The organism is Herpetosiphon llansteffanensis (assembly GCF_003205875.1).
GTDB classification, from domain to species: domain Bacteria; phylum Chloroflexota; class Chloroflexia; order Chloroflexales; family Herpetosiphonaceae; genus Herpetosiphon; species Herpetosiphon llansteffanensis.
In genome coordinates, this window is the sequence record NZ_PUBZ01000033.1 from 1 (window position 1) to 115,343 (window position 115,343).

At 51.3% G+C, this 115,343-nt stretch carries 95 protein-coding genes (1 of these 95 running past the window's edge); 52 read left to right on the forward strand and 43 right to left on the reverse strand.

Going from position 1 to position 115,343, the window contains the following annotated elements; translation table 11 throughout:
* Window positions 1-21: 21 nt before the first annotated feature.
* Window positions 22-672: a class I SAM-dependent methyltransferase gene (locus C5S61_RS01865; protein WP_110513424.1), complete on the reverse strand. Its 651-nt coding sequence runs from the start codon at window positions 670-672 to the stop codon at window positions 22-24.
* 241 nt (window positions 673-913) lie between these two features.
* Here C5S61_RS01865 and C5S61_RS01870 point away from each other — a divergent pair, with 241 nt between their 5' ends.
* From C5S61_RS01870 to C5S61_RS01895, 6 genes are all read left to right on the forward strand, one after another.
* Window positions 914-2,581, forward strand: a complete 1,668-nt coding sequence (locus C5S61_RS01870; RefSeq protein ID WP_110513425.1) for a DUF1800 domain-containing protein — start codon at window positions 914-916, stop codon at window positions 2,579-2,581.
* A 9-nt stretch (window positions 2,582-2,590) separates the two neighbouring features.
* Window positions 2,591-3,880, forward strand: coding sequence for a DUF1501 domain-containing protein (locus tag C5S61_RS01875; RefSeq protein WP_110513426.1), 1,290 nt, complete (start codon window positions 2,591-2,593; stop codon window positions 3,878-3,880).
* Between the two features lie 254 nt (window positions 3,881-4,134).
* A complete protein-coding gene (locus C5S61_RS01880; protein ID WP_110513427.1) occupies window positions 4,135-4,557 on the forward strand; it encodes a hypothetical protein in 423 nt (140 codons plus the stop codon).
* Between the two features lie 64 nt (window positions 4,558-4,621).
* Entirely contained in the window at window positions 4,622-5,305 is a 684-nt protein-coding gene (locus tag C5S61_RS01885) for a response regulator transcription factor (RefSeq protein WP_110513428.1), read from the forward strand.
* A 3-nt stretch (window positions 5,306-5,308) separates the two neighbouring features.
* On the forward strand, window positions 5,309-6,688 hold the full coding sequence (locus C5S61_RS01890) for an ATP-binding protein (protein WP_110513429.1): 1,380 nt from the start codon (window positions 5,309-5,311) through the stop codon (window positions 6,686-6,688).
* The gene (locus C5S61_RS01895) at window positions 6,685-7,101 is read left to right on the forward strand and encodes a hotdog fold thioesterase (protein ID WP_110513430.1); all 417 of its coding nucleotides are present in this window, start codon (window positions 6,685-6,687) and stop codon (window positions 7,099-7,101) included. Before C5S61_RS01890 ends, C5S61_RS01895 begins: the two co-directional genes overlap by 4 nt.
* A gap of 156 nt (window positions 7,102-7,257) precedes the next feature.
* Here the strand turns inward: C5S61_RS01895 and C5S61_RS01900 are convergent, their stop codons facing one another.
* Window positions 7,258-8,037: an HAD-IIA family hydrolase gene (locus C5S61_RS01900; protein ID WP_110513431.1), complete on the reverse strand. Its 780-nt coding sequence runs from the start codon at window positions 8,035-8,037 to the stop codon at window positions 7,258-7,260.
* A gap of 193 nt (window positions 8,038-8,230) precedes the next feature.
* Between C5S61_RS01900 and C5S61_RS01905 the strand changes: the two genes are divergently transcribed.
* The 5 genes from C5S61_RS01905 to C5S61_RS01925 all read left to right on the forward strand — a co-directional run bounded on the left by C5S61_RS01905 (window position 8,231) and on the right by C5S61_RS01925 (window position 12,589).
* The gene (locus C5S61_RS01905; RefSeq protein WP_110513432.1) at window positions 8,231-8,944 is read left to right on the forward strand and encodes a site-2 protease family protein; all 714 of its coding nucleotides are present in this window, start codon (window positions 8,231-8,233) and stop codon (window positions 8,942-8,944) included.
* 8 nt (window positions 8,945-8,952) lie between these two features.
* Complete coding sequence (locus tag C5S61_RS01910; RefSeq protein WP_110513433.1) at window positions 8,953-9,456, forward strand: hypothetical protein; 504 nt, start codon at window positions 8,953-8,955, stop codon at window positions 9,454-9,456.
* Between the two features lie 15 nt (window positions 9,457-9,471).
* Window positions 9,472-10,068 carry a LysE family translocator gene (locus C5S61_RS01915; RefSeq protein ID WP_110513434.1) on the forward strand — a complete coding sequence of 199 codons (597 nt, stop codon included), beginning with the start codon at window positions 9,472-9,474 and terminating at the stop codon, window positions 10,066-10,068.
* Between the two features lie 134 nt (window positions 10,069-10,202).
* Complete coding sequence (locus C5S61_RS01920) at window positions 10,203-12,068, forward strand: SUMF1/EgtB/PvdO family nonheme iron enzyme (RefSeq protein ID WP_164689166.1); 1,866 nt, start codon at window positions 10,203-10,205, stop codon at window positions 12,066-12,068.
* Complete coding sequence (locus tag C5S61_RS01925; RefSeq protein WP_110513436.1) at window positions 12,068-12,589, forward strand: cysteine hydrolase family protein; 522 nt, start codon at window positions 12,068-12,070, stop codon at window positions 12,587-12,589. The genes C5S61_RS01920 and C5S61_RS01925 overlap by 1 nt, the downstream gene beginning before the upstream one ends.
* Before the next feature lie 628 nt (window positions 12,590-13,217).
* On the opposite strand, the gene C5S61_RS01930 is transcribed toward C5S61_RS01925, so the two are convergent.
* On the reverse strand, window positions 13,218-15,026 hold the full coding sequence (locus C5S61_RS01930) for an ABC transporter ATP-binding protein (RefSeq protein WP_110513437.1): 1,809 nt from the start codon (window positions 15,024-15,026) through the stop codon (window positions 13,218-13,220).
* Window positions 15,027-15,387: 361 nt separating this feature from the next.
* Here C5S61_RS01930 and C5S61_RS01935 point away from each other — a divergent pair, with 361 nt between their 5' ends.
* Window positions 15,388-16,758, forward strand: coding sequence for a cytochrome P450 (locus tag C5S61_RS01935; protein WP_110513438.1), 1,371 nt, complete (start codon window positions 15,388-15,390; stop codon window positions 16,756-16,758).
* 116 nt (window positions 16,759-16,874) lie between these two features.
* Complete coding sequence (locus C5S61_RS01940; RefSeq protein WP_110513439.1) at window positions 16,875-18,308, forward strand: glycoside hydrolase family 13 protein; 1,434 nt, start codon at window positions 16,875-16,877, stop codon at window positions 18,306-18,308.
* Between the two features lie 49 nt (window positions 18,309-18,357).
* Here the strand turns inward: C5S61_RS01940 and C5S61_RS01945 are convergent, their stop codons facing one another.
* Together C5S61_RS01945 and C5S61_RS01950 are read right to left on the reverse strand one after the other, a co-directional pair.
* Window positions 18,358-20,031, reverse strand: coding sequence for a ribonuclease H-like domain-containing protein (locus tag C5S61_RS01945; protein WP_164689167.1), 1,674 nt, complete (start codon window positions 20,029-20,031; stop codon window positions 18,358-18,360).
* 392 nt (window positions 20,032-20,423) lie between these two features.
* Window positions 20,424-22,727 carry a transglycosylase SLT domain-containing protein gene (locus C5S61_RS01950; RefSeq protein ID WP_164689168.1) on the reverse strand — a complete coding sequence of 768 codons (2,304 nt, stop codon included), beginning with the start codon at window positions 22,725-22,727 and terminating at the stop codon, window positions 20,424-20,426.
* A 224-nt stretch (window positions 22,728-22,951) separates the two neighbouring features.
* Here C5S61_RS01950 and C5S61_RS01955 point away from each other — a divergent pair, with 224 nt between their 5' ends.
* A complete protein-coding gene (locus C5S61_RS01955; protein ID WP_110513442.1) occupies window positions 22,952-23,332 on the forward strand; it encodes a DUF4180 domain-containing protein in 381 nt (126 codons plus the stop codon).
* On the opposite strand, the gene C5S61_RS01960 is transcribed toward C5S61_RS01955, so the two are convergent.
* On the reverse strand, window positions 23,311-24,216 hold the full coding sequence (locus C5S61_RS01960; RefSeq protein WP_110513443.1) for an ATP-grasp domain-containing protein: 906 nt from the start codon (window positions 24,214-24,216) through the stop codon (window positions 23,311-23,313). The two genes, C5S61_RS01955 and C5S61_RS01960, sit on opposite strands and share 22 nt — an antisense overlap.
* Before the next feature lie 515 nt (window positions 24,217-24,731).
* On the opposite strand from C5S61_RS01960, the gene C5S61_RS01965 reads away from it, so the two are divergent.
* The 10 genes from C5S61_RS01965 to C5S61_RS02010 all read left to right on the forward strand — a co-directional run bounded on the left by C5S61_RS01965 (window position 24,732) and on the right by C5S61_RS02010 (window position 34,519).
* Window positions 24,732-25,088 carry an NADH-quinone oxidoreductase subunit A gene (locus tag C5S61_RS01965; protein ID WP_054534147.1) on the forward strand — a complete coding sequence of 119 codons (357 nt, stop codon included), beginning with the start codon at window positions 24,732-24,734 and terminating at the stop codon, window positions 25,086-25,088.
* On the forward strand, window positions 25,079-25,618 hold the full coding sequence (locus tag C5S61_RS01970; protein WP_110513445.1) for an NADH-quinone oxidoreductase subunit B: 540 nt from the start codon (window positions 25,079-25,081) through the stop codon (window positions 25,616-25,618). The genes C5S61_RS01965 and C5S61_RS01970 overlap by 10 nt, the downstream gene beginning before the upstream one ends.
* Before the next feature lie 146 nt (window positions 25,619-25,764).
* Window positions 25,765-26,280 carry an NADH-quinone oxidoreductase subunit C gene (locus tag C5S61_RS01975; protein WP_110513446.1) on the forward strand — a complete coding sequence of 172 codons (516 nt, stop codon included), beginning with the start codon at window positions 25,765-25,767 and terminating at the stop codon, window positions 26,278-26,280.
* Window positions 26,281-26,286: 6 nt separating this feature from the next.
* Window positions 26,287-27,555, forward strand: a complete 1,269-nt coding sequence (gene nuoD, locus C5S61_RS01980; RefSeq protein ID WP_110513447.1) for an NADH dehydrogenase (quinone) subunit D — start codon at window positions 26,287-26,289, stop codon at window positions 27,553-27,555.
* A gap of 14 nt (window positions 27,556-27,569) precedes the next feature.
* The gene (locus C5S61_RS01985; protein WP_110513448.1) at window positions 27,570-28,094 is read left to right on the forward strand and encodes a complex I 24 kDa subunit family protein; all 525 of its coding nucleotides are present in this window, start codon (window positions 27,570-27,572) and stop codon (window positions 28,092-28,094) included.
* Window positions 28,095-28,185: 91 nt separating this feature from the next.
* Entirely contained in the window at window positions 28,186-29,454 is a 1,269-nt protein-coding gene (gene nuoF, locus C5S61_RS01990; RefSeq protein ID WP_110513449.1) for an NADH-quinone oxidoreductase subunit NuoF, read from the forward strand.
* Between the two features lie 70 nt (window positions 29,455-29,524).
* Complete coding sequence (locus tag C5S61_RS01995) at window positions 29,525-29,938, forward strand: GxxExxY protein (protein ID WP_164689169.1); 414 nt, start codon at window positions 29,525-29,527, stop codon at window positions 29,936-29,938.
* Between the two features lie 94 nt (window positions 29,939-30,032).
* Window positions 30,033-32,774: an NADH-quinone oxidoreductase subunit NuoG gene (nuoG, locus tag C5S61_RS02000; RefSeq protein WP_110513451.1), complete on the forward strand. Its 2,742-nt coding sequence runs from the start codon at window positions 30,033-30,035 to the stop codon at window positions 32,772-32,774.
* Between the two features lie 3 nt (window positions 32,775-32,777).
* Complete coding sequence (gene nuoH / locus C5S61_RS02005) at window positions 32,778-33,851, forward strand: NADH-quinone oxidoreductase subunit NuoH (RefSeq protein WP_110513452.1); 1,074 nt, start codon at window positions 32,778-32,780, stop codon at window positions 33,849-33,851.
* A gap of 119 nt (window positions 33,852-33,970) precedes the next feature.
* Complete coding sequence (locus C5S61_RS02010; RefSeq protein ID WP_110513453.1) at window positions 33,971-34,519, forward strand: GNAT family N-acetyltransferase; 549 nt, start codon at window positions 33,971-33,973, stop codon at window positions 34,517-34,519.
* Between the two features lie 264 nt (window positions 34,520-34,783).
* Here C5S61_RS02010 and C5S61_RS02015 read toward each other — a convergent pair whose 3' ends face one another.
* From C5S61_RS02015 to C5S61_RS02055, 9 genes are all read right to left on the reverse strand, one after another.
* Entirely contained in the window at window positions 34,784-35,674 is an 891-nt protein-coding gene (locus C5S61_RS02015) for an SDR family oxidoreductase (RefSeq protein ID WP_110513454.1), read from the reverse strand.
* A gap of 96 nt (window positions 35,675-35,770) precedes the next feature.
* On the reverse strand, window positions 35,771-36,916 hold the full coding sequence (locus C5S61_RS02020; RefSeq protein ID WP_110513455.1) for an NAD(P)/FAD-dependent oxidoreductase: 1,146 nt from the start codon (window positions 36,914-36,916) through the stop codon (window positions 35,771-35,773).
* Window positions 36,913-37,299 carry a response regulator gene (locus C5S61_RS02025; protein ID WP_054534135.1) on the reverse strand — a complete coding sequence of 129 codons (387 nt, stop codon included), beginning with the start codon at window positions 37,297-37,299 and terminating at the stop codon, window positions 36,913-36,915. Before C5S61_RS02025 ends, C5S61_RS02020 begins: the two co-directional genes overlap by 4 nt.
* A 125-nt stretch (window positions 37,300-37,424) precedes the next feature.
* Complete coding sequence (locus C5S61_RS02030; RefSeq protein ID WP_110513456.1) at window positions 37,425-37,793, reverse strand: response regulator; 369 nt, start codon at window positions 37,791-37,793, stop codon at window positions 37,425-37,427.
* 12 nt (window positions 37,794-37,805) lie between these two features.
* Window positions 37,806-38,204, reverse strand: a complete 399-nt coding sequence (locus C5S61_RS02035) for a hypothetical protein (protein ID WP_110513457.1) — start codon at window positions 38,202-38,204, stop codon at window positions 37,806-37,808.
* A 139-nt stretch (window positions 38,205-38,343) separates the two neighbouring features.
* Window positions 38,344-39,945 (reverse strand): S1 RNA-binding domain-containing protein, encoded by a 1,602-nt coding sequence (locus tag C5S61_RS02040; protein WP_110513458.1) that lies wholly within the window; start codon window positions 39,943-39,945, stop codon window positions 38,344-38,346.
* Window positions 39,946-40,149: 204 nt separating this feature from the next.
* On the reverse strand, window positions 40,150-40,947 hold the full coding sequence (locus tag C5S61_RS02045; protein ID WP_110513459.1) for a vWA domain-containing protein: 798 nt from the start codon (window positions 40,945-40,947) through the stop codon (window positions 40,150-40,152).
* 176 nt (window positions 40,948-41,123) lie between these two features.
* The gene (locus C5S61_RS02050) at window positions 41,124-42,218 is read right to left on the reverse strand and encodes a magnesium chelatase ATPase subunit I (RefSeq protein ID WP_110513460.1); all 1,095 of its coding nucleotides are present in this window, start codon (window positions 42,216-42,218) and stop codon (window positions 41,124-41,126) included.
* Between the two features lie 285 nt (window positions 42,219-42,503).
* Window positions 42,504-43,361, reverse strand: a complete 858-nt coding sequence (locus tag C5S61_RS02055; RefSeq protein WP_110513461.1) for a DUF1028 domain-containing protein — start codon at window positions 43,359-43,361, stop codon at window positions 42,504-42,506.
* Window positions 43,362-43,479: 118 nt separating this feature from the next.
* Here C5S61_RS02055 and C5S61_RS02060 point away from each other — a divergent pair, with 118 nt between their 5' ends.
* Complete coding sequence (locus tag C5S61_RS02060; protein ID WP_110513462.1) at window positions 43,480-44,574, forward strand: methyltransferase; 1,095 nt, start codon at window positions 43,480-43,482, stop codon at window positions 44,572-44,574.
* A 216-nt stretch (window positions 44,575-44,790) separates the two neighbouring features.
* Entirely contained in the window at window positions 44,791-45,747 is a 957-nt protein-coding gene (locus tag C5S61_RS02065; RefSeq protein ID WP_164689170.1) for a prohibitin family protein, read from the forward strand.
* A gap of 73 nt (window positions 45,748-45,820) precedes the next feature.
* Here the strand turns inward: C5S61_RS02065 and C5S61_RS02070 are convergent, their stop codons facing one another.
* Window positions 45,821-46,426: a sulfite oxidase-like oxidoreductase gene (locus tag C5S61_RS02070; protein WP_110513464.1), complete on the reverse strand. Its 606-nt coding sequence runs from the start codon at window positions 46,424-46,426 to the stop codon at window positions 45,821-45,823.
* Window positions 46,427-46,648: 222 nt separating this feature from the next.
* Between C5S61_RS02070 and C5S61_RS02075 the strand changes: the two genes are divergently transcribed.
* Window positions 46,649-50,278: a GAF domain-containing protein gene (locus C5S61_RS02075; protein ID WP_164689171.1), complete on the forward strand. Its 3,630-nt coding sequence runs from the start codon at window positions 46,649-46,651 to the stop codon at window positions 50,276-50,278.
* A 424-nt stretch (window positions 50,279-50,702) separates the two neighbouring features.
* Here C5S61_RS02075 and secF read toward each other — a convergent pair whose 3' ends face one another.
* From secF to C5S61_RS02095, 4 genes are all read right to left on the reverse strand, one after another.
* Window positions 50,703-51,668: a protein translocase subunit SecF gene (gene secF, locus C5S61_RS02080; RefSeq protein WP_110513466.1), complete on the reverse strand. Its 966-nt coding sequence runs from the start codon at window positions 51,666-51,668 to the stop codon at window positions 50,703-50,705.
* A 40-nt stretch (window positions 51,669-51,708) separates the two neighbouring features.
* Window positions 51,709-53,229 carry a protein translocase subunit SecD gene (gene secD, locus C5S61_RS02085; protein ID WP_110513467.1) on the reverse strand — a complete coding sequence of 507 codons (1,521 nt, stop codon included), beginning with the start codon at window positions 53,227-53,229 and terminating at the stop codon, window positions 51,709-51,711.
* Window positions 53,230-53,443: 214 nt separating this feature from the next.
* Window positions 53,444-55,333: a M14 family metallopeptidase gene (locus C5S61_RS02090; RefSeq protein WP_110513468.1), complete on the reverse strand. Its 1,890-nt coding sequence runs from the start codon at window positions 55,331-55,333 to the stop codon at window positions 53,444-53,446.
* A gap of 191 nt (window positions 55,334-55,524) precedes the next feature.
* Window positions 55,525-56,127, reverse strand: a complete 603-nt coding sequence (locus C5S61_RS02095; RefSeq protein WP_110513469.1) for a TetR/AcrR family transcriptional regulator — start codon at window positions 56,125-56,127, stop codon at window positions 55,525-55,527.
* A 105-nt stretch (window positions 56,128-56,232) separates the two neighbouring features.
* On the opposite strand from C5S61_RS02095, the gene C5S61_RS02100 reads away from it, so the two are divergent.
* On the forward strand, window positions 56,233-56,649 hold the full coding sequence (locus C5S61_RS02100; RefSeq protein WP_110513470.1) for a VOC family protein: 417 nt from the start codon (window positions 56,233-56,235) through the stop codon (window positions 56,647-56,649).
* A 107-nt stretch (window positions 56,650-56,756) separates the two neighbouring features.
* Here C5S61_RS02100 and C5S61_RS02105 read toward each other — a convergent pair whose 3' ends face one another.
* On the reverse strand, window positions 56,757-57,806 hold the full coding sequence (locus C5S61_RS02105) for a hypothetical protein (protein ID WP_110513471.1): 1,050 nt from the start codon (window positions 57,804-57,806) through the stop codon (window positions 56,757-56,759).
* Window positions 57,803-60,130: a hypothetical protein gene (locus C5S61_RS02110; RefSeq protein ID WP_110513472.1), complete on the reverse strand. Its 2,328-nt coding sequence runs from the start codon at window positions 60,128-60,130 to the stop codon at window positions 57,803-57,805. The genes C5S61_RS02105 and C5S61_RS02110 overlap by 4 nt, the downstream gene beginning before the upstream one ends.
* A gap of 441 nt (window positions 60,131-60,571) precedes the next feature.
* On the opposite strand from C5S61_RS02110, the gene trmD reads away from it, so the two are divergent.
* A complete protein-coding gene (gene trmD / locus C5S61_RS02115; RefSeq protein ID WP_110513473.1) occupies window positions 60,572-61,336 on the forward strand; it encodes a tRNA (guanosine(37)-N1)-methyltransferase TrmD in 765 nt (254 codons plus the stop codon).
* Between the two features lie 306 nt (window positions 61,337-61,642).
* Here trmD and C5S61_RS02120 read toward each other — a convergent pair whose 3' ends face one another.
* The 5 genes from C5S61_RS02120 to pabB form a co-directional block, all read right to left on the reverse strand.
* Entirely contained in the window at window positions 61,643-64,207 is a 2,565-nt protein-coding gene (locus C5S61_RS02120) for a polynucleotide kinase-phosphatase (RefSeq protein WP_110513474.1), read from the reverse strand.
* A gap of 12 nt (window positions 64,208-64,219) precedes the next feature.
* The gene (locus C5S61_RS02125) at window positions 64,220-65,116 is read right to left on the reverse strand and encodes a DNA polymerase beta superfamily protein (protein WP_110513475.1); all 897 of its coding nucleotides are present in this window, start codon (window positions 65,114-65,116) and stop codon (window positions 64,220-64,222) included.
* A complete protein-coding gene (locus C5S61_RS02130; protein WP_110513476.1) occupies window positions 65,106-66,506 on the reverse strand; it encodes a 3' terminal RNA ribose 2'-O-methyltransferase Hen1 in 1,401 nt (466 codons plus the stop codon). The genes C5S61_RS02125 and C5S61_RS02130 overlap by 11 nt, the downstream gene beginning before the upstream one ends.
* Before the next feature lie 232 nt (window positions 66,507-66,738).
* Window positions 66,739-67,755, reverse strand: a complete 1,017-nt coding sequence (locus C5S61_RS02135) for a terpene synthase family protein (RefSeq protein WP_110513477.1) — start codon at window positions 67,753-67,755, stop codon at window positions 66,739-66,741.
* A gap of 668 nt (window positions 67,756-68,423) precedes the next feature.
* Complete coding sequence (pabB, locus tag C5S61_RS02145; RefSeq protein WP_205701344.1) at window positions 68,424-70,175, reverse strand: aminodeoxychorismate synthase component I; 1,752 nt, start codon at window positions 70,173-70,175, stop codon at window positions 68,424-68,426.
* A gap of 98 nt (window positions 70,176-70,273) precedes the next feature.
* Here pabB and trpC point away from each other — a divergent pair, with 98 nt between their 5' ends.
* From trpC to C5S61_RS26715, 3 genes are all read left to right on the forward strand, one after another.
* Window positions 70,274-71,092, forward strand: coding sequence for an indole-3-glycerol phosphate synthase TrpC (gene trpC, locus C5S61_RS02150; protein WP_110513480.1), 819 nt, complete (start codon window positions 70,274-70,276; stop codon window positions 71,090-71,092).
* A 242-nt stretch (window positions 71,093-71,334) separates the two neighbouring features.
* Window positions 71,335-73,014: an energy-dependent translational throttle protein EttA gene (gene ettA / locus C5S61_RS02155; protein WP_110513481.1), complete on the forward strand. Its 1,680-nt coding sequence runs from the start codon at window positions 71,335-71,337 to the stop codon at window positions 73,012-73,014.
* 582 nt (window positions 73,015-73,596) lie between these two features.
* On the forward strand, window positions 73,597-73,827 hold the full coding sequence (locus C5S61_RS26715; RefSeq protein WP_164689173.1) for a hypothetical protein: 231 nt from the start codon (window positions 73,597-73,599) through the stop codon (window positions 73,825-73,827).
* A 53-nt stretch (window positions 73,828-73,880) separates the two neighbouring features.
* Here the strand turns inward: C5S61_RS26715 and C5S61_RS02165 are convergent, their stop codons facing one another.
* From C5S61_RS02165 to C5S61_RS02175, 3 genes are all read right to left on the reverse strand, one after another.
* Window positions 73,881-74,945, reverse strand: coding sequence for a saccharopine dehydrogenase family protein (locus C5S61_RS02165; protein WP_110513483.1), 1,065 nt, complete (start codon window positions 74,943-74,945; stop codon window positions 73,881-73,883).
* Between the two features lie 67 nt (window positions 74,946-75,012).
* The gene (locus C5S61_RS02170) at window positions 75,013-75,309 is read right to left on the reverse strand and encodes an ArsR/SmtB family transcription factor (RefSeq protein ID WP_110513484.1); all 297 of its coding nucleotides are present in this window, start codon (window positions 75,307-75,309) and stop codon (window positions 75,013-75,015) included.
* Between the two features lie 168 nt (window positions 75,310-75,477).
* Entirely contained in the window at window positions 75,478-76,239 is a 762-nt protein-coding gene (locus C5S61_RS02175; protein WP_110513485.1) for a DUF2249 domain-containing protein, read from the reverse strand.
* A 269-nt stretch (window positions 76,240-76,508) separates the two neighbouring features.
* On the opposite strand from C5S61_RS02175, the gene lon reads away from it, so the two are divergent.
* From lon to mutL, 4 genes are all read left to right on the forward strand, one after another.
* The gene (gene lon, locus C5S61_RS02180) at window positions 76,509-78,956 is read left to right on the forward strand and encodes an endopeptidase La (RefSeq protein WP_110513486.1); all 2,448 of its coding nucleotides are present in this window, start codon (window positions 76,509-76,511) and stop codon (window positions 78,954-78,956) included.
* A gap of 193 nt (window positions 78,957-79,149) precedes the next feature.
* A complete protein-coding gene (locus C5S61_RS02185) occupies window positions 79,150-79,521 on the forward strand; it encodes a response regulator (protein WP_110513487.1) in 372 nt (123 codons plus the stop codon).
* A gap of 12 nt (window positions 79,522-79,533) precedes the next feature.
* Entirely contained in the window at window positions 79,534-80,727 is a 1,194-nt protein-coding gene (locus C5S61_RS02190) for a class I SAM-dependent rRNA methyltransferase (protein ID WP_110513488.1), read from the forward strand.
* Window positions 80,728-81,159: 432 nt separating this feature from the next.
* The gene (gene mutL / locus C5S61_RS02195) at window positions 81,160-83,061 is read left to right on the forward strand and encodes a DNA mismatch repair endonuclease MutL (protein WP_110513489.1); all 1,902 of its coding nucleotides are present in this window, start codon (window positions 81,160-81,162) and stop codon (window positions 83,059-83,061) included.
* Between the two features lie 308 nt (window positions 83,062-83,369).
* Here mutL and C5S61_RS02200 read toward each other — a convergent pair whose 3' ends face one another.
* Both C5S61_RS02200 and C5S61_RS02205 read right to left on the reverse strand, forming a co-directional pair.
* Window positions 83,370-84,467, reverse strand: coding sequence for a hypothetical protein (locus C5S61_RS02200; RefSeq protein ID WP_110513490.1), 1,098 nt, complete (start codon window positions 84,465-84,467; stop codon window positions 83,370-83,372).
* 251 nt (window positions 84,468-84,718) lie between these two features.
* Complete coding sequence (locus C5S61_RS02205; protein ID WP_110513491.1) at window positions 84,719-85,804, reverse strand: hypothetical protein; 1,086 nt, start codon at window positions 85,802-85,804, stop codon at window positions 84,719-84,721.
* Window positions 85,805-86,637: 833 nt separating this feature from the next.
* Between C5S61_RS02205 and C5S61_RS02215 the strand changes: the two genes are divergently transcribed.
* Together C5S61_RS02215 and C5S61_RS02220 are read left to right on the forward strand one after the other, a co-directional pair.
* Window positions 86,638-87,549, forward strand: coding sequence for a pseudouridine-5'-phosphate glycosidase (locus tag C5S61_RS02215; RefSeq protein WP_110513493.1), 912 nt, complete (start codon window positions 86,638-86,640; stop codon window positions 87,547-87,549).
* 22 nt (window positions 87,550-87,571) lie between these two features.
* A complete protein-coding gene (locus C5S61_RS02220) occupies window positions 87,572-88,189 on the forward strand; it encodes a thioredoxin-like domain-containing protein (RefSeq protein WP_110513494.1) in 618 nt (205 codons plus the stop codon).
* Window positions 88,190-88,255: 66 nt separating this feature from the next.
* Here the strand turns inward: C5S61_RS02220 and C5S61_RS02225 are convergent, their stop codons facing one another.
* From C5S61_RS02225 to C5S61_RS02235, 3 genes are all read right to left on the reverse strand, one after another.
* Window positions 88,256-89,983 carry a glycoside hydrolase family 99-like domain-containing protein gene (locus C5S61_RS02225; RefSeq protein WP_110513495.1) on the reverse strand — a complete coding sequence of 576 codons (1,728 nt, stop codon included), beginning with the start codon at window positions 89,981-89,983 and terminating at the stop codon, window positions 88,256-88,258.
* A 321-nt stretch (window positions 89,984-90,304) separates the two neighbouring features.
* Entirely contained in the window at window positions 90,305-90,727 is a 423-nt protein-coding gene (locus C5S61_RS02230) for a type II toxin-antitoxin system VapC family toxin (RefSeq protein WP_110513496.1), read from the reverse strand.
* Window positions 90,724-90,978 (reverse strand): type II toxin-antitoxin system Phd/YefM family antitoxin, encoded by a 255-nt coding sequence (locus tag C5S61_RS02235; RefSeq protein ID WP_110513497.1) that lies wholly within the window; start codon window positions 90,976-90,978, stop codon window positions 90,724-90,726. The genes C5S61_RS02230 and C5S61_RS02235 overlap by 4 nt, the downstream gene beginning before the upstream one ends.
* A gap of 637 nt (window positions 90,979-91,615) precedes the next feature.
* Here C5S61_RS02235 and C5S61_RS02240 point away from each other — a divergent pair.
* The 7 genes from C5S61_RS02240 to C5S61_RS02270 all read left to right on the forward strand — a co-directional run bounded on the left by C5S61_RS02240 (window position 91,616) and on the right by C5S61_RS02270 (window position 99,014).
* Window positions 91,616-92,839 carry a branched-chain amino acid ABC transporter substrate-binding protein gene (locus tag C5S61_RS02240; RefSeq protein ID WP_110513498.1) on the forward strand — a complete coding sequence of 408 codons (1,224 nt, stop codon included), beginning with the start codon at window positions 91,616-91,618 and terminating at the stop codon, window positions 92,837-92,839.
* A 99-nt stretch (window positions 92,840-92,938) separates the two neighbouring features.
* The gene (locus tag C5S61_RS02245; protein ID WP_240614400.1) at window positions 92,939-94,105 is read left to right on the forward strand and encodes a branched-chain amino acid ABC transporter permease; all 1,167 of its coding nucleotides are present in this window, start codon (window positions 92,939-92,941) and stop codon (window positions 94,103-94,105) included.
* Between the two features lie 13 nt (window positions 94,106-94,118).
* Complete coding sequence (locus tag C5S61_RS02250) at window positions 94,119-95,870, forward strand: branched-chain amino acid ABC transporter permease (protein WP_205701345.1); 1,752 nt, start codon at window positions 94,119-94,121, stop codon at window positions 95,868-95,870.
* Window positions 95,871-95,880: 10 nt separating this feature from the next.
* A complete protein-coding gene (locus C5S61_RS02255; protein ID WP_110513499.1) occupies window positions 95,881-96,696 on the forward strand; it encodes an ABC transporter ATP-binding protein in 816 nt (271 codons plus the stop codon).
* A 271-nt stretch (window positions 96,697-96,967) separates the two neighbouring features.
* The gene (locus C5S61_RS02260; protein WP_110513500.1) at window positions 96,968-97,675 is read left to right on the forward strand and encodes an ABC transporter ATP-binding protein; all 708 of its coding nucleotides are present in this window, start codon (window positions 96,968-96,970) and stop codon (window positions 97,673-97,675) included.
* On the forward strand, window positions 97,672-98,046 hold the full coding sequence (locus C5S61_RS02265; protein ID WP_110513501.1) for a cupin domain-containing protein: 375 nt from the start codon (window positions 97,672-97,674) through the stop codon (window positions 98,044-98,046). The genes C5S61_RS02260 and C5S61_RS02265 overlap by 4 nt, the downstream gene beginning before the upstream one ends.
* Window positions 98,047-98,147: 101 nt before the next feature.
* On the forward strand, window positions 98,148-99,014 hold the full coding sequence (locus tag C5S61_RS02270) for a hypothetical protein (protein ID WP_110513502.1): 867 nt from the start codon (window positions 98,148-98,150) through the stop codon (window positions 99,012-99,014).
* 645 nt (window positions 99,015-99,659) lie between these two features.
* On the opposite strand, the gene C5S61_RS02275 is transcribed toward C5S61_RS02270, so the two are convergent.
* The 6 genes from C5S61_RS02275 to C5S61_RS02300 form a co-directional block, all read right to left on the reverse strand.
* Complete coding sequence (locus C5S61_RS02275) at window positions 99,660-100,676, reverse strand: lysylphosphatidylglycerol synthase transmembrane domain-containing protein (protein WP_110513503.1); 1,017 nt, start codon at window positions 100,674-100,676, stop codon at window positions 99,660-99,662.
* Window positions 100,673-101,590: a glycosyltransferase family 2 protein gene (locus C5S61_RS02280; protein ID WP_110513504.1), complete on the reverse strand. Its 918-nt coding sequence runs from the start codon at window positions 101,588-101,590 to the stop codon at window positions 100,673-100,675. The genes C5S61_RS02275 and C5S61_RS02280 overlap by 4 nt, the downstream gene beginning before the upstream one ends.
* A gap of 38 nt (window positions 101,591-101,628) precedes the next feature.
* Window positions 101,629-102,264, reverse strand: coding sequence for a TetR/AcrR family transcriptional regulator (locus tag C5S61_RS02285; RefSeq protein WP_110513505.1), 636 nt, complete (start codon window positions 102,262-102,264; stop codon window positions 101,629-101,631).
* A 418-nt stretch (window positions 102,265-102,682) separates the two neighbouring features.
* Window positions 102,683-104,059: a UDP-glucose dehydrogenase family protein gene (locus C5S61_RS02290; RefSeq protein WP_110513506.1), complete on the reverse strand. Its 1,377-nt coding sequence runs from the start codon at window positions 104,057-104,059 to the stop codon at window positions 102,683-102,685.
* 200 nt (window positions 104,060-104,259) lie between these two features.
* Window positions 104,260-104,895, reverse strand: a complete 636-nt coding sequence (gene rimI, locus C5S61_RS02295; RefSeq protein ID WP_110513507.1) for a ribosomal protein S18-alanine N-acetyltransferase — start codon at window positions 104,893-104,895, stop codon at window positions 104,260-104,262.
* 25 nt (window positions 104,896-104,920) lie between these two features.
* The gene (locus tag C5S61_RS02300) at window positions 104,921-105,730 is read right to left on the reverse strand and encodes a hypothetical protein (protein WP_110513508.1); all 810 of its coding nucleotides are present in this window, start codon (window positions 105,728-105,730) and stop codon (window positions 104,921-104,923) included.
* Between the two features lie 267 nt (window positions 105,731-105,997).
* Here C5S61_RS02300 and cmk point away from each other — a divergent pair, with 267 nt between their 5' ends.
* The 6 genes from cmk to C5S61_RS02330 all read left to right on the forward strand — a co-directional run bounded on the left by cmk (window position 105,998) and on the right by C5S61_RS02330 (window position 112,786).
* The gene (cmk, locus tag C5S61_RS02305; RefSeq protein WP_110513509.1) at window positions 105,998-106,687 is read left to right on the forward strand and encodes a (d)CMP kinase; all 690 of its coding nucleotides are present in this window, start codon (window positions 105,998-106,000) and stop codon (window positions 106,685-106,687) included.
* Window positions 106,688-106,971: 284 nt separating this feature from the next.
* Window positions 106,972-108,255 carry a PH domain-containing protein gene (locus tag C5S61_RS02310; RefSeq protein ID WP_110513510.1) on the forward strand — a complete coding sequence of 428 codons (1,284 nt, stop codon included), beginning with the start codon at window positions 106,972-106,974 and terminating at the stop codon, window positions 108,253-108,255.
* 45 nt (window positions 108,256-108,300) lie between these two features.
* A complete protein-coding gene (locus C5S61_RS02315; protein ID WP_110513511.1) occupies window positions 108,301-110,190 on the forward strand; it encodes a DUF8726 domain-containing protein in 1,890 nt (629 codons plus the stop codon).
* Entirely contained in the window at window positions 110,190-111,149 is a 960-nt protein-coding gene (locus C5S61_RS02320) for an ABC transporter ATP-binding protein (protein ID WP_110513512.1), read from the forward strand. The genes C5S61_RS02315 and C5S61_RS02320 overlap by 1 nt, the downstream gene beginning before the upstream one ends.
* A complete protein-coding gene (locus C5S61_RS02325; RefSeq protein ID WP_110513513.1) occupies window positions 111,146-112,021 on the forward strand; it encodes an ABC transporter permease in 876 nt (291 codons plus the stop codon). The genes C5S61_RS02320 and C5S61_RS02325 overlap by 4 nt, the downstream gene beginning before the upstream one ends.
* Window positions 112,022-112,396: 375 nt before the next feature.
* A complete protein-coding gene (locus tag C5S61_RS02330; RefSeq protein WP_276309096.1) occupies window positions 112,397-112,786 on the forward strand; it encodes a response regulator in 390 nt (129 codons plus the stop codon).
* On the opposite strand, the gene C5S61_RS02335 is transcribed toward C5S61_RS02330, so the two are convergent.
* On the reverse strand, window positions 112,779-114,374 hold the full coding sequence (locus C5S61_RS02335; protein ID WP_110513515.1) for an ATP-binding protein: 1,596 nt from the start codon (window positions 114,372-114,374) through the stop codon (window positions 112,779-112,781). The genes C5S61_RS02330 and C5S61_RS02335 overlap by 8 nt on opposite strands.
* Between C5S61_RS02335 and C5S61_RS02340 the strand changes: the two genes are divergently transcribed.
* Window positions 114,373-114,633, forward strand: coding sequence for a helix-turn-helix domain-containing protein (locus tag C5S61_RS02340; RefSeq protein ID WP_110513516.1), 261 nt, complete (start codon window positions 114,373-114,375; stop codon window positions 114,631-114,633). The genes C5S61_RS02335 and C5S61_RS02340 overlap by 2 nt on opposite strands.
* Before the next feature lie 498 nt (window positions 114,634-115,131).
* On the opposite strand, the gene trxA is transcribed toward C5S61_RS02340, so the two are convergent.
* A protein-coding gene (trxA, locus tag C5S61_RS02345; protein WP_110513517.1) for a thioredoxin crosses the window boundary here: on the reverse strand, window positions 115,132-115,343 show its 3' portion. The gene runs 130 nt beyond the window's last position; only the last 212 of its 342 coding nucleotides appear in the window; its start codon lies beyond the right edge, outside the window — the gene reads right to left on this strand; it ends in the stop codon at window positions 115,132-115,134.

Genomic DNA, 115,343 nt, shown 5'->3' on the forward strand with positions numbered 1-115,343 from the left:
CCCGATCCCCGATCCCCAAATTTACTTCTGAAACCGCGTAATCAAAAAGCCATGTTCTTTGAGAAATTGCAGGTTGAATTTCGCAACCATGCGATGTTCTGGTTGGCTTGGTGCTGCAAAATGGCTAATAAAATAACGTTCGCCATAATAAAACTCAATCTCAGTCGGGGTGATGCTAAACGGCGGCGTTGCCATCGTTGGCGCATATTCCAAGGTAATAATCATTTGCTGGCCGCCAACTGGCAAGATTTGATCGATCGTGGCGCGATAGTTGGTGCGCATCTCGTGAGGCAAGGCTACCAACGCCGCCCGATCATAGACCAAATCGATGTTGCCAACATCGGCTGTGGTTAAGCTCAAAACATCGCGGTTGAGAATAGTGATATTGCCCGAAACATAGGTGGTGGGGTTTGGCTGAACGTAATCAAGCTCTTGCTCAGCAAAAAATTGCTCAATTGCTGTGGTCACGAGTTCAACCCCAATCACTTCGGCAGCATATTGGCTAAACCAGCGCAAATCGTTGGTTTTACCACAGAGCGGCACGAGCACGCGCTTGCCCTGCAAAAATTCGGGCGTGGCAAAATGCTCAAGGTATGGGTGAATATCGCGCCGATGAAAGCTGGTTGCGCTTCCACCTTGTTGCCAAGAGTTGATCCAAAACGTTGCTTCCATTGCAGGCTCCTTAATCTCACACGATTTTGCAACCGATGCCCCAGACACATTGCTGGCAAAAAAGGGCGCATGGCAGCCGCAACACAAAGGTGATTGTAGCACGTGCTTCTCACACTTACGAGATCTATTAAATCCTCATAATTAATTAACATCTCGTTAATAAAAGTTTGCTTAAAGGTCGTTAGACTATCGCCTATCATTTGGCCTTAGTTTATTTTTTTAGCTCTTTTAAGGAGTCTGTATGTCGCTTTCGCGTCGCCAGTTATTGTTGGGCGCTGCGGTAGGGGCCACAGGCGCAGTCGTTCATGAGGATGTTGATGCAGCGCCCCTGCAACCCTCGGCAACTGAAGCCATGGCAAAGCCACCATTCGAGGTCATTGCGCTCTCGCGCATGGCCTACGGCGCACGCTCAGGCGATTATGCCCGCGTACGCACGATGGGCCTCACCGCCTATGTCGATGAGCAACTCAACCCCAATTTCGCCGCCGATACCGATTGCAACACGCGTATCGCCAATGCAACCTTACGGATTGTCTATGCAGCAGGCACGGGCTTTCCTGCAGTCGATGAAATGCGCGGCTTGGTCACGCTGAACAAAACCCAGCCCGAGTTATGGGAGCTACGAGTACATCCTTCTAATACCGAACGCATTCGTCCGGTTGATGAAGTCGTGGCTGCCAATTGGATTCGCGCCATCTACAGCAAATGGCAATTGTTCGAAATTATGACCGATTTTTGGCACAATCACTTTAACGTGTGGGCCTATAGCGATACCCGCATCTCGTCGCTTTGGCCACACTACGATAAAACCGTGATTCGCGCCAATTGTTTTGGTAACTTCCGCAAGTTCTTGGAAGCGGTTGCAACCAGCCCAGCCATGCTCTATTACCTCGATAATTCGACCAGCCGCGATGGCCCAGCCAACGAGAATTTTGCCCGCGAACTGTTTGAATTGCACACCTTTGGCTCCCAAAACTATCTCAACAATATCTACGACAATTGGCAAGAAGTGCCGCGCGACAACCAAGGCCGCCCAGTGGGCTATATCGACCAAGATGTGTATGAGGCAGCGCGGGCCTTCACCGGCTGGACAGTTGCCGACGGCACTGCTGGCATTCCCAATACAGGCTTGTTTCATTATGTTGATACATGGAATGATAACGCCCAAAAAATTGTGCTGGCCAACTTCTTAAATGCCAATGCAGGCCCGCAAGTTCATGGCAAAGCAGTTTTGGATCTGGTTGCCAAACATCCGGCCACGATTCGCAATATTTGCACCAAACTCTGCCGCCGTTTGGTCAGCGATAATCCACCAAAATCGTTGATCGATAAAGCGGTCGCCGTATGGACGGCCAACTACGACGCACCAGACCAAATTAAGCAAACCATTCGCGCAATTTTGCTCGCTCCAGAATTTTTAGCAACTTGGGGTGGCAAGATTCGCCGACCAAACGAGGTTGTAGCTTCCTATTTGCGCTCAACTGGCGCAGAAGTCAAGCCAACTGCTGAATTATTTAGCTGGATTACGATCTGTGGCTATCGGATGTTCAACTGGGCAACCCCAACCGGCCACCCCGACGAAAGTGGCTATTGGAGCAGCAGTAACGCCTTGTTGAACACATGGAACCTCTTATTCCACTTGCAGCAAGCCTATTTCCCGCCGGCAACCTTCGATTTGCAGGGCCAAATGCCACCTACGGTTACCACCGTGCGCCAGATTGTTGATTACTGGGTTATGCGCATGTTGGGCTATCAGCCTTCGGCCTTGGTCAAAACCAAATTGCTCAACCTGATGGGCCAAGCTGGCAACCTCGACAATCCGCCAGTCGGCCAGCCAAATGATGTGAAATTACGCCTGAGCAGCCTTGTGCACATGATTGGCATGCTCCCTGAATTTTATACCCGCTAGGAGGCTGCAATGGAAATAACTCGTCGTCAATTTGTGGTTGGCTGTAGCACTGCGATTGCAGCCATGGCCGGTGGTCGGTTGGGTGGTTTGGCGTTTGCCGAGCCAGGCGATATTCAACGCGATATTATGGTCGTGGTGTTTTTGCGCGGTGGCTGTGATGGCTTGGGCATCGTTTCGCCGCTTGATGATGCCAATTTTCAAGCAGCTCGCAACACGATTACCTTTCCAGGCACTGGTACTGGCGCAGGCTTTGAGCTAGGCCAGATGGGCACTGTGCCATTTTGGTTGCATCCCAAGGCTGCTGCCTTCAAAGAATTATTTGATAGCCAAGATTTGGCCTTTATTCACGCCAGCGGCTTGACCAACGGCACACGCAGCCACTTCGATGCCATGGATTTTATGGAACGTGGCACGCCCGACAATAAATCGACCAGCACTGGTTGGTTGACCCGCCACATGGCCGCGACCAGCCCCGACGGTGTTGTACCAATTATGTCAACAGGCTCGGCGTTGCCAGCGTCGTTGCTTGGCAGCCCCAATGCTGTGACGATTTCGAATGTACAACGCTACGCCATGCAAGGCTATGGCACGTATGGCGCACAGCAACAAGCAGCATTGAACGAAATTTATACCAAAACTGGCAGTATGCTCGATGCCCCAGCAACCCGCTTGCTTAGCTCAATTGCTGCGGTCAAGGCGCGTAACCCAGCTAACCCCTATGTGCCAATTGCGACCTATCCTGTTGGCGGGCTATCGGATTCGCTCAAAGCTATTGCCCAGATGATCAAACTCGACGTTGGTTTGCAAGTAGCAACCCTCGATTTTGGTGGCTGGGATACCCACGAATCGCAAGTGCCAATTTTGGGCAACCAACTTGATGTTTTGACCCGTTCGCTGCATGCCTTCTACAACGATTTAATCGATTACCACAGCAAACTGACCATCGTGGTGATGAGCGAATTTGGCCGTCGTTTGAAGGCCAATCGTAGCGCTGGCACCGACCATGGCCATGGCAATTTGGCCATGGTTTTGGGTGGCAATGTCAATGGCGGACGCATTTTCGGGCGCTGGCCAGGCTTAGCCAACGTTGACCTCGACCATGGCGTAGACTTAGCAATCACCACCGATTACCGCACAATTTTGAGCGAGATTGTGGTGCGCCGCTTGCGCAACAATCGCTTGGGGCTGGTCTTCCCACAAATCAGCCAATATCAACCACTCGGCTTGGTGCGCGGCACAGATATGGCGATTGATTGGTCGTCGGGCTTCCGTTCGTACCTGCCAATGGCCCGCCGCTAGCTGATTCGTTCTGGTTCATAAGCTCAATACTCTGTTGCATTAGCAGCCATCCAAGCTTTGGGTGGCTGCTAATCCATGCTAGGTTAATCCACTTAATTGTGTCGATTGTTCGCAAAACAGCATTTGCTTTACAATTACGACAGGATTTAGTAGGGCAGATACTGAGTGTTATTTACGCGTCAAAGGTTGCATCAGGCTGTGAAGCTTGGGCTAACCTGCGCTGATTGTGCCAGCTGCTATGGACGAGATAGCCTATGATTTTGCAAGAGTTTGCTCGCTACCACTCACATTATTTTTTTGATCCCGATGACGCGATCTTAGCACCGTTGAAAATTTCCAATCCCCGCGCGATTGATGGCCTAATTTTTATGGGGCCGGGCAGTGCCGTGGTGTTTTATCGCACCACGCGCGGGCTTTTTTTGCGCTTGAATCGGCGCGAATTGCAAATTAGCGATGCGACCAGCGCCGACGTGATTCGCGGCGAAACCAATACGCTGATTGTCTATGAACATGTCTATGAGCGCTTGCGCTGGAACTACACGCCGCCAGCCTGGATTGCACCCTTGATTCCCAATGATAATGCCAGCCTCGACGAGGAGCATTTTGATTTTGGGGTCTTTATCTACAATGTTTTGAGCAACAAGCAACGCAAACGGCTGGTTTTCTCGCGCAAATAAACATTCTTCGCAGGTTCTTCACGGGTTCGGGCTACAATAGCAATATCACCCAGTGGAGGCTTGTATGAGCGCAAAAATTTTAATTATTGAAGACGAGCGCAAAATTGCCATCGGCTTACAAAATTATTTAGAAGGCGTAGGCTATAACACGCTCACCGCCAGCGATGGCCAAATTGGGCTTGATATGGCCCGCCGTGAGCAGCCCGATTTGATTTTGCTTGATTTGATGTTGCCAGTTGTTGATGGCTTTACCGTCTGCCGCACGCTACGTGCCGAATCAAGCGTGCCGATTATTATGCTTACTGCGCGGGTTGAAGAAGTTGATTCGTTGGCTGGCTTGGAGTTGGGTGCTGATGATTATATAACCAAGCCATTTTCGCCGCGCCAAGTTGTGGCCCGCATCAAAGCAGTGTTGCGCCGCGTTAACGGCGAGCTAGAGCCACCAATGATTGTGCGCAAAAATGGGATTGAAATTGATCTTCAACGCCGCACTGTGGTGATTGAGCAAACGCCAATTACCAGCCTCACCCCGACCGAATTTGATTTATTGGTGACCTTGGTGCGCTCAGCTGGCCGCCCTTTGACCCGCAGCCAATTGCTTGATGCAGTTCAGGGCGAAGAAGGCGAGGCCTACGATCGCACCGTCGATGCGCATATCAAAAATGTGCGGCGTAAAATCGAGCCAAATCCCAGCGTTCCACGCTATATTGTGACCGTCTTTGGCATTGGCTATAAATTTGCGGAATAAGCCATGAAACTGCAACGAAAATTATTATTGACCCACATCGCAGTTGCGCTCGTTGCAATTTTGCTGATCACGGCGGTGGCCAATGTCACCGTCAATCGCTATTTTAGCGACCTCGCCGCCAAGCAAGCCAAACAAGCAGCCCAAGAGTTTGCGCCCGCCCTCGCCAGCTGCTACGAAATTATTGGCAGCTGGGATTTTAATGGCCAGCGCTGTATGAAGCTTGGCCCGCGACCCTTTATGCTGCCGCAAATGCGCCATGTGATTGTCGTCGATACAACTGGCGAGGTAGTGTTTGATAGTCGTGGCCGTGGCCCAAAAAATAATAAACAGCCAGCCAGCGTTACCCAGCGCGATATAGAGCGCGGCGAGCCAATTAGCGCCGAAGATGGCACGGTGATTGGCACGGTAATTGTGCGGCCAAACGAAGGTCAATTTGGCGCAGATGAAGATTATTTTTTGAGCATGGTGCGGCGCAATATCTGGCTGGCTGGGGCAATTACCGCGCTTTTGGCCTTGGCGATTGGCTTTCGCTTGGCGCGCACCTTGGCAGCGCCACTACGTAGCTTAACCACTGCGGTGCATCAATTGGCCCAAGGCGAGCGCTCGGTGCAAGTTGACGAGTCTGGCAACGATGAAATTGCCGAATTGAGCCAAGCCTTTAATTCGATGAGCAACGAGCTGCATCGCTCTGAGCAGGTGCGCCGCCAAATGGTTGCCGACATTGCCCACGAACTGCGCACACCGTTGAGCGTGCTGCAAATTGAGCTTGAGAGCATCGAGGATGGCGTAAGCAAGCCTACGCCAGCGGTAATTAGCTCATTGGGCGAGGAAGTACAACAGCTTAATCATCTGATTGAAGATTTGCGCACTCTTTCGTTGGCAGATGCAGGTCAATTGAGCCTCAATCCCGTCGAGCTAGAGCCGCACGAGGTGGTCAATCGTGCGGTTAATCGCATGCAATTGGCCGCACGTGAAAAACAATTAGAACTGGCGAATGAAAGCGCCGAGCAACTTGATTTCGTCCAAGCAGATCCATCACGTTTACAGCAAGTTTTAGTCAATCTCTTGCAAAACGCGGTTCGCTACACCCCGCAAGGTGGTAAAATTCGCGTGACTGCTCGCCAAAGTGCTGGTGAAGTTATTTTGGGAGTTCACGACACTGGGGCAGGCTTTGACCCAAGCGAGGCAGCGACCATTTTCGAGCGCTTTTATCGCACCGATAAAGCTCGCGCCCGCGAGACTGGCGGCACAGGTTTGGGCTTAGCAATCGTCAAAGGCCTCGTGACCGCAATGGGTGGCAGGGTTTGGGCAACCAGTGTGCCGAACCAAGGTTCAAGTTTCTATGTTGCTTTACGAGCAATCAGCACCAAGGAGGGTGTATGACCGATTTGCCTGATGTAAGCGCAATGAACGAGTTTCAACGTGGCACGCTTGCTGACACTCTCGGCATCAGTTTTACCGAAGTCAGTTTGGATCGGGTTGTGGCGACGATGCCGGTTGAGCGCAAAGTCCATCAACCATTTGGCTTGCTACATGGCGGTGCATCGGTAGTTTTGGCCGAATCGCTGGCCTCAGTGGCAGGCTGGGCCAATGTAATGCACAACAACCAACTGGTGGTTGGAGTCGAAATCAACGCCAACCACCTGCGTTCAGTGCGCAGTGGCGTAGTAACTGGCGTGGCCACGCCATTGCATCGCGGGCGACGCACCCAAGTCTGGGAAGTTCGCATCAGCGACGATCAGGATCGCTTGATCTGTGTTTCACGCTGTACCGTGGCGGTCGTCGACGCTGAGTAAGCTGCCAATTCCCTCACCCCAACCGCTCTCCCGTGCGCGGGCGAGGGGGCTTTAATTCTCTGGTTCTTGCGTAATTCGTCGGTGAAAACGGGTGCTCCCCCTCGCCCGCGTGCAGTGGGAGAGGGGGCTGGGGGGTGAGGGAACGAAAAAATCAATTCAACGATTAACCTCAGCCAAAAGTGCTGGCAATTCAGCAATGCTGGCAAGGGTCCAGGTTGGTTGGGGCAAATCGGCGGTTAATTGTTGATCGTGGCCCTTGCCCGTGCGCAACCAAACGCTTGCCATGCCACTGTTGACAGCCCCAACAATATCGGTCGTCAAATCGTCGCCGACCACTACCACTTCCTCGGCTGATAGCTGCAATGCTTGCATCGCCTGCTCAAAAAAGGCTTTGGTCGGCTTGCCAAGAATCGTTGGCTTGGTTTGGCTAGCATATTGCAACAACGCTGCAAATGCGCCAGTATCAAGATTTAGCCCTGTGTTGCTGAGATAATTGCGGCCAGGCTGACTCACCAATAATTCTGCGCCCTGCAAGAGCTGCCGAAACGCCAGATTAAGACTATCGTAGCCATCGACCTCGCCACAATGCGCTAAAACAACATGGCTGATTGGCTGATCTGGCTGCGGCGGATATAGCTGCTCAAACCACGTTTTAACAGCTTGGGGAGCCAGAATATATAAATTTGGCTCGCTGTGGCTCAAATATTCAGCAATTGCTTGCAAGGGATTCATAATTTCATGGGCTTGGATTGGGATGTGGCGGGCTTGAAGTTTGGCAGCCAAGGTTGCGGGCAATTGTGAATCGGTGTTGGTCAGAAAGAGCAATTGATAGCCAGCAGCTCGTAATTGCTCGATTGCCGCCACCGCCCCCTCGATAATCGTGCCAGCGCTATAAATCGTGCCATCAAGATCAATTAAACATCCACGGATTGGCATTGCGCATTCCTTCAATTCAAATACAGCTGGCAGCAATTGTACCAGTTTATGTTTTGGGTTTTTATGCTTTCGATTCCCAACTTCCAACAATCATAATCCAGTATATTCCTCACCGATTGATTGCAATTTAGGCGCGGCTAATTCGTGGTAGGATACAGCCTGATAATGCTGTTGCTCGTGGGGAGAGCCTTGTATGCAAATGGATATGAATGATTTTGTCATGCGCTTGGTGGCGATTGTTTTAGGCGTAACGGTGCATGAATTTTCGCATGCGTTTGTGGCGTTTCGTTTGGGCGACCCAACCGCAGCCCAAGAAGGCCGCGTTACGCTCAATCCGGTGGTGCACTTCGACCCACTGGGCGCATTTATGATGCTGTTTGTGATGCTGGGCTATGCACCAATGGCGTGGGGCAAGCCAGTGCCAATCAACGTTTTCCGCATTCGCTGGGGGCGACGGGGCTTTGCGCTTTCGTCGTTGGCAGGCCCAACTAGCAACTTATTGTTGGCCTCAATCTTTGCAATTCCGTTGTACATCGATGGCGGCGCGTGGATGTCTCCTCAACTTTACAGCTTTCTCTACTACGTGATTATGACCAATATTGGCTTAGCAGCCTTTAATATGCTGCCCTTGCCACCGCTCGATGGCTTTAATACCTTTGCTGGCTTGTTGCCGCAAGGTTGGGCCACGCCGATGGAGCGTTTGCGCCGCCCAGCCAATATTGTGTTGATGATTTTGATCATCTTGCCATGGATGCTGAGTCGGCTCAACCTGAGCCAACTTAATCTTGACCCACGGATTTTGGATGCGATGATTGCGCCGATTTTCCAATTATTTCAGCGCATCGTCTTGCCTGTATCTGGTTGTTGCCATGCGGTTGGCCATAGCCACGAGCATGCTGAAGCCTAGGAGTTTTCATGAGTGCGATCACGCGCTTGAGCCAACTCTGGGCCGCCTTACGCGCCAATGTAACGCCTGCTGAGCGCGCCTTGGTGCGCCAACTCTTGGCCAGCAACGAGTATCCACTATTTGAACGCATGCCGCTCTATGATCAACGCCATTGCCTTGATGTCTACACAACCTTGGTTGCCGCTGGCGAGCAGGATGCCGAATTGCTGCATTTGGCCTTGTATCACGACACTGGTAAGGTAGATCGTCAAGGCCAGCCAGTATCGTTGCTGTGGTATGGAATTGCGGTGGTGTGGAAGCAGCTTGCCCCGCAATGCTATGCCTGGGCCGCCCAAAAGCCGCGTTGGTGGTGTCGTTCAATCTATCGCTATGCCCATCATGGCCCGTTGGGAGCCGATTTGGCAGCAGAGGCTGGTTGTTCGCCAACCATTGTCGCCACGATTCGCCATTATCACGATGATGCGCCAACTGGTTTAGCTGCTCGCTTACGCTGGGCCGACGATCAGCATTAATCGAGGGCCACACTGGTGATTGAATATTGGCTACAGGCGTTGGCTTTGGGGCTAGCTGCTGGCTTATTACCTGGCCCAATGTTGGGCTTAGTGATTCGCGAAACCTTGGAACATGGCCGCCGCGCAGGCTATTTGGTGGCCTGCGCCCCCGTACTGACCGATGCACCGATTATTTTGATTGCGCTGTTTGTATCCAATGTCTTGCCAGCAAGCATAAATCGCTGGCTTGGGCTTGGTGGTGGGCTATTCTTAATTTGGATGGGCATTGATGCATGGCGCGCTAAGCCACCAGCTGAGGCCAGCGGTGCAGCGTGGGGCAGTTTAGGCCGCGCACTGATTACCAATTGGCTGAATCCTCATCCATGGCTTTTTTGGTTACCAATTGGCGGGCCACTGCTAATCACAATTCAACGCCAATATGGTTGGTTAGCGACTGTCAGTTTTTTGCTGGTATTTTATCTTTTGTTGCTGGGCAGCAAAATTCTGCTGTGTGAAATTGTGGCTCGTTCGCGGCGGTTTTTGCAAGGGTCAGTCTATCGTTGGGTTATGCGCGGCTGTAGTGGATTATTGATCGGCTTGGGAATAGTACTTATAGCTGAATATCTAGGCTAATGAGTAATTGTCGAGGGTAGGCGTTATCCCCCATTCAGGTGGCAAGATAGCTTGACCTTGGTACACTCTTTGCTTTAGAGCAAACTGCTATAATCAAACCAACCCAAAGCTGTTAATCATAGATGAGTAGTGTTATGAACGCATTAGCGTGTACAAATTGCCAAATGTTGCTTGCGCCAGGCGCACGATTTTGCTCGCATTGTGGGACGCTTGCCCCAACTCCGCAAATTACTAGCCTTCCACGGGAAGCAAGCGGCACTCTGCGACGCGGGACCATTCTTCAAGAACGCTATAAAATTATGACCTTTATTGGGGCTGGTGGCTTCAGTCGGGTCTATGGCGCAATTGATCTGCGGCTTAAAGTTCCATGTGCGATCAAAGAAAATAACGAATTTGATCAATCGGCGCATGTGCAATTTTTGGCCGAGGCCCAATTGCTGGCTCGTTTGCGTCACCCAAGCATGACCAAAGTCAGCGATTATTTTACTGATCCCAGCGGGGCGCAGTTTTTGGTGATGGAATTTGTGCCTGGCAAAGACCTCGAAAAGCTGATGGATGAAGCAGAAACGATTGTCTCGTGGCGCACGGTGGCCGAGTGGGGCAAAATTGTGTGTGATGTGCTGACCTATCTGCATACCCAAGACCCACCAATTATTCACCGCGACATCAAGCCAGCCAATTTGCGCTTAACTCCCAATGGCGATTTGATGGTGATTGATTTGGGCATTGCCAAAGAATATCGCGATGGCACAGCCACCAATCGCGCAGCTCAAGCTTATTCCGGCGGCTACTCGCCAATTGAACAGTATTTGGGTCAAGGAACCGATCCCCGTTCTGATTTGTATGCCTTAGGTGCGACGCTTTATCATTTATTAGTTGGCAAGATGCCTCCAGAAGCACCAAATCGCTTGCGCGGCATTTCGATGCAAACCGTCGAACAAGCTCGGCCTGATATTCCAGTTTTGATGGCTCGCGCTGTTGATCGAGCCATGGCAATCGAGCCAGAGCATCGCCCGCCGAGCGCTGCTGCTTTACACATGGTTTTCGAGCGCGTGCTTGAGCAAGATCAGGCGGTCAGTATCAGCCAACCAGCAGTGGTTGCCCAATTTGCCAGTGCCCGTAGTTTGCAGGCTGCCGCTCATGCCGTAGCAGAAGCAACCGCAGAACCAGCAGTAATTAGCCAGCCACGGATTGGCACGCAGCCTCGTTCGAGCACCAACGCTGGCAAACCAAGCCGCCCATTACAAGTTCCAAGCGAATTGCGGGCCGAACGCCTGCCCCATGGAATGATGTGGGAAGGCGATAACCGCGAAATGGTGCGGGTGATGGCTGGCGTGATGCCGATGGGCAGCGAAGGCAATGATCCCGATGAAGTTCCAGTCCATCGGCTTGACCTTAAAACCTTTTTGATCGACCGTTTTCCGGTAACCTGCGCCGATTATGCCCGCTTCGTACAGGAAACTGGCACAATTCCGCCACGTTATTGGGGTGGGCCATTGCCCCCACACATCATCGAAGATCATCCAGTAGTTGAAGTTACCCACGATGAGGCCCGAGCCTATGCCCAATGGGCTGGCAAGCGCTTGCCAACCGAAGCAGAATGGGAAAAAGCTGCAACCTGGGATGCAACAACCGGCCACAAGCGGGTCTATCCGTGGGGCGATCAGTGGGACGCGAATCGGGCCAATGCCCGCGATGGCGGTGCAGGCGGCACAGTGCCAATCGGAGCCTACTCACCGCAAGGCGATAGCCCATGTGGCGCAGCAGAAATGGCTGGCAATATTTGGGAGTGGACAGATACGGCCTACAAGCGCTATCCTTATGACCCAGGCGATGGCCGCGATTTCCCCAATAGTGCAGGCTTGCGTGTCACCCGTGGCGGATCATGGTCGTGTTCGCCAGATGCCTTACGAGGCGCGAATCGTAATATAGCTGCTGCCAACGATGCCGATTTCGAGGTTGGTTTTCGTTGTGCTGCTGATGTACGCGAGGATTGGTAATGACCCAAACTGCCTTAGTGTTGCTGGATGTTCAGGTCAATCTGTTCGCACCAGAGGCAACTGTCCATGCAAGTGAACGAGTGTTGGCAGCAATCGAAACATTAATTAACGCAGCTCGTGCCAATAACGCAGCGGTCGTCTATGTGCAACATAATGGCGGCCCCGACGATCCTGATGCGCCAGGTAGCCCGGGCTGGCAGTTGCACGAAGTTTGCACATTGCAGGCTGGCGATTTGGTGCTACAAAAAGAAACCCCAAACGCCTTTTTGCACACCGATTTGGCCGAAATGCTGCGGCAGCGCGAGATCAAACAGCTGGTGTTGGCTGGCTTTCAAACCGAATTATGTATCGATACCACCTGTCGTGCTGCATGGTCGCGGGGATTTCGGGTAAGCCTTGCCGCCGATGCCCACAGCACCTTCGATGGCGAAACGCTCAAAGCAGCGCAGATTATTGCCCACCACAATAGCGTATTGCGCAATTTTGCCCGCGTCTATTCCAGCTATAATATTAAGTTTTAACCAAAAACGCCGATCGCTAGGTAATGCCAACGATCGGCGTTTTGTGATCTACGAAGTGTGCGAAAGATTGATCCACGAAGGACACGAAGCGCACGAAGGATATTTTAGCCACGAATTCCACGAATGGTTCTTTTTTAGCCACAGATGAACACAGATTGGCTCAGATTATTGTTCCACTAGCCCAAAGCCTATTGCCAATAGCCATGGTTCCTCTGCGCCTCTGCGTTAAAAATAGTAATCCACGAAGGACACGAAGCGCACGAATGATTTTTTCGCCACAGATTAGCACAGATTTATTTGATTATGCTTCCGATAGCCAATAGTTGTACTGGTACATCACGTAACCATTGTCTGATCCCCTCACCCCAACCCCTCTCCCGTGCTCGGGCGAGGGGCTTTAATCGTGCGGTTCTGTCGCGATGTTTGATACAACACGGTCGGCTCCCCCTCGCCCGCGTCCAGTGGGAGAGGGGGCTGGGGGGTGAGGGGATCATGCTCGTCCCAATAGCCAATAGCCAATAGCCAATAGCCATGGTTCCTCTGCGTTAAAATTCTGCTCCTGATTTTGATCTCTGAATCTATGCTCTATGCTCTATGCTCTTTGCTCTTCAGCCCTCATCCTTCATCCTTACTCTTTTGCCCCCGACTCGATGTACTCAAGGCTTTGGTGGCGGAAGTAGGTGTTATACAATTCGGCATAGTGGCCATTTTGGTCGAGCAAACCTTCGTGGCTGCCTGTCTCGATAATTTCGCCTTTGCGCAACACAATGATGCGATCTGCATGGCGTACGGTCGAGAGTCGGTGCGCAATCACAATTGCCGAGCGATTCTGCAAAATCACATCAAGCCCTTCTTGAATCAAGGCTTCGGTCAGCGGATCGATGCTCGCCGTCGCTTCATCGAGAATCACAATTGCTGGATTTTGCAATAGCACCCGTGCTAGAGCTACCAATTGGCGTTGCCCAAGCGAAAGATTGCCGCCACGCTCGCCAACATCAGTATCCAAGCCGCTGGGCAAGCTTCCAAGCCAATCGCCGCCGCCAACGAGCCGCGCCACGGTTTGCACTTCATCATCAGAGGCATCGGGCTTGCCATAGCGAATGTTCTCGCGCACATTGCCATCAAACAAAAACGGGGTTTGAGTCACAATCCCCAGTTGGCTGCGATAATCGCCAAGATCAAGATCGCGAATATCCACGCCATCGATCTCGATGCTGCCGCCCTGAAACTCGTAGAAACGAGCGATCAACTTGGCAATACTCGATTTGCCTGAACCAGTATGCCCAACCAAGGCAATCGTCTCGCCTGGCTGAATTTCAAGCGAGAAATTACGCAGCACTGGCTCTTCAGGCGTATAGCTGAAATTTACATGCTTGAAGTTAATGCGGCCACGCACTGGGGTGATTTTGAGATTGTTGTTTTGCACTACATTCGATTCGGCATCGATCAAGGCAAATACTCGCTCGCCAGCAGCCAAGCCTAATTGAAATTGGCTCCAGAACGAAGCAATGCTAGTCAAGGGAAACCAGAACATAGTAAGACCTTGGACAAACAAGAACCAATCGCCAACCGACAAACTGCCTGCATCAACCGTCACCGCGCCCCAGTACACCAGCAAGGCCGTACCAATGCCGGCCAAGCCATTCATCAAGGGAAAAATACTGCTAAACACAAAGCGGGTTTTTTGATTGACGCTGCGCGATTTCTCGTTGACTTCGTGAAACTCGCGAAAAATTACTGGCTCTTGGCGAAAGGTTTTGGCCACGCCAATCCCACTGACCGTTTCTTGAATATGGCTGCTAACGGTCGCCGTCATGCGCCGCGATTGAGTGATGGTCGTGCGCGCAATTTTACGAAAAGCCAAGGCGAAGAAAAAGATAATTGGGGCAAAGCCAAGCATGGTGAAGGTCAAGGTAATATTGATTGTAAACAGATAAGCAATCAACAAACTGACCAGCAACAAGCGGCTGAGCAAATCAAGCGTTAGCGTCATTACCTGTGAAAAGGCTTGCGTATCGGAGTTGACCCGACTAACGACTTTGCCCGATTGAAACGTATCGTAGAACGACATATCGCGCTCAAGCACAGCATCGCAGGCATCTTCGCGCAAGGCCAACACGACATCGCCAACCGCACGGCTGGAAAGTTGCTGGCGCACGGCATTAAACACCCAAGCCAAAGTCGCGATCAGGGTTAAGCCAATTGCCAAGTAGATAAACGTGCTCATGCTGCGGTTCTCTTGCAGCTGATCGAGGCTGATTGAAACAAAAATTGGCAATGCTGTATCGAGCACTGCATTCAAAAAAATCGCCCCTGCCGCAATTGCCATAGCGCGGCGTTGAGGCGTGAAATAGTGCATAATGCGGCGCAACAGTTGACCATCGCTATAGGTACGGTCATAGGCCTCTGCATCAAGCCCATCCATAATAAAACCCATAATTTCACCCCAGGTAGCTCAGATTTGCTGGTTAAGACTTTGTTAGTATCGGTGATTTTCGCTAAACTCACTACCGCCCAAAGTCGGATATAACCCGCTGATCTTAAAGGATGAATTATGAATTATGAGGGATGAAGGGATCAGAGGTCAGTCTGATGGCTATTGGCTATTGGCTCTGGGCTAACGGAACAGTGATTGAAATTTCCAATAATCCCCGATAGCCAAAAGCCTATAGCCTCATTTCCTTCGCGATCTTCGCGGTTTCAATCCTTCATGGATCACGATACTAGTCAATGCCAATTACTTCGTGTTATAGTGATGCGAGGTATGCTGAACCTTTTTAAGGATTTGCGGAGGTGTTATGACTGTCCAACAAATGCTCTGGAAGAGTGGCCCAACCGATGCGCCATTACCTCCCCTTGCAGATGGCTCATTTTTGGTCGGCAGCATGCAGGCAATGCTCAGCGATCCAACCGATTTTATGGTCAAGCAGTATCAAAAATTTGGCCCAATTTTTCGCATTAAGGCCTTAAATAATAAATTCACCGTCATCGCTGGCCCTGAGGCTTGCTTGTTTCTGGCGCGCGAAGCGTCGAAGCACTTTAGCTCGTGGGATACATGGCACTCGCTCGATGCTGAAATGGGCGCATCGCAATCATTAATTAGTGTTGATGGTGAGCAACATTCACGGCTGCGGGCCTTGGAAAAACGTGGCTACAGTCGCCAAACCATCGAAACTCAGTTTCCCGCAGTGCTGAATGTAATCAATGGCTTTTTGGATCAATGGCCAGTTGGCACATCGCAGGTCACTGTCCCCCAACTCCAGCGCTTGATTACCGATGAATTGGGCATGTTGATCGCAGGTCAAGGCCCAGGCGAGTATATCGACGACGTACGGACGTTCGTGCGCATTGCCTTGATGACCCACATCACCCGCCAACGGCCAGGCTTTCTGCGGCTGCTGCCGCAATATCGTCGCGCCCGTGACCGTAGCCTTGAATTAAGTCAGAACGTACTCGATGCCCACCGCAATGGTAAACGCGATCCCAATCGCCCACCAAGCCTAATCGACGATATTATTGCTGCAACCAATGATCCAACGCTCATGCCTGAAGGCGATTTGGTCATGACTGCCTTGGGACCATACATCGCAGGCTTGGATACAGTGGCCAATACGATGTCATTCTTGATGTATGTATTGACCACCAAGCCCGAACTTTACGAACAAGTTGAGGCCGAGGCCGATGCATTATTTGCCAATGGCGTGCCTGAGCCAGCAGATTTGCGCAAAATGGATGTGCTGCATCGAGTAGTGCTCGAAAACTTCCGTATGTATCCGATTGCGCCAGCAGTGCCACGCACGGTCAAAGCACCCTTTGAATTTGGCGGCTATCGGGTTGATGTCGGGACAAGGATGCTGGTTGGCACATCGATTGGCCACTTCTTGCCCCATCTTCACCCTGAGCCAGAAAAATTCGATATTGATCGCTATCTTGCGCCGCGCAACGAGCATCGAATTCCTGGCGCGTTTGCACCATTCAGCACTGGCTCGCACACCTGCTTGGGCGCTGGTTTGGCCGAAGTGCAAATTATGTTAACCACCGCTGCCTTGCTGCACTACGCTAAATTTGAAGCCGACCCAATTGATTACAAGCTCAAAAAGGTTTTTGCGCCAACGCCCGCCCCCGACAATACATTCAAATTGCGCTTCGTCAAACGCCGCAATCACTAAGTTAATCCAAATTCAGCTTAGCAATCGGCATGGATGCGCATCCATGCCGATTTTTATCGTGAGGCTGCTTGCTTGTGGTACCATACGCTGCGAAGCCACAACCAACAGGAGCACTTATGACAACCAGCGATTGGCAAACGCCCGAATGGGTCAAACATGCCGTTTTTTATCAGATTTTCCCTGAGCGCTTTGCCAATGGCGATCGCAGCAATGATCCAGCCAATGTGCAGCCTTGGGGCACCAGCCCAACCCTCTATAACTATATGGGCGGCGATTTGCAAGGGATTATCGACCAACTTGATTATTTGGTTGAGCTTGGGATTAATGCCTTATATCTTAACCCAATTTTTCAAGCCACAACCTCGCATAAATATAATACCTTCGATTATTTCAAGATTGATCCGCATTTTGGTACGATCGAAACGTTTAAAACCTTGTTGAACGAAGCGCATCAGCGTGGCATTAAAGTTATTCTGGATGCGGTATTTAATCACTGTGGACGTGGTTTTTTTGCTTTTCACGATGTAATCGAAAATGGTGTGCATTCGCCGTATACCAATTGGTTTCATGTCACGCGCTTTCCAATTCACCCCTACGAATCGCGCTATCCAGCCAATTATCGCACATGGTGGGATTTTCGCGAGCTGCCAAAATTCAACACCGATAATCCTGCGGTGCGCAAATATTTGCTCGATGTTGCGCGCTATTGGATTGAATTGGGTATCGATGGTTGGCGCTTGGATGTGCCAAACGAAATTGATGATCATAATTTTTGGCGTGAGTTTCGCACAATCGTTAAATCTATCAATCCAGAAGCCTATATTGTGGGGGAAATTTGGACTGATGGCTCAGCATGGCTGCAAGGCGATCAATTTGATGCAGTGATGAATTATCTGTTTCGTGATTTATGTACTGATTTCTTTGCCAGCTATAGCATGCGCGCTGCCGATTTTGCCGCAGGCATCGACCATTTAATTGTCCGTTATCAGCCACAAGTGACCTATGTGCAATTTAATTTGCTTGGTTCGCACGATACTGCACGCTTTTTGAGCGTGGCTGAGAGTGCAGGTAAATGGGCATTGGAACGCATGAAACTAGCGATATTATTCAAATTAATTTTCCCAGGTGCGCCATGCATTTATTATGGCGATGAAATTGGCTTGCATGGCGGCAAAGATCCCGATTGTCGCCGCTGTTTCCCGTGGGATCAACCACAAACCTGGCAAACCGAGCTGCAAACTTGGACGAAACAGTGGGTCAAGTTTCGCCATGAGTACCCAGCCTTGCGTACTGGCCATTATGCCACCCTCTTCGCCGACAACGATATGAATATTTTTGCCTGCGCGCGCTGGGATGAACAAAGCCAATTTGTAATTGTGTTGAACAACAATCAAACCCCATGGGCGCTCGATTTACCGCTGCATGGCCAATTGCCAAGCGTAACCCAGTATCGCGATGTGAGCAGTGGCGAGCTGTATAGCGTTGCTGAGGGCAAAATTCGCGAGGTGGCGCTGGCTCCATGGAAGCATTTGGTGTTGCAAGCTGTTTAATTCGAGGTGGGCTGCATGTGTTTGTGCAGCCCATCATTGCTAAATTCGATCAATGCGCAACATCATCGGCGCGCAGCCAGGCCAAAATTTTCCATGTGGCGCGACAATCGGCCTCTAAGTAGCGGCTGAGCAATTGCATTTCGGCGCTGGCCCGGGCCTCAGCTTGGCGATAAGCATACCAACCAACTAACTGCGCTTGTGCGCCATCAGCCAAATCGGTTGGCCATGCTGGGTCATATTGGGCATCAAGGGTCGCCAAGGCTTTGGCAATGCTCTTGAGCGAATAATCCCACGCGCCAGGCACAGCACAAGCATTATTTACCAGCACATTTTTCAAATCGAACCATGGCAAATTGAGCAAGATATGATCGTTGGGCAATTGATGGCGTGCAGCAGCGTGGCGGCATTCAACAGGCTCTGCGTTGTGCCAATGGTAAAGCACAGCTTGGTCGAGTTGATTGTTGGTTTGGGCCTGTAAAATTGCAATAAATTCGGCCAAAAGCGCTTTTTCAGCGGCATGATCTTCGCGCTCGGCGATACATTCGCGATAGTGCCACTGCCCATCAGCAAGCCAACCAATGCCAATCATAAAGATCATGGGCGTGCCTTTGAGCTGGGGCCATTGCTGCTCAAAATCAACATTGAGATTGCTGAAAAACTCGAAATCAACAAAAAATTCCCATTGTTTGGCGGCGGGGGCAATGTTTGGCGCACGTAAAGCCATGCCCGTATGATTGGCCTGCATAATCGCCTTCATCGGGTCGGGAAACTTCATAATGCCCTTGGGAATGCTCTGGCTGGCGGCATTCATCAGGCCCAACAGGGTCGTAATGCCAGCTTTGACTAATTTTTGTTGCGCGGTTGGCCCAATATTCCACAGCCGCAACATCTCGCCGCCTGGTTGACGTTGGCGAATTTGAGCGCGAGCTTTGCTCCAGCGTTCATCGCTCACATTGGGGTTCAGCTGCACAATTGGGTCATTCCACGGCACATATTGGCCGCCAACGCGCACAATTTCAAAATAACGCTCGCAATGTTCGCGAATATCAGCATCAAGCGGCTGGCCAAGCTGCACTTCAATTGGAATCGGAATTGGATTATGTAAACGATCGCGGGTGATTAAGAAGGCATGCTGGGGCATAATGCCCTGAATCTGGCCCAACATATAGCTGTACATCCGCGTTTGGGCGCTGTAGCAACTCAAATCGGCAGCCTTCTCGCGCTTATCGAGATTGCTGGAAAACTTCAAATCGAGCACCAAATAATGCTCAGTGTCGCCAACCAAATGCGCTTGTTCTGGGTAGCGCTCACGAAACCACGAACTGAGCACAATCAAATCGGGTGTGCCAAAAATCCGCTCAGCAGGCCACCACAAGGCTGGTTGGGCAATCACGGGCACGCCAGCTTGAATCAGATCAAGTGTTTGCAACACTCGCTGCGCTTCGCGACCCTCGTAGGGCTGATCACACACCTGAACTGCTTCGGGGGCATTGCGTTTAAGCCAGGCTTGCTCAAATTGTTGGCCTTTTTCGGCCAAAAAATCCAAAAAGGCATAACTAGGGGTTTCGGGGGCAAACCCATGGGCCGCGCCATGATGCTCAAGCCAAATCGCTGCGGGATCATTCAGGTAGAGTGCCCGAATTTTGGTTGGCGGCAGCCAATCGTCACCTACGATGGCTTGCGTTTCTAACACTACCCGCAGATCGTTCGATACGTGGAGCATACAACATCCCTCTGGTACAGCTGACAAATACCGTAAGCATACCATAAGATAAGTATGAAGGATGAATTATGAAGGCAGAAGGCAAAAATCAAAAAGGGGAAAAGAGCAGAGAACAGAAAAGGATGCAGGATGAGGGATGAAAATAAAATCAAAAGGCAGAAGTCAAAAGTCAAAAAAGAATAGAGGGCAGAGAACTTGGTTAAAGGATGAAGGCAAAAATCAAAAGGCAGCAGGCAAAAAGAACAGAGAGCAGAGAACATAGGATCAAAACTTAACCTTCGCGCTCTTCGCGTCCTTCGCGGTTTCGTTCTTCGTGCCCTTCGTGTCCTTCGTGGATCAAAACTGATGATCCCCAAATCTTATGCTCTATGCTCTATGTTCTATGTTCTTCTTTACGGTTGCTGATACAAGCGCCGATAGGCTCCATAGTTGGCATACACAATCTCAACATAGTGGCGAGTTTCGGCATAATCGATAATTTCAATAAAGCGGTCGGGATCGGCCACAATGCGGCCATCGGCCCAACGCTCTGCATTGCCAGGCCCGCCATTGTAGGCAGCAAACGCACCTGGCAAACTACCGTTCATATATTCAATTTGAGCATCAATGTAATAAGCGCCAAAGCGAATCGAGGTCACCGGATTATACAAATCATCGACGCTAAAGCCTTGGATGCCTAAATTTTGGGCAATGCCCTCGCCAGTGGTTGGCATTACTTGGGCTAAGCCGCGCGCCCCAACCCACGAGGTAGCATTGGGATTGAAAATACTCTCTTGGCGCATCACGGCATACAGCACCCGTGGATCAAGCCCAAATTCTTGGCTCTTGGTGATCATGGCGCTGGGATAGGGCGTTGGATAGAGTAATTGGCGAATGGCCACACTTGGCTCACCAGCTTCAATCGGCGCAAGCTGCACCAAACGCTGGGCCGTAGTCACCGCTGCATACGGCTTATCGCTGCGCATCGCAGCCAACGCTACTCGATAGATGCTAAATGGATTATCCAAGGCAGCATCGCGAGCCGCAATCCACTCTGCTTGAGCTTCACTATGCAAATCTGTCCAACTTAATTCCTCGGCGCGCAAACTATATGGCTCAGTATCCAAGGTATCGCTGGTTGGCGCAGTCGACCATGTGGCGATCCATTGCCAGCCTGATTGCTCGGCCTCAGGGCTAATCGGCGCGCCAATCGGCAATTGGTCGCCATCGTTGATATTGAGTGCATCGGCAACCCGCGCCGCATAATATGAATTTGGATCAGCAGCTTGAGCCGAGCGCAATAATTGCTCGCCTTTTTCGCGATTGCCACGGCTAATTTCCAAACGGCCAAGCCAATAATAGCCTTCGGCGCGCGGTGGGCCAATATTGCTATCGCCCAACAATTGCCAAACAGCCGCCGCCTGCTCAACTTGGCCTGTATCCCACGCATAACGACCTACGGCATGCAAGGATTGTTGGCCTTCGCGGCTCCATGGGTAGCGCTGGCCAAGCATAATTTGGGCATTGGCCGTCGCCGCAGGGTCGCCGCTCCACGAGGTAATTTCGACCACACGACGCAAGGCTTCGGGGGCTAATGGATCATCGGGGTAGCTATCGGCAAAGGCTAAATAGGCCAAGCGCGAGCCTTCGCGATCACCTGCTTGGCCTTGGGTCTGAATCGCATCGAGCCGCGATTGGCGGCCAATTGGCAAGTCAGCAAAGCGTTCGGCGATGCTATTGAAGCCTGCTTGTGCGCCAGCAAAATCATTGAGTTGGCGCAAGGCCAAAGCCCGTTTGCGCTCGATTTCAGCGCCTTCCTCGCCACTCAGGCCATTGGCAAGCACTTGGTCGAACAAACTCACCGCATCAAGATACTCACCATGGCTGTAGGCAATGCCTGCGGCTGCCAGCACTGGGGTTGATTCGCCCAAGGCTGCCAATTCATCAAGCGCAATTGGTGCTTCGCCCATAGTCGGGTGCTGGTTGATGATTTCGCGTAGCCATGTTTTGGCTTGCTCAGTGTTACCCAAGTTTCGGGCACGGCGCGCTGCATCAAGCAAAGTTGTGGCGCGAAAGCTCGGTGTGCGGGCAAAGCTCAAAATTACTTCAAGCTGGGCTAGGGCTTGGGCTGGCTGACCAGTTTGATCATAAAATTCGAGCGCTTTGTTGAGGCTCGCCACTCGTTCAGGTCCGGCCATATCGTAGCGACCGCTAGCAGCGTAGGCCGCAATCGCCTGATCGGTTTGGTTGGTTGCTTGCAGCTGGGCGGCGCGGCGCTGGGCAGCATAGCCACTCAACAAACCTTTGAGGTCTTCATATTGTTGATAGGCTTGGATGGCCACCGTATGATCGCCTTGAATTTCGGCGACGCGGCCTAATAAAAACAAGGCGCGCAAATGCCATTGATCATGAATTTGCTCGTTGATAAACGAACTTAATTGCGACCAAGCTGCTGGCCAATCGTGGCGCAAAAAGGCACTATAGCCAATGCCAAACTTGGCAACTCGCGCTTCGGGTGCATCGGGATATTGCAACAACACCTGTTGATAATCGCTCAAGGCCTGATCAACTTGATCGGCCTGTTGATGTTGCTCTGCTTGTTGCAACAATTGGGCAGGCGACGGCAGCGGCGTAGGCGTTGGTTGGCCGACAACATCGCGGCTACAACTTGCTAACAGCAACACTATTAATGCTACTTGAGGAAATTTTTTAAGCATAAGAATCTCATCGCGCTTCATAGAAGCCATTGTAGCATAGCGAGCTTGCAAACTTCGTGCCAACTAGCTAAGAACTTGGTGAGATTTTGCAGTATTTCGCTTAACAATCGCTAAATCCATCTTCAAGCCCAAGCGAGATGCGCCCCAAGACCTAGACCAATTGGGCTTGGCTATGGTTCAATGGTTAGGTTGATATTGTATCTCTAGAATAAGGAGCATCGCTGATGGAGCTTCAGCTTGTCGAAAAACCGCCGCTACGCTACCTAATTGGCCAGCAACAGCAACCAGTTTTGCAAAAACTGAGTGAAATTAACGAGCTTTTAGAATATTGCTTTGGCGAAAATTGCGATAATTTAGCCTTGTATCCTGAAAATTTAACTGCTGGCTTTTTTGATTTAAGCAGTCGTGAAGCTGGCGAAATTTTAACCAAGCTGCGCCAATATAGCATTCACGCAGCAATTATTGTTGATTTAAGCACCTATGCCCATAGCCAATATTTTGCTGAAATGGCCTACGAAGAAAACAAACGTGGCTTTTGCTATTTCTGCGCTACCGTTGCAGAAGCAGAGGCTTGGTTTGCCCATCACGTGGCTGCCAAGCGTTGAGCCAAAGCGTGCAAAAACTCGTGGGCGCTGGCATGGTCGGGTAAGCCTGAAACTTGACCATCGCCAAGCTCAATAATCAGCCAAGCGCCGGTTTGGGTTAGCGCCAGATCCAATGTCCAAAAACGGCTTTGTACCTGTTGGGCAAGCTCGGCATAACGCGCCCAATCTGGGGTTGGCTGGCTTGGCTGATGATCCCAGTAGGGTGTGGCCCAGAGCAACCTGCCATCCAGCCAAAAGCTGCGATATTCGTAGGCCAAGGCGAGGCCGCTTTGCTGGTGGGCTTGCCAAATTTCCAGCGCATGCCAAGCGCGGAGCACCACGCCACCAACCAAATCGGCTCCTTGGCGCTCAATAAAGGTCTGAATCACCTTGGCACTTTGGGCTTGGTCGCTAGCATTGGGAATAAAACAAGCTTCATGCCATTCGTACTTGCGCGATTTCACGTAATCTTTGATGATCAACGCCTGCTGGCCAAAAGAGCCTGCTGCCTCGTGCGCAATGCTGGCTGCATCCAAGCCCTGAGCTTGGGGAAACACGATGCTGGCAGGCGTTTGATTACCAAGCAACGGCAACACATTGGGCAAATGATGGCAATGTGTATAGCTGGCGGGGTCATTAATTAATTGATAATTTCTGGCAGCCAAGCCGTTGCTTAACTGCTGATACTGGTCAAGGCTCAGCATCCAACCGCGATAGACCGCCAAGGTTGGGGCAGTGGCGGTAGGCACACGGCGCAAGGCCTGCTTAATCGCGCCATCGATCAAGGCCTCAAGATCAATCACAGCCCACGCCAGCCCAAGTTGCTCGGCAGCCACCGCTTCCGCAGCATAGACCGGCTCAACCTGGGGCAGATTAAATGGTTCGCCAGGAAAAAGTAATAGCATAATGCACCATTATACATGCTCCTCAAAGAGCCAGAAACCACGAAGAACACGAAGAGCACGAAGAACATTTTTTCGCCACAGATTGCACAGATTCGCGTGATTATTGTTCCAATAGCCCAAAGCCTAGAGCCTGAACCCTCGCCCCTTCATCCCTCATCCTTAATTATTTTAGCCACGAATTCCACGAATTGCACCAATGAGGTTCCGATAGCCAAAAGCCCAGAGCCTACAACCTGAACCCCAGCCCCTGACCCCTGATCCCTGATCCCTACTCCTATGTTCTATGTTCTATGTTCTTTGCTCTTGTCTTCATCCCTCATCCCTCATCCTTCATCCTTTTATCGCGCTACTCAAAATTGGCCGAATCGAGTATGATAGGGGCTAGAATGCAAAGTCAATTTAGCCGCGTCAGATTGCCGCAAAACGCGGATGAGCCTACTTTGTCCTTTTTGACACAATCATCAATAGGGATATAATTCTTTATGCCGATTGTGTCCGTGCCGGAGGAGCAGCTTATGCTACGGCCATTTTTGCCGATCTTCATTATCTTTGTTGTAGGGGTGGTCATTCCAGTTGCAGCCTTAGTGCTGTCAGCCATCCTTGGCCCCAAAAAGGCAACAAAGCGCAAACTCATCCCTTACGAATCGGGGATGACCCCGCTGGGCGAAGCAATGCAACGGATGCCAGTCCGTTTCTATGTGGTTGCCATGCTGTTCATCTTGTTCGATATTGAAATTATCTTTTTAATGCCCTATGCACTCTATTTCCGTCAAATGGGCCTATTTGGGCTAGCCGAAATGGGCGCGTTTATGGGCATTCTGCTAGTTGGCTTTATCTACATCTGGCGGAAGGGAGCGCTCCGATGGGATTAGAAGAAAAAGCTGGCGACTTGGGGATTGTCACCACAACCCTCGAAGGGGTCGTCAACTGGGGTCGCACCAAGGCCATGTGGCCGATGTTGTTTGGTTTGGCGTGCTGCGCAATCGAAATGATGGCGGGCCAAGCCTCAAATTACGACATGTCACGCTTTGGGCTTGAATTGATGCGCGCCTCACCGCGCCAAGCAGATTTGATGATTGTCGCTGGGCGGGTGAGCCGTAAAATGGCTCCAGTCTTGCGCCGCCTCTACGACCAAATGCCAGAACCCAAGTGGGTTGTGGCCATGGGCGATTGCGCCTCGTGTGGTGGGGTCTACAACAACTATGCCATCGTGCAAGGGGTTGATGAAATTGTGCCAGTCGATGTCTATGTTGCTGGCTGCCCACCCCGCCCAGAAGCCTTGATCGACGGGATTTTGCAATTGCACGAAAAGATCAAGCGCGACAAAATTACCGATCATGCCGATGGCAAGCCGGTTCGGATCGAACAAGCAGAACGTGGCGCACTTAAGCCACTTGGCTAAATGTCGCCAATTGCGCGTGGGGCAAGCGGCCTTGATCACCGGCGATCAAGCGCCTTGCCCTACGCCGTATTTGGGACACTCATTACGCTGCCTCCGCCATGGAGCAGCGTCTCGCTGTGGCTACGTCACTCTTCATTGAGGAAGCTATGATAGATAGAGCAACCTTGGAGCAGCGCGTCTCTGCCCAATTCCCTACCGTTCGCATTGGCGATGAAGCAGGCGATCTGTGCTTCACCGTCGAACGTGAGCTGTTGCCAGCAGTCGCTGGTTGGCTACGCGATGAGCCAGATCTCAGCTTTACCTTTTTAAATCAACTCTGCGGGGTCGATTACCTTGGGCGTGAGCCACGCTTTGAGGTCGTTGTGCATTTAACCTCGTTCCAGAATAAAATGCGGGTCACCTTGCATATCGAAGTGCCCGAAGCCGATCCAACGATTCCAACTTTGGCTCTGCTGTTTCCAACTGCCAACTTCCAAGAGCGCGAAACCTACGATATGTTTGGCATCATCTTCACTGGGCATCCTGGCCTCGAACGCATTTTGATGCCTGAAGATTGGTTAGGCCATCCACAGCGCAAAGATCATCCCTTGGGCTATGAGGAAGTGGCCTTCACCCATAACGAAGATTGGATTTACGCCAATAAGCCCTTCGCGAAGGAGTAATGCGCTATGGTGATGCACGCACATGCGTACCCCAATATTGAAATTCCAACACCTTCGCAGATTGCGGCGGTGGCCTTAGATAACGAGCCTGATGAAAATGGCGAGCAATCCATGATTTTGAGCATGGGGCCGCAACACCCTTCAACTCACGGGGTGTTGCGCCTAGCCGTTGAATTGAATGGCGAAAACGTGGTGCAACTTGCGCCCGACGTGGGCTTTTTGCACACTGGCATCGAAAAAACGATCGAAACCAAAACCTACACCAAATCGATTGTACTGACCGACCGCATGGATTACCTTGCGCCAATGTCAAACAATATGGTCTATGTGGCGGCAATCGAAAAGTTGATGAAGCAAGATGTGCCAGAACGCGCCCAAACCTTGCGGGTCTTGTTGCTGGAAATTACCCGCATCAATTCGCACTTGGTTTGGTTGGGCACGCACGCGCTCGACTTGGCAGCAATGAGTGTGTTCTTCTATGCAATGCGCGAACGCGAATACATTCTCGATATTTTCGAGATGCTGACTGGCGCACGCATGATGACCAGTTATTTCCGCGTTGGTGGCTTGGCGTGGGATATTCCCGCCGACTTCATTCCAACCGTGGAAGATTTCTTGACCCACTTTTTGCCCAAGGTCGACGAATACGAAGATTTGTTGACCAACAACTTGCTGTGGAAGCAACGCACCCTCGGCGTAGGCGTGGTCAATGCCGCCGATGCAATTGCGCTTGGTTTATCGGGCGCAAACCTGCGCGCCAGCGGAGTCGATTGGGACTTGCGCAAAACCATGCCCTACAGCGGCTACGAAACCTACCAATTTGATGTGCCAGTTGGCTACAATGGCGATATTTACGACCGCTATCGCTGCCGCGTGCAAGAAATGCGCGAAAGCGTCAAGATTGCCCGCCAAGCGATCGAGCGGCTCAAGCAAATGCATGGCCAGCCCTACATCACCGATAACCGTAAAGTTGCGCCGCCACCAAAGAGCGAAATTACCTACAGCATGGAATCGCTCATTCACCACTTTAAGCTGTGGACGGAAGGCTTCCGCCCACCGCGTGGTTCAGCCTATATGGCAATCGAATCACCACGGGGTGAAATTGGCTGTTATGTGGTGAGCGATGGCACTCCCCAACCATGGCGTGTCCACTTCCGCGCACCTTCATTTATTAATTTGCAAGCCTTGCCCCACATCGCCAAAGGCAAATTGATGGCCGACTTGGTGGCATTGATTGCGAGCATCGATCCGGTGCTTGGGGAAGTGGATCGTTAAGTAAGGAGCCTCTGGTGCTGTACGAACAACACAAGGCTGAAATTGATGGAATTTTGGCCCGTTACCCTGTCGATCGCAAACGCTCGGCCTTGTTGCCGTTGTTATATTTGGCCCAAGATGTCTATGGTCGCTTGAATCGCGATTCGATTCGCGAAGTGGCCGAGATTCTCGATTTGCCCTATACCGATGTTTTTGAGGTCGTAGGTTTTTATACACTCTTTTATAACGAAGACGTTGGCAAGATTGTGCTCGATGTCTGCGACGACGTACCATGCTGCTTCTGTGGTGCTGAAGAGCTGGTCGCCGACTTAGAAAATCGGCTGGGGATTAAAGCTGGCGAAACGACCAAGGATAAGGTCTTTACGCTGCGCCGCGTGAAATGTATTGCCGCTTGCGATCAAGCCCCCGTGCTGCAAGCCAACTTAGAGTTTCACAACCGCGTCTTGCCCGATAAAGTCGAAGCCATGCTCACCAAGCTGCGCAACGATGTCGAATCTGGCAAGCCCGTGAGCATCTCTGGCCGCCTTGCAGAACGCTAGTCTAAGGATGAAGGATGAGGGATGAAGTATGAAATAGCTTCGGTTATGTTCATCCTTCATAATTCATACTTCATAATTCGTGAGGGTGCTTATGCCTAAGACAGAAATCAAAGAACATATTGTGATGCGCAATCGCGATGTTGAAAATATTCGCGATCTCGATGTGTATCTGGCAAATGGTGGGTATGCAATGGCCAAGCAAGCCTTGACCAGCATGACTCCTGCCGCAATTATCGACGAAGTTAAAAAATCGGGCTTGCGCGGTCGTGGCGGCGCTGGCTTCCCCACCGGGGTTAAATGGAGCTTTGTTCCCAAGGAATTAAACCCCAAATATTTGGTGGTTAACGCCGATGAGAGCGAGCCAGGCACGTTCAACAACCACGAAATTATCGACGAAAACCCCCATCAATTGCTCGAAGGGATTGTCATTAGTGCCTTTGCAATTGGAGCAAACGTCGCCTATATCTACATTCGCGGCGAGTTTGCCTATGGCGCACGCTTCCTTGAGCAAAAAATTGCCGAAGCTCGCGAACGTGGCTTGATTGGCAAGAATTTGTTTGGCTCAGGCTACGATGTGGAAATTTATGTCCATCGCGGCGCTGGAGCCTATATTTGTGGCGAAGAAACCGCCTTGCTCGAATCGCTCGAAGGCAAGATTGGCCAGCCACGCTTGAAGCCACCATTCCCAGCAGTCGCTGGTTTGTATGCCAAGCCAACCGTGGTCAACAACGTCGAAACCTTGACCAACGTGCCACGGATTATTGAAAAAGGCGCTGATTGGTTCCGCTCGTTCGGCACCGAAAAATCGCCTGGTACCAAGGCTGTTTCGATTAGCGGCCACGTCAAAAAGCCTGGCAACTATGAAATTCCCTTGGGCATCACGATTCGCGAGTTCATTTTCGAATGGGCTGGCGGCATGCGCGACCCAAATCTGCCCTTGAAGTTCATCATTCCAGGCGGCGCTTCATCCAACTGGCTGACCGAGGAACACCTCGATATACCAATGACATGGGATGATATGGCCGCTGCTGGCACGATGCTCGGCTCAGGCGCGATGGTGGTGCTCGATACCTCGGTTCCAGTTGTGCGGGCGGCTTTGAAGGTCGACGAATTCTTCAAACACGAATCGTGTGGCAAGTGTTCGCCCTGCCGCGAAGGCACGCACTTCTTGGTCAAGGTTTGGGAGCGGATCGACGAAGGCCACGGACGAGTTGGTGATATTGAGTTGCTGGCTGATGTTGGCAAGCAAATGCTTGGCAAGTGTTTCTGCCCACTGGGCGATTCGTCAGTCTCAGCAGTCAATAGCGCGATCAAGTTCTTCCGGCCTGAGCTTGATGCAGCGATTGATGCACAGCACTAAGCATTATTGATCGTTTCAGTATAGTTTTATAACGCACATTTTTAGCCACAGATTGACACAGATGACACAGATGACCATCGATTGGCATTGTGCGAATCAAAAAGGTGTCAAAATGCCTAAATTTATACACGGTGATTTGACCTATACGCTTATTGATGCCGCGATGGAAGTTCATCAGCAACTTGGGCCAGGTCTGCTAGAATCGGTATATCAAAAGGCCTTGGCATATGAACTACAACAACGACATATTCTTTTTGTTGAGCAACAACATTTGCCTGTTTGGTATAAAGAAATCGTTGTTGGCGATTTTATCGCAGATTTTGTGGTTGAGCAGTGCCTCATTGTTGAGATTAAAGCAATTGATCAATTGCATCCCAACCATGTTGCTCAAACACTCAATTATTTATCAATTACCCGATTAGGTATTGCTTTACTGCTAAATTTTGGCAGTACATCATTGCAATATAAGCGTTTGATTCGTTAAATAATCTAATCTGCGCTAATCTGTGCTAATCTGTGGCAAAAAATTCGTGGCTAAAAACTATTGAAACGTACTTTATACAAGAAAGGGCAGCCTCATGCCTGATATGGTTACGTTGACGATTGATGGGCAGACGGTCTCGGTGCCAAAAGGCACCTTGGTCGTCGAAGCTGCCCGTCAGGTCGAAAATCTGATTCCGGTGTTCTGCTATCACCCCAAAATGGCTCCCGTCGGCATGTGCCGGATGTGTGTGGTCAAGGTGGGAACGCCCAAGATGGACCCAGCCACCCGTCAGCCAGTCGTTGACGCTGATGGCAAATCAGTGATTGCGATGATGCCACGCTTGCAAACCGCCTGTACCACGCCCGTCAGCGAAGGTATGGTCGTGGTTACCCAAGATTCCGAAGTTGAGCACGCTCAGCGCGGCGTGTTGGAAGCCTTGCTCACCAGCCACCCACTCGATTGTCCGGTTTGCGATAAGGGCGGCGAATGCCCATTGCAAAACTTGACCATGGGTTGGGGGCCGGGCAAAACCCGCTTCGACTATAACGATAAAGTGCACTTTGAAAAACCAGTGCCACTTGGCGATTTAATTTATCTCGACCGCGAACGCTGTATCTTGTGCGCCCGCTGTGTGCGCTTCCAAGATGAAATTGCTGGCGATCCGGTGCTGGGCTTCTACAACCGTGGCCGCGCTTGGCACATCATCTCGCAATCCGACCCAGAATTTGATAGCAAGTTCTCAGGCAACACCACTGACATCTGTCCAGTGGGCGCGTTGACCTCAGCTGACTTCCGCTTCAAAGCTCGGGTTTGGGAATTGCAGCCAATTCCAACGGTCTGTAATCACTGCTCAGTCGGCTGTAACATGACCTTCGATACCCGCTCGAACGACATCAAACGGGTGATGCCACGCGAAAACGATGCAGTCAACGAAATTTGGCTGTGCGATCGCGGTCGCTTCGGCCATCACTTCAATACCAGCAAGCAACGCCTGACCACGCCATTGGTGCGCAAGGCTGGCAAACTGCAAGAAGCGACTTGGGAAGAAGCTTTGAGCATCGTTGCCCAACAACTTGATGGCATTCGCAGCACCACTGGCGGCAAAGCCATTGGTGGTTTGGCAGGCACATCGTTGGCCAACGAAGATCTCTACGCCTTCCAACGCTTCTTCCGCGAAACGCTTGGCTCGGCAAACATTGATCATCGCTCAGGCTCGGCCTTGGACTTGCCGCTTGACGATGTTGGCGCGCAATATGGCATTCATAGCGGCACCGATCTTTCAACCCTTGGCAAAGGCACGGTTGTGCTGGTGTTTGGCGCAGACCCAGAAGAAGAAGCGCCAGTTCATTTGCTACGGATTCGCGGCATCAACACCCGTGGCGGCAGCGTGATTACGCTCAATGGTCGCCCAACCAAGCTCGATAGTATCGCCAAGCACGCTTTGCGCTACAAATATGGCAGCGAAAGCGCCATTTTGGCAGCCTTGCTCAAGCCATTGCTCGATAGCACGCCAGCCGATGGCAAACGCGCAACCCTGCGCGGCTTCAACGATTTGGTGGCCTCGCTCAAAGGCTTCAATCTCGATGAGCAAGCTGCTGGCATTAGCGCCGATAAGCTCAATGCGGTTGCCGAGCTCATCAACAGCGCCGAAAACTTGGTGATCTTCTATGGTCGCGATGCCTTGACTGCTGGCGCAAGCGTGCCTGCTGGCTTGGCGAACCTCTTGGTGATGACGCGCAAAGCTGGCGCTGCCAATAGCGGCTTGATCAGCTTGCTCAAAGGCGCAAATGCTCGTGGCGCGCTTGATTTGGGCGTACGGCCTGATCGTGGGCCAAATTATGCAGCCTTGAGCAATGCAGGCCTTGATGCCAAGCAAATGCTCAGCGCCGCCCGCGAAGGCAAAATCAAAGCCTTGTATGTAGCTGGGGTTGATCCCGTTGGCGATAATCCTGCTGCTGCCGAGAGCTTGAAGAAGCTTGGTTTGTTGGTTGTGCAAGAGCTGTTCTTGACCGAAACCGCCAAATTGGCCGATGTGGTCTTGCCAGTTTTGAGCGTTGCCGAGCGTGAAGGAACCTACACCAACGCCGAACGCCGCGTGCAGCGCTTCCGCCAAGCAATTCGCCCAACGATCAATGCTCGGCCCGACTGGCAAATTTTGCAAGCCTTGGCCAATCAATTGGTTTCCGAAGCCGTGTTGAGCGCTGCTGGTGGCGATAAGAGCCGCAAGCAAGCCCGCCGCGAAGAAGATAAAGCCCGCGTGCGCAGTGAGTGGACCTATGCTTCGCCAGCAGAAATTCTGATGGACATTCAAGCCAATGTCGCTGGATACAAAGGCGTAAGCTATGCCAGCTTGCAAGGCCCAACTGGCCAATGGGGCCGCCAAGCCAACGAAAACTACTATTTCGATGGCACGTCCTACCAAAATACTGGTGGCTTGGGTGTGCAATTGCCAGCAGCGGTAGAAACCAGCTCAATCCAAACCTTGCAGCCATTCAGCGTGAGCACCCCAGCCAGCGTTGCCGACCGCCCATGGACCTTGGTTGGCGCAACCTTCTTGTATGATGATGGTGCGCTGCTGACCGACACCGACTTGTTGAACAACCGCAAGGCCAAGGCCGTGGTCGCGCTCAACCCAGTTGATGCCGATAAGCTTGGGGTCAAAAATGGCGAGCGTGTGACCGTTAGCTCTGGCCGTGGCAGCCTTAGTTTGCCAGTTCACCGTACCAAACTTGCGCCCGAAGGCGTGGTCGTCGTACCTGTTGGGGTTAATAATGTGGGCTTGGTCAGCGTCGTCGAAGGTGGCGCAACGCCAGTAGCCATTCGTCGGGAGGCCTAGGCCATGCAAGATCGCTCACTATGGGTGATGATTATCCACGCTGTGGTATTAGCATTTGCTGCATTAACCAGCTTTGCCTATCTCACGCTGATGGAACGCAAGGTGTTGGCGCGCTTGCAACATCGGGTCGGCCCTAATCAGGCTGGCCCCAATGGCTATTTGCAACCGCTGGCCGATGCTGTCAAGTTGATGTTCAAAGAAGATATTATGCCATCGACCGCCGATAAATGGGTCTTTACGATTGCTCCCATTTTGGCGACGATTCCGGCTATTGTAATCTTCGCGGTGATTCCGCTTGGCCCCGATTTAGTGGTGTTTGGCGAGCGGATTCCGTTGGCTTTTGCGAGCTTGAACATTGGCTTGCTCTATTTCTTGGCCGTAACCTCAATCGGCGTGTATGGGATTACCCTTGCCGGTTGGGCCTCGAATAACAAGTATTCAATGCTTGGTGGCGTGCGTTCAGCAGCTCAAATGATCAGCTATGAATTGGCCTTTGGGCTTTCGGTGCTGGTTCCAGTGATGTTGACCGCCTCGCGCTCAGCCGACGGCTTTGGCTCGCTCGATTTGGTGCAGATGGTCAACGCGCAGGCTGGCACGTGGCTGGGCTTTATTCCCAAGTGGTTTGTCTTTACGCCAACCGGCTTTGTCGCCTTCTTCTTGTTCTTGATTGCGGCCACCGCTGAAGTGACCCGCGCACCCTTCGACTTGGTTGAAGCAGAACAAGAGTTGGTCGGTGGCTACGCTACCGAATATAGCTCAATGAAGTTTGCGCTGTTCTTCATGGCCGAATATATGAAGCTGATCGCCATGAGCGGCTTTGCAGCAACCATGTTCCTTGGTGGCTGGCGCTTCCCATATCTCGAAGATATTGCAGGTAACTGGGGTGCGTTGGTTGGCTTTGTCGTCATCGCCGCCAAAATCTTCTTCTTCTTGTTCTTGTCGATTTGGGTGCGCGCAAGCTTGCCACGGATTCGCTACGACAAGCTGATGGATTTTGGTTGGAAACGCCTGTTGCCAGTTTCTTTGGCAACCGTCGTGGCAACCGCCGTGATCGTCGTGCTGACCAACCCACTCTAAACCTAAGATTTAGTTTCAAACACTGGTGGAGCAATTCCACCAGTGTTTTTTTATCTCTGCAAGATTTTAGGCCATTTAAGGCTCATTCTTGCTAGCATGTTCGATTTAGGAGAATGGCGATGCTTTTACGTCAAACTGAGCGGCTGCAACTACATGTGCTCGAAGAATATGATGCGCAGCGCGTACTTGCGTTTTATCAGGCCAATGTCGAATTTCGCCGCGCTTGGTCGCCGACGATGGATGCAAACTTTTTGACCCTCGATGGCCAGCGCGAACGCTTGCGCAGCGATCGCATCGGGCGTGATCGCGAGCAGGGCTTAGCCTTATGGTTGACCGAAATCGATCAGCCAGCAATCGTTGGCATGGTTGCCTTGCGCAATATTGTGCGCGGCGCGTTCTGGTCGTGCCATCTTGGCTACGAAATTCATCAAAGCTACGCCAATCGCGGCTATATGAGCGAAGCCTTGCAGGCAGTAATTCAGTATGCGTTTGTCGATTTGCGCCTGCATCGCATCGAAGCCAACATTATGCCGCGCAATCAACGCTCGATTCGAGTGGTCGAAAAACTAGGCTTTGAGCACGAAGGCTTAGCCCGCAAATATCTCAAAATCAATGGCATCTGGGAAGATCATATTCATTATGTGCGCTTAAATGCAGCCGTTGAATAAGGATGAAGGATGAATTATGAGGGATGAATTATGAAGAAAAATTTTCATTCCTCATGACTCATCCCTCAAACGTTACCTTTTTAGCCACGAATTGCACGAATTACACGAATTATATTCCGATAGCCGATAGCCTAGAGCCAATAGCCATTTCCCTTCGTGCTCTTCGTGGTTAAATTTCATCCCTCATCCCTCATAATTCATCCTTACCTTATGCTCTATGTTCTATGTTCTATCTTCGCAACTTCCTCCCTCATCCCTCATAATTCATCCTTTTGCGGCTTGTTCGAGCACGTTGGCGTAAAATGCACCCCAATTGGGCTGACGGCCATCAACATCAAAGAAACCATATTCTTCCATCAATGTCCACGAAGCCCAGGTTTTGCCAGCCTTTTGCGCCACATTGGGGTCGCTCGCCAAGGCCACAATGCCACGCCCAAGGTAATAGGGCGTTTCCGATTCGCTATAATGTGGCTCCTTGGCAATCGCATCGCGCCAATTTTCCTCGGCTACGCCAAAGTGATCAAGCATTTGCTCGGAGCGTAAAAAGCCTGGCGTTACCGCTAATGCAGTCACGCCATGGTCTTTTAAATCTTCGTGCATGCCAACGGCGATGCGCATCACGCTAGTTTTAATCAAATCGTAGATGCTATGGCCGCGATAGTTAAGCGTATCGCCATCGGTTACTTCGATAATCAAGCCTTGGCCACGAGCAACCAGCAATGGCGCTGCATAAAATGAGGTAATTAAGTGGGTATCAATTGAATTGTGCAAGAGGTTCAGATTTTTGTGAATATCGCCTTCCCAGAACTTTTGGCCCCAGACCACTGCCGTTTCGCCGCCCCAAATATCGTTGACCACAATATCGAGCTGGCCTGCTTGCTCAGTATTAATCCGTTGAATAAGTGCTTGTACTTGGGCGGGATCGCTATGATCAACTTGGGCTGCAATGCCCTGACCACCAGCAGCCGTAACCATCTCAGCAGTATCATCGATCGTTTCGGCCCGATCGATCGGTGAGCGTTGAGTGCGCGTGGTGCGGCCTGTACAATAGACAGTTGCGCCAGCCTCGCCCAAGCTGACGGCAATTCCGCGCCCACAACCACGGGTTGCTCCAGCCACCAACGCCACTTTGCCTGCTAAAGCTTTGGTTGTCATACGTTTGATCCTCCTAAAACAACAATCGCACGAACGTCGAGTGTAGTACACAAAGTACCTTCACTCCACGGTCATGCGACCGATGTTTGAGCCTGATCAGACGAACAGGTGGGCCGTATCGTTAAAGCGGCGAGCGCTAAACAGGGTTGCTGGTGTGCCAGCCAATTCGGCCAGCAGCTCATCGGCGGCAACGAGGCCTAAGCCCAGCCCATGGCCGCTAAAGCCCACCGCGAAGCCAATCCGCTCGTCGCGGCGCAAACGCCCCACCAAAGGCCGATGATCGGGCGCAAAGCCCATCGTGCCAGCCCAACGCCGTTCAATTGGCGCAGTTGCCGCCTCAGGAAAGTGGCGTTGCAAAAAGCCATCAAGCAACTCTTGAATGATCGGCGTGGTGCAATCAGCAAAGGTTTGTTCTTCGGCAATAGCCCGATTGCGAAACCCACCAATCACCAAATTGCCAGCAGGCGTTTGCTGAAAGTAGGTAAAGCCATAATCGCAATAACAGGCTTGGGCCAGAATTGGCTCAATTGGCGCGGTTGCCAACAATTGGCCACGGGCCGGAATGACCAACGAGCTAAATTCTGGCAGCAACAAGCCTGTCCAAGCATTGGTTGCCAGCAAAACCTGTTGGGCCAGCCAATTGCCAGTGCGAGCGCGCACCAACACACCATCGGCAGTTGATTCGAGCGCATAAACTTCGCTGGCTTCATACAGCGTAGCGCCACTTTCGCGTAACAACGCTTCAGTCAACAGCGCCGCCTGAATCGCGCCATCGTCGGGGTTGTGCAACGCGCCCCAAAAACCACGCTTGGTTGGATCTTCAGCGTGCCACTCGGTGGCAAAGCCATCTTCGTGCATCATACTTGCTGCATTGGCTAGCTCGGCATGTTCTTGCTCGCTATAGGCAAAAATCAACGAGCCACAGCGGCGCACTGGCGAGCCAAGTTTGGTCGCCCATTCGATCATCATTTCGCGATTACGAATCGTGGTGCGCCACAACGCTTGCGCCAAATCGCGGCCATATTCAACGCAGGCTGCCTGATACGAATTGGCAATGCCCGTCAATAAGAGGCCGCCGTTGCGCCCAGAAGCGCCGCCAGCAACGTGACGCGCATCGAGCACAACCTCGGCCTTGCTTTGTAAGGCTAAGTACGAGCCAATTAAGCCCGCGCCAATCACCAAGGTTTTGACAAGCGTAGGCTGGGCTGTTGGCTCAGGAGTTTGCCACAGCCCAACACTCATACTTTGCCCAGCACTTCCTTGATAATTTGCTCCAAACGATCAAGCGAGAACGGCTTGGTCAAAAAGTAATCCACGCCAGCAGTCCGGGCGGTGCGCTCGACTTCTGGGGTAGCATAAGCAGTAATAATAATCACCTTCGTATCGGCATAATCTTGCTTGACCACTTGGGTAAGTTGGGTGCCGGTCATGCCAGGCATGTTATGGTCGGTGATCAACAGCGGGCATGAGCGTTCAGTCAGCACCCCCAGCGCATCTTGAGCGCTATTGACCGTGACGATATCGTAACCGCCGGTCAAATCGCGCATAATCCGATGCAAAATGATCAAGATATCAGGTTCGTCCTCAACCAAAATAATAGCAGGGTTGCGAACAGCATTTGTCATTGTCGCCTCCACAAAGGTACCTCTAAGCGAGCGTCATTAACCCATTTTGGGTGCAAACGTGTAGCCATAAAAACAGATGCAGTATAACGGATAGCGGCATCTTAGGCAATGCACGCTAGCAGTACTTAGCCTACACTCTGAGGCCGCACAAGGGTAGCAATGAGGTTGGGTAAATCACTACTAAATTTCGAATTAGCCACCACCCGATCACAACCAGCGGCCCGCGCGGCTTTTTGGCGCTCAACATCAACGTGCGAGCCAAAGGCCAGCACTGGTAATTGCGGGTCAAGCGCTTTGGCAGCCTGCACCAAGGCACTGGTCGCTTCGCTCTCGCTGCGTAAATCAACAATCAACAAGCCTAAATCGGCGGCTAAAGCCTGTTGGGCAGCGGCGAGGCTATCGGCCACAATTGCTTGATAGCCAAGCTGTTGCAGCACATCACGCACGCGAATCCCAAACATTAAATCTGGCACATAGGCCACAATTGTTTGCATAAAGAAACGTCCTTATTCTAGCGAGCTTTTTTGCAAGGTGCGTTTGGCAATATAGTTTGCCATAAGCGCCGCGCCGATGGTCGCAACACATTGGGTAATCAGCATCGCTAAGCTAAAGTTATTTTGCTCTAATGGGGTATCGAACAGCATCAGCAAGCCCCAACCACCAACTAATGCCCCAGCAGGGGTGGGGTTTTCCAGCGATAAACGGCCTGCAACCCCACCACCAATGATCGTCATCAAGGCGGGCAAGATCAACGCCACAACAATGTGCAGCGGATTCGTCAATTGAATATCGGTGGGCGTATCAATCCTGAGAGCTGCATACCCGAGCGGCACGATTAACATCGTCAGAAAATAATCGACCATCCAACCAGCAGCGCTAGCCCAAATCATGCGAAACGTCCGCATGGCATCCAATCCTCACAGCATAAAATCCAGTAGCTATCAAACGTCGCTACGGTTTAATAGGTTGCACTAAGTATACGCTTAAATGCCAACAGGGACGAGCCAAACGCTCATCCCTGTTGATGTTAAGCAGCAGAACGAATTAGTCTTCTTGTGAATCGCGCAAGGTGCGGCGAATTGCATCGCGGCGAGCACGTGATTCACGGTTTTCGAAGCCGTCTTCTTCTTGTTCTTCAGGCTTTTCGTAGCGGCGGCGCGCTGAGCGGCGATCGTCGTGGCCCGAACCAAACTTCGACAACAAGTCGTCGAGGGTTGCGTTACCACCAAAATCTTCTTCTTCAGTCACACCAACGCTATAAATTTCTGGTTCGCGGGCTGGGCGATCGCGGCGTTCGTTGCGGCGGCCACCACCAGCGTTGCCGCCAGCGTTGCCACCAGCGTTGCCACCACCACGGCGTTCTTCACGCGCAGCTGGGTTAGTCCAGTCGCGATCCAAGCGTGATGAGCCACTGGTTGAGATTGGGGTGGTTGGGGCTTCTTCAACCCGCATGGTCAAGCTGATCCGTTTTGAATCGGGATCGACTTCCAAGACGCGAACCTTGACTGGATCGCCAACTTTAACCACATCGTCAACTTTGCCAACCCGACCTTCGGAAAGCTCTGAGATGTGAACCAAACCGTCGCGACCAACGCCAAGGTCAACGAATGCGCCGAAAGGAGCAATCCCGCTGACTTTGCCATCAAGCACGGTGCCTGGGGCGATCACATCCAAGTTTACTTCGCGGCGGCGTGGGGTTTTTGGCCGTTCTTGGAAATCTTCTTTGGCGCGGCGCAAGCTCAAGCTAATGCGTTGTGCGCCAGTGTCAACTTCCAACACGCGGAAGGTGTAGCTTTGGCCAACGGTGACTGCATCTTCGGCTTTTTCCACGCGGCTTTCTGAAAGCTCTGAAATGTGGACCAAGCCGTCTTTGCCAACACCGATGTCAACGAACACGCCGAATGGCGCGATGCCATTAACCGTGCCATCAACCAAATCGCCTGGCTTCAATTCGCCCAATTTGTCGTTGTTGACTTCTGGGCGTTTGGGAGCGCGGCGGCGGCCTTCTGAACGAGGCGAGCGCATTGTCAAGCTGATGCGGCGAGCATCGGGATCAACACTCTTGACCCGAACTTTGACCATATCACCAATTTGCACAACATCGGTTGGCGATTCGATGCGTTGGTCGCTCATTTCTGAGATGTGAACCAAACCATCGCGGCCAACGCCGATGTCAACAAACACGCCATACAAAGCGGTGCTGGTGACGCGGCCTTCCAGTTCCATGCCTGCGTGCAAATCGGCCAAACGACGTGGCGTAGTGCCATCTTCTTCGCCGCTTGGTTCAAAGGTTGCGCCAGCGTCTTCAGTGGTTGCGTCGCTGGTTGCGACAACTTCGTCACTGGTTGCACCAGCGTCTTCAGTGGTTGCGTCGCTGGTTGCACGAGCTTCGTCGCTGGTTGCGCCGGCTTCGTCGCTGGTTTCTTCACCACCGCCTAAGCCAACGCGCTCTTTGACTTCAGCCAAGACTTCGCTTGCTTTTTCGCGAGCTTCAGCCAATGCTTCGCCAAGATCTTCCTTCACTTCAGCCAATTCTTCCTTCACTTCGGCGACTACTTCGCGAGCCTTGTCGGCCAGCTTTTGCAATACGCCCTCTTTTTCCTCTTCGCCGTTAGTCGCGCTGACATTTTGCGCTTCGTCCGTCATTCGAGCAGCCTCCATAGCAGATCATCGCGTTTCCAACCCAATACCGCATTCGCGATCTAGGTATTGTCATGTTGGGTGGCATAACAATTCCTAGACCGTGCCATCAAATCCAACTCATGGTGCTTCAGCTCAATGCTTGTGGGGAAACGCTACATTCACAAGCATCAGAGCAAAGACCAAAATGTATCGGCGAGCTACACAGATTTAGAGTTTAATCTGTGATAATTCTTGGTGTGAGCGTACCAGTTCGGCAAGGCCAACACTCAGTTCTTCCAGTTGATAATACGAGCCATTCAAGCGATCAGCCAATTCTTTGGCCAAGCCGCGATAGAAATTTGGCAATTCGGTATCAATCACCACCGTCGGAATCTGTTGGCTGGCGATAAACTCGGCCAGTTGGTAGGCTTCTTGTTGTGGTGGCTGGCCAGTCATCGAGACATTGGCATGGCCATCAGTCAACAACACCATCAAAGGTAAAATTTCGCGATCACGCAATTTGGCGCGAGCAAGCAGTTCAAAGCCTGCCATCATACCACGACTCAGCGGGGTTTTGCCACCGGTTGGCATAGTGCGCAACCGTTGTTGCGCCATTTCCACGCTGTTGGTCAACGGCAAAAGTACCGTCGCACGATCACGGGCAAAACTTACCAGCCCAACCAAATCGCGCCGTTGATAGGCATCGCGCAGCAGTGAGAGCACCGCAGCTTTGGTTGCTTGCATACGAGTTTCCGCTGCCATCGACCAGCTTGCATCAACCACAAAACAAACTGCGTTGCGCGTCCGCCGAACGCGTACTTTTTCGCGTAAATCGCTGCGATGCAACACCACCGCCCGTTTGATATGTGGCTGGCGGCGTTGACGCTGAAATGGTGCTGCCGCCCGCAACGTCGCATCAAAGGCCACATCGGTTAATTGGCCGCGTGGCACGCGACTGGTAATATAGCGACCTTGCTTGCGCTCAGTTCTGGTGCGCGTGCGGCGACCACCGGCCTTGCGGCGCATCGAGTCAGCTTGGCTTTCCAAACGCTTGGGGCGATATTCTTGGGCAATGTTGAAAACTTTGCCATCGCCTTTTTCTGCTTGGCTACTGCTTTGGGGTGGCGAGCCTTTCGGAGCCCCAGTCGGTGGTTCTTCATCGCCCGCTTCTTCGCTATCGCTGGACGCTTCCTCCGATGGGGCTAAGCTTTTTTTAGCTCGTCGTGCCCCGCAGTTTCTTCATTGCCGCGTTGGCGCTCTTGAGCTGCTTTGTTCAGCACATCGCTGAGTTGCTGCTCATCGAGCCGAACTTCGGCAAATGGTTGGCGACGCATGCGGTGCGGCAGAGCCAATTGGGCTGCAACCCGAATATCTTCGAGCGAAATCGTGGTGCGGCCTTCAAGCGCAGCGTGGGTGCGCGCAGTTTCGAGAATCGCCAAGTCGGCGCGGTGACCATCAACGCCCAATTCGAGCGAGAGCATCGCCACTGCCGCCATATCTTGCTCAGAAATTTGCACCTGTGGCAAGAGTTTTTTGGCAGCAGCAATTTCTTCTGTCAAATTATGCTCGTTGCTGCTCCAGCGTTGCACAAATTGCTCGGGGTCTGCATCATATTCCATGCGCCGTTGAATCACATCAACGCGTTCGCGCACATTTTTCAAGCCACCAATTTCGACCACCAGACCAAAACGATCCAGCAATTGAGGCCGGAGTTCGCCTTCTTCTGGGTTCATGGTGCCAACCAAAATGAAGCGCGCTGGGTGCGAAACCGAAATGCCTTCGCGTTCGACGGTGTTAATGCCCATTGCCGCAGCATCAAGCAAAATATCAACCAAGTGATCATCCAAAAGATTCACTTCATCGACATAGAGCAAACCACGATTAACTTGGGCCAACAGGCCTGGTTCAAAGCGGCGTTGACCTTCGACCAAGGCATGTTCAAGGTCAAGCGAGCCAACCAAGCGATCTTCCGAAGCGCTGACAGGCAATTCAACCAAGCGCGTTGGGCGTTGGGCCAATGGCAATTCTTCGCCTGCTTGCAAACGACTACGACATGAACTACACATCCGATCAAGCTGATCTGGTGGGCAGCTATAGGGGCAATCCGCCACAACGGTGATTAATGGCAGCAAATGTGCCAAGGCCCGAACAGCCGTCGATTTGGCAGTGCCTTTTTCACCACGAATCAACACGCCGCCAATTCGTGGGTTGACTGCATTCAGCACCAGTGCTTGTTTCAAGCGAGGCTGACCAACAAGCGCACTAAATGGGTAGGTTGGTCGAATATATGGTTGCATAGTCGTCTTTCGTTACCACAAGCGGTTACACAAAAATAAGCCCGCATCACAGGGCTGCCAATTGGAGGATTCCAAATAGTGAGGGAATGTGTTTACGCTTTTGAGGCAGAGGATGAATCCCGTCAATGTTCACGATCCCAACGCATGTCCCTACTGTCTGGCCCTTCCAGACACCGTACGCGCCATTATCGCACACACCTGTGCCTGAGTCAACTAGCGCAAGGCTGTTTTTAGGGCCAATTTGCGGCTTTTTTGAGCCAATTTTGGCCCTTGCAGTTTCTTCAATCAGCGCACAAAGTTATTGCGCAAATAATTCAGCACCTGCCGATCGATATGGGTAGCGCTTACCAAGCGTTCTTCGAGGTTTTCAACCCCGCCATAGGCTTGCAACGCAGCATGGGTTGCCGCATCATACGTGCCCGAAAGTGCACCCTGATAGTAGCCAAACTGCTGCAACATGGTCTGAATTTCCAGCGCCAGCGCTGTATCAATCGGCAATAAATCGTCGGGCTTGGGCGGCGTGAGATAAAAACGATGCAAACCAAGCAAACGCCCAAGTTCAGGCACTGGGTTTTGATGATCGTCAACCCGCAGATCAATATAGCGATCGAGCACCCCGCCATATGCGCCACCCTTGCGCGCCACATACAACGCCGCCGATTGCCGCCCGCGCTGATCGCCGCCAGCCTGATCGCCCGCTAAAAGCGCCGCCAACAAGCGTTCGGCCAACTCGCCGTGGCTTTGCTCGAAGGCAGTCGACATTGCTTCGACAACATCGGCTCCAGTTAAGATGTTGCCTTGGGCTGCATAGCCTGCGCCAGTTCTTCCGCCCGCCCAGCCATGACACGCGCTGCCTGTCCAGGTTGCAGCATTGCCCTGCGCATCAACCACGCCAACTTGACGTTGCTCACGGCCTGCATCAGCAGCCAACAATTGATCGAGCGTCGCTTGAGCCGAATTACCTTGAGCCAACAATGCCAAGCCCTCGGGGCCAAAACTCATGTTGGCATACGATTGGGTTGCAATCGCGCCAGCCTCGGCCTGTGCCCAACTTACCACCGAGCCAACCGCCAAAAATTTAGAAGCGACCGCCACCCCAAGATCGCCAGTGGTCGGGTCGTAGCCAACAATTGAAAATGTCATTGTAGCCTGCCTCAAAACTATCGATAGCGCAACCAGCCAATCACGATTAAAATGATGCAGCTATTCTACCAAAATCACACGTGCGTCGGTTGGCGCACAGTATAAGGATGTTATTAATATGAATGCTTGGTTGTTGCCAGTGCCCTTCGATACCGAACGCGATGATTGGGGTGCTACCTTGTTGGCCGAATGGGGAGCGAGTGTCGTTACACAAGGCCAACATGCCTTAGTAATTGGCGCTGGCACTGGCCGCATTGGCTTAGCGCTTGCTCGTGCAGGCGCACATGTGAGCTTTGCCGATGATTCAATTGTGGCCTTAGCCGCCGCCCGCCAAAGCTTCGCCCAAGCCAAATTGCCAGCCCAATTTTTTAGCACCACCGATTTAAAGCCCAGCAAACCATTTGATCTGGTGTTGATTAACATTTTGTGGTGGAGCGACAATCAGCGTGGCGCAGAACTGATTAATTTGGCAGCTCAACACACCAACGCTGGCGGAATTGTGGCGATCGGCGGTGGAAAGCAAGCAGGATTAAGCGGAGCCACAACGCTTTTAGAAAGCATTGTCGGGCCAAGCGTCAAAACATTGTATAAAAAAGGCCATCATGTCGTGATGGCGTTTCGCAACCTGAATTGGCAAGCGCAACCAAGCCAACCAAGCCAACATCTGATTAAGCATGGCCAGGTTGAATTAATCATCGAAGCGACAGCGGGCGTGTTTGCTCAAGGCCAGCTTGACCCTGCCAGCGCCATGTTGCTTGATGCAGTTGAGGTGCAGCCCAATCAACGAGTGCTTGACCTTGGTTGTGGCGCAGGCATTTTGGGTATGGTGCTGCAACGCCGCGAAGCAACGCTTGATTTAACCTATATCGATAGTACCATGATAGCAATCGACGCAACCAAACGTAATCTGCAAACCAACCAAATCAGCGGACGCGTGCTGGCCTCTGATGGCACGCAGGCAGTCAGTGGCGAGCAATTTGATCTGGTCGTATCGAATCCACCGTTTCATGTTGGCCGCGTGCAAAGCCCGCAATTAGCCGAAAATCTCTTGAAACAAGCAGCCCAAGTGCTTGCGCCAAATGGCCGCTTGGTGATTGTGGCCAATCGCTTTTTACGCTATGAGCCATTGCTCGAAGCTGCTTTGGGCAACGTGCGCGAGATAGCAGGCGATCAACGCTACAAAGTGTTGCTTGCTGAGCACAAAATCGGCTAAATTACTTGCAACTCTGGCGCATGAGCCACGTAGTAGATGCTGTGAGTGCTAATACCTCACAGGAGGCTGTTATGAGTAGAACATTAGGCGAGCTCGCTATTGCTATCGTTGTCCTCGTCTTATGCTACCGTTTAGGACTTGAATTAGCTCCCATGATTATGGATTGGTGGCGCGGATTACGCTCCGCAGGCCAAGATGATATTGAAAGGAATGACCATGAGCAACGCTAGCAAGCGCCCATCGGGCCGTCGCATTGGCACAATTGCCATTGCGATCGTTGTCGCCGTGATTGGCTTGGTGCTGTTAACGGCATCATGGAAGACGATTCCACCAGGCTATGTTGGGATTGCCTTCAACAAAGCCAATAATAACGTCACCACTACCATCGAACCAGGCTGGACGTTGATTAATCCGTTTACCACTGCCATCCAAGAATATCCATTCACGCTGCAAACCTATATTATGGTGCAAAGTGGCGACGAAGGCCGTACCGGTGGCGATGATTCAGTTAAAGTCCAATCGAGCGAAGCTCAACAACTCAACCTTGACATTGCGGTGCAATATCGGGTGAAAAAAGAAGAAGCTGCGGCGCTCTACACCGATTGGGGTGGCCAAGATCTTGACGTGATCGAACTGCAAGTTGTGCGTCAGCAAAGCCGCTCAATTTTGACCACCATTGCTGGTCTCTACACATGGGAAAGCATCAGCGGCGACAAACGGGCTGAACTGGCTGATAAAGTCAAAGAACAGCTGATTATTGAATTTGAACGCCGCCACTTGATTTTGGAAGATTTTGTGATTCGCGAAGTGCACTTGCCCGATAATTTGAAGCAAGCCTTGGAAAACAAAATCACCGCCCAACAAGCTGCTGAACGCCAAAAATACGAGCTTGAACAAGCCCAAATTAAGGCCGAGCAAGATAAAGTTGAAGCGCAAGGCCGCGCCGAAGCTCAACGCGCTACCGCCAAAGGCGATGCCGACTCGATTTTGATTCGTGCTGAAGCCCAAGCAGATGCTAACCGCCTGCTGGCTGAAAGCGTCACCGATGCCTTGATTCGCTATCAAATGGCGTTGCGCTGGGATGGTAAATTACCAGTGTTTAGCGGCGAGGGAGCAACACCCTTGGTCGATGTCAGCGAATTGGTCAATCCAACTCAAACCATTACTCCATAAACCTAACTAAAAAACGGTGGATCTGCTGAAATCAACGCAGATCCACCGTTTTTTAGTTAACGTCGATGCCTGTTTAGTCGGCGTGACGTTCTTCTTGCCATGGGTCGGCGTTGTTGTGGTAGCCGTAGCGTTCCCAAAAGCCCAAGCGATCGGCGCTCATAAATTCGATGCCGCGCAACCATTTGGCGCTCTTCCAAAAATATTTTTTGGGCACAAACAAGCGCAAGGGAAAGCCATGGTCGGGCGCTAGCTCTTCGCCTTCGTACAAATAGGCCAGCAACACATCATCATCGTACATCATTTCCAAGGGCATATTGGCAGTATAGCCACCCTCGGAGTGGGCAAGCACATATTTGGCGCTTGGCTTGAGCGCAGGAATATGTTGAATGAAATCGCGAAAGCGCACGCCAGTCCAAGTGGTGGCTAATTTGCTCCAACGGGTTACGCAGTGAATATCGATATTTTCGATGGTGACGGTTGGCAAGGCGCGAAATTCGCTATATGAAAACGTTTTTGGGGCCTCAAGCTCGCCAAAAACCCGTAAATCCCAGGTTTGTTCAAGTTCTTTGTAAACTGGAGTCTCGCCATAGTGCAAGACTGGAAATTTTTGGGTTATATACTGGCCTGGTGGCACCCGATCTTCCATTCCTTCTGGAACGTCGTACTTATTTGAGAACATTGAGTAGCTCCTTCTTGCACAATACTGCTATTGTAGCACTGCTTATGCCAGCAACCAAGCCATGAAGGGTGGTTTAATAGTTGCCTCACCCCAGCTTCGTGACCTTCGCGTCCTTCGCGGTTGAATTCTCTAGCGCTTGCTAGCCTAAAAACAGACTCCAAGCTTTGTCAAAAAGCCTAAGATTTGGTAAGATAGGCCAGTCACATGTGAGGCGTGATGTGTATGCAACCCCAAGAACAGGCATTTGAAGATTCACCTGCACGCTTAATGATTGAGTGGCTTCCCCGTTTGGCTACTGCCACCACTATCAATGGGTTGCACACGACGTTAAGCGCCGCCCTCAAGCAATTTCGCCACAACCAACACTATCACCTGGTTTGGCTTGATTTGGCCGAAACCCAGCCTGAAATTCCCTTGGATTTAATGCTTTCAAGCAGCCAACAAGAGCAGCTTGAGCAAGGCATTATTCTCACCATCACGACCGCCGATAAGCTGCGCTGGACGATGCTGCCACTCTTGCACATTACTTTGCGCGGTTGGCTGGCCTTGCCCGAAGCCCAACCAAGCGATCAACAGCTATTGCCGTTGGCCTTCCAAGCAGCTGCCAGCATGTGCACAATCACCAACAATCAACAATTGGTCGCCGAACTGCGCGAATTGACCCAGTTTAACTTGATTAGCCAACGCTTGAATAGCTCGCTCGAACTTGGGCCGTTGATCGAGGCGGTCAATCGCGGTATTCAACAGATGTTTGGGCCGCAAAATCTGTTTGTTACCTTGTATGACACCGATTCGCAGTTGTTTCAAGTGGCGGCGCATTTCTACGCCGATGGCCATAGCACCACGCCCAATTCGCAATGGACGGTCGCGCATGGCTTAACTGGGGTGATTATTCGGCGCAACGAGCCAATTATCACCGATCGCTATCTCGAAACCTGCGCTCACTATCACGTTACGCCATTGTTTATTGACGATGATACGCCGCCGCTCTTTTGGGCTGGCGTGCCATTGCGCTTTGGCGAACGGGTTTTGGGCACATTGGTGATTTATACGCGCGAACCAGAGGTGCGCTACAACGCCGATACCTTGCGCAAATTGGAGATGTTGGCGCATCGCGCCGCTGATAATTTTGAGCAAGCCCGCCTCTACGAACGCACAACCCGCCAAGCCCGCCAACTTGAATTGCTAAATGAGCTTGGCCGCACCATCACCTCGACGCTCGATTTTGAGGCCGTGCCATCGTTGATTATGGGTCGGGTGCAAGAGCTGTTGAATGTTGAAGAAGGTTCGTTGCTGTTGCTCGATGAGGCCACCAACGAACTGGTGTTTCGCTATAGCCTAAGCCCAGTTGGTCAACAATTGCTTGGCAATCGCATTCCTTCGAATGTTGGCATCGCTGGCTTGGTGCTGCGCACTGGCGAATCATTAATTGCCAATCGCGCTGGCGATCATCCGGCGTTTTACACGGGCATCGATATGTTGGTGGGCCATGAAACCCGCGATTTGCTGTGTGTGCCCTTGTTGGGAGCGGGCGGAGTCAAGGGCGTGATTGAAATTCTCAATCATCGCAGTGGCTTGCCATTTACCGCCGCCGACCGCGCTTTGCTTGAAGCAGTGGCCGACCAAGCAGTCATCGCGATTGAAAATGCTAATCTCTACACCCAAACCGATCAAGCCTTGACTCGCCGCATTAGCGAGCTTGACCAGCGCAATAAGCAATTTCAAGAGATTGTACAAATTGGCAATGCGCTCAAGGCAGCATCGAATCTCGGGGCAGTCTTGCCAGATTTGGCTGAAGCTGTGCAAAGCGCAACCGGCTTTAATCAAGTGACGATTAGCCTGGTGCAAACTACGCCTGGCCACAAAGCAATTATCAAACGCGTTGCCAGCGCAGGCATTGATAGCCAAATTTTCGCTGCCCAAGCCAGCATTACAATTGAGCCTGCGCGGGTTGAGGCCTTGCTCAAACCACAATATCGCCGTGGTGAATCGACCTACTACATCGATCATCGGCGCAATGGTGATGCTCGTTTGTGGCCCGACCCGCAAAATGGGATCGAAGTTCCCGAATTACGAACTGGCATGTGGCATCCCAACGATAGCTTATTTGCGGTGTTACGCAGCACCAGTGGCGATCTTTTGGGCTTGTTGACGGTGTATGCACCCAAAAACGGCTTGCAACCAACCACCGATCAAATTCAGATGCTGGAGATTTTTGCTACGCAATTAGCGGTCGCGCTCGAAAACAATCGGCTTTACGACCGCCAACGCCAAACGGTCGAAGGTCTAACTGCCTTGAGCGCACTCGGCATGGCGATTAACAGCACATTCAGCGATGCCCAAGCGATTTGGCAATTTACGGTTGGCGGCATGGTCGATTGGACGGGAGCGCTTGGAGCTGGCGTGTTGCTCAGCGATCCCAACGATCCTACAACCTTGCAACCAATCGTTGGTTTGGGCGTTGAACACACGCCTGATGAGGCAATCATTCAATTTGCCCATAAAGTGCTTGAACGCGATAAGCCCTTGTTGCTTGGCAATAGCGCGCAATTGCCAAGCGTACTGCGCGAGTTGGGCGGCCAAGCCTTGGTGATGTTGCCCTTGCTGGCAACCCACAAAACCTTGGGCGTGATTTACTTGTGGTATCCCGAAACCTTGCCCAACCGCGAAGCCCAAGATTTGCTTTCGTTGTTTGTTGGCCAAGCAGCTGTTGCAGTCGAAACCCGCCGTTTGGCCGAAGAAGTCAGCAATGGCCGCGACCGTTTGGCCTCGATTTTGGCCTCGACCGAAGAAGGCATTATTTTGCTGAACTCCGAGTTGCGGGTCGTCGAAGTTAATGCGGCGGCACAAACCATGATCGGCAGCAGCGAAGTTGCCGAATTGCTTGGCGAGCCAGTCGATTTGCTGCTGACGCATTGGTGCGCGCAATGGAACAAATCAGAGGAAGCGTGGAGCGAATTGACCTTGGCAATTTACAAGGTTAGTCGTGGGCGCTTGGTTGAAGGTCGCGGCCAATTGGAATTGGGCGGCTTGCGCAGCCAATGGCTGGAATGGACGACCCTGCCGGTGCAAAGTGCCGCTAATCAAAGCCCGCACCCAATTATTATTGTGCTACGCGATATTACCACCGAGATCGAGGCCGAAAACCTGCGCCACGACTTGACCTATATGATGATTCACGACTTGCGCGGGCCGCTAAGCTCGGTTATGACCTCGCTGGATATGCTGGCCAAAAAGATGGTTGGCGACCTCAGCGAAGGCCAAGATAAAATTGTCAAAATTGCGCTCCGCAGCAGTGCCCGCCTGCTCGATATGGTCAATTTGCTGATGGATATTAGCAAGTTGGAAGCAGGCCAGATGCCGATTACACCGATAACGGTGGCGGTTGATGATGTCATTCGTTCTGTGATGCAAAATTATGAGCCATTGCTCAACGAACGCAAAGTGCATGTGGCGCTGAATATTGCCGAAAATACCCCCAAAGCTTCGGTTGATGTGCAAACGCTAGAGCGGGTTGTGCAAAACCTGCTCGATAATGCAATTAAGTTCAGCCCAGCTTCATCAACCATCACCATTGATGTGCATAAAGCCCAAGCTGGCCAATTACCCAACGATCACCCCAATGGCCAATGGATTTTGCTGGGCGTGCGTGACGCTGGGCCTGGGATTCCAGCCCAATACCGCGAACGGGTTTTTGAAAAGTTTGCCCAAGTTAAGCAAACTGGCATCAAAGGCACGGGGCTTGGTTTGACCTACTGCCGTTTGGCAATTGAAACCCATGGCGGGCGGATTTGGGTTGCGAATGATGATGGCCCAGGCGCACTCTTCCTGCTAACCATTCCAATTGCTTAGAGGGTAGGTTTTTGCGATTGGTCGGCTGTGGAGCGTTCCCTCACCCCCCAACCCCCTCTCCCACTGGACGCGGGAGAGGGGGAGCCTTGGGTTTTCACCACGAATTCCACAAAAAACCATGGAATTAAAGCGCCACGGGCGAGGGGTTGGGGTGAGGGAGTCTTAACAACCTACCCTTGTAAGAGCCCCCTCTCCCACGAGAACGCGGGCGAGGGGGGCGACCGCTTTTACCATATATCGTGGCAGAACCAAAGTGTGAAAGCCCCTCGCCCGCCACGTGGGAGAGGGGTTGGGGGGTGAGGGGATCAAGCCGTTGTTAATCCAATGAACCAATACACTTAGTCCAAGTAGCATTTACTAAAACAGAAAACCCCGCTCGTAGCAACGAGCGGGGCATTTTTGGATCTGCGATGGGCAGGATCAATTAGGCAGCGGCTGGTTTGGCTTTATCTTTGCCACGGCCAAACCAGTTGCGCCATTCGCGATTTTCCCACACCACCAACAATTGGGCAGCGTTGAAGATCGATGAATAGGTACCGCTGATCAAGCCAAGCAATAGAATCAAGACAAACGAGCGAATGCTTTCGCCACCAAACAGCAACAAGGCTGTCAAGGTAAAGAACGAGGTAAATTGGGTGTTGATCGAGCGGGTCAAGGTTTGCACGATCGAGCGATTGACCACTCGTTCGTAATCGTCGCTTGAGCGGCGCAAGTTTTCGCGCACGCGGTCGAACACCACAATCGTATCGTGAACCGAGAAGCTAATCACGGTCAAAACGGCGGTCATAAACAACGCATCAACTTCGAGGCCAATTAACCAGCCCAAAATTGAAGCCATGCCGATGACGACCAACACGTCGTGCAACATCGCGATGATGGCGCAAACGCCGTAGCGCAATGGGTTGGGTGTGCCACGGAAGGCGGCCCACAAGTAGCCCATAATCGCCAACGAGGCAATAAAGATCGCCACAACTGCGTTACGAATCGAACGGCCACGCACCGTTTCACCAACGGTTTGCAAGGTTTCAATCCGCGTATCAGCACCGAATTTGCTGATCAAACCAGTTTCAACTGCTTTACGCTCAGCTGAATCGCTCTGCACCAACTTGGAACGCACAAAGGCAATTACAAATTGTTGATTGTTGGTCGTGCCTTGTGACAATTGGGTGCGCGCACCCTCAATGCCGCTATCAGTGAAAACGTCGTTAATTTCGTTTTCTAAGCCATCACGGGTTTGGCTAATGCTTGGAATATGAATTTCCCAGCGTGCGCCGCCAGAGAAGTCAACCCCAAGGTTCATGCCAAATACCAGAATGCTAATCAAGCCTGGAATAATGGTCAGGATCGAAATCGCAAACCACAAATAGCGCCGACGCACTAAATCTAACATAGCCCAATCCTTTATCGATGATATAGCTGAAAATCAACTATTATGCTTGCTCTGACGACAAGGCTGCAACTTCGGCAGCATCTTCTTCGGGGTTGACCCCGAACCAACGTGCATTCGAAACCCCAAGATCAATGGTCAAGCGCAACAACATGCGCGAAACCGTGATTGCCGTAAACAAGCTGATGATAATCCCCAAGGCCAAGGTTAATGCAAAGCCTTGAATGATACTTACACCGAGCCCGTTACCCAAGACATACAAGATAAAGCTTGTAATCAAGGTTGAGGCGTTGGAGTCGCGGATTGATGGCCATGCGTGGTTGAAGCCATCTTCAACTGCCCGTTCCAATGAGCGGCCACGGTGCAGTTCTTCTTTGATCCGTGCGAAAATCAACACGTTTGCGTCAACAGCTAAGCTGATCGACAAAATAAAACCTGCGATCCCTGGCAAGGTCAAGGTGACCGGAACCAAGTTATAAACCGCAAATGAGAGCACAGTGTAGATAAGGAGCGCAACGTTGGCGATTAAGCCAGGCAAGCGATAGTACATGAGCATAAACAACATAACCGCGATCAAGCCAACCGCGCCAGCAACTTTACTAGCTTCGATTGAATCGTTGCCAAGGGTTGCGCTAATGCTGCGGTTACTATCTTCGATTAAGGTTACAGGCAAGGCCCCATATTTGAGCTGGTTTTGCAGTGCTTGGGCTTGCGAATTTTGCTCAGCAACGGTTGTGCCCGTCGCGCCCATCGTAATAATCCCTTCGCCAGGCAAGGAACCATTAACTTGTGGGCTAGAAATCACGCGGTTATCAACCACAATCGACATCGGGCGGCCAACATTTTGGCTGGTAAAGCTCGCAATTTGGTTAGCCGATTCCGAGTTCGTTTGGAAACGGAAGAACACCGCTGGCCGACCAGCTTGATCAGTTGTCAAGGCAACTTGGCTGGTGTCGAGATCCGTACCACGAGCAATCGTGGTGTATGGCGTATCACAAGGCCGCTCGGTAGGTGTGGTTGGGGTTGTCGTCGTCAAATTGCTCGTTGGCGACAACGGATTGGTGCTGCTCAAGCTATCGGTGGTGGTTACGCCACTCGTGCCAGTTACGCTGCTTGGCAACTGAACCGTGATCGGATAGCGTGGCGTTGCCGTGGTACATACTTCGGTACCTTCGGGCAAATATTGACCTTGTGGATCAATAAATTCGAGGTTACCAGCACCTTTGAGTGCATTTGAAGCTGCCGCAGGATCTTTGACCCCTGGCAATTCCACCACAATACTATCGCCGTTAACGACTTGAACAACCGATTCGCTCACACCAAGCCCGTTGACGCGGCGTTCAATTACGCCAGCGGCATTTTCGAGTTTGGCGGTCAAATCATCAACATCGGGGTCGGCGGGACGTAAAAAGATTTGCGAGCCGCCTTGTAGGTCGAGACCTAGGTGGGTTGAAACATCGCGACCGGTCAGGCTTTGAAACGACTTGGGAAAGAAAACAATCCAAGATGCCAAAGCAACTACCACAATCGTCACGACGAGGGCACTAATTACTTGCTTACGCACGACGAACGCTGCCTCCGTGTTTGGTGAGGGATGGGCGTGGCGAGGAATACAGCCCACCCAGAGATACCTAAAGAAACTCCCATCGCAACAGCGCATTATAGGCGCGATACCCAGTCGCGTCAAACGCCCTACCACATTATGACGAGTTAAATCAATCTCGTCTGTACCCAAAGAGCACAGACGAGATTAAGCGCAACCTACGTTCGGCTAAAGCTTAGCGTTGGGTAACGCTGACGTTATCCACGGCGGCTTCCACCAAGCTAGCAGTGCTTGCATCAGAAGCCTCGAACACAATTCGGACTGATTGGCCAGCATAGCTATTCAAGCTGACGTTGGCAATCGTCCAAGCTGCATCAACATCGCTGGCACTGGCTAATTTTTCAAAGACTTTGACCGTGCCAGAGCTGGTTACGACCGAGACGCGGAAGTAATCGGCGCTGCTGGCATTCGAGCCATGGGCCAAGTAGTAGCTGAAGCTCAAACTCAAATTACCAGAACTTGGCAGCGTAAAGGCTGGCGAACGGACCGACGACGCGCCACCATCAAGGTCGTAGGCTCCTGCTGAGCTACCAGCTAAACGGCCAGTTACCAAGTCGTTGCTGCCATTGACGGTTGTGCCAAGTTGTTTGGCTCCGCTGCTATCGGTTGCTTCTGGGTCGCCACGTTCCCATGCGCCAGTTGTCGCAGTGTCGGTGCTGTTGGGGTTAACCGTCCAGCCTTTATTGGTTTCAAAATCGTCGCTGAACACGGTAACAACTGGACTTGGCGTAGCGGTTGGGCCAGGTGTTGCGGTTGGGCCAGGCGTTGGGGTTGGCGTGCCACCACCGCAATATTGGGTTTCTTTGCCAATCGCGCGGTAGGGACAATCGGTTTGTTCCAACAGATACAAGACTGATTCACGGTTGCGACTGGTTTCACGGGTGATTACTTCATCAGGTGGGTAGAAACCTGGGCTGGCGCTGGTTGGATACATTTCAAAGGTATAGGCAAAAATGCGATGCACGCCATAAGCCCAATCTTCATACGTGCCATCGGCAACGTATAAATCGCTTGCTTGTTGCGGCGTATAGCCATTGCTCGAAGCCATCGTGCGGCCAAGTGCTGCCATGGCATCATAATCATCGCGCACCATATCGCTAGGATACGAATCGTAGGTGTAGCCATAGGGCCACAATACCAACTCGCTATAGGTGTGGAATGAAATCGAAGTTTTGATTTGTTGCTTGCCACCAACCACCCGACTAGCCACAAAGTTGCGAATCGCTTGGGTTTCAGGTGCGGAGAAAGCGCTGGCCCCGCGATAGGTATCGCTCGAGGTTGAACCACTGGAGCCACCACAGCAGCCCCATTTGTAGCTATAGTTGCGGTTGAGGTCGATGCCAACATACGAAGAGCCGCTATTTGGTTGGCGATTTTTGCGCCAGCTACGATAGCTGCCAGTTGCCACGTCGTATTCGCTGCCATCAGGATTCAAGCTGAAAACGATGTAGATTTCGCGATTATTGACGATGTTGGTAATGCGATTGTCGAGGCCATAGTTATCGACCAACAAGTGCAACAGATACAAGGTCATTTCGACGGTTAGGTGTTCGCGGGCGTGGTGTTGACCAATGAACAAGGCTTCTGGCTCGTTCTCATCGGTGCCAACATTATCGCTAATTTTTACCGCAATCAAATCGCGGTTTTCATACGAACGGCCAATGCTAAAGCGGCTCACGATATTCGGCTTGCTGGCAACTACCGCTGCAACATTGGCGGTCATTTCAGCATAGTTGTGGTAGGCTGAATCGGCCCCTGGAAAATCCGTCAGTTCTGGCAGTTCGACCAACTTAAAGCCCAAACGCTCAATCGCGGCAGCTTCTTCTGCATTCGCTGTAATATCCAACACTCTGCCATGAACTGCATCAATTGAAGCACCAGTTGCGGCAATCGCATTGCGATCTTCGCGGTTGGTAACGCCTTCAAGATGATAGGCGCGCGCTTGATCAAGCGGCTCCGTTTGCTGAACTGGCTGCCGCGTTTGGCCTAAAGCACTGAGCGGAGCCATAAGACCTACCGTTAAAGCGAGTGAACCAACCAACCGAACGATGCGTGACGGCTTCATGAACCCTCCTAAAGAGATAGGGATTGAACCAACCACACGAACAACCTTGTTCGCTCGATAGTGTCTGAACGCCACTAATTCGACACAGGTGTTGTTGTCACTAGGGAGTGGTGTCGCTTGATGGTTTGGGGTGGATAGGAAATATATTAAATGATCTTAATAAAAATGTCAAAAAAGTATTAATAAAAGTATCAATCTTGGCGCAGCCCTCTGAGCAATTGTTCGAGCACGACGATCGTTGCCTCGAGTGCCTGCTGTGGTTCAGCTGCTTGGGCAATCCATAAAACTGCCTCGTTCATTGCCCCCGAAAGTAAATGCGTGGCAGCAGTTACCGAAGCCGGCGCAATGATGCTGCTATCAGCCAATTGCTGAATTGACGACTCAAGCAGGCGCATTGAATTTTCTGCATCGAGCTTACGCCATGCCTCCCAGCCAAGAATTGCCGGGCCATCAAGCAAGCCAATCCGTTGAATATCACGATCAAGGCTGGCGCTCAAAAATGCACGACAGCCAACCAACAATTGCTGCCATGGATCGCTGATTGACTCGGTAGCGCTGATAATCCGTTGCGCCAAATCACGTTGAATTTCGGCTACTACTGCGCGAAACAAGCCCTCTTTGGAATCAAAATAATGGTACAGTGCGCCTCTGGTTACGCCTGCCAACTGTACAATTTGCTCGGTTGCGGCGTGAGCATAGCCATGTTCAGCAAATTGGACCCGCGCCACCGCAATCAGTTTGGCAATCGTAGCCGCTCGTTGTTCGGGCTTGGTGGTCGGGCGTTTCGTTGGCATAAAAAGCTCCTACTATTGACAAACATACAGCATGTATGTATAGTGTTTATAAAGAAACATACAGATTGTATGTTTTACACAAAGTATAGTAGATTAGGAGTGAGTATGCAACTAAGCAGCATGTACCCAGTGATTGCGACTAATCGAATTGCCGAAACAGCAGCTTTCTATATTGAGCACTTTGGCTTTAGCGCAACGTTTGAATCGGATTGGTATGTAAGTTTGCGCCACGATACAGCCCAGCACTATGAGCTTGCAGTGCTCGATTATACGCATGCCAGTGTGCCAGTAGCCGGTCAACGCCCAACAACCGGCCTGCTGCTTAATTTCGAGGTCGAGAATGTTGATGAACTCTATGCACGATTGATCACAGGTGCAGGGCTGCCAGTGCTGCTTGATCTACGCAGCGAGGAATGGGGCCAACGCCATTTTATTACTGCCGATCCCAATGGGGTGCTGATTGATGTGATTACGAATATTCCCGCCTCAGAATCCTATGCCGCCCAATATACTGGCCAGTAAGCATAAATTTAAAAGCCCCTCAACCACAAAACATGGGCGAGGGGCTTTTTATCCCTTTGATTTTCGCCTTCTGACTTTTGATTTCTGACTTTTGCCTTTTGATATGGCTACGGTTTACATGGCAGAAACTCGATGCCGCCGTAGGTTTGGGTTTGGGCCGATTGACCATCGCTGCCCTGAGCCAAAATATAATATTCGAATCCACCATAGCGTTGGCCCGACATTTCGCGAGCACCGCGAATCGTGCGGTTCCAGTTGCCACGGCCATCAGGCTGCATTACGGTCGATTGCCAACGACTTGGCCCAGCGTGATAGTACAAGCTCACATCGCCAGCAGGAAAATTCTCAATTGAGACGCTAATCGAAACGCTATCAGGATAGGTACAATCAGCAACGTTGGTAAATTCACGGGTAGAGGCCGATGGTTCACCAAACACTGGCGGCACGATCGGCACTGGCGTATCGATTGCTGTCGGCGGCGCTGGCGTGTCGGTTGCTGTCGGCGGCGCTGGTGTGTCGGTGGCCGTTGGCGGCGCTGGGGTATCAGTTGCCGTCGGCGGCGCTGGCGTGTTGGTTGCTGTCGGTGCAATGGGAACATTGGTGATGACCACGGGCGTAATCGATGGTGGCACACGAGTTGGCGATGCTCGAACTGTGGCACTCGCAACTGGGCGCGTTGGGGTAGCCGTCAAGGTTGGCGAACTGGTTGGGGTTGCCGTGGGCGTAATTGTGGCCGTTGGCAGGCTGGTAGCACTAGGCAAAGCGGCCATACTAACGGCATTGCTTTGGCCAACTGCAACATCAGCAATTGCAACATCGCTCCATTGGCCTTGGCTACTTTGGGCGCGAACCGCCAACCGATAGGCCGAAGGCTCGCTTGCTTGCCAATTGAAGGTGGCATAGCCAAATTGCGAGCCACGCATTGTTGGCTGTTGGCTACCCACAACTGCGCCATTAACGCTTAATTCGATTGTGCTCAATCCCAAGGGATGATAGCCATGAGCCAGCACTTGAATTGCGCCAAGCTCCAACGAACTTCCTGCTAAGGGCGCGTCAATCCAAACTTGGGGCACAATTTGGGCTGGACTTGGCGCGGGCGCTTGTTGCTGGCAAGCGGCCAACATACCAATGAGCAATAATCCAAGCAATCGTTTCATGGTTGCACCGTTAGTTTCAGTGAAAAATCGCTAAGCTCGCTGCTACAACGTTGATTCAAGTTGGCAAGTTGGCGCTCAGCTTGCAGCATAAAGCTTAATTTGGGGGCGTTGGCTTGGCCAAGTTGATCAAGCAAAGCCTGATCAAGCCTGAGCTTAATCTCCCCACTTGCTGGCAAACTTTGCCAAGCAATCGTTTGGGTTGCACTGCCAAGCTGTAAACTTGCGTTGGCGTTACATGGTTCAGCCTCGCTTGGTTCACGCTCACTGGTTCGATTAAAGGTTAATTCTAAGCCCGTCACCGTTTGATCAAGCCGCGGCAACACAAAGCTCACAGTGCCATCAAACCAGCTAGCAGTGTAGCGGCGGCAGCTGGCTTCAGCAACGCTATAACGTTGCAGCAACAACAAACTGCTGGCATAGGGATAGGTCAAGGTTGTTTGTTGGCTTTGATTAATCGGCAAGGCAGGGCAGTCAGCCCCAACCGTTTCTTGCGCAAGGCCAGCACCAAATTGAAATTGGCTTGGCAGCAGTTGATAGCTTCCAGCAGCCAATTTGAATGCTGGCAAACACACCACTTCGCTATCCAGCGAAATTGCCAAACCACGATAGGCCCGCACGCTCAAACATTCATCGGTGGCGCTTGGCGTAGTGCGAGGAGCCAAAAACAACAAGCGTTGCCCAGCAGCAACTCTGGTTAATTCGAGCGGCGTTCCAGCCAAACGGTCGCTCACTTGAAAGCCTTCAAGGTTGGCATTGGCGCTACAATCTTGGCCCTCAGCAGTTGGAAAGCAAGATTGCTCGTTCCAGTCCCAAATTAATACCGTCGCTCCCGTCGCCAGATTGGTGCTGCACGCAGTACGCCAAAAATCATCAGCTTGGGGTGCTGCTTGCAGACATTCATCAAGCGTGGTGGTTAGGCGTAGGTTGGTTGGCGGAGCAATGGAACTTAGGGTTGGCAGTTGCTGAGTTGTGGCTGCTGTTTGCAATTGGCCTTGAACGCTAAATAAATCAGCATCGAGGGCGATGGCTTGGGTTTGGCCCAAGTTTAATGTTGTGCTGGTAGCGCCCAATAATTGCGGTTGCGTGCCATTCCAGCCCCAACATTCCAAATTCCAGTTTTGGCTGGCGCTGATTACGCTCAGTGGCAAGGCACTGGCCAAATCGTAGCCGCCAGCAATGGGCGCTAAAAAGCCTTGATTCGGCACGCGTTGCCATGGGCCATTGGCTAACGAACTATAGCAATACACATCGCTGACCGCAGTTTTGGGGCTGAGAATGAGGCTCGCAAAGTGCGGCACTTGCACACTTGCGCAAGCAGAATCAGCATTATTCAAAGCCACAACTGGGCTGGTTGCAGCACCAGCTGGATTAAAAGCCACCACATAATACAGCGTTTGACCAAATGCAGCTGGCTCTTGCCAACGCTGAGGGCCAGAACCATTGGCCGCAACCGTCGCCACCAGATTAAATTGGCTTTGGTCGGGGCCTGCGCGATAGATAAAAAAGCCATCAGCATCAGGAGATTTGGGCGTAAAGACCAATTCGGTTGTGCAATTGTTGCTACCTACCAGCGCCTCAGGAGCTAACGGCAGGCTAGCAGTGCCAAAACGCCGCTGCAAATCAAACCAGATTGTATTGGGATCATAGGGCGTTGCCAACGGTAGGCTGGCCAAATCTGCTGGCAAGCTAGCTTGGTTCGGGCTTAGGCTCGTGGTATTGCTAATTGGCGTAAACTGGCCAGCAAGCTGAACCGTGATCAACTGATCACGGCCCAAGGGCTGATTAACTGGCAAATCGCCAAGCTGTGGGTTGAGCTTCAAGAGGGTTTGGGGTTCGATGCCAAAGGCTTTGCCAAGGCTTTCGATGCTTTCGCCCGCCGATTGTTGCACTTGAAAGGTGACCACTGGTTCGTAGGGCAAAACAGCGTTCAAGCGCACAATTGGCGAGGTTGAGGGAATTTTCGTTGCATCGTTGGTGCGCGCCACCAAACTATGGTCGCCTAAACTGCGCGATTGCCAAGCAAAAAGGCCTTCGTATACGGTCGCATCATTAGCAGCTTGCAGATCCCACGGCTGACCATCGGCCCATAATTCGACATTCTCGATTGGTTCGCTGCCCCACGAACGCGAATGCACGGTGAGCACTTCGCCAACCGGAATCAGACTTGCATTAAACGGGTACTGAAGTTGGGTAAAGAGGGTTGGCGAGCTTGGCGCTAATTGCTCAACAACTGGCCGCACCGCCAGCGCATAGGCGGTCAAGCCCACCATCATTGCCAAACTAACAAGCGCAATAATTAAAATACCAGCACGTCGACTCATCATGAATACCTCCCGTTGTAGTCCAACAAATGCTGCCCTAGCAACGGTTATGTGTAAAGACGCTGGTGAGGTCGCGAGGTTCAACAGCGCCAAATCGCCAACTGGCAATCCGACGCTTGGCCTTTACGGTGCATTGATCAATCTAGTAGTTAAAGGGTGTGGATTGAGCATGCATATGTCACTTTAAGCTATTGACGAGTCGTTGCTGCTGGTTGTTTCCCAATCAAGCCGCCAAATAAACGCCCTTTCAGCAACGATCGCCAAGCGAAGAATGATAATAGTTATGGGAAAGCGTTGCTGGCATTGTACCAACTCCATTGCCTGCTTGGAAGATCAGATTCATGCCGATTTCCCACTGTTTTGCACCAGCCCCAAGCCATCGAGTATCATATTTGGGTAATCAACGACAAACAATTCTCACTCTTGGCACGATAGGATTTTGCAATGCGCTTTGATATTTTGACCTTGTTTCCGGCCATGTTTACTGGCCCGCTGACTGAAAGCATTTTAAAACGAGCAGCCCAAGCCGAATTATTGCAATTTCAGCTGCATGATATTCGCGATTATGCCACCGACAAGCACAAGATGGTTGACGATTCGCCAACCGGCGGCGGCGCAGGAATGGTGATGAAACCAGGCCCGTTGGCGCTCTGCACCGAAGCGGTCTTGGCCGCCGAGCCGAATCCCGCGCCGGTGGTCTTGATGACTCCCAGCGGTCGGGTATTTAACCAAAATATAGCTCGTGAATGGGCCAAATTGCCGCGCTTGGTGCTGGTTTGTGGTCATTATGAAGGCATCGACGAACGCTATATTGAACAGTATGTGACCGATCAAGTGTCGCTTGGCGATTTTGTATTAACTGGCGGCGAGCTAGCGGCGATGACGATTGTTGATGCGGTTGGGCGGCTCGTACCCGAAGTGCTCGACCCCGAATCGCTGGCCCACGAAAGCCACGACGATGGCCTTTTGGAGTATCCGCACTACACCAAACCAGCGGATTGGAATGGGGTGGCAGTGCCGCCAATTTTGCTCAGCGGGCATCACGCCAATATTGCCAAATGGCGACACGAGCAACGCCTGCGCCGCACGCTCGAGCGCCGCCCCGATATGCTGCGCCATGCCACGCTCTCCAAAAAAGATCGCCAATTGCTCAAAGAGTGGGGCTGGCAAGAAAAGGCAGAAGGCAAAAGTCAAAAGTCAGAAGGCTAAGCTAGCTGGTTTAACGCAGAGAACATGAGGATATAGGCTATGCACTATGTGTACTGGTTCATCACGTTAACCACCGCCTGATCCCCTCACCCCAACCCCTCTCCCGTGCGCGGGGCTTTAATCGTGCGGTTCTGTCACGATGTGTGATACAACAACATTGTCGGCTCCCCCTCGCCCGCGTTCAGTGGGAGAGGGGGTTGGGGGGTGAGGGAACACGATTGCCAATCCAATGTACCAGTACAGCTATACTCCATCTGCCTGGATCAACAATCGAATCCCCGACCCCCAACAACCGATACCCAAACGCTACAAGCGCGGGTCGACAGGCTCACTTTCGAGGGCGAGTACGCCAAAAACACATTCATGCACCCGCCGCAATGGTTCGCGATTGACAAAGCGATCAAGGGCTTCGAGGCCTAAAGCCAATTCGCGCAAGGCCAACGAACGCTTGCCACTCAGGCCTCGCTTACGCAAACGAGCGAGGTTTTCGGGCAAATCGTATTCTGGGCCATAGATAATGCGCAGATATTCAGGGCCGCGACATTTGATTGCAGGCTGCACAAGGCCGCGCGCATTCTGGACAACCCATTGCTTGGGCTTCACGACCATGCCTTCACCGCCAGCTGCGGTCAGACTTTGCCACCATTCGATTGCCTGCTCAACTTTGGCCTGATCGTGCAAATCGACCACACGATACTCGGTGGCAATAAACAAACGCGGCTCGGTTTCGGCCAACGCAGCCAAGGTTTGCATATGCCATTCGTGATCACGATCGTAAAATGGGCGTTGCTCGCAGGCCAGCAGATGAAATGGCGCTAGCCGCAAATCATCAAGGCTTTGCACGGGCCAGCAGTATTGTTGATAGGCATCAACATAGCCTTGGACTGCCTGTTGGCGCAGTTGGGTATGCGCAATCAAGGCTTGCAATTCAACCGATTCGGGCATGCGCGTAACCGTTTGTTGCAAGGCTGCTTGGGCTGCGCTCATGCTGGCGGTCGCGGCAACACCAACTGGCGCATATTGCTTGCGAATCAAATCTTGGGCTTTGGCCGACCATGGCAATAGTTCGCAATCCAAGGCAAACCAGGTTGAATCGAAGTTTTCCCACCAATTCAGCTTGGTAATTGCCTGCTGCACTCGTTGCAAAAAGGCGGTTTCTAGCTCAGGATCGTTAAAGAAGCGTCGGCCAGTGCGGGTATAGCAAACCCCGATCTGCTCGCCAAACACGCCAAACCGAGCTTGAGCCACGGTGCTATCGCGGCAAATAATTACAATTGCCCGCGAACCCATATGTTTGGCTTCGCACACAACCTCGTTAACTCCCGCCCGCCGATAGTAATCGAGCGCTTCGGCGGGATGCTCCAAGAACCCATCACGTTGACTGGTTTCCGATGGCGACATGGTTGGTGGTAGATACATCAGCCATTGCGGCTCGATGGCAAAGCGGCTGATCACTTCCAAGGCGGCGGCGGTTTGTTCTTCGCGCAGGTTAATTTGGCTCATTAGGCTGGTGCTGATTTTGAGTTTGCCTTGAAAATCGCTCAAATTGAGCACGTGGTCGTTTTCCTGCTGGGCCGCAAGTTGGCTTGCATTGTATTCCAACGGTCGTTTTGGAATAGCATATTGGGCCAATGCTGGCACCTGCACAAACTCGCGCTCTGGGTAGCGTAAGGCAGTTAAGGCTCCACCAAAGGCACAACCAGTATCAATATCCAGCGTATTATTGAGCCATTCTGGCTGCGGAATCGGCGTGTGGCCATAGACCACCAAGCCCTCGCCGCGATATTCTTTGGCCCACGGGTAGCGCACAGGCAAGCCAAATTCGTCGGTTTCGCCTGTCGTTTCGCCATACAAGGCAAATTCGCGCACATGCTTCGACATGCGGCCTTGCAATGCTTGCTTCATGCCAGCGTGGGCCACAACCAATTTACCATCATCAAAAATCAGGTGGCTCACCATTCCTTCGATAAACTGGCGCACTGCTTGACGAAAGGCTTCGTCGGTTTCGGCCAAAGCTTGCATGGTTTCGGCCAAGCCATGGGTTTGCTTCACTTTGCGCCCAGCCAATGCGCGGGCCAATTTATCGTCGTGATTGCCGGGCACACACAAGGCAGCGCCTGTTTCGACCATGCTCATCACCAAGCGCAACACGCCCACTGAATCCGGTCCACGATCAACTAAATCGCCAACGAACACGGCGCGACGGCCAGCAGGTGGCGTGACCATAAAGCCATAGTTGTGGCCTGGCGTGAGGTTAATGCTATAGCCCAATTCCAACAACAAACGCTCTAGTTCGGGATAGCAACCATGAACATCGCCAATAATATCGAATGGGCCATGCTCGGTTTTGCGGTTGCTCCACCCTCGTTGGCGCACAATTTCAATGGCATCAACGTGCTCTGGCGTAACGCTATGTACAACCCGAAAACCTTCATCGCGCAGGTTGCGCAGCGAACGCCGCAAATTATCAACTTGGCGCTTGACCACAAAATCGCCAAAGTTGCGATTGGCACGGCCTACGTTGCGCTCCAAACAAACTCGTTCAGGCGTTTGCAGCACAATCGCCACCGGCCAAACGTGATAATGGCGCGCCAAGGCTAACAAGGGTTGGCGCGCTGCTGCTTGAACATTGGTCGCATCGATCACGGTCAAGCGGCCCAAGGCTAGGCGTTTGGCCGCAATCGTATACACCAAATCGAAGGCATCAGCAGAAACCGCTTGATCAGTTTCGTCATCGGCGAGCATGGCGCGGCAGGTATCGGAAGAAATAATTTCGGTTGGCTTGAAATGGCGCTGGGCAAAGGTCGATTTCCCTGCACCAGAAGCGCCAATCAAAATTACTAAACAAAATTCGGGTATTCCTAGTTCCATCAATGTCTCTCCTTAGGCCACTTGAGCGCGGCGCACGGCTAAGAGCCAGGCATTTGCCGCCGCAAGATCGGGCAAAATTGGCAATTTGGTGGTGGCATAGGCTTGTTCAAATTCGGCGTGCAAGGCAATTCGCCAGCGGTTAATCGCATCCCATTGCATTTCGCCAGCCCGAATCGCCATCAGTTGCTCACGATGTTCAACATGGCGCAAGCGTAATTCGCCGTGGCGCAAGCCATGAATCCCACTTAGCAAAAGCCGAATCAGGTGCATCACATGTTTCCAGCGCAAGCTGCCGTTGGTGCGCAAATCGCGTTCGAGCAGGCGAAATTGGGCCAGCACATAGCTATTGTGGCTTTGATAAATGCGGCTGGTCAGCAGGCTATGGCGCATTGCCCGCAGCTCAAGCGCCAAGGGCGAGGCATGCTCAACCAAATCACTATACAAACATTCCAAGGCACTTGGATTGGCGCGCAACAGCAAATTCAAGAATTTTTGCACTTCCCAATAATGTTCTTGAGTTGCGCTCAATTCATATTGCTCAGGAATGCCAGCAAGCCCCCAATGCACGTTGGCTGGCGGCACAAAAAAGCCACGCCAATCAGTATCCGATTCGGGCGTATCAAGGCCATAAGCCCGCGAGCCAATCACGCAGCGATAGTGAATCCAATCGCGCTGTTCGGCCAAGTTTGGTTGCTCCAAACCCGCTAACGGGTCGTTGAATTGCTTGCGCAAGCCAAAATCTTGGCGGGTTAATTGCAAGAGCGTGCCATCAACGCAGCGCACCGTGTAGCGTTCGCTATGCTCGCAAGGCGTTGCAACCACCTGCGCCATGCTATGCTTGGTTTGGTTTTCGATTGAGCGCAGCAAAACCACATGGGTTCCGAGCGCCAAATGAAGTTTAGGTTGCATCTTCAAACACCCCCAATTGCGAAGGCGCGCCATGGTTGGCATCTTCTGGGCCTAATGGCTCAATTGTCACCCGATAGTTGTAGGTTGAGGCAACGCGCTCGGCCCAAGCTGCAAACTCAGCGCGCGTCCACTCAAAACGATGGTCGCGGTGGCGCAACTGATCAGCGGGCAAACTAGGAAACAATTGGTTGTACTCACGGTTTGGCGTTGTTACCAGCACCAATTTCGGGTGCGCAAAACCAAATACTGTTTGCTCAAAAGCTGGCAAATGGCCAAGCTCAAGGTGCTCCAGCACTTCAACAATTGCCGCCGCGTCGAAGCCCTTTAATCGTTCATCGCGATAGAGCAACGAGCCGTGTAATAAGCTGAGGCGTTGGCGTTGCTGCTCAGGCAAGCGTTCAGCCCGTTGCTGCAAAATCGCCAACGAGCGTGTGCTCAACTCCATGCCCACGACGCTGCTAAATTGCGCATCCTTGAGCAATTCGCGCAAGAGTTTGCCCTCGCCACAGCCCAAATCTAAGATCCGTTGTGCGCCTGCTGCCTTCAAGCGTTGCACAATCACGTTGTGGCGCTGGGTATGCAGGCTTTGTTGGCGTTCGCGAACTTCGGTCGTTGCTGTTTCGTCATCTGCTTCTGTTTGGGCAACTGTCTCGGGCGCGGTCGCTTGCAACAACTGCTCAAGCGCAGTGCTGGCCAGGCTTTTTTGATAGCGCAAATAGCGCATGGTAATCAATTCACGTTCAGGATGTTGCGCCAACCAACCATCACCTTTGCGTAACAATTTGCTCACCTCATCTTGGCCAATCCAATAGTGCTTGGTATTATCCAACACAGGGATGAGCACATATATGTGCGTGAGCAATTGTTTTACGGTCAGATTGGCACTTAATCGAATTGACAGATACGAATGTTGGCTCGCAGTTTGGCTGGGATCAAGCTCGATTGGCGTTGCCTCGACGCTGTAGCCCAATGGATCAAACAAGCGTTGCACCAAGCCCAAACCAGCTTTTGCTCGCATCGCCACAACTGGCAACTCGACCGTTAATGGCATACTTTGCTCGACCAACTCTGGCCGTTTTTTACAAACTCCAGCAATTGCGCTTGAAAATACTGCGCCTAAAGCGACGCTCAGCAACGACGATGCCACATACGGGCGATCGTTCACATATTGGCTGAGCATACCTTGGCCGCCAGCATTGCCGCGCACCAAGGCCACCGGATCAACCTCAAGCAGCAAGGCCACGCGACATTGCTCTGAGCTAGCTTCTGGATAAAAAACATGAGCTGTACCAAATGGCAATTCAAACTGCTGTACCCGCTCAGGATGTTTATGTAAAATAAAACCCAAATCGGTGGCGGGCGTGTGGTTTGTGGATAAGGTCAGTAGCATGCGAAGCTCCCTCTAGATTCATCTCGGCGGTATGCCTATTTAACCACAAAAAAAGCGCTTGCAATCCATCGCAAGAGGGAAGCAGCGATTCATCATTCGGCTGATCGATTAGATTGACAACCGCTGCTTGCTGAAAATGCCCAGCAATTCTAGCAGCTTAAAAAGAAAAGAACTGTATCTCTCACAACACAGTTCCTTCATCCAACACACCACTTCAACAACCAATTACGCGCTAGGCACAATATTGCGAGCCATGCAAGCCTTCGGTCGAGGTTTGATAGCGCGAGGTCATGGTTGACCAATCGTGATTAGCGCGCATCCAGGTTGCCAAGCCATCAACAAAGCGATACAACGTTGGCGAACAAATTTCAGGAGCCAGCTTATCGAGCATAATTCGTTCGCGTGTAAATTGATTAATCGTATCGTTATGCAAACGAGCAACGTAATTTAATGCTTCGCCAATCGGCAATTGATGTTGCGCATGAATCAAATAGACCAAATTTTGCCAATCGCCAGCTAATAATTCTTTGCGCAATGAAATAATATCATTCGAGTAGAACACCACCCGATTGACATACTCACACAAACGCCGCACCATTGGATGTAAACGTACTTGGGGATGCAAAAACTCGTTATTGCCAAATTCAATCAAGGCTAAGCATAAATAGGTGCCACTCGTATACAAACGTTGCATAGCATAGGTTTTTTGGGTTGGAATATAACCTTGAGCGCGGTTGTTGGCTTCCCATTGCACCGCAGCAAACGATTTGCGCAACGAATCAAAGAAGAAATGTTGCCATGCTTCTGGCGATCCCTGCACAAGGCGGTTGGTCACATCGCCCATGGCTTGAACAATTGGCAAATCGTGGCGTTTGGCGGGCGAGCCTTTGAGCACTTTCATCAAGCGTTGCAAGAGCGTCGCCATGGCGCTGGCATCGTGATCGCGGCCAAAACGATCTAATTGATCATCAAGCAGAAAGAGGCTGGTGCTCCAATCGGCGATGGTTGGCATACGCTCGGCCAAGGCATTGGGGTAAGCGCGAGCCATCAAGGTGCCATAGCCACGTTGATTGAATGAGATCCGCGTTTCCAAATCGTCGAGCAAACCAAATTTATCAGCCCAGGCTTGGGTTGAGGCCTGAATCGCCAGCGCATCTGGGTGAATAGCTGCCGGAAATGGACAATAGAGCACAGGAAGATCGCGGGGCATAAGCGTCGCTAAGTGATGCAATGTAGTACGGGTTGGCATTGAGTCAATCTCCTAAATGCTTGACAAACCTAACTATGCGTTGGTTGCTTCTCAAGCAAATAATTCATCTCTACTTTTCAGGCAGCATTCGCCAGTTGGCCCAAGCAACCTGGTTGCCTACGCATGCCAATTGGTTATTAAATGCTTTTTGGTGTGCCACACGCCAATTTTTTAGTTGAGTTTGCATTACTTGTGCATCAAGCCACGACTTGGGGGCTGTATCACTCAATAAAAGTTGTTTCGGAGCCGATTTGGTTGTGAATTGCCAAACTGGATCAGGTGAATCCAGTGCAGCGGGAATCGACGCTTCCAGCTTGGGAATTGGGGCTGGAACCGTTCTCGCTGCTGGTTGTAGGTGTGTTGTGGTTGGCATAACATACCTCATCTACACGTTCTACACGGACGACCATCGGTGCTTTCTCAGGGCAACACATGGCGATTAAGCTAATTACCTGAGTACTACCTTAATCTATCCAACTAGCCTATGTCTATCACCCAAAGCGCATTCTTTAGTCCTCTCTTTGATCACCGCTAAAGGTGAATCAGTTAATAGCTAGTTAGCTATGCAAATGCGCGCGTATATCATAATTATATGAATATAAAGTGGTATAACATCGGGCGTTATACCACTTTTTGCTATACCTTTAGTCCTAGTACCGCTAGGGTTATTAATAAGAATTGGTAACGTCTGTAGTATCTAGTTCCACTAAAACCCAGCCGCGGATACTATTGATGAGCCAAATTCGACTAGCCGCATGGAGATCGGCTAGGACTAAAGTACGTTCATGAATGGCGTGTTGTTGCAACAATTCGGCGCGATATGTGCCCGCTAATAATCCGGCGCTGACTGGGGGAGTCCATCGCTGGCCGTCAAGCTCAAGCACAACGTTGCCTCTGGTAAATTCGGTCAACTGACCATGCTCATTCCACAGCAATACATCAAAATATGCGGGGGATTCTTGGGTGAATGCGGCATACACCATGCGGTTGGTGGTTTTGTGGTAGAGAAAACGATTGTGCGAGTTAACCGCTGTGGGAGCCAGCATCACCTTTTGGCCATCGGCGGTCGGCGTTAACGGCGTGCTGATAATTGCGATCTCACCCGCAGGGGTGAGGTTCAAGCGCACGCGTAAGGGTGTTGGGCAAGCTTGGCTATGCTGATGGAGCGCTGCAAGCAGCGCCGTTCGATCATAAGCAAAGCCAAAATAGGCCGCCGAAGCCTGCAAGCGCTGCAAGTGATGCTCCATCAACCAGTAGACCTGACCATCCCAGCGCAGAGTCTCAATCAAATCGAATTGCGGCCAACGCTCGGTCAATAATTGAGCTTTAAGTTGGGCCTCTGCATATTCGTCATCGGCCTGCGAATCCCAGGTTATGCCGCCGCCCACGCCATATTCCGCCTGCTGCTGGCGCTGATCGATCCAAACGGTGCGAATTGCCACATTAAAGGTTGCGCTGCCATCAGGCCGTAGCATGCCAATCGCGCCACAATAGACCGCCCGTGGCTCAGCCTCAAGCTGGCGAATTAATTCCATCGTTTTAACTTTGGGCGCGCCAGTGATCGAGCCACACGGAAACAGCGCTTGCAGAATATCGAGCAGGCTGGTGTTTGGCTTGGTTTTGGCGGCCACGGTCGAGGTTAGTTGCCAAAGTGTGCGATAGCGCTCTAGCTCAAACAAACGTGGCACGCCAACGCTGCCAATTGCCGCAACCCGACCCAAATCGTTGCGCAACAGATCAACAATCATCAGGTTTTCGGCGCGATTTTTCTCCGAGGTCTGTAATTGACGAGCCAAACGTTCATCTTCTTCGAGCCAACGCCCGCGTGGCGCAGTGCCCTTCATAGGCTTGGTAGTCAAACGCTGCTCGCGCCAATCGAAAAAGAGTTCAGGCGAAGCCGAAAGTATTTGATAATCGCCAAGATCGAGGTAGGCACAATAATTGGCTGCTTGGGCAGCGCGTAAATCGTGGTAGAAGGCCAAGGGATCGCCGCTGAAATCGGCACGCAAGCGTAAGGTATAGTTGACTTGGTAGGTTTCACCACGGGCAATTGCCGCATGAATCGCACTCATCGCCTGCCGATATTGCTCAAGGCCCATGCTTGGTTGCCACGCTGAGAGCTGATAGGAGTGGGTTTGTGGTCCTAAATTCTGTGGTGCAGAAAAAGCTGCAAACCACACTAATGGCAAGTTGGCTGGTGGATGACACGCCAACGCAGGATCAAATGCTGCTGCCGCCTCGTAGCTCAAATAGCCAATCACATATGCGCCAGCTTGTGCCGCAGCTTGCGCAGCTTGAATCGTCGGAAGCACCTCGGCGCTGGTCATCGCCTGATAGACCGCCAACGGTTGGCGAAACTCCAACGCTTGGGGTTGCCCAGTCGCATCGGCAAAATCAAAACGCCCATAGATCGCACTCACGAATTGTTGCCTCCCAACAATAAAGCCAATTGGCATAGCGCTAAACCATATGCTACTCTAGCGCCATGCACCGCTGTTTCTAGCCCACGAGGTTTCCCATGAATGCGACAATTTTAGATCAGATTTTTGCCCATAAACGCACCGAGGTCGAACGCCAAAAATTGAAGGTTCCTCAAACGAAACTTGACCAACAATTGGGAACGTCGCCTGCACCGCGCAGTTTGCGCCAAGCCTTGCGCCAGCCCGACCGCATTAGTTTGATCGCTGAAGTCAAGAAGGCCAGCCCATCCAAAGGGGTCTTTTTGGAACATTTCAACCCGACCGAACTTGCAGAAACCTATGCAATCAACGGGGCGGCGGCCATTTCGGTCTTGACTGATGTGCGGTTTTTTCAAGGCAGCCTGATCTATTTGCGCACTATTCATGAGCATCTCGACAAGTTAGGCTATGCCACGCCGTTGTTGCGCAAAGATTTTATCTACGATCCCTACCAAATTTATGAAGCACGGGTTTACGGCGCTGATGCAATTTTGCTGATCGTCGGCATGCTCGATGATCAAACGTTGCATGAGTTGTATACGCTGACCTATGGATTGGGCATGGAAGCCTTGGTCGAAGTGCATACTGAAACTGAAATGGCGCGTGCCCAAGCGCTACAAGCCCAAATTATTGGTATCAACAACCGCGATTTACATAGTTTTAGCGTCGATATTGCCACAACCCAGCGCGTTGGAGCCAGCTTGCCAGCCATCGGCGATCCGCAACGGCCTGTGTTGGTGGCCGAAAGTGGCATTCATGGCCCTGATGTGTTGCCAACCTTGCACGCATGGGGCGTTGATGCAATTCTCGTCGGCGAATCGATTGTGCTTGCCCCCGACCATGCCGCCCACGTCCGCGCCTTGAGCCAAACTGAATAAAGAACATAGAACATAGAGCATAGAACATAAGGTTAGGTGCTAGATATAAAGGTTTATTAGGTTAACCACGATTTGATCCCCTCACCCCACCCCCTCTCCCACGTTCAGTGGGAGAGGGGGTGGGGTGAGGGCATGCTCTGAATTGCAAGTCCTATGTTCTATGTTCTTTGCTCTATGTTCTACTCCCCCCAAATTCAAGTACAATAAGGCCGAATGAAATCTGGCATAGATGTGAGGTGTTTGTGGATAACAAAGTTATCTACTCGATGGTTCGGGTGAGCAAAATTCATCCGCCCAATAAGCAAGTATTGAAGGATATTTCGTTATCCTATTTTTTGGGCGCAAAAATTGGCGTGCTCGGGACAAACGGTTCCGGTAAATCGAGCCTGCTGCGCATTTTGGCCGGTGTTGACCAAGAGTTTCAAGGCGAAACGGTGCTAGCGCCAGGCTATACGATTGGCTACCTTGAGCAAGAACCACAATTAGCCGCTGGCAAAACAGTACGCCAAATTGTCGAGGAAGCGGTTAAACCAGTTGTCGATGCCCTGCGCGAATACGATGAAATTAACGCCAAATTCGGCGAATCGATGAGCGACGACGAAATGGATGCGCTGATCCAACGCCAAGGCGAAGTGCAAGATAAACTTGACCAAATGAATGCCTGGGATTTGGATAGCCGCCTCGATTTTGCCATGGATGCGCTGCGCTGCCCACCATCAGATACGCCAGTCGAGGTGCTTTCTGGGGGTGAACGTCGGCGGGTTGCGTTATGTCGCTTGTTGCTCGAAGAACCAAGCATTTTGCTGCTCGACGAACCAACCAACCACCTTGACGCTGAATCGGTGGGTTGGCTCGAAAGGCACTTGCAAGAATACCCGGGCACGGTCATCGCTGTTACCCACGATCGCCACTTCTTAAATAATGTGGCTGGCTGGATTTTGGAGCTGGATCGTGGCCAAGGGATTCCGTGGAAAGGCAATTATTCATCGTGGCTTGAGCAAAAGCAAAACCGCCTTGCCAACGAAGAAAAAGTCGAATCACAACGCCAAAAAACCCTCCAACGCGAGTTGGATTGGATTAACATGGCTCCCAAGGCCCGCCAAACCAAAAGCAAAGCGCGGATCAACGCCTACGAGCAATTGCTCAGCCAAAATACCGAAAAAGCCCAAGGTGAATTGGAAATTTTCATTCCACCAGGGCCGCGTTTGGGCGATATTGTGATTCGCTCCAACGATGTGAGCAAATCGTTTGGCGACAAATTGCTTTACGACAACCTGACCCTCGATTTGCCTGCGGGCGGGATTGTGGGCATCATCGGGCCAAACGGTGCTGGTAAAACCACCTTGTTCCGCATGATCACCGGCCAAGAACAGCCAGATAGTGGTGTGTTTGAGGTTGGTTCAACCGTCAAGTTGGCGTATGTCGACCAAAGCCGCGAAACGCTCGACCCCGAAAAAACCGTCTGGGAAGAAATTTCCGAGGGCGCTGAACAAATTCAATTGGGGCCACGCACGGTCAATTCACGCGCCTACGTCGCCCGCTTCAACTTCTCTGGCTCAGACCAACAAAAGAAGGTCGGCAGCCTCTCAGGTGGCGAGCGCAACCGTGTGCATTTAGCCAAAATGCTCAAATCGGGCGCAAACGTCATCCTGCTCGACGAACCAACCAACGACTTAGACGTGCATACCTTGCGCGCCTTGGAAGAAGCCTTGGAAAATTTTGGCGGCTGTGCCGTGATTATTTCCCACGATCGCTGGTTCCTCGACCGGGTTGCCACCCACATGCTGGCCTTTGAAGGCGACAGCCAAGTGGTTTGGTATCCAGGCACCTACAGCGAATACGAGGCTGATCGCCGCAAACGCTTAGGCAGCGCCGCCGATCATCCACATCGCATTACCTATCGCAAGCTGCGCCGCGATTAATTTTGCATGTTTCCTCACCCCTACAATGATGCAAAACTACACACTAAAACCCCTCTCTCGTCGGACGGGAGAGGGGTTTGGGGTGAGGGAATCAGCGATCCTATTGACAAGCCAGATTGGCTTTGTTATGCTCCTAGCCGAGATTAAGAGTCGCCTCATTCCAACAAACCACCAAGCTTCATCGTTCTCTCCACTTAATTTCAGCACCTTTCAGCCAAGCAGCACGCCCAACCAGCGTGGTGTTATTGCTTAATCTCATAATAAAATACAATTCAATATTGTGCGCAAAAACCTAGAAAATAATTTAATTTTCACGTTAAATTTGCTTTTGAGTGCGAGGTTTTCATGCTTTTCTATCTATTCATACTCGGAATACTATTAATCGTTTGGATCAGCTTAGTTTATAGTTATGCATTTTTCAAAACAAAAATTCGCTGGTTTCTATTGCATAGTTTACGATGGATAAGCATTGGTCAATATTTTGCCTTATTAATCTATTTGATTCAGCAAGGAGCATTACCGCTACCATATCCTGAAATAATTATCGTTGGCATAATTTGCTTAATCATAGGCCGAAAATATGTGCCAATGCTGCGCAATGCCTATACCGAAGGGCCATATCGAACTAGTGATCTGCTGCTGTTGCGCGTGCAAGCGCCTACCCAAGCTGCTGGGCAAGGAGTTTTTGTGCCATTTAATGGTGCAGTTGATGTTGGCGCACAACCCACATTACGCAATGGATTAATTGTGCATGGTGCAATTGTTATAATTAATTTTCTGATTCTGTATGGTGCATTCTTGATGGCACAATAAGCCTTGGCAAATCAGCAGCGCCTTGTTACTTCGCAAGACGCTGCTCATCCAAATCAATTTAATTCCACCCCAAGCTGTTGCATGCGCTCCAAGGCATAAGCCAGCTTCGGCGCAGTTTCAGGGAAGTAGATGCCTGCATCCAAGGCTGGGCTGCCATCCAATCCCAGCATGGTTTCAAGCTGAATCACCGCGCCCACCGCAGTCAAATGGGTTTGGCCTTGAGGATCAACAATCGTTTTGGTCAGTTGCTGTGGATTGCCAGCAGCATCACGCCCACTAATCTGCCAAACCAATTCATGGGCCGCACCCTTGCCAGGATTGTAGAGCAACGAATGGCGCAAGCGATCGAAGCGCCGATGCATCAACAATTTCCACACGCCCGAGCGCGCCAAGCCCAACAATAACCCCATGGTCAAGCGATCATCAAACGTAATCCGCGCCGAAACACTGGCCGCTTTGGTGCTTTGCGGCAACGTCCATTGATCGGGCGTGTCGAAGCGATAGGTTTTAGCCCGATAGCCGTTGGGAAACGTGACGGTTTGCGGCTCGGTATACGGGTAAACCTCACGTGGCTGATGCTTTTCAGTGATCGTAAATGGCGTAGTAAGATGCTGCATATATTCAATCGAATTTGGCCCAGCTTTATCCTTGAGCGAAAATAGCACATGCAAATCCAGCTGTTCGGTTTGGGCTAATTGCTGGGTTGCAGCAACCGCCACCACGCTCGCCAAACCCGCCATCCAATGCGAGGCAAAAAGCAACGGAGCCTTGAGCGCAGCCCGATCAAGCCCATGCAAGGTATGTTGTAAACGTGATGTCCAGCGCGTAATATCGACCAGCGGAATGCCACGGGCAACGGCTTCGTGCAACACATAATCATGCGGATCGTTAACTGCATTGATGATGGCCTGCGGTTGCAAGCCAGCCAACGGATTTGGTTTGAGCACATCAACTGCCGCCGCGCTGGTGTGTGGGCCAAGTTCGGCCACTAGCTGCTGAGCCTGATCTGGGTTGCGCCCAGCCAAAATCAAGGGTAAATCGCCATGGCTCTGGCGTAAGATTTGGGCAATTTGCGAACCAACCACCCCATAGCCACCTAAAATCACAATTGCGTGCATGCGATGTCTCCTCAAAATATATATCGTCATTTCGGAATATAACGATATATCAAATAAAAAAAAGCGTCTATTCATAGATACAGGTTTTTAAGTAGGCCAATAATTCTTCTGCATAGGCCACCATTTGTTGGTTATCTGCTTGATAGATGACTTCTTTGCCTTGGCGAGTTGAAGTCAGCAAGCCTGCGCGTTTGAGCAGTGTCAAGTGCTCCGAGGCTGTCGATTGGCCAATTTGGGCCAGTTCGGCAATTTCGCCAACCGTCAGTTGCTGGTGGCTAGCAAACAAAAACAAGATCGTTTGGCGGGTTTCGTTGCCCAAAGCCCGCAAAAAAGCCTGAATTTCATGTGGCAGCGCCGATGTCATAACCAACCCTCATTTCGGTAATCAACGATATGATAACCGAGCTTTGGCTAAATGTAAAGCTTGGGTTTTATGCGCGTTGCTTTTATAGCCATGCTACTTAAACCTCAATGCTATAGCAACCCAAAAGCCCCTCGCGTTGGCTAGGCGAGGGGTTGAGCTGCGGCGATTCTAATTTACCGAAATCAATGGCCGACTAATGGTGGTGATATAGCCATAATCGATTGCGCGACTGGTGCTATAGATAAAACCACGTTCGTCGAGCATTGGGAACAAATAAGTTGGCTGAAGATCGGTCAAGCTCAGCAATTGCTGGCCTGGCTCCAAGTTGGTCAAGGCTTCCAAAGTATTGACCAAGGGCAACGGCGTTTTAAGCCCGCGATTATCGATCACGGTGTAGTGCTGCGGCTCGAGGCGGGCAGCAAACCATTGCTCTTCACCAGGAAGTTTGCGATACAGATAACAATCCCAGTGTGCTTTATTCGGACATTGCCAACTAACAAAGCCTTGATGCTCTAAACTTGCGCTGAGCTGGGTGGGATCAAAGGAATTAACCAACAATAAGACCGTTCCGGCGGGCACAGTTTTGGCGCTGCGCAAAATAAATTGCACAGGGTCATCAACTTCATTGGTGATCTGATCGACATGGATTGTTTGATAAATTGGGCGTTCTTGCAGCCAAGCAGGGGGTTCAATTGAGGGCGTAACTGGCTGTTTGCTGGCATTCAAGGCTTGATTAACCGCCATCAGCAACTGATCAACGTCCATGTGCAGCATTTGGGCTAGTTGGCTCAAGGTCAACCAGCGGCTTAACATTCGCCGTAGATGGACATTCGAAAGCCGCGCCAGCCTTGGCACATTCAACACCAGCCAATCTTCTAGCTCTGGGTAACGCCCCAGTAATTCTCCAACACGCATCGTTGCGGTAATCATCGCAGCCTCCCCCAGACCTTCAGAGCCTGTTGCCGTTGCGTGGCCATACCATCCTCCTTTGTGGTGCTTCAAGTGTAATCAGCCAAGCCCAAGCGCTAAAGTGCGATTTTGCTTACCGTATGTAACAATTTCTTCACACGACCCATAAAGGCCGATCTCGATGGTCGCGCAGCGGGCCAGCAACCGTTGATCGCCAGAAGGCTGTGCTATAATGCCCCGTATGTTTCTGCAAGCAACTCAATCTGGACTTGTGACAAAAGGTGTAACCCATGGCAGATGATGGACAGTTGGTGGATGATGTTCAGGTAGCAGCCAGGGTTGAATTACCTGTGCTCCCGCTGATTAATACCGTGCTTTTCCCGACAATGGTCACCCCGCTCTTTGTAGCCCGTGAGCTATCGATGGCCGCAATTGAAGCAGCAATGAGCGCTGATCGACGGATTGTCGCAGTAGCCCAACGCACAATTGAAATCGAGGAGCACGATACCAGTCAACTGTATCAGGTCGGGGTCATCGCCCATATCGAACGGGTATTAAAGCTGCCCGATGGCACAACCTCGGTTTTGGTTCAAGGCCAACAGCGGGTGCAAATTGTCGATTGGCTAGCAACCGAACCCTACATCAACGCCCAAGTACAGATTATCGAGCCTGATCAGGAATCGAGTTTGGCGGTCGAGGCGATGATGCGTGGCGTGTTGGCCTCGTATGAAAAAGTCGTCAAGCTCAGCCGCACGATGCCCGATGATGCTTATGTTGCCGCCCTCAACCTTGAGGATGGCAGCGCCTTGGCCGATTTGATCGCCTCAACCTTGCCGCTTGATATTGGCCGCCGCCAGCAATTGCTCGAACTATTCGAGGTCGAGGAACGCTTGCGCCGCTTGAGCGTTGTGCTTTCGCAAGAGCTTGATGTGCTTGAGCTAGAGCATCACATTCAAAATCAAGTCCAAAAAGAGGTCGATAAATCGCAACGCGATTTCTTCCTGCGCGAACAACTCAAGGCCATCCAAACCGAGCTTGGCCAAGAAGATCCGCTGACCCGCGAATTGAATGAATTGCATGATCGGATTGTGGCCGCTGATCTGCCTGCCAAAGCCCAAGCCAAAGCCCTCGAAGAGCTTGGCCGCTTGGAAATGATGCCGCCAGCAGCGCCCGAATATAGCGTTATTCGGACGTATTTGGATTGGCTGTTGGAATTGCCTTGGTCGAAAACGAGCACTGATGTCAACGATCTTCAGGTTGCCGCCCAAGTGCTCGAGAATAACCACTATGGATTGAAAAAGGTCAAAGATCGGATTTTGGAATTTATTGCGGTGCGTATGTTGGCTGGTGATAGCACCAAATCGCCAATTTTGTGCTTTGTTGGCCCACCAGGCGTTGGCAAAACCAGCCTTGGTCGCTCGGTTGCCGAAGCTTTAGGCCGCGAGTTTGTGCGGCTTTCGCTCGGTGGCGTGCACGACGAGGCCGAAATTCGTGGCCATCGCCGTACCTACATTGGCGCAATGCCAGGCCGCATCATCCAAACCATGAAAGATGCTGGCACAATCAACCCCGTCTTTATGCTCGATGAGATCGATAAACTAGGCAACGATTTTCGCGGCGATCCGGCGGCAGCCTTACTCGAGGTACTTGATCCTGAGCAAAACAATACCTTTGCCGATCACTACCTCGATTTGCCCTATGATCTTTCGAAGATTATGTTTATTACCACCGCCAACATGCTTGATCCGATCGACGAGCCATTGCTCGATCGGATGGAGATTGTCGAGCTGCCAGGCTATATCGAAGAAGAAAAAGTGCAAATTGCGCGTAAGTTCTTGATTCCCAAGCAGATCGAAGCGAATGGCTTGAAGCAACATCCGATCACCATCAGCGATGAAGCGTTGCGCCAAATCATTCGCACCTACACGTGGGAAGCAGGCGTGCGCAACCTTGAGCGCGAGATTGGCGGCATTTGTCGCAAAATCGCCCGCCGTGTGGCCGAGAAAAAGCGTTATCCACACCGAATCACGCCAACCATGCTCACCGATTTTCTTGGTCAGCCACCGTTCGACTATAGCCGCGCCAACGACCGCGATGAAATTGGGGTCGCGACAGGCATGGTTTGGTCGAGCAATGGCGGCGATGTCGTGGCAATCGAAACGGCAATCGTCGATGGCAAAGGCACAACCACCTTGACCGGCCAGCTTGGCGATGTAATGCAGGAATCGGCGCAAGCGGCGCTCTCGTATGCGCGGGCTTCCTCGCGGCGTTTGGGAATTGATGGCAAGCGCTTCGAGAAAATTGATATTCATATTCACGTACCAGAAGGCGGTGTGCCCAAGGATGGGCCATCGGCAGGCATTACCTTAGCCTGTTCGGTAATTTCGGCCTTGACCCATCGGCCATTGCGCCGCGATGTGGCCATGACAGGCGAAATTACCTTGCGCGGGCGGGTGCTGCCAATCGGCGGCTTGCGTGACAAAATCTTAGGCGCATTTCGGGCTGGCATCACGACCATGCTGATTCCCAAAAAGAATCTGCGTGACCTTGAAGAAGTGCCAAGCAACGTGCGCCGCCAAATTACTGTGATTGCGGTAGAACATATGGATGAAGTCTTACCAATTGCCTTTGTTTCGAATCCGCTTGAGCGTGGCAGCCAACACCAGAGCGACAGCGATCAGACCAGTTTAGTGCTGCCAACGATCACCCAACCGCAGCTTGGCTCAGTCGAATTGTGATTTATTGCGCAATTTGGTAAGCTTAGAAGTAAAGTCACCCTCGTAAGCTAGGACTAAAGTCCTCCATTGAATCATTACGACGCGGTAATCTTGACAGTGGCTATGGTTACTAACATCGATTACCAGTTGGATGAAATAAGCGTGACCTTTGCGAGGTTTTATATCGATCTACATTACGGGGGTATAGAAAATTATGCAACATATAGTAGTTGTTGATGATACACCATCACTTGCCGACCTGGTTATGCGCATGTTGACCCGCTATGGCTATAACGTGCGCACCTTGAATGGCGGGCTGCAACTGATTGAATATATGCGCCAACATCGCCCGGCGCTTGTACTACTCGATGTAGGACTTCCAGTCAAAGATGGCTGGACGCTGATTCGCGAAATTCGCATGCAGCCCGATTTGGCGCATATTCCGGTGATTGCGGTTACCGCCCATGCTGCCGAGGAAGATCGCCAACGCGCCTTTAGTGCTGGCTATACCAACTACATTTCCAAGCCGTTTGATGTGCAAGATTTATTGCAGATGGTGCGTGGTTACGTGCCATCGGCAGTCTAAGAGGAGTCGTGTGTGGCCGCCCGTTCAATGCCAACTATCAATTTGCCAACTCAGCTCAAGGCCCATTTACAGGCAGGCCATCCATGGGTTTATCGCGACCATGTGCCGCCTAGTACCCGCTTAGATAGCGGCACATGGGTGCGGCTGCACTGTGGCAATTGGCAAGGCTTTGGTTTGTGGGATGCGCGCTCGCCGATTGCGCTGCGCATCTTCTCAAGCCGCATGCAACCAGATGTCAACTGGATCAAAACGATGGTTCAGCAGGCATGGCAAGCACGCGAACCATTGCGCCAAACTGCCACAACCGCCTATCGACTGCTGTTTGGCGAAGGCGATGGAATGCCAGGCATCACCATCGATCTCTACAACCAATACGCGGTGATTGCGACCTATGCAGATTGTGTTGAGGTCTTGATTGCCGATGTCGTCAAGGCCTTGCAAGCCAGCGTGCCACAACTACGTGGTGTGGTGCGTCGCCGTCGCGACGATAGCGAAAACGACGATGAAACTGGCAAGATCGAGTTGTTGTGGGGCGAATTGCCACCAGCAAATTTGGTTGTGCAAGAGCATGGCCTCAAGTTGATTGCTAATCTGTTTGAGGGCCAGAAAACCGGCTTGTTTCTCGATCATCGTGAGAATCGCCATACAATTGAGCAATGGAGCAAAGGCAAAACGGTGCTCAATTGCTTCTCATACACTGGAGCATTTTCGTTGTATGCAGCGCGGGGCGGAGCAAGCGCAACCACCAGCGTTGATATTGCGCCAGCAGCTGCCCGCGATGCAGAGCAAAATTTTGTGCTCAACGATTTGATGGGCGAACAGCATACCTTCTTAGCCCGCGATTGCTTCGATTTTCTGCATCGCACCATTCAGCGCGGCGAAACCTACGATTTGGTGATCTTAGATCCGCCCTCATTTGCCCGTTCAAAGAAGAATATTCATGCCGCCACCCGTGCTTATGTCAAACTAAATGCCTTGGCAATTCAATGTGTGGCAACTGGTGGGCTATTGGCTTCGGCCAGCTGCACCAGCCAATTGTCGCCAGCTAATTTCCGCTTGATGCTTGGCGAGGCTGCGGCTCAAACCGACCAACAACTGCGGATTATTCATGAAGCTGGGCAGGCGCTCGATCATCCAGTGCCAGCGCATTTCAACGAGGGGCGCTATCTCAAGTTTGTGCTTGCCCGCGTCGATGAGCGCATGTAAGGGATGAAGAAGAACATAGAGCATAGAACATAGAACACAAAGCATAGAACATATGGCTATCGGCTATGGGCTAGCGGAACATTGATTGAAATTTCCAACAATCCCCGATAGCCAAACGCCTGTAGCCAAAAGCCTCATCTTCGTGGCCCTTCGTGTCCTTCGTGGATCAATCGTTTAACGCAGGAAGGATAAAGTCACATTGGGCTTTGGCTATTGGCTTTGGGTTGGCACGGACATAATCCTAAAAATCTGTGTCAATCTGTGGCCAAAAAATAATTATCCTTCGTGCTCTTCGCGTTCTTCGCGGTTACAAACCCGATCCCCAGCTACCAACCCCCGATCCCCAACTCCAAACTAGCTCATTTATGCTAAAAAGCCCAAATTATGCTACAATGGCAGGGTAAAAATGTGCATCTACGAGGAGCCAGAGCAATGCCAATTCGTGTTTTAGACCCAACTTTAGCCGCCCAAATCGCCGCTGGCGAGGTGGTTGAACGCCCTGCTTCGGTGGTCAAAGAATTAATTGAAAATTCGGTTGATGCTGGCGCTACCGAGATTCGGGTCGAAGCACGCGAGGGCGGCAAACGCGAGTTGCGCATCCAAGATAATGGCTCTGGGATTCCGAGCGACGAGGTTGAAACGGCCTTTTTGCGCCATGCTACCAGCAAAGTTACCGAGATTGAGGATTTGTTCTCGATTCGCACGCTTGGCTTTCGTGGCGAAGCCTTGCCATCAATCGCCTCGGTCGCGCAAGTAACCTGCCTCACACGTACCGCCGCTGACGAGGTTGGCACCGAATTACGGATTGCTGGCGGCGAAATTCAGGCCAAAACTCCCCGTGGCTGCTCGGTTGGCACAACCTTCACGATTCGCAATTTGTTCTATAACACGCCAGCGCGGCTCAAATTTATGCGCTCCGATGCTACCGAAATGAGCCAGATTAGCACCATCGTGACCCAATATGCCTTGGCCTACCCCAATATTCGTTGGACGTTGCTGCTTGATGGCAAACTGGCGCTGCAAACACCAGGCAATGGCCGCTTGCTCGATGCCCTAATCGAATTGTATGGCATTGACGTTGGCCGCGAGATGATTAGCGTTGATCGCACCTCGGAAGCAGAAGATGAAACGGTGCGTGTGCATGGTTTTGTTAGCCAGCCCTCAACCTTCCGCGCCGCTCGCTCCTATATGCATTTATTCGTCAATCAACGCTGGATCAAGCCCCAAGGCAACTTGGTTTATATGATCGAAGAAGCCTATCACACCTTGTTGATGAAAGGCCGCCACCCAATCGTGGCCTTGAATATTGAGCTTGAGCCAGAAGCGGTTGATGTGAACGTGCATCCAACTAAGAGTGAAGTCAAATTCCGCAATCAATCGCATGTGTATGGCGCATTGACCAAAGCTGTGCGCGAAGCCTTAGCAGCGCAAAGCACAATTCGCGCTTGGACGGGCTTTGGGGCCAATGAAAGCGTCAATCGGCGGGTTGAATTGCGTTCGCCAAATGGTGAACGACGCGGGTCGAGCAACGATGCGCCATTATTTGATGATGCGCCAGTCGCGCCGCGACCGCAGGTCAACAATTATCCCGATGATGATTTTGATTCGACCGTGGCTTTGCCACCAATGGCCAAACAAGCGCGCTTTGACACGCCACCAACCAGCCAAAGCCAGCCAAACGCGTTTTTGCCACCCCAACAACAAGCCTTCGATCCCGCGTATGCGCCAAGCATGCCCGCGCCAGGCGAGGCCAAATTGCCAATGCTACGCGTGGTTGGCCAAGTTAACGAAACCTACATTGTGGCAGAAAGCAGCGATGGCATGTACTTGGTTGATCAACATGCCGCCCACGAACGAGTGGTCTATGAGCGCTTGATGGCTGAGCACCAAGATGTGCCGATTGAGCGCCAAACCCTAATGCTGGCTCAGCCGATTGAATTGCCGCCAGCAGTGACGCGTTTGCTCAGCGCGCATTTGGCCGATTTGGAGCAATGGGGCTTTGAAGCAGAGGAATTTGGCGAAGGTACCTTGATGCTACGGGCTGTGCCAAGTAATCTCCACGTTGGCCAAATTGCAACTGCATTAATGGAAATTGCCGATCATCTTAGCTATGAAGGTGGCGCTACCAGCGACGATCGACGCGAAAAAATGTTAACCACAATCGCCTGCCATAGCTCGATTCGCGCAGGCAAAACCTTGACCCACGAAGAAATGCGCCAACTGCTGCAACAACTTGAGCGCTGCGAAATGCCGCGCACCTGCCCACATGGTCGCCCAACCATGCTGCAAATTACCCAAGGCCAAATCGAACGCCAATTTGGGCGTAAAGGCTAAGCAAAGAGCATAGAGCAAAGAACATAGAACATATGCAGGGCTTGGGTGATCGGTTGTTGGAACTTGGGGTTCGGGCTTTAACGCAGAGAAACGATGGCTATTGGCGTTGGGCTTTGGGAACAACAATCAAAAAAATCTGTGCCAATCTGTGGCTAAAATAAACCTTCGCGTGCTTCGTAGTTTTGTGAATTGATGTTAACACAGCGGCGCAGAGATGATTTGGCTATGGGCTATGAGGCTATGGGCTAGCGGAACATGGAGTGGTGTTTTAAAAGCCAATAGCCAATAGCCAATAGCCATCGTTCAGATCAAAACTTCCCATCATCAAGCTGCGCGCTGTTATTGCTATAGGGTGGGATTGCGATGAGGCTCAAACAGAAGCCCAAAATCGCCACTTCAAAGACCATGCCAGTCCACATATGGGTAATCCAATTTAAGCCAATACTCGCCATAATCAGCAGATAGTAGCCAAGGAAGAAGCCAGCAGGCAGCAAACTGCAGATCAATCGAACGCGCAATGGGCGTTGTTGATTAATCTTGAAGCCATGCATCGCCAGATCAGCAAGCAATCCGACACTAGCAGCCCAAATTACGACTGGCCAATACGCTTGCGAACTTGCATTGTGTACAAACCAAATCAAGCCGGTGCTCCCACCAATTAAGAGCGTCATTGCGCCAAATGGCAAGGGCCAGAAGCGCAGCGAGAGCAGCAAAACCCCAATCAATACCAGCGTGGTGATGATGCCTGTGCTAATGCCACGCAGATCGATATTTGACATGGTTGTTTCAATATATGGCTCTGAGAGAAATGGCGCATTGACAATTGGGCTAGCATATTGGGTAAAAAAGCTCACAGCCGCCATCAGAAAAAACAGCGACATCACCATTGGGCCTAAATCACGCCAACCCTGCAACCGTGCGCCAGCTTGGGTTTGAATCCACGCAGTGCGTAATGGCGCAGTGCCAAATAACATCGCCCCGCTGATAATCATCAAATGTGGTGGGCTAAATAAAGCATCGAGGCGCAATTCAAAACCAAACCATTCGTGCCACACAAAATCAAGCGGTGCTGCAAACGAAAACAGCAGAATGCCCAACAACGCGGGGAAATAGCCACGGGGCAAGGCTTTGGTTAGCGGATATTGGCGGTACATATTGCGCAGCTGCACTATGCCAATCACACAGGTAATGCCTAAAAAGCCCGAATAGAGCACGATATGCCATGGCGAAAAAAATGTATCAATCCGTTGCTCTTTATGCGCCAAACCATCAATAAACAGCCCAATGATCAACCAAATGCTAAAGAAAATACACAACGCATCAAGCCGTTTGCTGAATGGTGGGTAGCCTACAGGAGCAGGATTCAGCCGTGATGCGGTAGTTTTGGTTGGGCCGATCGTTGCCATGCTTGGCCTCCTTGCGTGTGCTAGAACTATGGCGATAAAGAGCAAGTAGTGTGGAGTGCTAAGCAAGAATGGCTCGACCGCCTTGTCATAAGTATGCCCATAGTAGCATAAATTCAAGTGGCGACGATAGCCAAAAGGTAAATACTTAGCATACCAAAAGGTGCTATGCAGCCTAGTTTCCCTACACTTCTTAAAAACCAAACGCACCTCATCGGCCATGAAGTGCGTTTGCAAATAGCTAAACTGAAATTTCAGCTTGCTTTATTGATGGTTTCGTAGGGCGGTGCGACCAAGAAACTCAACATCAAACCAACAATTGCTACTTCAAAAATCATGCCTGTCCACATATGGGTAATCCAGGTCAAACCAGGCCCAGCCATAATAATCAGGTAGTAGCCCAAAAAGAAGCCAGCTGGCAACAAACTACACAGCAAGCGAATGCCCAAACGGTTATGGCGATCGATCTTCCAATAGTGCATGGCGCAATCGGCAGCCAAGCCAATCACGACCGCCCAGACCAAGACCGGCCAATAGTTCATGACTTTTGAGGCGCGCATAACCCAGAGCATAAACATACTACCACCTACCAACAGCGTGATTGAGCCAAATGGCAAGGGCCAGAAGCGCAGCGAGAGTAGCAAAATGCTAATCAAGACGAAGGTGCTGATATGGGCCGAAGCAATCCCCCACAGGTCAGTCCGATACATCTCTATTTCAACGCTATAAGGTGCTGAAAGCCATCTGGGCGAAGCCAAAGGATGGGCATATTGGGTCATAAAGGCGGTTGTGACCATAAAGAAAAACAGCGATAAAACCATCGGGGCGAGGCCACCCCGCCAGCCAACCAGTTTTTCGCCTTGTTGCAAGCGAATCCAGGCCGTGCGCAAAGGAGCGGTTCCAAATAGCATCGCGCCAGTAATCAGCATCAAGTGCGGTGGGCTAAGCAAGGCATCAAGCCGCAGCTCAAAGCCAAAAACATCGTGCCAAATAAAATCGAGCGGCGCGGCAATCGCAAATAGAATAATCCCCACCAAGGCCAGCAAATAGCCGCGTGGCAAGGCCCGCCAGATGCTGTAGCCTTTGTACATATTACGCAGTTGCAGCCCGCCAATCCATAACGCTACTGCCAAAAAGCCCGAGTAGAGAATGAGATGCCATGGCGTAAAGAAGGTATCAACTGCATTGCGAGCATGGGCTGCACCATCAGCGAACAGGCCAACCAACCACCATGCAGCAAAAACCATCGACATAAAATCAAAGGTGATGCTCGACGGTGGATACTCATCTGGGCGTGGCAAACTCGAAACATTCCGACCAATCCGTCCGATTGAGGCCATGAGAAACCCCCTATTCTGATGTTGCGGGACAGGTGTAGATGCGCTGGTTGGTAGCCTTTCCACAAACATGGGGGAAATGCCGTTCTGGTTGATGCGAGGACGTTGCTCAAACGTGGAGTGGCCCTATTATGCCATAAAATCATAGTCTAGTGGTAGGGTATCAAGAACATAGAACATAGAACAGAGAGCATAGAACAAATTGAGGATTGATTTTGATCCACGAAGGACACGAAGGGACACAAAGAGTCGAAACCGCGAAGAGCGCGAAGCACGCGAAGGTTAAGTTTTTGAGCCACGAATTGCCCGAATGAGTATTTTTTAGCCACAGATTGGCACAGATTTTTAGGATTAGGTTCTTGCTAGCCCAACGTCTCCAGCCTGACCTCTGATCCCTAGTCCCTGATTCCCAGCCCCTTCATCCCTCATCCTTCATCCTTCATCCTTCTAATTTAGCCACAGATTCCACCGATTATTTTTGATTTTTGACTTCTGATTTTTGCCTTTTGCCTTCGTCCCTCATCCTTCATCCTTCGGTCGCTCTGCGCCGCTGCGTTAAAACACCAATCCACGAAGCATCCGCAGACTTGATTTCTTAGCCACGAATTCCACGAAGTAGGGCTATAGGCTTTTGCCTTTTGATGGTGCATTTCATCCTTCATCCCTCATCCCTCATAATTTCGTCCCTCATCCTTCGTTCTTGAGTAACTTGCGTTAGAATATTAATTTAGGGACTAATGGCACGCATGCAGACGATGTAGTTATGGTATAGTTTTGTTTCGATTGAAGTGATCGAGGCTGACCTACTTATTTAATCGCCACAGAAGGAATAGATTGTGACCAACTTAATTCTCGCACCTGAAGTGCAAGCAGCGTTTGCCAATGGCCAACCAGTGGTGGCCTTGGAATCAACAGTCATTAGTCATGGCCTGCCCTACCCACATAATCGCGAAATTGCTTTGCAACTTGAGGCAACGGTGCGCGCCGCAGGAGCCGTGCCAGCCACGATTGCCGTGATTCAGGGCGCGGTCCATGTTGGGCTAACCAACGAGCAAATTGAGCATTTCGCAACCGCCAAAGATGTGCTGAAACTGAGCCGCCGCGATATTGGCTATGCCGTCGCGACTGGCCGCGATGGCGCAACAACCGTCGCCGCAACCATGGCAATCGCTGGGTTGGCTGGCATTCAAGTCTTTGCAACTGGCGGCATTGGCGGCGTGCATCGTGGTGCACGCGAAAGCTGGGATGTTTCCGCCGACCTCGGCGAATTGGGCAAAACCCCAGTTTTAGTTGTTTGCGCAGGCGCAAAATCGATTCTCGATTTGCCAGCAAGTTTAGAAGTGCTCGAAACCTATGGCGTGCCAGTGGTTGGCTATACCACCGAAGAGTTGCCAGCCTTCTATAGCGCCCACAGTGGTTTGCAATTGGGCCGCAAGGTTGATGATGCAGCCCAAGCGGCGGCAACCTGGGCCGCCCATCGCGTGTATGGCGGCGGCAGCGGCATGGTTTTGGCAGTGCCACCGCCAGCCGAAAAAGCGCTTGATCTCCAATTTGTTGAAGCAGCAATCGGGCGGGCAATTGCCCAAGCAGAAGCAGCAGGCATTCGTGGCGCAGCAGTTACGCCATTCTTGCTGAGCGCCATGGCTCGCGAAACCGAAGGCGAAAGCATCGCCACCAACACCGCTTTACTCAATAATAATGCTCAGATTGCTGCTCAAGTAGCAGTTGCCTTATTCCAATCAGTTTAAGTTATTTCAAGGAGTTCTTCGCATGTCTCAACCTCGTCGTGGTCGTCGCCAAGTGAGCCAAAAATCACAGTTGCCGTTGGTTTTCGGCATCGGGGCTGCAATCTTGGTGCTTGTGGTGGTTGGCGTTATCTTGCTAAATCGTGGCAATGGCAGTGAAATTGAAAAAGTGACGGTTGCTGAAGGAACCACAGCGCCCTCAACGACTGGGGTTGTTCAAGAATTGCCCGATGAAGGCCAACAACACGTTGCCGATGGTACAAAAGTGGAATACAAACAGAATCCACCAACCTCAGGCAGCCACTGGTCTGGCCCAGCGCAATGGGGTCTTTACCAAACCAATCCGCCAGAAGATGAGCGGATTGTGCATAACATGGAGCATGGCGGGGTGATTATTTGGTTCAAGCCAAGCGCTACCAGTGCTGCTGAAAACGAACAATTGGTCAAATTGTTTACCGCCTTGAGCGCCGAACAATATCGCACCATTTTGGTCAGCCGCGAAAATATGGATAGCAAAGTTGCCTTGACTGCTTGGAATCATCGCCAATTGTTGGATAGTGTTGATGAAACTGCAATTCAGGCCTTCTTTAATGAGTATATTCTCAAAGGCCCCGAATGTGTCAACCTGCGCTGCCCTCAATAAGCTTGATTAAATCGACGCGCCCACTTCGTTATGTGAAGTGGGCGCGTTTTGCATTAATGCTAGTGCTTAGTTGCCGTAGCGCCAGCGGCGATAGTGTTGGCCAACGTTGCCCATCTCTACTTGAAAGGCAGCGGAGTTGGTTGGGGTATAAGTCAGAATCCGCCGTTCGAAAGCTTGCACCAACATCCACGTTTCGTTGCCACCAAGTTTAGCCCGCATCCAATAGGCATCGCTCAACGGATAGCCGAAGGCAAAGACCCAATCGACAACTTGGCCTTCAACAAAGCGGCCATTTTCGTAGACCGTACCGCGTTGATTCATAAAGTTCCAGAAGACATCGGGAATATTATGGTTAGTTTGGCTTACAAACTTCGCGTTGGTGACCACGCTTGGTGCCTCAATGCCGCTGGTGGTTGCATCGCGTTTGAGTTGGGTAGCGATGGTTTGGCCAGTTTTGTCGGGCTGAGCACCCAAAACGTCACGCAGTGAGCTATAACCAGGCGCAACATCGTTAATTGCTCGTGGATCGCCGCCCAATGCTTCATCGGCGGGAATGCGTTGCTCAAACGAACTATCGCCAATTTGCACTTGGCCACGAATCATTTCGACCACCAACAAACCGTTGGTCACAAACCACGGCTGGCTGCGGTCGCCATTGGGATTATTAACTTCCATGCGCGATTTGTCGAAGTATTGAACTAAGCGAGTGCTACCGCCGTATGGCTCGTATTGGCCTTTGGCGATTGCTGGCCCCCAAACCCACGAACGATTGCTCCGCGCATCTTGCACAGGTTTATCGGTGCGTTGCCAGGTTTTCTCAAAGTTGGCATCAGCAAAGCCATCGGGAATCGTAGGCACATTGTTTTTGAAGGCATTGATTTTTTCGCGCGAAATATCGAGGTAGAGGTTGCCATAGCTTTGGCTTGGCTCAAGCTGGCTCCCTTCATACCATTCGTTCCAGCTGGTCAGAATCACCGCGCGCGCTTGATAATTCATGGCTGTATCCCAGCCAGCGCGATAGTAGTTGCCGTTCTCGCGGTCGCGCAAGTGGCCATTGCGATAGAGCAAATCATCATAACCAGGCATAACAGTTGCCACAAACGGTTTGTTACTGTTGCGGCGCGTGTTGTAATCGCGCAAATTGCGGCTATACGAACTCATGGCATCGCCTTGTTTGCGTTCCCACGTAATATCGAAAAAGTGGAGTGCATCGAACACATCCAAGAGATTGAAATTGACCCCGCCGCCAAGCCAAAATTGGTTGCGATTGGGATCGACGCGATTGCGCAAATCAGTCCAATCATTCAATGAGCCACGGCCACCAGGCAAAATTGTATCGTTCCAGAACACGAAAACCGGCTTGCCGTCCCAATGCCAGTAGGCGCTACTTTTGGCAAGGTCAGCCATTTCGCGCATATTATCAACAATCGCTTGGGTTGAGCCAAGCGTGCCATCGGCCACCGGATCAACGCTGAAGGCGATGTTGAAATTGCCTTCTTGCTCAGCGAGTTGCAGCAAACGAGCACATGTATAGCGCCATGTACAAATAAAGCCATCAATGCCAGCGTTTTTGGCTTGGCGAATATGGTTGAGCATGGTGCTATCGCGGTCGCTCTCGTAGAGTTCTAGCGGGCGATCACGAATCTTATCGAGATACCACGTTTGGCTACCCCACCAGCCATAGTAGTAGGCGAAAACCGGGCGCGAAGGCTCGGCGGCACTAGTTGAGGGCGATTTGGAGGGAATAAGAATCAGGCTTAGGATCAAGCCCAGCAGGAGAAGAATCCGTCGCATGTTTGCTCCTTTCGTCCACTGCGACTCAGGTGTTCTTATTGTACAGGCAAAATGGAGATTTAGGGGCCAGTTTGTTTTGATCCACGAAGAGCACGAAGTGCACGAAGCATGAAACCGCGAAGATCACGAAGAACGCAAAGCGAGATTTTTAACGCAGCGGCGCAGAGAATCTAAGGCTATAGGCTTATGGCTTTTGGCGCTAGGTTTTGATCCACGAAGGACACGAAGGAACACGAAGATTGGATCTAGGCTATGGGTTCAGAATGCGCACCCGATCCCCAGCCCCCGACCCCTGATCCCCAAAATTCTATGTTCTATGTTCTATAACTCCCATGGATTAAATAATTGCACCCCAGTATTTTGAAAATCACTGATATTACGTGTCACGAGGCAACAATTATAATAGATCGCCTGAGCAGCAATTAACGAGTCGATTGCAGCCAAATTACGCCCTGCTTGGGATAAATGACCAACCAACTCGCCCCATTTGAGCATAACGAATGTATCCAATCCTAATATTCGACCTTGAAATCTGATTAGTAACTCTTCATGAAGCCATGTTTGCAATTCAATCTTTCGTTGTGATGGTATGAGTTTACTAATTCCTTTTTGTAATTCTCCTATTGTAATAACACTTAAATACAATTGTGCTGCTAATTGTTGATCGGCCCATTCAATCACAGCTTGATTTGGCTGGCGGCTAATTAATTCTGAAATAACATTTGTATCAATTAAATAATTCATAATTCAAGATCATCACGCAAACCGCTTGGATCACGGCTTAAATCAATTTCACAATCAATCAAGGGTGAACGACGAAAAAAAGCTGATAATGGCTCTTGTTCAAGCTGTAGTCGGCGATATTCTTGGTAGCCAATCACGACCGCAGCTTCTTGACCATGTTTGGTGATAATTTGTGGGCCACTTGTCTGAGCAGCTTGAACCACCTCACTAAATCGATTTTTCGCATCTTGCAACTGCCAAATATGTTCCATAAAGACCTCCTAGCTAGTCTGTCTAGACTTTAGCACATAGTTTGAACATTAGCTAGTGAATTCTGTAGCCATGTTCTGATTGCACTGCGCCGCTGCGTTGCAATATTAATCCACGAAGGGCATGAAGGGAACGAAGCCTGAAACCGCGAAGATCGCGAAGATCGCGAAGGTTGGGTTTTTAGCCACGAATTGCACGAATTGCACGAATGAGTATTTTTTAGCCACAGATTGCACAGATTGTTTTGATGATGTTTCCGATAGTCCATAGTCTGATCCCCAGCCTCCGACACCCGAACCCCAACCCCAAAATTCTATGCTCTATGTTCTCTGTTCTTTTTGACTTCTAACTTTTGACTTTTGATTTCTGCCTTCATCCCTCATCCTTCATCCTTGTAATTGTCCTACCTCGATTGTTTGACAAAACCATGGTCGTTGTGTACACTACCGCCCTATAAGTCCCTCTACTTTCTCCCAATCCAACCCGCTACCATTGCAGGTAGCTCGTCGTTCAATGATTGCACCTTAGAGTTCAATGTGGCTTTTAAGGAGGTTAATGCCTCATCACTAAAACCATGTATGGCTTTGGGCTAGCCAGTTTTAGGCTTTCCTCGCTTTTAAACAAGGAGCAACTGGAATTATGAAACGTTTTCTTTCATTCTCGCTCGTCTTGACCATGATCATGGTAATTTTGGCCGCATGTGGTACCCAAACTGGTGGAACCAGTAAAACCACCGTCACGATTGTTAGCAGCTTACCTCGCACCGGTTCCTCAAAAGGACAAACAGATACCATCGTAAACGCCATTAAGATGCGTTTAGAAGAAGACAAATACGCCGCGTGCAATGGTAATGTTGAAATCAAATATGAAGATCTTGATGATGCAACCGCAGCTAAAGGCGCTTGGGACGAAACCAAAGAAGCCGAAAACGCCAATGCTGCTGCTGGCAACAAAGATGTGATGGTTTATATCGGGACTTTCAACTCAGGTGCAGCGAAGATTGCAATTCCGCTCTTGAACAAAGCAGGCATTGTAATGATTAGCCCAGCCAACACCTATCCTGGCTTGACCAAAGAAGGCAAAGGCGCTGAAGGCGAACCAGCAGTCTACTATCCAAATGGCACCCGCAACTACACCCGCGTTGTGCCAGCAGACGACTTGCAAGGCGCAGCAGCAGGCAATTGGGCCAAGGAATTGGGCGTAACCAATGTTTACATCTTGGATGATACCGAGTTGTACGGCAAAGGGATTGCTGACGTATTCGCTGCTACCGCAGAAGCAAACGGCATCAAAATTGCAGGCCGCGATAGCATCGATTCAAAAGCCAGCGACTACAAAGCCTTGATGTCGAAAATTGCCGCCACCAACCCAGATTTGATCTACTTCGGTGGGATTACCCAAAGCAACGCAGGCCAATTGGTCAAAGATATGCGTGCTGCTGGCATGACCGCTGATAAAGTCAAGTTCATGGGTCCAGACGGCATCTACGAACAAGCCTTTATTGACGCAGCTGGTGCTGATAACGCTGAAGGCGTGTACGCAACCTTCGGTGGCGTTCCACCATCGAAGCTTGAAGGCAAGGGTGCCGAATGGTACAACGCCTACAAGGCTAAATTCAATGCCGAGCCAGAAGCCTATGCTGCCTATGGCTACGATTCAACCAACGTTGCCTTGGCTGCAATCAACAAATCGTGCGATAGCATCAACCGCGAAACCATCTTGAAGAACGTCTTCGCAACCAAAGATTTCGATGGCGTGTTGGGCAAATGGGGCTTCGACGCTAGTGGCGACACGACGTTGACCCAAATGAGCGGCCAACAAATCAAGAATGGCGCATTCGAATTTATTCAAGTCCTCAAATAAGTTTGCATACCGTTTCCAAGGGACGATCGTTGATCGTCCCTTTCCCCTGTGTGGATTATCGTCACCAGCCCCTTGCTGGGTACATAGGAATAACGCGCTATGGCAGCATCTCAAACTCCATCGTCGCCGCAGGCGGCTCCGCTTGTACCACGCGAGCCATTTCTGACCAAGCGACGGGCATTTTCGATTGTCGGCCTGATTATTTTCCTCGGATTCTTTGCCATTCCCATTTACCAAACGATTTTACTTGAGATGTGGGATAGCCCGCGACAGCTGACCCAGCAGATCGTGATTGGCTTGACCAAAGGCACCTACATTGCGGTGATTGCCCTCGGCTATACCTTGGTCTATGGGATTTTGGAGTTGATCAACTTTGCCCACGGCGATTTGTTTATGATCGGGGCATTTCTGGCGTTGATCTTCATAAGTTTGTTTGGTTTAGACCCCAAAACCAGCTCAGGGATCACAATTTTCTTCTCGTTGATTGGCATCTTGGGCTTGGTAATGGTTTGTACTGCCTTGATGAATGCAGGGATTGAGCGCTTTGCCTATCGGCCATTGCGCAATGCCCCACGTTTGGCTCCCTTGATTTCAGCAATTGGCATGTCGTTTGTGTTGCAAAATGTTGGGATCTTTTTGGGCGATGGCCTGATTTGGGATAAGTTGGCTGCTGGGCTTGGCTCAGATGCAATTGGCCGCGTTGCCGATGCGATGGGCACGCAATCAGTTGCGCCAAAGAACATTCCCGACTTGTTGCCCAACGGCCAAGTCTTTTTTATTCCCGACAGCTTGAAGTATACCTATAAAGATCTCTTGGTAGCCGTTGTAAGCCTTGGGTTGCTTGCGGGCTTATATTCGTTTGTGCGTTTTACCAAGCTTGGTAAGGCAATTCGCGCAACTGCACAAGACCGCGACGCAGCACGTTTGATGGGCATCAACGCCGACCGCACCATCTCCGTAACCTTCCTTATTGGTGGCGCGTTGGGCGGTGCTGCCGGTATGATCGTTGGTCTCTACAACGGGACTGCTTTATTTAGTATGGGTTTTACCGCAGGCTTGCTCTCGTTTACCGCAGCAGTGCTTGGTGGCATTGGCAATATCCTTGGTTCGGCTTTGGGTGGTTTGCTGATTGGCTTGATCCTCGCCTTGAGCGATCAATATATTGGTACACGCTGGTCGAACGCGGTGATTTTCGCCATTCTTGTCTTGATTTTGCTCTTCCGACCAACTGGGTTGCTCGGGCAAGAAGGTGGCCAAAAAGCCTAGAAACGAGGATTGTATGCCAAATACAAAGCGCTATTTAATAACTGGCGGGGTTGGCTTTGCGGTCGGGACATTCTTCTTATGGAATTACCCCAACCTTGGGCTTGGCTCAGCACTGCTTGGTGGGTTGGTGATTGCCGCACTCTGTTTGCTGTATAGTGCGCCATTGGCCGATATGATTAAAGCTGGCTTGATTGCTGGCATGTTCGGCGCGGTCATGACGATTGTCTATGGTACGCATAAACCAGGCGTTGCCATTATTGCGGGCATGGTCAGTGGCTTGGGAGCAGGTTTATTGGCGTTTCAACGCAGCCCACAAGCCAATCCCAAGAAAGCTGCAATCTTAGGGGCTGAGGCTGGCGCAATTGCCGGAGCATGGACAGGTTTGTCCCTGTTTGTTATGGCCTTTGTGATTGCGCCTGCGGCTGGCATCGATGCTGGCGATTTTGCTGAGCATTTATCCGAAACCGTGATTTTGGCCGATGTGCTTGGCTTAGGCAGCGATATTCTGATTTTGCTGTTTGCCTTCGCCTTTTCGACGCTCTCGGGTGCAATCTTGGGGGCCGCTTCTTGCGCTGCGCGTAGCTTGCCATTGCGGCCTAATATTCCATTATTAGCGGTCATCGCCCTACCCGTGCTCTTGATTCCGCTGATCGATCGGGCTGGCAATTTGCTGTTGCTCGATGCCTTGATTCCAATTTATATCTTTATTCTCTTGGCCTTGGGCTTGAATATCGTGGTGGGCTATGCTGGCTTGCTCGACTTAGGCTATGCTGCATTCTTCGCGATTGGAGCCTACACCACAGCAATGCTTTCATCGCCCCACCTTGGCATCAACCTGAGTTTTTGGTTGGTTATTTGGGTGGCAGCAGCGGTGGCGGCCATTGCTGGATTGACCCTCGGTGCGCCAACATTACCCTTACGCGGCGACTATTTGGCGATTGTAACGCTTGGTTTCGGCGAAATTGTGCCGATTCTGTTCCGTAGCCTTGGCGGTGGCCCGCCTGGTGGGACGTTAACCTTGCGCTTCTTTGGCATGCCAATTGGGATCGAACAAGTCGACTTGACTGGCGGCAACAAAGGGATCAACCCAATTTCGCCGCCGCATTTGCCCTTGATTGGCGATTTCGATCCATCGAATAAAATTCCATGGTACTACCTGTTGATTCTGATCATGGGCTTGGCGATTTTCTTCATCAATCGTTTGCGCGATTCGCGCCAAGGCCGCGCTTGGATGGCCATGCGCGAAGATGAATTGGCCGCCGATGCGATGGGCATCAACGTGGTACGCACCAAATTGCTGGCCTTCTCGATGGGCGCGATGTTCTCAGGCTTTGGTGGCGCGTTCTATGGCGCATTCATTGGGGCCATCTTCCCAAGCTCATTCGACTTCAGCGTCTCGATCATCTTGCTGTGTATGGTGATTCTTGGCGGTTTGGGCAATATGACGGGGGTGATTGTTGGTGGCTTGTTGATTCAAGGCGCTGATAAGATGTTTATCCCCAAAGGTGCTGAATTGTTTCGGCGGATTGCTGAGACCAAGGCAAGAGCTGAGGGCAGTAGTACGGTTGGGGTTTCGGCGCTGCAAGATCTGACCCAACAACGCTTGTTGCTGTTTGGCATTGTGTTGGTGGTGATGATGCTCGTCCGACCGGAAGGCCTATTGCCCAACGAACGCCGTAAAGCCGAACTCCATCCCGATGACGATACGATCAATAGCAATAGCGTTGCAGCCGAGGCGGAAGCTGATCCGTCGTTGGCGGCGTAGGAGACCTGCTATGGCACCCTTGCTGCAAGCTCGCGGCATTACCAAGCGTTTTGGTGGCCTAACCGCCGTGAGCGATGTTTCATTTGAAATTGAAAAAGGTTCGATTGTTGGGCTGATTGGCCCCAACGGCGCTGGCAAAACCACCTTCTTTAATATGATCACTGGTTTGTATACACCCAGCGATGGCGATATGATTTTCGATGGCAAACGGATCAACGGCACCAAGCCCAGCGAAGTGACCAAACTTGGCATTGGCCGGACGTTCCAAAATATTCGCTTGTTTGCGCATATGACGGCGTTGGAAAATGTGCTAGTTGGCCAACATTGCCGCATGCACACTAGCTTACTAGGCACGCTGTTTCGCACTGCCAGCATGCGCGCCGAAGAAAAAGCCGCGCGCCAGAAAGCCTTTGAGTTGCTTGAATATGTTGGCTTGGGCCGCAATAGCGCCGACGAAATGGCCAAAAATCTGCCCTATGGAGATCAACGTCGTTTGGAAGTGGCACGGGCTTTGGCAACCGATCCCAAATTATTGTTGCTCGATGAGCCAACCGCTGGCATGAATCCCAAAGAAACCGATGCCTTGACCGAATTGATCTATCGGGTGCGTGATGAGCGCGATCTGACTGTGCTGCTGATCGAACACGATATGAAGGTGGTCATGGGCATTTCCGAACGAGTGACCGTGCTTGATCGCGGGATTAAAATTTCCGAAGGCTTGCCACGCGAAGTCCAAACCGATCCTAAGGTCGTCGAAGCCTATCTCGGCACTGGTCATGCGGCCAAGGGCAAAGGCGGCGGCGCTCCAGTGTTTGATAAAGCGTAGGGTTGGGGATCGGTTGTTGGAGGTCGGGGATCGGGTTTGTAACCACGAAGGGCGCGAAGAACGCAAAAATAATGAAGTGGCTGCGCTATTCAAGCCTTCCTGTTAACAACCCGATTTGCCGATAGAAGGCTTGAATTCGGATGTTTTGGGCTTTCATCCTTTAACTATTTCGATACCTTCGTGGTTGCCTATTGAAGGCTTGAATTCGGATGTTTTGGATTTTCATCCTTCATCCCTCATCCTTCATCCTTTAACTATAAGGACATTCGCGATGTTGCAACTGCAAAATGTACATACCTATTATGGCAACATTCATGCGCTCAAGGGCATTTCGCTGGAAATTAATCAAGGCGAAATTGTGACCCTGATTGGCTCGAATGGCGCTGGCAAAAGCACAACCTTGCGCACAATTTCTGGCATTACACCGCCACGAACTGGCCAAGTGCTGTTTGAAGGCAAGTCATTAAATAGCGTTCCGGCGCATAAAATCGTGTCGCAAGGGATTTCGCAATCGCCAGAAGGGCGGCGGATTTTCGCCAACCTCACAGTGCGCGAAAACTTAGAAATGGGCGCATTCACCCGTAACGATAAGGCCGAAATTGCTAGCGATATGGATCGGGTGTTTGATCTGTTTCCACGCTTGAAGGAGCGGGTTGCTCAGCGTGGCGGCACACTCTCAGGCGGCGAACAGCAAATGTTGGCGATTGGCCGAGCACTCATGTCGCGGCCCCGCTTGCTCTTGCTCGATGAACCATCGATGGGCTTGGCTCCAGTGTTGGTTGACCTGATTTTTGAAATTATTCAAAATATCAACAGCCAAGGCACCACGATTTTGGTGGTCGAGCAAAACGCCTTGATGGCCTTGGGCATCGCCCACCGCGCGTATGTGCTGCAAACTGGAGCAATTGTGAAGGCTGGCGATGCGGCCACCTTGCGCGAAGACGAAGACGTGCAAAAGGCCTACTTGGGGATGGAATGAGCGAACAACCTTACGTGGCGCAGCTGCGCGAACAAAGCGAGTTTGTCGCTGGCGATGGCTGTCACTTACGCGAACTGCTGCATCCAGAGCGCCATCCAGTCGCGATTGGCTATAGTTTAGCGCATGCCTATGTTGAAGTTGCTGGTCGAACTGCCGATCATGTGCTTGAACAATCTGAGGTATACTACATTATCGCTGGACGTGGAACGATGGTGCTTGATGGTCAAGCCCATGCAGTCGAAGCTGGCTCGTACTACTATATTCCGCCCCGTTGTTCACAATGGCTGCGCAATGATGGCGAGCAACGCTTAGAGTTTTTATGTATCGTTGAGCCGCCCTGGACGGCGGCAGGCGAAACTATTACAGAGTAGCCTCGCTGATGAGTCTTAAGGCGCGGGTCTTCCCGCGCTTTTTTGGTGTCTCTGTTCCAACCAGCATCGAGCTTTTTAGTGACACACCAAGGTGGAACACGATGGTTTTTGGATTAACCGCTTTAGCAGTAGTGGCCTATTCGGGATTGTCGCTGCTGTTCAAGGCCCTGGCAAGTCGGACTCGTCCGGCTCAAATGGTTTATGCCTCAAGCGTGATCGCAACGATCTGTGGGCTAATTTATTTTATCGCTAGCGGCGAATCATGGTCGTGGCCAGCAGCAATTTTGGCGTTTCTGGCAGGCGTGACCTTTTATTTTGCCACGATTGCCCGTGCCAAAGCGCTCGAACATTCGCCAGCTTCGTTGGTTTTTGCGATCAGCAATTTAGATTTGGTGATTGCTGGGGTGGTGATTTTGCTCTTGCCCGCAGCCTGGAATGCCCTGCAATTTGGCTCGGTCACGATCAATTTGCCCTCACAGGCTGGCAACCCAACCGTTGGCAATGTGTTGGCCTGTATCTTAACCGCAGTCGCAGTGTTGATTGGGGCGCAAGTTAAGGGCAGCGAAACCCTGAGCAAAGCTACCTACGTTTGTTTGGGCTTGTTGGTCATTTCGAGCTTTGCCGCCGTCACCTATGCCCGCAATTTTGGTGCCCAAATTGGCTTGTTGATGTTTGTTGATTTTGCTGCTGGGGTGATTCCTGGCCTTCACCTTACGCCTCAAGTGCGCCGCCACGAGTGGGGTTGGGGCGCAGTGGTCGGCTTGGTAACCTTTGGCGGCTTTGTAGCGATGATGCATGCCCAAGCAATGTCCGATGCTGCGACCTTGCCATTTGTGTTGCTGGCAATTAACCTCAAAACCCCAATCACCGCGATTATCGCCGTGCCGCTGTTCCGCGAGCAATTGACCGCACGCAAAATCATCGCCGTAAGCTTGGCAACCCTCGCCTTGTTTATTTGGCAAATTTAATTTTGGAGGTCAGGGATTGGGGGTCGGGAGTTGGGGATCGGGAGTCCGCATACTTCTCAGTTGTTTCACGGGTTTAAGATCCCCTCACCCCAACCCCTCTCCCGTGCGCGGGCGAGGTGCTTTCCCATAGTGGTCGCGATACCTAGTAAAACACGGATGCTCCCCCTCGCCCGCGTTCAGTGGGAGAGGGGGTTGGGGGGTGAGGGAACGCTTACAAGGGTCGGTGTTAAGATCCCCTCACCCCAACCCCTCTCCCATCCACTGGGAGAGGGGCTTTAACACCGTGGTTTTACCACTATTTTTGGTACTCAATGGGCAGCTCCCCCTCGCCCGCGTTCAGTGGGAGAGGGGTTGGGGGGTGAGGGAATGCTTACAAGGGTCGGTGTTAAGATCCCCCCACCCCAACCCCTCTCCCATCCACTGGGAGAGGGGCTTTAACACCGTGGTTCTCCCCCAATTCATTGGTAAAAAAGAGTCGGCTCCCCCTCGCCCGCGTTCAGTGGGAGAGGGGGTTGGGGGGTGAGGGAACTATCCACATCCGCAAGCCAATAGCCTAAAGCCTATTCGCCTTCGTGTCCTTCGTGGTTTCCGTAACTAGCCAATTCCTCTTCATCCCTCATCCTTCATCCTTCATCCTTCGCAAAACTACTCTTCAGCAGTGGCCAAATCGGTTTTGAGCAAGGCATCGCCCAGCGGGTAGCGCAACGAAACCAAGAAGCCAAGCACCACATTAATCACATTCAACACCAAAAATAGGGTCGAGATGCCAAGTGCCAAGCTGGTAGCTTGCTCGCTGGTAAAGCTGCCGCCAGCAACCGGCACCATCTGACCAGTCTGGGCCAAATTGGTCATAATCAAAATCATCACCACATCGCGAATCCCAATCCCAGCAATTGAGATAACACTCACCAAGGAGATAATTGCAATCATGGCCATATACGGGCCAATATCAATCTTGACTCCGGTGGCCAGAAACAGCAAATAGAGCCGCACGAACGTCCAGCCCAAGGTCAGGAACGAAAACAGCACCAAGGTCACGATGCGGCTGAGCGGCATATGCAAAACGCGATCTTTCAAGCCAGCCTTGACCGCCAATTGGCGCAATTTGGCAGGCACAACCACGGGCAAAATTTTGGTGCTAAACCAACGTCGCAAGCCAGCACTGGCCAAAATTGCCACGCCAACCACCACGCCCAACAGCGAGGCGATAATCAACAGTTGCACATTGCCCGGCAAAAAGGTGCGATAAAAATACAAACCTGAGCCAGCAATAATGCCCATAATCGCCACATCGAAGAAGCGATCAACCACAATCGAGAGCAAGCTTGGCCCCAAGGGATGGCCTTCGCGGCGCAAATACCAGGCCTTAACTGCATCGCCGCCCTGCCCAGGCGTGACCGAGCCAACAAAAATCCCCAAGGTATACAGTAGCGAGGCAAACCATGGGCTAATGTTGATGTTCCAGCCTTGCAAAATCAAGCGCCAGCGCCAACCCTTGGAATAGAGAAACGGGAACACCAGCACAACCGAGGCCGCAAACAGCAATGGATCGGTCGTGCGAATCACATTCCAAATACTCGTCAGATCGTTGGTAGCCAGAAACCAAATCAAAATTGCTGGCCCCAACGCCGTCAAAAGCCCATTGATAATTCTTTTTTTCATTGGCGAATCCGTTCAAAGCGCAGGGCCGCAATTGTTTCGGCCAGCAAGCCAAAACAGAAGAAAAACATGGTTGCAATTAAACAAAATAAGGCCGTCGGCGGCAAATGCAACCAGTTATTATCGTTCAGCGCGCCAAGCACATACGAAATAATACACAGCACAAAGAAAAAGCCACTAACTGGCATAAACACGCGAATTGGATTAAACAGGCTGATAATGCGCAAAATGATGATCGTAAATTTAAAGCCATTTTTCAGCAGCTTTTGCTTGGAGCGACCACCTTGGCGGCGTTGCATGGCGATTGGCTCAAAGCGCACGTGGTAGCCAGCTTTGGCAAAGGCCAAAGCACTGGTGGTTGGCCACGAAAATTGGTTTGGCAGTAGGTGAATATAATCAAGCAAAATCGAACGCCGAAAGGCCCGAAAGCCCGAGGTTAAATCTTGCATTTCCATGCCAGTCAGATACGAGCCTAAGCCGTTCAAGGCACTATTACCCAACCAACGCAGCCAATTTTCTTGGCCTGCGCGCGAACGAGCGCCAATCACCATATCGTAAGCACCGATATAGCTCAATAGGCGTTCGATGTCGGCAGGGTTGTGCTGGCCATCGCCATCCATAATAATCACGATTTCGCCAGTTGCGGCGCGAACACCAGTTTTGACCCCAGCGCCGTTGCCAATGTTATAAGGACGGGTGATCACGCGCGCACCAGCTTCGGTGGCAATTGCCACGGTAGCATCAGCAGAATGATCATCAACCACGATAATTTCAAGTTCAGGGTAGCGTGTGCGAACCTCGTGCACCACCCCGCCAATTGTTGCGGCTTCATTAAAGGCTGGAATCACAATGCTCACCGTCCAAGGAAACGGTGATGACGTTGTGGTTTGAGCACTTGCAAGCGTTGTGCGTTCCACAGTTGAACCTCCGGAGAGGCATTGTACCAGAAACTAGCCTAACGCAAACGCGCTGCTTGCGGCCATAATTGCAGTGCATTCGCCACAATCGCTTGCAGTTGGTTGGTGCTTGCTCCCAAACGCGCTTGCAACGACATGCCTTGCAACACACAAACGAAAAATTGGGCTAACTCTTCAGCATTCGTGGTGGCTGGCAGCTCGCCAGTTTGCACGCCCAAAGCCACTAATTCGTCGATTTTGCTCATGCGTTGCTGGCAGCGTTGCACAATTGCCTGCTCAATTTCATACGAATCGTAGGTTGCTGAAATACTAGCCAGCACAAAGCAGCCAGCTGGATAGGCCGCATCGCTAAATGCTTCAGCCGCCCGTTGCAACAGTTGGGCGAGCATCGCCCGTGGCGAGCGTTGATCGCTTGGCATGGCGTAGACATAGGCTCCCCGCGTCGCCAAATAATGGTCAAGCGCTTCGAGAAAAAAGGCCTGCTTGCTGCCAAACGCCGCATATAAACTTGGCGGATTAATCCCCAAGCAGCTCGTCAGATCAGCCATCGAGAGCGTTTCATAGCCATGTTGCCAAAATTGGCGCATCGCACACTCCAAGGCATTGGTGCGATCAAATTCACGTGGTCGGCCACGCCGTTGAGTGCTTGGATTTGAAAGTTCTTGCTCTGCCATCACATCCCCTTGCTTTGAGTATTTAGTGTTATTATACTATTCTGTAATAATCATTACACAATTATTATACCGACTTTAGCAGCAAGGAGCAAGAACGAGGCACGATCCCCTCACCCCAACCCCTCTCCCACGTGGCGGGCGAGGGGCTTTCATTCCGTGGTTCTGCCGCACTATACGGTGAAAACCGATGCCCCCCTCGCCCGCGTCCAGTGGACTCTTACAAGGGTAGGTTGTGAAGATCCCCTCACCCGTGGCGCGGGCGAGGGGCTTTAGGTTTTACCACCATGTGGCACTAAATAATGGTCGGCTCCCCCTCGCCCGCGTCCAGTGGGCGAGGAGGCTGGGGGTGAGGGAACCACTAAAACAACCAACCGCCCTTGATCTTAAGCAATCAAGGGCGGCTGCGCGTAAAACGAAGCTATTTGTCTAAGTAAGGCGAGCCTACCGCCAAGTAGCTGTAGCCGCGTTCGACCAACTCATCGTAGTCGGGAATCATGCGGCGACCATCGATGATCAAATATGGCGCTGGCACGGTGCTTTCAATTGTGCTCGAAAGCCCACGGAATTCTTCCCAGTCGGTCGAGATAAACAGAATATCGCTTCCTTCAAGGGCTGCCTTGGCCGATGAGTGATAGGTAATGCGCTCGAACAAATGGTTGTGTTCGGCGTTGAAGAAGCGTTTGGCTTCTTCTTCGGCCATTGGGTCGTAGGCGCGAATTTCCTTGACCCCACGGCCAAGCAAGCTTTCGACAACCTTCAAGGCCGAGGCATCGCGCATGTCGTTGGTGCGTTGCTTAAACGATAAACCCAACAACGCCACAACTTTGTTGTTGAACTTCACGCCAGCTTCAGCAGCAGCCCGATCGATCAAATAGGTCTTTTGATATTCGTTGATTTCATAGACCGATTCAAGCAAATCGGTGCTTTGGTTGCGGCTCTTGAGCTGATAGATCAACGATTGAATATCTTTGCCAAAGCACGAACCACCAGCACCGTTGGAAACAAACGAACCCCATTTGCTGATACGGGTATCGGCAGTTACGCCGCGCTTGAGGTCTTCCATACGCACGTTTGGCACCGATTCTGCCAAGCGGCCACCAACTCCGTTCCAGAACGAAATGTAGGTCAGCAACAACGTGTTGGCAACATACTTAATCGATTCGGCAGTTTCGGGCGTGGTTTCGATAAAGGCAATCCGCACGTGGTTGATAAATTGCGAGTAGATGCGACGCAAAATGCGGAAATCGTCCTCGGTATCGGCCCCAACCACCACCCGATCAGGATGGCGCGATTTTTCAACCGCGTTGCCTTCGGGCAAGAATTCGGGGTTCGAGGCAATGCCCACGTTTGGCACATTATGGCTTTTCAATATTTGCTCAAGTTGGCGACCAGTGCCAACGGGCACGGTGCTCTTGTTGATAATCACCACGCGGCGTTGATCTTCACGTTTGGCCAACAACTTGGCCAAATGATTGACCGCATCGAAGTAGTAGCTCAAATTCGAGGAGCCATCGCGATTGGGCGGGGTTGGCAAACACAAGAAAAAGGCATCGACACCTTCGATTACTGGCTCAAGATCATCAATGAAATGCAGGGAACGATCGATATTTTCTTGGATAATACTAGCTAAGCCTGGCTCATTGACATATTTTTCAATTTCTTCGCGCTTGGCGGTTTTGTAGGCCGCAATCCGCTTGGTATCAATATCATAGGCATAGACTTCATGACCATATTCTGAGCAGACCGCAGCGTGGGGTAAGCCCACAAAACCTGTTCCTGCAACGACGATCTTCATGCAAGCTCCTTCAGTAGGCCACTTCGACGGTGGAAGCAAGCGCAACCATTGAATAACAAACGGCACCGTCCCATCTTAACTAGCGAACAATAACCAAACATCCTCATTGATGGTAGCGTGCCCTCAGCGCACCTGACAACCACAGGTATCAGCCATGAATCTATGCATCATAGCCAACATGCAGCATTTGTGCAACAGGACTATTCGACCATTCCAGCCTGACGCTGAAGGCGTAGCGCCAAGCGTTCGCGCAAGTCACCTAAGCGTTGTTGGTAGCTTGGCTCAGTAATCACATCAGTCCACATAATCAGGGCATCTTCGCCGTTATCGGTGTAGTAGCGCACCCGCGTGCCGCTTGGCTCGAAGCCATATTTCAAATACAAGCGTTGCGCCGATTCGTTCGAGATGCGCACTTCCAAGGTTAGGCGGGTTGCGCCCATATCAACGCCTTGGTCGATCAAGCCATTCAGCAAGAGTTCGCCGAGGCCTTGGCCGCGCTGCGAGGGAGTCACCGCAATCGTTGTGATATGGCCTTCATCAATCATCAACCACAAACCAGCATAACCGACCAACGGATACGGACTGACAATCTGCGGCTTGGTAAACACCGACGGCAGCAAGGTTTGGAGCAACGAGCGCTTTGGCACATACGGCATAATTGGCTCATCGGGCGGCAAGGTCGGGCTAGAACGAGCCACAATATAGCGGCTGGTTGCTGGCGAGCTTAATTCGCGGCGATAGGTATTGGCCGACCATGGCGCAGAAAAACTTTGGCGCTCAATTTCTTGCACACGCGGAATATCATCCTCGTGCATAGCCTTTAGGAAGTAGTACATTGCAGCCTTCTATGCTGATGAATGCTTATTTAATTGCTTTAACTGATGCTGGGTCGAGAATCAATTGCGAGCCATGGCGGCCTTCTAAGCCAAATTTCCCGCCGGTTTGGAAGGTTCCGGTCACTTCGACCAAGCCCCAAACAAAGCCATTGCCCGGCCCAACATTGAGTTGGCTCGAAAGATCAGGTGGAAAACCTTCCATCGAAATCGGCGTGCCCATTGGCTGCGGATTGACCCCGCTGGCAATATCAGCCCCAAGCGGCTTTTCGGTACGCACCCCAGTTACCAACAATCCAGAACTGGCTTGAGTCCAATAATACATGCCGCGAGTAGTAACAGTTTGGCCGTTGTAGGCGGCGGGATTTTTCTCAAGCTCATAAATTGAAACCTGATTGGGCTGAGCTTCGGTCGGCGCTGGATATTCAACCCGCTCAACTTGCTCAATTGCTTCGGCAGATTGCACGACCAAGCGGCTGGTATAGCTACCATCTGGGCCAAACGAGCCAGTTTCAAACTTGCCCTTGACTCGCACCGCACCATAGATGCTATCGATTGGGCGGTGTAAATCGGCGCTGGCCTCAGCAGGAAAATTCTCAAGCCAGACCAAGGTATCGACTGGCTGGGCATCGGTGCCATCATTGCGAGTCGAAACACCCTTTGCCAACACCGAGAGGCCAGGATTACCCGGCTTCCAGATATACACACCCTCGACCGTCACGTCTTGACCATTATAATTTGCCGGATTTCCGGTAAGATCGTAAATTGTCAGGCTACCACAACCTGTTAACACGACTAAGAGCAATAAACAACAACTTCGCCAGATGCCAGAGCGCATCGCAACCTCCAACTATGATCATGGTTCGGCGTGCGATTATAGCAGATCGTCTGGGTCGTTGCCATAATCCCTGCAAAATTAGCTCATTATGCTACAATAGAACTATGGCCTTTCCAGCCTTTTCATGATTTATTGTCTCCTCACTTCCACAAGTGGGGTATTGCATACGCTGGGTACTCAACAGGAGAGTGGTTGCGATGTGTACCCTTCACCTTTCAGCATGCGCTCAAATATTGCCTGTTCGGAGGTATCCAGCAAGGAATATCTGTGTTTTTGACTATGACTACACCACATACAATTGCAATTGATGGCCCGGCAGCGTCGGGGAAAAGTACGCTCGGTAAGTTGTTAGCAGACCATTTTGGCTATATCTATTTTGATACAGGGGTGCTCTATCGGGCTTTGACCTATGTGGCCCTTGAACAAGCCGTTGATCTCGCTAACGCCGCCGCTCTCGCCAAACTCGCCCAAACTAGCAATTTTGAAGTGCTCGCGCCAAGTGTCGCCGATGGCCGCCAATACACAGTGTTGGCCAATGGCAACGACATTACCTGGCCATTGCGCGCCGCCAATGTTGAACGCAACGTCTCGCAAGTTGCCGCCCACCCTGCTGTGCGCGAAGCCTTGCGCGATACGCAACGCCAAATTGGCAAAGCAGGCCATGTCGTGATGGCTGGTCGCGATATTGGGGCGGTAATTATGCCCGATGCGCAATTAAAAATCTATCTTGATGCCTCGGTTGAAGAACGCGCCCAACGCCGTGCCCAAGAACTTAATGCCCGTGGCCGCGCAATCAGTTATAACGAGGTGCTGGCCGATTTGACCCGTCGCGATGCGATCGATGCAGCCAACACCTTCTTGGCCGCCGATGCCATCACCATCACCACCGATGGCCGCTCACCAGAAGATGTGTTTCAAGCAATCGTCAATCTCATGGGCGTTGAAGCCCAGGCTTAAGCCGCAAATCGACGGCGTGGAGTTGCATCCACGCCGTTTTTGTTTAAGCATTGTTACAATCGCCCAGCGCAGCAGCAGCAATTGGCGCTTGACGATTGGCTGATAAACAAAATACTATAGCACTAGGCTTGAGTCCAAACCCAGCTAGCCAAAACCTAGCTGCCATTCAACCAGCAGCACGATTCTTTGGCTGAGCAAACGATGGCTCACGTTGCGGTCGGATGACCACAAGCCAATGGCGGCACGAATGTCAGCCAACTCAGCTATGAATAGGATGGGATGCTATGCCAACCACCGTGCCTCAAATTAGCTTCAATATCAACTTGCAATCAGATGAACGCGTCAAGCTGATTGCTTATCGCCATTGGCTAGTTTTGGCGCGTAACCTCTCGATTTGGTTCACATTTTGGTTTTTTTGTACCATCATTTTCTTGTGGCGGGTTTCGATCGTTGGCATCGACACCTTGAATACGGTGCTCTTTGGCGCTGGCACGATCTTCTTCTTCGCCATGATTTATAGCTATTTCGATTGGCGCAACGATGCCCTCGTCGTGACCAACCAGCGCGTTATCTCCTACAACTCGCGCTTTTTGATTAGCGTGCAGCGCAACGAACTGTATGTGCGCGAAATCGAAGACGTAAAAACTGTTACCGAATCGGTATTTTCCCGCTATTTTGATTATGGCGAAATTGAGGTCCAAACTGCCAGCCGTTTGCGCAACATTGCCTTTCTTGGGATCGTCAATCCTACATTGGTTCGCGATACGATTCTCGAATTCGTTGAGCCAGTTAAGGAAGAAGAGCAAGTTGGGCGAGTTGAGCAAATCGTGCGAGCCAAGGTGCTCAAGCAAGGGGTTATGCCCAGCCTGCCACCATTAAGCGATTTTATTCCACCAGAACAAACTGGCCGTACACTTTTGGGCATTATTCCACCAAGCCCCGAAGTGCGCGGCAATTCGATTATCTGGCGCAAACATTGGCTGTTTTTATTCGTTGAAGCTGCCAACCCAATTTTGCTGTTTTTGATTTTGAATTTGTCGTGGTCGCTGTTAATCGGCAACGATTTTATTCGCTCTGGTGGTTCGTTGCTGATTCTGGCTGTACTCGACCTGTTTTGTATTGCATGGCTGATTTACGAAGTCATCGATTGGCGCAACGATGAATATATTGTTACGCCGATTAATATTATCGATATTGAGCGCAAGCCCTTGGGCCGCGAAACCAAACGCGAAACAACCTGGGACAAAATCCAGAATATTTCGCTCAATCAAGAAAATTTATGGGCACGGATTTTGAAGTACGGCGATGTCGAGCTGTTTACCGCTGGGCAAAACGAAAATTTTACCTTTCGCGGTGTCGCAGCACCAGATAGCGTGCTGGCGGTCATTTCCGATTATCGCGACCAATTTGAGCAACGTGCCCGCGACCGCGATTTTGATAGTACCTTGATGCTGTTGCAGCATTATCACAAGCTACAACGCGAGGAACTACAAGTCTTGTTTGATGATCATCGAACCCACATCGAATCCAAATTGCCGCCCCCTGAGCAATTGGAAACTGGAAACTAAGCTTAAATTGGTGGGAGTCAGAATCTGTTGTGCGAAGGAGTTTTCATGGCGCATTCAGCCCGTTGGCGTGGCTGGCTTTGGCTTGGCTTAGTCCTCGCCTATCTACTTTGGCCAAGCGCAAGTTATGCCCAAAATGCCACCCCCATTACGATTAGCATCGATCAAGTTGGCTTTGATGCTCAAGGCCATGTGCTCAATAATGGTTGGTATCCAGTTATCACAACCATCGAAAATACTGGGGCCGATATTCAAGCCCAAGTTGTGGTTGAAACTGGCTTTGGCCAAGCAGATGTGCGCCAAACTGTCGATTTACCTGGTGGCGCACGCAAACAAGTTCGCTTGTTGATGCGGGCTAATCTCAACCAAACCGTCGTAACCATCAAAGTCATCGATCAACGAGGCAATCAGCTTGCGCTCAATCGCAGCAATGTGCGGGTTCACGATAGCGCAGAGGTTTTGGTTGGGGTGTTTGGCGGGCCTGCCTCAAGTTTGGCGGGCGCAGCGATTCCGGGCCGACTTACCACGATTATGCCGCTTGATCCAGCCCAACTGCCAAGCAACGATGGCGAGCTGTTCAACTTTGGCGCAATTGTCTTGCAAGATGTGCAGCCAACTGTCGAGCAAGCGCAAGCCTTAGAACGCTGGGTTGCAACTGGTGGCACCTTAATCGTCAGCGGCGGCCCGAATGTCGCCGAATTGCCCAAAGAATTAGCCGCACTCTTGCCTAGCAGCAGCAGCAGCAGCAATACTTCAGCAGTGTTGACAAGCCTCAATAAACAGACAGTTCCTCAATTTGCCCAAGTCAATCTGAAGGTTAATCAACTTGCGCCAACTGCCGAGGCCACGATTATAGGCCTTGGCGCGAATAACGAAGCATTGTTGGTCAGTCGCAAGCTTGGCATGGGCCATGTGCTGCTAACCGCCTTCAACCCCAGCGATTTACCAGCAGAAGTAAACGATCGCCGCGTGTGGCCGGTGATTCTGCAACCGCAACTCTATCGCGATTGGAATGTGGCGCTCTCGCCATGGTCAATGCAAATAAGAGGCAGCGACCAAAATTTACCTTCAATTTTCACCTTCATGGGTATTTTATTTGGCTACATTTTGCTGATTGGGCCAATTAACTACTTCGTTTTGCGTCGCTTGGATCGGCGCGAATGGGCTTGGTTTACGATTCCCTTGATTGTGGTTGGCTTTGTTGGGATTATGTATTTGGCTGGTGGCGATTTGCGCACTGGCAATATCAACGTCACGACAATCAATGTTATCGATAGCCAGCTTGGCGCACAGCAAGGCCGCATCAGCGTCAATTATGGCTTCAATGCTGGGCGACGCGGCGAATGGAACGGCAGTATCGATTCGAGCTTAACTGCTGGCAACCAATCAACGCAAGCGTTCGGTGATGATGGCTCGGGAACAATCGAGCAAACCAGCGATGGCCGAACCCTCCTGCCAAACTGGCAAAGCAACATTGGCGATATGCAAACCCTCGCAGCAATTGGTTCAATCGAGGTTCCCTATAACTTTGAGATCAAGGTGGCCAAGCCAAATTCGTGGGAAGGCGCGACCATCACCAACCGCAGCGAGCGCACCGTTGAGGATGCAGTGGTTTTCGCTGGCGAAGATAGCATTGTGCTCCCAACGCTCGCTCCTGGCGAATCAGTCATCATCGATAACAAGCTAACTAATCGTATGACCGGCGGCAGCCCATCGCTCAATAACGATGAGCAACTGAGCCAAGCGCTACAATTGATCTGGAGCGCAGGCAACGAGCGCACCAATTACAATGGCTTGCCCAAAAATTCACTCTACACCAAGCCACATATTACCGTGCTCGATACTGCGGTTTTGCACGAAATTACTGTCGATGGCCTAGCTGCACCGCAAAAAAGTAGCAATCTCTATAATATCTATGTTGATTTGGAGCAACGCTGATGGAATTGATCGTTGAAACTCACAATTTAACCCAGCGTTTTGGCACGCATGTCGCGCTCAATCAGGTCAATCTGAGCATTCCCAAAGGCGCGGTCTATGGTTTTATCGGGCCAAACGGCGCTGGCAAAACCACGACAATGCGCATTTTGACCACCTTGCTCCAACCAACCGCTGGCGAAGCTTTGGTCAATGGCATTTCGGTGCGCCAAAACCCCGATGCTGTGCGCAAATTAATTGGCTTTATGCCCGATTATTTTGGGGTCTACGAAAGCATGCGGGTTTGGGAATATCTCGATTTCTTCGCTCACGTGTATGGCATCAAACAGCCCCGCCGCACCAGCCTGATTCAGGAACTCTTGCAATTGGTCGATTTGACCGAAAAACACGATAGCTATGTGATGAATCTGAGCCGTGGCATGAAACAACGCTTGAGTTTGGCTCGCACCATGGCTCACGACCCAAGCTTGTTGATCCTCGATGAACCGGCCAGCGGGCTTGATCCACGGGCACGCATCGAGCTGCGCGAATTGCTGCGCGAATTAAGCCGCATGGGCAAAACAATTATGGTAAGTTCGCATATTTTGTCGGAGCTAGCCGAAATGTGTAGCCATATTGGCATTATCGAGCGCGGCACGCTCTTGGCAAGTGGCCCAGTTAATGAAATTATGCAAGACTTACGGCCCCACAAGTTGATTGAAATTCAAGTTGTTGAGCGAGCGATGGCCGCATTGCAGCTGCTCAAACAATTGCCCACCATCAACGATGTCAACTTAATCAATGAGCTTGCAGACGATCAAGCAGGTGGTAAATTGGCCATCAACTTTAACGGCACCAGCGACGAGAGCAGCAGCATTTTGAGCAACCTGATTGGCCAAGGCTTTCGGGTCAATCACTTTGCCGAACGCCAATCCGACCTTGAAGAAGTCTTTTTGCATGTGACGCAAGGAGTGGTGGCATGAAGGCAATTTTGCAAAAGGAATTTCGCTCGTATCTGCGTGGCAATCGGGCCTTTACCATGCTCAGCATCTACTTATTCATTTTAAGTGGTTTGTGTGTGCTGATTTATGCTGGCTACAACGACAGCGGTTTTGCTGATCGCAGTGATATTGGCCTATCGCTGTATGTATCTTCAGCAGTAGTCGCCTTATTTCAGCTAACATTTTTTGCGCCGTCGTTGAATGCTTCGTCGTTGGGCAGCGAACGCGATCGCCAAACCATCGATGTGTTGATGGTCACGCCGGTGCGCCGCTACCAAATCGTTTTGGGCAAGCTGATTGCACCATGTTTATTTCTGTTTTTGCTCAGTCTCGCCACGTTGCCAATTGGCGCAATGGCCTTGCTGATTGGCGGGATTGAAATTCGTGATTTGCTGATTGCCTTGACGATTCAGGTTGTGACAGTGTTGGGCTATGGTACAGTCGGCATTTGGGGTGCATCGTGGGCCAAAACCAGCCGCGGCGCAATGCTAGCAACTTTAGGCTTAGCGCTCATTATGGCCATTGGTTTGCCATTACTGGCACTGTTGGTTTTGGCGGTGCTCTCAAATGATCAAGCGCTGTTTGATTCGATTATGAATAATGGCTTTATCCGCAATCTTGGCGTGGTAATCCTATCGTTTAGCCCGTTCTTCAGCCTTGTGATGTGGATTCAGAGCATTAGCGAGGGGAGCGCCACAACCTGGACGTTAGATCTCCAAGGTCAATTAGGTGGCGGCACGATTTTGCAACCTTGGGTTATCTCGGTGCTGATTTGGCTGGTGCTGATTCCATTGTTGATTTGGCGTAGCTCCAAGCAATTGCAAAAGTCGGTTGCCCGTTCAAGCGGCGGCTAAATAAGTTCCCTCACCCCCCAGCCCCCTCTCCCACGAAAACGTGGGCGAGGGGGAGCACCCGTTTTCACCAAAAATTATGCAAAAAACCACGGAATGAACGCCCCTCGCCCGCGCACGGGAGAGGGGTTGGGGGTGAGGGGATCTTAAAACCTACCCTTGGAAGCCAGCCCCCTCTCCCACGAAAACGTGGGCGAGGGGGAGCACCCGTTTTCACCAAAAATTATGCAAAAACCACCACAATAAATCCCTCGCCCAGCGGATGGGCAGGGGTTGGGGTGAGGGAACACTCAATCATATTGCCCAGCGCACAGCTTTCGCGGTACAATTCAGCCAACCACTGAATCCAAGGAGGCTTGTATCGCTACGCTTGTTGTCATCGAAGACCAACCAGATACGCTGTTAATTATCCGCAGCACCTTGCATCAACAAGGCCATCAACTGCATTTCTTCCCCAATGGCCGCATCGCCACCGCCCAAGCAGTGCAGGCCTTGCAACCAGCGCTCATTTTGCTCGATGTCCAGTTGCCAGATCAATCGGGCTTTGATTTAATTGGCTCGCTGCGTTCAATTGCTCCCTGCATTGCCTTGACAGGATTTAGTGATATGAGCATTGTTGAACGCGCCAAAGCACTGGGCTTTTTTGGCTTTTTGGGCAAGCCGATTCGTCCAGCCTATTTTCCCCAACAAATTGCCCGTTTGCTGGCTGGCGAAGCAGTCTGGGAGCAAACTTGGCTGAGCGAAATTCCAATGCCAATTTTCAGCTAAATAGCAACAGAATCGGCTGCAACTCGGCCCGCTGTTGCTCACTAATCATACTCATCGCCGAACGCAGCCACAATTTGCCTTCTGGGCTTTCATAGTGTAGCCAAAACTTCCACAAACCAGCGATAAGCTCAAGTAATTGATCTTGCGCATAAATCGAAGTCCACTGCAAACAGCCTCGAATCGTCGTATAGCTATCACGCAACAACGAGAGATCATTCATTGGCGTGAGCAATTCGCCATGATCTTTGGCGCGTTCAATGGTTTGTTCCCACTGTTGCAATAGCTGTTTGATTTCGCTGGCCCAATATTGGCTGAATTCGAGCATCAGCTGATGATAGACATCGCGTTCAAGCGCAACTTGGCGGGCATACAAGCGCGTAACCAACGGCATACTAAACCGCGTTTCACCACGGCTATCGACACTGCCTTCTAAGCACGAAGCATCGACCAAGCTGCTCGCAACCCGCCAATTGACTTTAAACGCTTTGGTGGCTTGGGCTAGGCTAAAATGATGTTCAAACAGCGCTAAGCGCAGGCATGCAGCCTGAACATCATCACTTAATAACGAAAAGCTATATTCGACCATTTGGCGCAAGGTGCGATGCGGCGCTGAGCTATTGGCCAACGATTCAATTTCGAGCATCTCCACATTGGTCATGGCCAAAATATCGCTGGCCGAGACTAATAATAATTGCGAGGCAGCAATTTCGATTGCCAAGGGATGGCCAGCCAAGCGTTGGACAATGTGCTCAGTTTGGCGACGCTCAACGTGGCGATTCAAATCGCGGGCGCGTTGCTCAAATAGCAGAATCCCTTCCTCAAGGCTCAAGGCTGGCACAGGAAAACGCCGCTCGCCGTTGATACTCAGGGCAATTTGGGTTGTGGTGATAATTGAAACATTGCCAAAATTCAACAGCGGTAATAACATTTCAGCAATTGACCGAATATGTTCGCAATTATCGATAATCAGCACTGTACGCCGATTGGATTGCTGAATATAGCTGGCGAGATCGATTTTGGGGTCGCCCAGCCAGCGATTGAGCAAGGCATGCCAGCTATCGTGCACCGTATATTCATTGCGCAAATCAACAAAGACCACTTCTTGGGCAAACCCAGCATTGGCAATATAGCTCGCCAAGGCAATTGCCAGCCGAGTTTTGCCAATGCCGCCAATGCCATGCAAGGTCACAAGCCGATAATCGCGGCAAAGCTCAAGCAACTCTTGCAGCACCGCTTGACGGCCAACCAGCGGAGTTAGTGGAATCGGCAGGCCGATGATTGTGGTCGGGCGCAGGCTCGGCAGATGATCTAATAAATGGCGTAATTGCTCGTAGAAGCGACCACGTTTGGCATAGTAGGTGCTATCGGCCATATTAAGGTTTGCAGCTTTTTGACTTTCTGTGGTATAACGATTGACCTGCTGTTCAAAGAAGGCAAGTGCATCAACATCGTGGCTCATGCCATCGCGCAAGGTTTGCACAACCACCTGACGACCACCATGATTATCGACCCATTGCTGCAACGATTGAGATAATATCTCGCCGCGGAGTAATTGGCGAAGCATTTTATTTGGCCAAGGATGTGGCATGGAACAGCCCTCTGGTCTAACCTACGACCCACCAGCCAGCCAACTGCTCTCCTTGCAGCAGGCGGCGGCCTATACCCGTGAATATTACCCAGCTCAGTCGCTAACCGAAGGCAGTTTGCGCGTTTACCTTAATAAAGGTAAAATCCGTGGCATCAAACTTGATCGCTATTGGTATACAACTGCTGCCGAGCTTGATCGCTATCTTTCTCAACCAGCATCAACCCCAAACGAACCACAACCACCAGTTACGGATTCGTAATTTCTCCAAGGTTCTCCAGCAAAACTCTAGATACAATCAAGAGCAAAGCCGCATTTGCAGCGCTTGATTGTATGCTATCGTAGCACTATCGACTGCTAACGCAATCCATAACTTAATAACCAACCGAACCAGTGCGAATTGGGCATTGCTGAGCATCATTATAGCCGACGATTGGTTTTCAACGAACAGCATGTGCTAGGCAAACAGCCAGATTCAAGCGTCGTCGCGCTCAATCGGTCACCCCTAGGAGGTCTCATGGTCGCCAGCCGTGTGCTCTGTAGCTGTAGAGGGCTACATTGCCACCCATTGCAAACCCACAGTAGCCGCCGTAACAATGTTACACCAGCTACCATCAGTCTATCATTAACGCTTGTGGGAGAGAAGAACAATGGAGTAGGTTGGAAGAATGCCAATAGTCCGCTTGTGGGAGCTTAGATACTGTACCGAGGAAGAATAAACCAGGCAGGCCGCCATGAGAAGCAGCCTGCCTGTTATAATTTAATGGCCAAGTAAGCGCTGCACTCGTTGCTCAAACGCCGCTTCACTCATTGCCCCAATCCAACGGTCAACCTCTTGACCATGCTGAAACACCACCATCGTTGGCAAGCCACGCACGCCCAAACGGCTCGCATATTGCACATCTTCATCAGTATTAATTTTGGCTACCACGATTTCGCCAGCATAACGCTGGGCTAGTTTGGCCAAAATCG

Bases quoted from the DNA above. Each gene is read 5' to 3' on its own strand.
- C5S61_RS02200 (WP_110513490.1), bottom strand. From the start codon at position 84,467: ATGGCAACGATCGGCCCAACCAAAACTACCGCATCACGGCTGAATCCT.
- C5S61_RS02095 (WP_110513469.1), bottom strand. From the start codon at position 56,127: ATGCCAACGAAACGCCCGACCACCAAGCCCGAACAACGAGCGGCTACG.
- C5S61_RS02245 (WP_240614400.1), top strand. From the start codon at position 92,939: ATGGCAGCATCTCAAACTCCATCGTCGCCGCAGGCGGCTCCGCTTGTA.
- C5S61_RS02035 (WP_110513457.1), bottom strand. From the start codon at position 38,204: ATGCGGACGTTTCGCATGATTTGGGCTAGCGCTGCTGGTTGGATGGTC.
- C5S61_RS02320 (WP_110513512.1), top strand. From the start codon at position 110,190: ATGGAATTGATCGTTGAAACTCACAATTTAACCCAGCGTTTTGGCACG.
- C5S61_RS02025 (WP_054534135.1), bottom strand. From the start codon at position 37,299: ATGACAAATGCTGTTCGCAACCCTGCTATTATTTTGGTTGAGGACGAA.
- C5S61_RS02205 (WP_110513491.1), bottom strand. From the start codon at position 85,804: ATGGCCTCAATCGGACGGATTGGTCGGAATGTTTCGAGTTTGCCACGC.
- nuoD (WP_110513447.1), top strand. From the start codon at position 26,287: ATGGTGATGCACGCACATGCGTACCCCAATATTGAAATTCCAACACCT.
- C5S61_RS02175 (WP_110513485.1), bottom strand. From the start codon at position 76,239: ATGATTACCGCAACGATGCGTGTTGGAGAATTACTGGGGCGTTACCCA.
- C5S61_RS01995 (WP_164689169.1), top strand. From the start codon at position 29,525: ATGACCATCGATTGGCATTGTGCGAATCAAAAAGGTGTCAAAATGCCT.
- C5S61_RS02260 (WP_110513500.1), top strand. From the start codon at position 96,968: ATGTTGCAACTGCAAAATGTACATACCTATTATGGCAACATTCATGCG.
- C5S61_RS01945 (WP_164689167.1), bottom strand. From the start codon at position 20,031: ATGCTCCACGTATCGAACGATCTGCGGGTAGTGTTAGAAACGCAAGCC.
- C5S61_RS02270 (WP_110513502.1), top strand. From the start codon at position 98,148: ATGGTTTTTGGATTAACCGCTTTAGCAGTAGTGGCCTATTCGGGATTG.
- C5S61_RS02285 (WP_110513505.1), bottom strand. From the start codon at position 102,264: ATGGCAGAGCAAGAACTTTCAAATCCAAGCACTCAACGGCGTGGCCGA.
- C5S61_RS02225 (WP_110513495.1), bottom strand. From the start codon at position 89,983: ATGCGACGGATTCTTCTCCTGCTGGGCTTGATCCTAAGCCTGATTCTT.
- C5S61_RS02290 (WP_110513506.1), bottom strand. From the start codon at position 104,059: ATGAAGATCGTCGTTGCAGGAACAGGTTTTGTGGGCTTACCCCACGCT.
- C5S61_RS01865 (WP_110513424.1), bottom strand. From the start codon at position 672: ATGGAAGCAACGTTTTGGATCAACTCTTGGCAACAAGGTGGAAGCGCA.
- C5S61_RS02010 (WP_110513453.1), top strand. From the start codon at position 33,971: ATGCTTTTACGTCAAACTGAGCGGCTGCAACTACATGTGCTCGAAGAA.
- C5S61_RS01970 (WP_110513445.1), top strand. From the start codon at position 25,079: ATGGGATTAGAAGAAAAAGCTGGCGACTTGGGGATTGTCACCACAACC.
- C5S61_RS02275 (WP_110513503.1), bottom strand. From the start codon at position 100,676: ATGAAAAAAAGAATTATCAATGGGCTTTTGACGGCGTTGGGGCCAGCA.
- C5S61_RS01960 (WP_110513443.1), bottom strand. From the start codon at position 24,216: ATGCTATTACTTTTTCCTGGCGAACCATTTAATCTGCCCCAGGTTGAG.
- rimI (WP_110513507.1), bottom strand. From the start codon at position 104,895: ATGTACTACTTCCTAAAGGCTATGCACGAGGATGATATTCCGCGTGTG.
- C5S61_RS02135 (WP_110513477.1), bottom strand. From the start codon at position 67,755: ATGCCAACCCGTACTACATTGCATCACTTAGCGACGCTTATGCCCCGC.
- C5S61_RS01975 (WP_110513446.1), top strand. From the start codon at position 25,765: ATGATAGATAGAGCAACCTTGGAGCAGCGCGTCTCTGCCCAATTCCCT.
- nuoH (WP_110513452.1), top strand. From the start codon at position 32,778: ATGCAAGATCGCTCACTATGGGTGATGATTATCCACGCTGTGGTATTA.
- C5S61_RS02125 (WP_110513475.1), bottom strand. From the start codon at position 65,116: ATGCAACCTAAACTTCATTTGGCGCTCGGAACCCATGTGGTTTTGCTG.
- C5S61_RS02170 (WP_110513484.1), bottom strand. From the start codon at position 75,309: ATGACATCGGCGCTGCCACATGAAATTCAGGCTTTTTTGCGGGCTTTG.
- lon (WP_110513486.1), top strand. From the start codon at position 76,509: ATGGCAGATGATGGACAGTTGGTGGATGATGTTCAGGTAGCAGCCAGG.
- C5S61_RS02105 (WP_110513471.1), bottom strand. From the start codon at position 57,806: ATGAAACGATTGCTTGGATTATTGCTCATTGGTATGTTGGCCGCTTGC.
- C5S61_RS02130 (WP_110513476.1), bottom strand. From the start codon at position 66,506: ATGCTACTGACCTTATCCACAAACCACACGCCCGCCACCGATTTGGGT.
- C5S61_RS01895 (WP_110513430.1), top strand. From the start codon at position 6,685: ATGACCGATTTGCCTGATGTAAGCGCAATGAACGAGTTTCAACGTGGC.
- C5S61_RS02255 (WP_110513499.1), top strand. From the start codon at position 95,881: ATGGCACCCTTGCTGCAAGCTCGCGGCATTACCAAGCGTTTTGGTGGC.
- C5S61_RS02340 (WP_110513516.1), top strand. From the start codon at position 114,373: ATGGAACAGCCCTCTGGTCTAACCTACGACCCACCAGCCAGCCAACTG.
- C5S61_RS01890 (WP_110513429.1), top strand. From the start codon at position 5,309: ATGAAACTGCAACGAAAATTATTATTGACCCACATCGCAGTTGCGCTC.
- C5S61_RS01925 (WP_110513436.1), top strand. From the start codon at position 12,068: ATGACCCAAACTGCCTTAGTGTTGCTGGATGTTCAGGTCAATCTGTTC.
- C5S61_RS01940 (WP_110513439.1), top strand. From the start codon at position 16,875: ATGACAACCAGCGATTGGCAAACGCCCGAATGGGTCAAACATGCCGTT.
- C5S61_RS02055 (WP_110513461.1), bottom strand. From the start codon at position 43,361: ATGACATTTTCAATTGTTGGCTACGACCCGACCACTGGCGATCTTGGG.
- C5S61_RS02090 (WP_110513468.1), bottom strand. From the start codon at position 55,333: ATGAAGCCGTCACGCATCGTTCGGTTGGTTGGTTCACTCGCTTTAACG.
- C5S61_RS02250 (WP_205701345.1), top strand. From the start codon at position 94,119: ATGCCAAATACAAAGCGCTATTTAATAACTGGCGGGGTTGGCTTTGCG.
- C5S61_RS02065 (WP_164689170.1), top strand. From the start codon at position 44,791: ATGAGCAACGCTAGCAAGCGCCCATCGGGCCGTCGCATTGGCACAATT.
- C5S61_RS02300 (WP_110513508.1), bottom strand. From the start codon at position 105,730: ATGCGCTCTGGCATCTGGCGAAGTTGTTGTTTATTGCTCTTAGTCGTG.
- C5S61_RS01905 (WP_110513432.1), top strand. From the start codon at position 8,231: ATGCAAATGGATATGAATGATTTTGTCATGCGCTTGGTGGCGATTGTT.
- C5S61_RS02240 (WP_110513498.1), top strand. From the start codon at position 91,616: ATGAAACGTTTTCTTTCATTCTCGCTCGTCTTGACCATGATCATGGTA.
- C5S61_RS01965 (WP_054534147.1), top strand. From the start codon at position 24,732: ATGCTACGGCCATTTTTGCCGATCTTCATTATCTTTGTTGTAGGGGTG.
- C5S61_RS02220 (WP_110513494.1), top strand. From the start codon at position 87,572: ATGTCTCAACCTCGTCGTGGTCGTCGCCAAGTGAGCCAAAAATCACAG.
- C5S61_RS01920 (WP_164689166.1), top strand. From the start codon at position 10,203: ATGAACGCATTAGCGTGTACAAATTGCCAAATGTTGCTTGCGCCAGGC.
- C5S61_RS02265 (WP_110513501.1), top strand. From the start codon at position 97,672: ATGAGCGAACAACCTTACGTGGCGCAGCTGCGCGAACAAAGCGAGTTT.
- C5S61_RS02040 (WP_110513458.1), bottom strand. From the start codon at position 39,945: ATGACGGACGAAGCGCAAAATGTCAGCGCGACTAACGGCGAAGAGGAA.
- secF (WP_110513466.1), bottom strand. From the start codon at position 51,668: ATGTTAGATTTAGTGCGTCGGCGCTATTTGTGGTTTGCGATTTCGATC.
- C5S61_RS01900 (WP_110513431.1), bottom strand. From the start codon at position 8,037: ATGCCAATCCGTGGATGTTTAATTGATCTTGATGGCACGATTTATAGC.
- C5S61_RS02110 (WP_110513472.1), bottom strand. From the start codon at position 60,130: ATGATGAGTCGACGTGCTGGTATTTTAATTATTGCGCTTGTTAGTTTG.
- C5S61_RS01885 (WP_110513428.1), top strand. From the start codon at position 4,622: ATGAGCGCAAAAATTTTAATTATTGAAGACGAGCGCAAAATTGCCATC.
- C5S61_RS02235 (WP_110513497.1), bottom strand. From the start codon at position 90,978: ATGGAACATATTTGGCAGTTGCAAGATGCGAAAAATCGATTTAGTGAG.
- C5S61_RS02075 (WP_164689171.1), top strand. From the start codon at position 46,649: ATGCAACCCCAAGAACAGGCATTTGAAGATTCACCTGCACGCTTAATG.
- C5S61_RS02045 (WP_110513459.1), bottom strand. From the start codon at position 40,947: ATGCGCCGCAAGGCCGGTGGTCGCCGCACGCGCACCAGAACTGAGCGC.
- C5S61_RS02230 (WP_110513496.1), bottom strand. From the start codon at position 90,727: ATGAATTATTTAATTGATACAAATGTTATTTCAGAATTAATTAGCCGC.
- nuoF (WP_110513449.1), top strand. From the start codon at position 28,186: ATGCCTAAGACAGAAATCAAAGAACATATTGTGATGCGCAATCGCGAT.
- C5S61_RS01950 (WP_164689168.1), bottom strand. From the start codon at position 22,727: ATGCTTAAAAAATTTCCTCAAGTAGCATTAATAGTGTTGCTGTTAGCA.
- C5S61_RS01870 (WP_110513425.1), top strand. From the start codon at position 914: ATGTCGCTTTCGCGTCGCCAGTTATTGTTGGGCGCTGCGGTAGGGGCC.
- C5S61_RS02335 (WP_110513515.1), bottom strand. From the start codon at position 114,374: ATGCCACATCCTTGGCCAAATAAAATGCTTCGCCAATTACTCCGCGGC.
- C5S61_RS02185 (WP_110513487.1), top strand. From the start codon at position 79,150: ATGCAACATATAGTAGTTGTTGATGATACACCATCACTTGCCGACCTG.
- mutL (WP_110513489.1), top strand. From the start codon at position 81,160: ATGCCAATTCGTGTTTTAGACCCAACTTTAGCCGCCCAAATCGCCGCT.
- C5S61_RS02020 (WP_110513455.1), bottom strand. From the start codon at position 36,916: ATGAGTGTTGGGCTGTGGCAAACTCCTGAGCCAACAGCCCAGCCTACG.
- C5S61_RS02120 (WP_110513474.1), bottom strand. From the start codon at position 64,207: ATGGAACTAGGAATACCCGAATTTTGTTTAGTAATTTTGATTGGCGCT.
- C5S61_RS02100 (WP_110513470.1), top strand. From the start codon at position 56,233: ATGCAACTAAGCAGCATGTACCCAGTGATTGCGACTAATCGAATTGCC.
- C5S61_RS02050 (WP_110513460.1), bottom strand. From the start codon at position 42,218: ATGCAACCATATATTCGACCAACCTACCCATTTAGTGCGCTTGTTGGT.
- C5S61_RS01875 (WP_110513426.1), top strand. From the start codon at position 2,591: ATGGAAATAACTCGTCGTCAATTTGTGGTTGGCTGTAGCACTGCGATT.
- C5S61_RS02030 (WP_110513456.1), bottom strand. From the start codon at position 37,793: ATGCAAACAATTGTGGCCTATGTGCCAGATTTAATGTTTGGGATTCGC.
- C5S61_RS01880 (WP_110513427.1), top strand. From the start codon at position 4,135: ATGATTTTGCAAGAGTTTGCTCGCTACCACTCACATTATTTTTTTGAT.
- C5S61_RS02315 (WP_110513511.1), top strand. From the start codon at position 108,301: ATGGCGCATTCAGCCCGTTGGCGTGGCTGGCTTTGGCTTGGCTTAGTC.
- C5S61_RS02310 (WP_110513510.1), top strand. From the start codon at position 106,972: ATGCCAACCACCGTGCCTCAAATTAGCTTCAATATCAACTTGCAATCA.
- C5S61_RS02015 (WP_110513454.1), bottom strand. From the start codon at position 35,674: ATGACAACCAAAGCTTTAGCAGGCAAAGTGGCGTTGGTGGCTGGAGCA.
- C5S61_RS01955 (WP_110513442.1), top strand. From the start codon at position 22,952: ATGGAGCTTCAGCTTGTCGAAAAACCGCCGCTACGCTACCTAATTGGC.
- C5S61_RS02070 (WP_110513464.1), bottom strand. From the start codon at position 46,426: ATGTTCTCAAATAAGTACGACGTTCCAGAAGGAATGGAAGATCGGGTG.
- C5S61_RS01930 (WP_110513437.1), bottom strand. From the start codon at position 15,026: ATGGGTTTTATTATGGATGGGCTTGATGCAGAGGCCTATGACCGTACC.
- C5S61_RS01935 (WP_110513438.1), top strand. From the start codon at position 15,388: ATGACTGTCCAACAAATGCTCTGGAAGAGTGGCCCAACCGATGCGCCA.
- C5S61_RS02060 (WP_110513462.1), top strand. From the start codon at position 43,480: ATGAATGCTTGGTTGTTGCCAGTGCCCTTCGATACCGAACGCGATGAT.
- C5S61_RS02165 (WP_110513483.1), bottom strand. From the start codon at position 74,945: ATGCACGCAATTGTGATTTTAGGTGGCTATGGGGTGGTTGGTTCGCAA.
- nuoG (WP_110513451.1), top strand. From the start codon at position 30,033: ATGCCTGATATGGTTACGTTGACGATTGATGGGCAGACGGTCTCGGTG.
- trmD (WP_110513473.1), top strand. From the start codon at position 60,572: ATGCGCTTTGATATTTTGACCTTGTTTCCGGCCATGTTTACTGGCCCG.
- C5S61_RS02325 (WP_110513513.1), top strand. From the start codon at position 111,146: ATGAAGGCAATTTTGCAAAAGGAATTTCGCTCGTATCTGCGTGGCAAT.
- C5S61_RS01910 (WP_110513433.1), top strand. From the start codon at position 8,953: ATGAGTGCGATCACGCGCTTGAGCCAACTCTGGGCCGCCTTACGCGCC.
- trpC (WP_110513480.1), top strand. From the start codon at position 70,274: ATGAATGCGACAATTTTAGATCAGATTTTTGCCCATAAACGCACCGAG.